Origin of the sequence: Lutibacter oricola (assembly GCF_900106565.1) — a bacterium.
GTDB lineage: Bacteria > Bacteroidota > Bacteroidia > Flavobacteriales > Flavobacteriaceae > Lutibacter > Lutibacter oricola.
Genome location: NZ_FNNJ01000006.1, coordinates 1 through 115,343 on the forward strand (window position 1 = coordinate 1; position 115,343 = coordinate 115,343).

Genomic DNA, 115,343 nt, shown 5'->3' on the forward strand with positions numbered 1-115,343 from the left:
TTAGACAATGATGGTGATATAGACAATACCGCTACAGCAGTAGCAACCTTACCAGATGGAACAACAGAGACAGACACATCAAGTGTTGCAGTACCGATCGATTACACAAACGGAGGAGAGCCTTCATACAGTGTAGAGAAGTTAGCTGATGTAAGTAGTGTATCAGCAGCAGGCGATGTAATTAGTTATACAATTACAGTAGTAAACACATCAACATTTGCGGTAAGCGATGTTGTTGTAGATGATCCATTATTAGGAGGAGCGTTATCAAACCCAGCAGGAGATGATAATAATGATGGAGTATTAGATGTAACAGAAACTTGGGTTTACAGTGGAACTTACACAGTAACACAAGAAGACATTGATACTAATGGGAATAATGATGATGGAGATATAGACAATACTGTAACGGTAACAGGAACTACACCAAATGGATCATCAACTCCAGATGTTGAAGATTCAGTAGAAGTTCCAATCGATTACACAAACGGAGGAGAACCTTCATACAGTGTAGAGAAGTTAGCTGATGTAAGTAGTGTATCAGCAGCAGGCGATGTAATTACTTATACAATTACAGTAGTAAACACATCAACATTTGCGGTAAGCGATGTTGTTGTAGATGATCCATTATTAGGAGGAGCGTTATCAAACCCAGCAGGAGATGATAATAATGATGGAGTATTAGATGTAACAGAAACTTGGGTTTACAGTGGAACTTACACAGTAACACAAGAAGACATTGATACTAATGGGAATAATGATGATGGAGATATAGACAATACTGTAACGGTAACAGGAACTACACCAAATGGATCATCAACTCCAGATGTTGAAGATTCAGTAGAAGTTCCAATCGATTACACAAACGGAGGAGAACCTTCATACAGTGTGATTAAAGTTTCTGACGTATCAGTTGTTTCTTATGAAGGTGATATTGTTACATACACTATTACAGTTGAAAATACTTCAACCTTTGGAATTAATAGCCTACAAGTTATAGATGAGTTAGTAGACTTAGTATTAACTGATGGAGATGAAAATTCAAACAATATTTTAGATGTTGATGAAATTTGGACATTTGTTGGAAGTTATGAAGTAACAGCTGAAACTTTATCAGGTTATGGAGTTAATGAATTAGGTGAAGCTGATAATGATGGTGATATTGATAACATAGTAACTGTTATGGGTAATAATCCTGCAGGTACAGCGTTAGATTCAATAAATGATACTGCAATAGTACTTGTTTATTTACCGCCAGTTGCCGTTGATGATTTAGCTGAAACAGACGCAAATACTCCAGTAGATATTGATATTTTAGATAATGATTATGATTTAGATGGAACAATTGATGTATTAAGTGTTGAAATTGTATCTGAGCCAACGAACGGAACCGTAGTTGTGAATGCAGATGGAACTGTAACCTATACTCCTGATTTTGATTTTATAGGTGAAGATCAATTTGATTATCAAGTTTGTGATAATGATGGTTTATGTGATACGGCAACAGTGTATATTGCAGTTATTGGTGTAAAAGCAGCGGAGTTAATTATACCTCAAGGTTTCTCTCCAAATGGAGATGGTAATCACGATGTATTCTTTATAGATGATTTATCAAATTTATATCCGAATTTTCAATTAGTTATTTATAATAGATGGGGTAATGTAGTTTACGATTATAAACATGATGGTAATCCATTATCAGATCCAAGATGGTGGGATGGATATTCAACAGGAAGAATGACAATTAAGGATTCAGAAAAAGCACCTGTAGGAACCTATTATTACACAATATACTTTAACAAGGATGGATTTAAGCCAAGATCAGGTTACGTATATTTAAATAGATAAATTATAAAAATTAATAAGTAACTAGAGACTTAAAAACTCTCTAGTTACTAAAATATTATATTATGAAAAGTATTAAAACCCTTATTAAAATGTTTGTTATAGTTTTTTCTGTAACAACGTTATATGGTCAGCAAGATGCTCAATACACTCAGTATGCATATAATATGCATATTTTGAATCCTGCCTATGCTGGGTCTGAAGGAACATTGAATATTGGACTTTTAGGAAGAACACAATGGGTAAATTTGGAGGGTGCCCCTCAAACATTTACAGCAACTGTAAATGCGCCAATTAGACGAAATGTTGGTATGGGATTTTCAATAATAGCTGATGAAGTTGGACCAGTAAAGGAGCAAAATATTTATGCCGATTTTTCATATAAAATACAATTAAATGAGTATGCTAATCTTGCTTTTGGTATTAAAGGAGGTTTTACCTTTATAAATGCAAATTTACCATTGCTAGATTTAGGGGATGATGTTCCAGATGATGCGTTTCAAGAAAAATTAGATAAGAAAACAGCAAATTTTGGAGCGGGTATTTATTATTATACAGATAGATTTTATGCAGGCTTGTCTTTACCTAATATGTTGAAGAATTTTCATTTTTCAACAACAGATGGAGGGTATAAGTATAGTGCTATAGAAAATTTACATTATTTTTTAACTTCAGGATATATATTTGATGTTTCACATGATTTAAAATTGAAACCATCAATAATGTTAAAAGGTGTAAAAGGAGCTCCATTGTCTGTCGATTTATCTGGTAGTGCTTTAATTAAAGATAAATTAGAGTTAGGTTTATCTTGGAGGTTAGATGATTCGGTAAGTGGAATGTTTAATATTTTAGTATCAGAAAATACAAGAATTGGATATGCATATGATTATACATTATCTAATTTAGGAGATTTTAATTCAGGAACACACGAAGTATTTTTATTATTTAATATAAGTAACTCTAGAGCTGGTTTATCACCAAGGTTCTTTTAATCTACTTATTAATAACAAAGAATTATGAAAAAAATAGTTACATTCATATTTATTGTAAGTTTTAGCATTTTAGGTTTCTCTCAAGAAACTGAAGAAAGGTATACAATTCAAAATTTATCTGTAAACAATAGGTATTCAAATTTTGGTACATCTTTATACGGTGAAAACCAGATGATTTTTGCTATGCCTGCAAAGAGGAATTATATTATTAATAATACTTGGACTACGAATAACCAACCATTTTTAGATTTATATGTGGGTGATATAAAAGAAAGTGGTCAATTAGAAAACATTAAAAAATTCTCAAGTAAATTAAATACAAGATTTCACGAAGCTGATGTAACATTTACAAAAGATAAAAAAACAGTTTATTTTACTAGAAGTAATTATTTTAAAGGAAAATATAAAAAGGATACGTTAGGTATTAATAGACTTAAAATGTTTAAGGCCACCGTTGGAGAAAATGATGAATGGTTAAATATTGAATCTATGCCTTTTAATGATGATAACTATTCATGTGGTCATCCAAGTTTAAGCGAAGATCAATCTACACTTTATTTTGTGTCTGATATGCCTGGAACTTTAGGAAAAACGGATATATTTAAAGTTGCCGTTAATGGAGATGGAACTTATGGACCTCCAGTTAATTTAGGACCAACAATTAATACAGAAGAAAGAGAAATGTTTCCTTATATAGATGGGAATGATGAATTATATTATTCAACAAATGGAAGAGATGATGGGTTAGGAATGCTAGATATTTATGTAGCGAGGTTTACTCCAGATGGAATTTTAGAGCCAGTACATTTAGGTAATAATATAAATAGTGAAAGAGATGATTTTGCTTTTATAATAAATAAAGAAAAGAGAGAAGGATATTTCTCATCGAATAGATACAGAGGAAAAGGAGATGATGATATTTATTATTTCAAAGAAGAGATTCCGCTTCCGAAACCAGTTATAGTTTGTAAACAAATTTTTAATATTATAGTTAAAAATAGAAAAACAGGAGAGTTAATTTCAAATGCAGATATTAATATATCTAAAGGAAGTGAAGCTATTATTGAAGGTGATTTTACAGATGAAAAGGGAGCTTATAAATTAGAAGATGTTGATTGTGAAACAGAATATACAATTGAGGCTGGTAAAAGATTCTTTTTATCTGATACTAAGTTGATAAAAACATCTAATAAAAACGAGTTAGAACAAACTATAGAAATGCTGATTTCTCCAGATGAGTTTATTGTAGTTAGGGAAAAAGTAATGATTGACATTAATCCAATTTACTTTGATTACGATAAATTTAATATTAGAAAAGATGCGGCTCGTGAGCTTGATAAAGTTGTAAAGGTAATGAATAAGTATCCTGATTTAATTGTGGAATCAGGTTCACATACAGATTCTAGAGGTCGAGATGCTTATAATAATTATTTATCAGATAAAAGAGCTTTATCTACAGTTGATTATATAATTTCTAAAGGTATTTCACCTGAAAGAATTACAGGAAAAGGATATGGAGAAACACAATTAACTAATAAATGTTCTAACGGTGTACGTTGTACTACAGAAGAACATCAATTAAATAGAAGAACGGAATTTGTAATTGTTAATCCAGAAGTGATTAATTAAAATATTTAAAATCTAAAACTATAAATTATGCAGTTAAAGTTATACTACAGTTGTGGGGACGACGAAAACTTTAACTATATTTGTAGACTTTAGTTTTCTGGTTAAGATATTAGAAAAGTAACATATATACTGCAGTTGTGGGGACGACAAATTTATGTGACTTTAATATAAACTAAGACTTAATAAGAAAAGAAAAGTCTCGAGAACAATGTTCTCGAGACTTTTTAATTTTTGTATATTATTTTTTATAATTTTTACATATAATCTTCAATAGGATTACAAGAACAAATTAAATTTCTATCTCCATAGGCATCATCAACTCTTCTTACAGAAGGCCAAAATTTGTTTTCTTTAATATAGTCTAAAGGAAAAGCAGCCTTACTTCTAGAATATGGTAATTCCCAGTTATCGCTTGTTAACATTTCTTGCGTATGAGGAGCATTTTTTATAACAGAATTTGTGTCTCCAGCTTCCATTTCATCAATTTCAGATTTAATACTAATTAAAGCATTACAAAACGTGTCTAATTCTTCTTTGTTTTCACTTTCTGTTGGTTCTATCATAAGAGTTCCAGCAACTGGGAATGATACTGTAGGAGCGTGAAATCCGTAATCCATTAATCGTTTTGCTATGTCTACAACTTCAACACCTTTTTGTTTAAATTCTCTAAAGTCAACAATCATTTCATGAGCAGCAAAACCGTTTTCACCAGTATATAAAATACTGTAATGTTCTTCTAAGCGACATTTTAAATAATTAGCATTTAGAATAGCATTTATTGTAGAGTTTTTAAGCCCTTCTGAACCAAGCATTTTAATATAACTATATGATATTAACAATACAAGAGCAGAACCCCAAGGAGCAGATGATATAGCTGTAATTCCAGTTTCTTTTCCTCCCGTTGGAATAATTGGGTTTGAAGGTAAAAATGGTGCTAAGTGCTCAACTACACAAATTGGCCCAACACCTGGTCCACCACCACCATGCGGAATGGCAAAAGTTTTATGTAAGTTTAAGTGGCAAACATCAGCCCCAATAGTTGCAGGATTTGTAAGTCCAACTTGAGCATTCATATTTGCACCATCCATATAAACTTGGCCTCCATTAGTGTGAATAATTTCAGTAATTTCTTTAATAGTGCTTTCAAATACTCCGTGCGTAGATGGGTAAGTAACCATTAAAGCAGCTAAGTTATCTTTATGTAACAATGCTTTTTCTCGTAAATCATCTACATCAATATTGCCATCTTCAGTAGATTTTGTTACAACAACTTTCATACCTGCCATAACAGCAGAAGCCGGATTAGTTCCGTGAGCAGAAGCTGGAATTAAGCAAATATTTCTATGACTTTCATTATTAGATTCGTGGTAAGCTTTAATAACCATTAGTCCTGCATATTCACCTTGAGCACCAGAATTTGGTTGTAATGAAGTTGCATAAAATCCAGTTATTTCATTTAAAGCAGCTTCTAATTCTTTAAAAACCATATGGTAACCACCAGCTTGTTCAACAGGTACAAATGGGTGAATATTACCCCAAATAGGCCAGCTTAAAGGAAGCATTTCAGTAGCCGCATTTAATTTCATAGTACAAGACCCAAGAGAAATCATAGAATGATTTAACGATAAATCTTTACGCTCTAATTTTTTTATATAGCGCATCATTTCAGTTTCTGAGTGGTATTTTTCAAAAACTTCATTTGTCATAAATGTTGAAGTACGTTTAATACTTTCATCTAAGCTTTTTTCTTCAATAGTGTTAAAGCTAATAACTGGTCTATTTTCAGCAGTAGCTATAACTTCTATAATATCATTAACATCGTTTAAATTTGTTGTTTCATTTAAAGAGATGTTAATTTGATTGTTTTTAGTGTAAAAGAAGTTTATTTCTTTTTCTTCAGCTAGTTCTTTAACCTTTTCCGTATTCGATACAGAAATAGATAGTGTATCAAAAAACATTTTATTGGTTTGTACAACACCTAACTTTTCAAATCCTTTGTTTAAAGTATTTGTTAAATTATGAATTTTTGAAGCAATAAAAGTCAACCCGTTAGGACCGTGATAAACACCATACATACCAGCCATTACAGCTAATAAAACTTGGGCTGTACAAATATTTGAAGTCGCTTTTTCGCGTTTAATATGTTGTTCTCTAGTTTGTAAAGCCATACGTAAGGCCCTATTTCCATCTTTATCTTGGGTTACCCCAATAATTCTTCCTGGAATATTTCTTTTGTAGCTTTCTTTAGTAGCAAAATATGCAGCGTGTGGTCCACCATATCCCATAGGAATACCAAAACGTTGAGTAGTACCAACAACAACATCAGCTCCCCATTCTCCTGGAGGAGTTAATAAGGTTAAACTTAATAAATCTGCAGCGGCAACAACTCTAGCTTCAACAGATTTTGCTTTTTCAACAAAGTTTGCATAATTGTTTACTTCACCATTTTTAGATGGATATTGTACTATTGCACCGTAAACATTTTCTGAGAATTCGAATTCCAAATGATTTCCAAAAATTAATTCAACCCCTAATGGAATTGCTCTTGTTTTTAAAATATCTATAGTTTGTGGAAGTACATCTTCAGAAACAAAAAATTGTAAAGCATTTGCCTTTTTTTGAGCTCTAGATCGTGTATTTAATAACATAATCATTGCTTCTGCAGCAGCAGTTCCTTCATCTAATAATGAAGCATTTGCCAATTCCATTCCTGTAAGTTCAGTTACCATAGTTTGGTAATTTAATAACGCCTCTAAACGGCCTTGAGCAATTTCTGCTTGGTAAGGAGTATATGCTGTATACCATCCTGGGTTTTCTAAAATGTTACGTTGAATAACACCAGGTAAAATTGTTGGGTGGTACCCTAAACCAATGTAGGTTTTAAATAATTTATTATTTGATGAAATATTTCTTATATGAAGCGTGTATTGAAATTCACTTAAAGCTTCCGGAAGGTCTAAATCATTTTTAAGTAAAATATCATTAGGAATAGTTTTTTTAATAAGGCTTTCTACAGAGTCTACCCCAATAGTTTTAACCATTTCGTTGATCTCGTTTTTACGAGGACCAATATGTCTTAAAGCAAAAGAATTTGTATTCATTAAATACTATAAATTAGTTCGTTATTTTTCAGCTCAAAATTACTTAATTAAGTAGAATTATATTAACCTAGATTTAATAATTTATAATATTTTGTTAACCATGAAATTAAGATATTAACAATTAACTACATTTGTTGAATGCATTTTTTGAAGAAAATTTTTAATTTTTACATTTTAAGTAACATTCATGTAGCCATTTCGGGTTTTTGTATGACTAAAATTTCGTTGCTTAAAATTAATAATTACGAAGATGTAACTCCTTTATTTGTAGCCTTATCAATAATAATTTCATATAATTTTATTAGATTTTATGAAGCTAAAGTTGGTAAAGTAGTGTGGTTTAAAGATTGGTTTGCAGCTTATAAGTATGCTTTTTATTTAATAAATATTTTATCTATTGTTGGTTTAATTACTTTGGTGTTTTTTACTGAATTTAATCTACAATCACTTGTTGTTTTAATTCCTTTTGGAATAATGACTTTCTTTTACGCAATACCAATTCTGAAAATTAAAAATGTTGAAGTTTCGTTTAGAAATTTTCCATTTATAAAAATATTTAGTATTGCTTTTGCTTGGGCAGGCGTTACTGTAATTTTTCCACAGACAGCGTTAGGTTTGGAATTTAAAACAACTAATTATTTAGAGTTTATACAACGTTTTTTTATTTTACTTGCAATTATTTTACCTTTTGATATTAGAGATATAAAATACGATTTAAAAAAGTTAAAAACATTACCTCAAGTGGTTGGGGTACCAAAATCTAAAGTATTAGGAATTGTTTTTATACTATTTTTTGTAGTTTTAGAATTATTAAAAACAGAAAATTATTTTTTTAGTACTTTTATAATTGGAGTAATAACAGGGATGTTTTTGCTTTTTTCAAGTGAAAAAAAATTAAACTATTATGCTAGTTTTTGGGTAGAAGCAATACCAATATATTGGCTTGTAATAATATTGCTAAATGTTTAGTATGGAAGATAATTATAATGAATATTTTGAAGTAAATAAAGAAACTTGGAATAAGAAAGTTGCTATACATTCGGAATCTGAGTTTTATAATAATAAAGAGTTTTTAAAAGGTAAATGTTCTTTAAATGATTTAGAGCTAAAAGAAGTTGGTGATGTAAAAGGAAAAAGTCTATTGCATTTGCAATGTCACTTTGGGCAAGATACATTAAGCTGGGAGAGGTTAGGAGCAAATTGTACGGGAATTGATATTTCAATAGAAGGTGTTAAAAAGGCGCGTGAGTTAAATAAGTTGTTAAATTTAAAAGCAACATTTATAGAAAGTAATTTATATGATGTACCTCAAAATGTAGAAGGACAATTCGATATTGTATTTACATCTTACGGTGTGGTTGGATGGTTGCCAGAGTTAAAAACTTGGGGCGAAATTATTGCAGCTAAATTGAAACCAGGAGGTATTTTTTATATGGCCGAATTTCATCCTATTATTTGGATGTTTGATTATTTGCAAGAACCAGCAAAAATGATATATCCTTATTTAAATGATGGTGCTGTATATGAAGAGTATGAAGGTACGTATGCAGATGATGGAAAAAAAGGTATGGTAAGTAAAGAGTATGGTTGGAACCACGGATTAGGTGAAGTAATATCTGCTTTGTCTAATGCAGGTTTAAAAATTGAATTTTTACATGAATTTAATGAGTCGCCTTACGATTGTTTACCAAATATGGAAGTAAATAAAAATGGAATGTATGAGTTTAAAAAGGATAAAGGAATGTTTCCTTTAGTATATTCTATAAAGGCAACTAAGAAATAAAAAAGGCTTCCAAATTTGGAAGCCTTTTTTTATGTTTTATTTAGATAATAACTTGTCAATTTTTTCTTTTTCTTCTTCAGCTAAAGCTCCGTCTACTAAAATTCTACCACTGTGTTCATCAGTAATAATTTTTTTACGACCAGCAATTTCAACTTGTCTTTGTGGTGGTATAGTAAAGAAAGAACCTCCAGAAGCACCTCTTTGAATAGAAACAACTGCTAAACCATTTTTAACAGAACCTCTAATTCTAGTATAAGCTTTTAATAAGTGGTCATCAATTAATTCACCGTATTCTTTAGATTTTTCAGATAAAAGCTCTTCTTCTTTTACTGTTTCACCCATAATACCTTTTAACTCATCAGATTTATGTTTTAATAAGTCTTCTTGTTTTTTAATAACATCCTTAGTTCCAGAAATAACTTCTTTCTTTTGTTCAATTTTAGCTTTGTACTCGTTAATTCTTTTCTCAGCTAATTGAATTTCTAATTCTTGATATTCAACTTCTTTAGTTAAAGAATTGAATTCTCTATTATTTCTAACGTTTTTTTGTTGCTCTGCATATTTCTTCATTAGAGCTTTAGACTCTTCAATTACCAATTTCTTAGCAGAAATATCATTGTCTAAATTAGTTACATCATCATTTAAATTAGATAGTCTTTTATTTAAACCAACTATTTCATCTTCTAAATCTTCAATTTCTAAAGGTAATTCACCTCTAACACTTTTAATCTCATCTATTCTAGAGTCAATCAATTGTAAGTCGTAAAGAGCTCTTAATTTTTCTTCTACCGTAACTTCTTTCTTTTTAGCCATATTATAAGTAATAAATTGGATTCGTGTTTTTTTGTGACAAAATGATTGCAAAATTATGAAATTTTTTCGTAAGAATGTCAACTAAAAGATTTTTTGTGAATTGTTCGCTTTCATAATGACCAATATCAGCTACAATTATCTTGTTTTCAGCCTTGTAAAACTCGTGGTATTTTATATCTGAAGTTATATAAATATCTGCTCCAGCTGCAATAGCATTATTTATGGCAAAGCTCCCTGAACCACCTAAAACAGCGACTTTTTTTATAGGCTTGCCTAAAAATTGAGAATGCCTTATTCCTTTTGCATTCATTTTAGTTTTTACTAATTTTAAAAAATCAATCTCATTCATTGAGTTATCAAGTTCAGCAATCATTCCCATACCAATTTCTTGGTTAATATTGTCTATTGGGTTAATTTCATAGGCAACTTCTTCGTAAGGGTGTGCATTAAAGAGAGATTTTAGTATTGTTTTTTCTTTATGCTTTTCAAAAATTACACTTATTAAAACTTCTTTTTCTGAATGATTTTCACCTTTAACACCAATAGTTGGGCTCGAATTTTCATTGCCTCTATAAGTTCCTATTCCTTCAGTATTAAAACTACAATTGTCATAATTTCCAATACTACCAGCACCAGCATTAAACAATGCTGTTCTTATTTTTTCTGAAGCATCAATAGGAGCGTAGGTTGTTAGTTTTTTAATGGTGTTTTTCTGCGGAATTAAAATTTGTTTGTTTTTTAAACCTAACATTTCGCAAATTTTAGCATTTACACCAGCAAAGCAATTATCTAAAGCGGTATGCATTGCATAAATTGCTATGTCATTTTTAATAGCTTTTAAAACTACACGTTCTACATAATTAGAACCATTTAATTTTTTTAATCCAGAAAAAATAATTGGATGAAAACTAACAATTAAATTACAGTTTTTCTCAATAGCTTCATCAACAATATTTTCTAAAGTATCTAAAGTAACAAGCACACCAGTTACTTCTGTAGAATAATCTCCAACAAGTAAGCCTACGTTATCAAAACCTTCAGCATAACTAAGCGGAGCAATTTCTTCAATACAATTGGTAATATCTTTAATTTTCATATAAAAAGTATTCTATAACAAATATAATTTTAATGCTAGAAAGTTAAAGTATTTATGGTTAAAAATATTGATTAGTTTCGTAATTTTGCAGTTGATGAAATTGTTACGCAAAATATTATATCCTTTTTCCTTAATTTATGGAAGCATAACAGCTATACGAAACTATTTGTATAACAATAACCATATGCAATCTACCAAGTTTAAAACACCTATTATAGTTGTAGGAAATTTAAGTGTTGGAGGAACTGGTAAAACACCTCAAATAGAATATTTAATACGATTGTTGAAAGATAATTTTAAAGTAGCCGTTTTAAGTAGAGGGTATAAACGAAAAAGTAAGGGCTTTGTGTTGGCTAATGAAACTGTAAATGCAGAAACTATAGGTGACGAACCTTTTCAGTATTATAAAAAATTTGAAACTATAAAAGTAGGAGTAGACGCTAATAGAGTTAACGGAATTAATCAGTTAAAACAATTGCAAAGTTCACCAGAAGTTATTTTGCTAGATGATGCATACCAGCATAGGAAAGTTGATGCTGGATTTAATATTTTGCTAACATCATATAATAATTTATATGTAGATGATGCAATGCTACCAACTGGTAACTTACGCGAAAATATTTCGGGTGCAGAAAGAGCAAAGGTTATTATTGTAACAAAATGTCCGCAAGATTTAGATGAAGAAACACAATTTAAAATTGCTCAAAAATTAAAGCCAACCTTATACCAAACAGTATTTTTTACAACTATAGATTATGCTCAAAGTGTAAAAGGTAATAAAGAAATAAAAATTGATGATTTAAAAAATTACGAAGTATTGTTAGTAACCGGTATTGCAAACCCGGTACCGTTAACTAATTTTTTAAACTCTAAAGGAATTATTTATTCTCATTTAGAATATCCAGATCATTACTTTTTTTCTGAAAAAGATATTGCAGATATAAAAAATAAATTCAATAAGTTAAATTCAAAAAATAAGATAATTTTAACTACAGAAAAGGATTATATGCGTACTTTTGATAAGTTTGACTATTTGCATTATTTGCCAATAAAAACAAAGTTTATTAATCATAAAACAGATTTTGATAATCTCATAAATACATATGTGGAACAAAGTTCAAGAAACAGTTAAGTTTTTACAAAATAAAGGAATAGAAGCACCTGATTATGGTATAATTTTAGGTACAGGTTTAGGTAATTTAGTTGAGAAAATTGATACTGAATTAGTATTGCCTTATGAGGAAATACCAAATTTTCCGGTTTCAACAGTGCAAGGGCATTCAGGTGAATTAATTATAGGTAAAATTGGAACAAAAAAAATAATTGCTATGCGTGGTCGTTTTCATTATTATGAAGGTTGGACTATGGAGCAAACTATTTTTCCTGTTAGAGTAATGAAATATTTAGGAGTTGAAAACTTAATAGTTTCAAATGCTTCTGGAGGTGTTAATGCAGACTTTAAAGTTGGTGATGTTATGATAATTACAGATCATATAAATATGATTCCAGAACATCCATTACGTGGAAAAAACGATGAACGTTTTGGACCTAGATTTGTTGATATGCACGAGCCATATAGCAAGGCTTTAATTTCTAAAATGGAACAAGTTGCAGAGAAATTGGATGTAAAAGTTAAAAAAGGGATTTATTTAGCATTACAAGGACCAACTTTTGAAACTCCTGCGGAATATAAAATGGTGAAACTTATGGGAGCTGATGCCGTTGGTATGTCAACAGTACCAGAAGTTATTGTAGCCAAGCATATGGGAATGACTTGCTTTGGAATATCTGTAATTACCGATTTAGGTGTTGAAGGAATTGTAGAGTCTGTTTCTCATGAAGAAGTACAAAAAGTTGCAAAAATTGCTGAAAAAGTTGTGGGTAGATTAGTAGAAGAGTTTGTGAAAAGCTAATTTGGCATTATTTTAGTATAGTATTATAAAACTTTAGAATGAAAAAAGTATTAATAGTTGGTTTGGTAGCTTTAATATCTGTCGCTTTTGTAAATGCACAGGATAGCGTAAAAAATGCTCATAAGGTAAAATGGGAAGAAAGTTTTACAAAAGCAGAGCGTTTGTCAAAATCTAAAAATAAGCCAATGCTTATTTTTTTTACAGGCTCAGATTGGTGCGGACCTTGCAAAATGTTAATAGAAGATTTTTTTAGTACTGAAAAATTCTCTTCTTATAAAGATAAGTATGTATTGTATGAAGCAGATTATCCTAGAAATAGAGACTTAGTTTCGGCTTCACAGAAGAAAGATAATAGTAAGTTACAGAAAAAATACGGAGTGTCGTCATTTCCTACTATAGTAATAGTAGATTCTAAAGGAAAAGAATTAGATAGGAGAAAAGGATACAATTTTATGAGAGATCCAAGTTATCATTTTGCACTTATTGAAAAGCATATAAAATAAAAGTAGTTAGCTTATATATTAAAAACCTGCAATTAATTGCGGGTTTTTTTATGTGTAAATTCAAACAATTTTGTAGTTGTCGTAATCTTTTCTAGTCATATTTTTTGTTCTCAATAAATCCAAGAGTGAATTCATTTATTTCATTCTCTTCAATTTTATTTAAACAGTTCGAAAGTATTGTAGCTTTTTTGTTTTGTAGTAGAATAAAAAGGTTGTGTTTGCTATATTATTAGTATAATAAAAGAATAGATGCATAAACATAGTATTATTGCTCTAAACATTAATTGAATAGAATGAGATATTTCCATTTTCTTTTATAATTAATTCTTTCAATATTAATTAATTGCTTGTGTTTCGGTAAATCATATTTTTTAAAATCGAATGAATAGATACTATATATAAAGGGTTTTAAAACTAAAAATGTAGTGTTAGAATTATAGATTTTAAGTATAGAATGTTATTAACTATAAGACACAAAAAAGCCCGCATAAAGCGGGCTTTTATATTTGAGTTTAGTAGTAATTATTGGTTAATTACTCTAAAAGTAGTTCTTCTGTTTGCTCTGTGTTCTCTTTCAGTACAAGAAACTCCATCAGAACATCTGTTAGTTAAACGGTTTTCACCATAACCATTACCAGTTAATTTACTAGAGTTGATTCCTTTAGAAATTAAGTAGTTAGTTACTGCTAATGCTCTTCTTTCAGATAAGTCTTGGTTGCTAGTTTTAGAACCTCTAGAATCTGTGTGAGACTCAATTGCTACAGCTACACCAGTTTTTAATACAGGTAATAAACGAGTATCAATAATTCTTTTAGCTTCAGGAGTTAAAGTAGCGCTTCCTAAGTTCCAGTTAATTGGTAATACACTGTTTTGTGTAATAGCACAGTCAACTTCTTTCCAAGTAGTTAAACCACCTTTTTGAACTAAAACTTCTTTAGTTACAGTTTTGTATTGAGCAGGAACTGTTACTTCTTCAGCCCAAGCATCTTTTACTAAAACAACTTTTTTAATTGTAGAGTATTGTGCAGGAATCTCAACAACTTTAGTAGTTGGAGGTGTTACCATTACAGTTTTCTTAACAACTTTAGTTACTTCAGGAATAGTAATTTGTCTTGTAGTTGGTTCTTTAGCTACAACAGTTTTCTTATAAGATTTGTCAAAACCTGGTACATTAGTTTTTACTGTGTGAGCATCAACATTTAATTTTGTTAAAGCAACAGTTACAAACTGAGCAGGAATTGGCTTATAACACCAGTATCTACAATCGTTAGGATCGTCAGACTGACAGTCAGGAGCTTTATCACTCATTTGCCATACAGCTGAAGCTGGTTTAATTTCGATAGTTTGAGAATCAGGGCTAAAAGTAGCAGGTATAGCTTTTAATGCAGATGCATCTTGCTTTGCTGTATAGCTAACAGTTTCTGATCCAAAAGATCCAGGAACAACTTCTAAAGCGTAACTAGCTTCTTTTACAACAACAACAACGTCTCTAGTTTCGTAAACTGCAGGAACAATTTTTAAAGTTTTACTAGCTTCTTGAACTAATACTCTTTCTGTTTCTGTTTTGTACTGAGCTGGACGAGTTACAATTTTTTTGTAAGCAGCTTTTGTTTCGATTGTTACGTCTTCGTTTTTCCATACATCTGGAGTTTTACAACGAACGTAGCATTTACCTGGTTCTGGGTTAGTTGGTAAGTCTTGTGCAATTGCACTAGCTCCAAACATAAGTAATGAAATTGAAAATAATAGTTTTTTCATAATGTTAATTTGATTGTTAAAAATTTATAAAAGTTAATTAAAATACTTTCTTACATACGTTATGACACCGCGTAGGGAGAAAGGTCACAATTTTATTTAAATTATTTTGTACAATACTTATGACACTAATGAGGGAGGATGGTCACAATTTTTTTTGGCAAATATAATATTATTTATGATAAATGATAATATTTGTCATAAAATATTAGATTTTATTGTTGTATAAACTTTTTACAATACCATCTGCAAGGCCTATTTTGGGAACAAAAATCTTTTTTCCGCCACTCCATTTCATTGCGTTTAAATAGATACTTGTCGCAGGTACAATTACATCGGCTCTATCAGGATTTAAACTTAATTCAGATATTCGCTCTTCATAAGTCATCTGTTTTAAAAACTGATAATGTGCTTTCATGTAGATTAAAGATAGTGGTTTTCCAATTGGTTTCCCAGAAAGTTTGTAAATTTTATTAATATTTCCACCAGAACCTATTAAAGAAAGCCTTTTTAAGTTAGCTGTGTTTTCTTTTACCCAACTTTCAATATCGTTCCAAATTACCTTTGCTTCTTTTTTATTGTAGTTTAATAAACGTACTGTTCCTAGCTTAAATGATTTTGAATTTATGATTTTACCTTCTGAAAATACAGTAAATTCAGTACTACCACCACCTACGTCTACATATAAATAAGATTTATCTTTTTCAATAATATCACTTATGTCTGTAGAAAAAATAATGGCGGCTTCTTTTTTACCGTCTATTATATTAATTTTTATTGAAGTTTTTTCTAGTATTTCTTCCGCTACTTCTTGACCGTTCGAAGCTTCTCTCATAGCAGAAGTGGCGCATGCATAATATTTTTTTACACCGTGTACTTCCATTAAAAGCTTAAAAGCTTCCATAGCTTTTAGCATTCGTTCTTTATTTTCTTCTGAAATTTTGCCTTTAATAAAAGAATCTGCACCTAATCTAATAGGAACTCTAACTAAAGCAGATTTTTTAAAGCTTGGGTTTTTTCCTTTTTTATCGGTAATAACATTACATACTAGTAAACGAATTGCATTAGATCCTATATCTATTCCAGCAAGTTTTTCAATATTCAAAATAATTCTTATTTATAATGTTTAGGAAATTCAGTTAAAAAAGTTTCACCAGATTTTATGTTTTTCCAATGATTTGTTTCAAACTTAATAGCAATAACACCACATGTTGGTACATGATTTACATGTTTGCTTCCAAATTTGTTTACGAATGAGCTAATACCGTGGTCATGACTAAAAATAATGGCGGAATCGAAACCATCATCTAGCGCTTTTACAGTTTTTATTAAATAACCATCGCTAAAGCTATATAGCGATTTGCTTATTTTTAAATTAGCAAGTGGATAATTGAACGTGTAACTAAAAATCATTCCTGTATGTAAAGCTCGGTTTGCACAGCTAGAAATAAATACATCTGGACACGATACTTTTTTTTGAAGTACACTAGAAATTAAATATGCATCAGTTATTCCTCTTTTTTTAAGAGGTCTATCTATATCTTTTACGCCTTCATATTCCCAAGATGATTTAGCGTGCCTTACTATATAAAGCGTTTTCATTTAATTCTTATAAAGTTAGTTATTTCAAATATAAAAAAATTACGGAGCTAAACGATCAATTTTCCAATCAAAATCTTCTTGAAGTGTATAAATTAATCTGTCGTGCATTCTATTTGGTCTTCCTTGCCAAAATTCTATAGATTGAGGTTTAACAATATAGCCGCCCCAATGTGGTGGTCTTGGAATTTCTTGGCCCTTATAATTTTCTTCAAAATCTTTTAATTTTTTATCTAAAAAATTTCGTGAAGGTACTATTTCGCTTTGGTCAGATGCCCAAGCTCCAAGTTTACTTCCGTCTGGTCTACTTTCAAAATACCCATCAGATAGGTTTTTAGAAATTTTTTCTGCTTTACCTTTAATAATTACTTGACGTTCTATATTATGCCAAAAAAATGAAAGGCATACATTAGGATTCTTCTCAATTGCTTTACCTTTTTCGCTATTATAATTGGTGTAAAAAATAAAACCTTCCCAAGTATATTTTTTTAGTAAAACAACTCTGTTTTTAGGAAAACCGTCTAATCCTATTGTAGATATTGTCATTGCATTAGTTTCTATATCTCCACCAAATTCTTCAACTTCATAAAACCATTTTTGAAATAATTCTAAAGGATTGTCTGAAACTTCTTTTTTTGAAAGCTCTTTTTTTTCGTAAACCTTTCTATAGTTTCCTAAGTCTTTTTCCATAATGCAAAAATAAAACCTTTATTCTTTTTTTAACTTAATTTGTTGTGATTATTTGCTTGTTTTTTTAATAAAAATAAGCCAGCGAATGTAATTAGGCCATTAACAATTAAAAGTTCGTATCCAAATACATAGCCCTCAAAAATTTCTTTAGAGTAGGCATTTAAAAAGTAAGTAACTACAACCGATATTATGGCAACGAGCCAAACAAATTGATCGTTTATTTTAATTTTTGTAAAAATACCAAAGGCAAATAAACCTAATAAAGGCCCGTATGTGTAGGATGCAACTTGTAATAAACTGCTAATAACATTGTCTTCTAAAACATATTTAAACACAATAATTACAATTACTAGTAGCGCAGATATTGCAATATGTGTTTTTTTACGAATATTTTTTTGTTCGCTTTTGTCTTTATTTTCAATATCTAAAAAATCAATACAAAATGATGTTGTTAAAGAAGTTAGTGCACTGTCTGCGCTAGAATATGCAGCAGCAATTAATCCTAAAATAAAAATAATTCCAATTGAAATTTCTAAACCACCATTTAATGCAATTTCAGGAAACAATAAATCGGTTTTTGCTTTTCCTTCAACTAAAGGTATTTGAATTCCAAATTTATCTGCATATATAAAAAGTAGTGCACCTAAAGTTAGAAATACAAAATTTACAATTATTAGCACAAAACCTAGCGAAATTACATTCCATTGCGCTTCTTTAGTGTTTTTACACGTTAAGTTTTTTTGCATCATATCTTGGTCTAGGCCGGTCATTGCAATGGCAATAAACATGCCTCCAAAAAACGATTTTAAAAAGTACTTTTTATCTAAAAAATCTTCAGAAAAAATAATTTGACTGTAATTACTAAATTCTTCTGAAGAAATTAAATCAGCAACCGACCAGTTTAGTTTATTTAATAGTATTGAAATTGTTGCAAAAACAGCTACTAGCATAAATAGAGTTTGCAAAGTATCTGTCCAAACAATAGTTTTTATTCCTCCTTTAAAAGTATAAATCCAAATAAGTAAAATGGATAGTATTACGGTTAATTCAAAAGGAACATTCCAAGCATCAAAAATAAAATATTGTAATACTGATGCGACTAAAAATAGTCTGAATGAAGCACCCAAAACTCTAGAAACAAAAAAGAAAAATGCACCAGTTTTGTGAGATGTTTCACCAAATCGATGTTTTAAAAACTCATAAATAGAGGTTACTTTTAGATTGTAATAAATAGGTAGTAAAACATAAGCAATTGCTAAGTAGCCAAATAAATAACCAATAACAATTTGCATATAGCTAAATTGCGAGCTTTGTACCCAACCAGGCACAGAAATAAATGTTACACCAGATAGTGAAGCTCCTATCATACCAAAGGCAACTACATACCAAGGAGATTTTTTATTAGCTTTAAAAAAAGACTCATTACTATCGTCTTTTCCTGTAAAATAGGCGATTAGCAACAATACACAAAAATAAATTGCAATAAGTAATAAAATGTAAATTGGTTGCATTTAAAGGTTTTTTTTGTTGAAGTAACAAAGAAACTAAAATTATTGAGAATATCGTTTGCTAATTGTACATTTGCCAAATGAATTTTTCATCCAAATTATTGGAAAATGCAGTAAATGAAGTCTCTCAATTACCTGGTATTGGTAAACGAACGGCACTTCGTTTGGTTCTACATTTATTAAAACAACCAAAATCTCAAACACATCAATTAGCATTGGCTTTGGGCGAGTTGGTTGATGAAATAAAACTTTGCAAAAACTGTCATAATATATCTGATGTTGAATTGTGTGATATTTGCGCTAATACTTCAAGAAACTCAGAAATTATTTGTGTTGTTGAAGATATTAGAGATGTAATGGCAATTGAAGGTACGGCGCAATTTAAAGGTTTATACCACGTTTTAGGTGGTAAAATTTCTCCAATTGAAGGAATTGGGCCTCAAAATTTAACAATTGAAAGCTTGGTTAATAAAGTGAAATTAGGAACTGTTAAAGAAGTAATTTTTGCTTTAAGTTCTACTATTGAGGGCGATACTACCAATTTTTATATTTTTAAACAATTAGAAGCTTATAAAATAAAAACTTCTACAATTGCTAGAGGAATTTCTGTAGGTGATGAGTTAGAATATGCCGATGAGGTTACTCTTGGAAGAAGTATTGTAAATAGAATTCCTTTCGAAAATTCTCTTTAATAAATGGATATATCAGTTGTTATTGTAAATTATAATGTAAAATACTTTTTAGAACAATGTATTTTAAGTGTAATTGCTGCATCAACAAAATTAGATGTTGAAATTATTGTTGTAGATAATACTTCGAGTGATGGTAGTTGCAAAATGTTGCAACAAAAATATCCTGCCATAAAACTTATAGCTAATACAGAGAATGTTGGTTTTTCAAAAGCAAACAATCAAGGTGTTGAAATTGCTAAAGGGAAATATGTTTTAATACTTAATCCGGATACTGTTGTTGCTGAAGATACCTTGGAACATATGTTTAAATTTGCTAAACTTAAAAGTAATTTTGGTATAATTGGAGCAAAATTAATTGATGGTTCAGGAAATTTTTTACCAGAAAGCAAGCGAGGAATACCAACTCCAAGAGTTTCTTTTAATAAATTGTTTGGAGTATCAAAAACTCAAACAGGAAAGTATTATGCTAACCATATTTCTGAAAATGAAACTGGTGTTGTAGATGTGTTAGTTGGAGCTTTTATGTTTATAAAAAAAACAGTTTATAAAGAGGTTGGAGGTTTTGATGAAGACTACTTTATGTATGGAGAAGATATAGATTTAAGTTATAAAACATTAAATAAAGGATATCAAAATTACTATTACCATAATACTCAAGTAATTCATTATAAGGGTGAAAGCACAAAAAAAGATATTAAGTATTTAAAATACTTTTTAGGAGCTATGAAGATTTTTTATCGAAAACACTTTACTTTAAATGTGTTGTATGATACTGTTATGAGTTTAGGAATACAAGTTTGGTATTTATCTAAGTTTTTTAAGTTTAGATTTAATTCGGGTCATAAAGTTTCAGATTATAGTAGATTGTTGTATTTGGGTGAAGACAAGGTTTTATTAAGTAATTTAAAGAAAAATTATAAAACTGTTTCTAATTCTAATTTTGTTGAAGTTGATGAAATTAAAGAATTAATACAGAAAAATGATGTTGAATTGGTGGTTTTTGATAATCAATCAATATCTAATAAACAACTTATTAGTGCAATTGCTAACCTAAAAAATGAGAATGTAGCCTTTAAAATTAGACCTGCTTCAACAAACTTTTTAATAGGTAGTTTTTGCTCAGTTAATAGAGGAGAAGTTGAGGTTTTTGAATAGCTTAATTTTTTTCAATTCTTATTCGAGCATCTACAGCAAATATTTCTTTCGAATTTCCAAATAAAGGATTTAAATCTAACTCAACAATTTCAGGAGCAACTTCTATTAAATTTGAAATTTTTGTAATTATTTCTGCAAATATTTCTTCATTAACTCCTTCTTGACCCCGAACTCCTTGAATAATTTTATACGATTTTAAATTCTGAATCATTTCTGATGCTTCATATTTTGAAACAGGAGCTAAACAAGCTTGGGTGTCTTTTAAAACTTCTATAAATATTCCACCTAAACCAGCTAATACTAAATGCCCAAATTTGTCTTCTTTTTTTGCTCCAATAAATAATTCAGTTCCTTTTTTCATAGGTTGAATTAAAACAGCTTCGGCATTTTCAATATTCATTAAGGTTTCAAAAGATTGTAGTAGCTTTTCTTCTGAACTTATATTTAAAGCAATACCACCAACATCACTTTTATGAACAGGTCCAACAACTTTCATAACAACAGGAAAGTTGAATTTTATTGCAGTTTGAATACATTCGTTTTTTGTTGAGCAAACATTTTCATTAACCATTGGAATTGTTGCAGCCAATAATAGGTTTTTTACTTTTTCTGGGTGTAAATAACCGTTTTCTGAAGTTTCTATAATTTTTCTAATTGAACTTTTATCAATATTGAAATTGATTTTTTCTTCAATTAAAGGCTTTGAAGTAGTGTAAATTTTAGCTAAAGCTTCTCCAAATAAAACTTCGTCTGGAAAATTGATATTTCCATATTTAATAAATTCTTCTATTTCATTTTTAGCATTTATAAATGAAGGTAAAACCGGATAAATTGGTTTTTTACATAGCTGCATTTTATTGTTCAAAACCTTGTAAACTTCGGATACGTTAAATAATCCAGGACTTCCAAAAATAACAACCATTGCATCAATTTTATCAAATTTATTTTCACAATAATCAATAATAATTCCTAGTTGTTCGGCTGTTCCAGTTGCTAAAAAATCAATTGGATTAGAAACCGATGAGCCTGGAAAAAGTTTGGTAAGTAAATCTTCACTTTGTTTGTTATTGATTTCAGGAACATTTAATCCGTTTTTTGAAAGTGCATCAGTTAACATAACAGCAGGTCCGCCAGCGTGTGTTATTATTGCAATATTTTTTCCTTTTAATTCAGGATGCATAAAAATAGATGCAACTGTAATCAATTCGTTTTTACTGTAGCAACGAACAATTCCTGCTTTTTTAAAGAGCGCATCTACGGCAACATCTGAATTTGCTAAAGCGCCAGTGTGTGAACTTGCAGCTCTACTTCCTTCATCTGAACTTCCCGCTTTTATGGCGGCAATTTTGCATCCTTTTTGAATTAGAGATTTTGCGTGTTTTAATAATTTTTGAGGATTGTTAACGCTTTCAATATAAAGTAGTTTTACTTTTGAACTTTTAGAATTAAAGGTTTTATCAAAATGTTGAAGCACTTCTTCAACGCCTATTTGTGCTGAATTTCCAACGGAATAAACACTAGAAAAAGTTAACCCAGTTGACATTGCGGCTTCCATTATAAAAACTGCTGTTGCTCCAGAACCAGAAATAAAATCAACTCCTTTTGAATCTAATTTTGGAATAGGAGTTGTAAAAACACCAGCATAGTTTTGATTGATTAAACCAATATTATTTGGACCTAAAAGTGTTCCGCCAACGTTATTTATTTCTTCAACAATTTGTTGTTCTAATTGTTTTCCTTCTTTACTAGTTTCACTAAAACCAGCAGAGAAAATTATAAACCCTTTTGTATTTTTTTGTTGAGCTAATATTTTAATAGTTTCCAACGTAAACTTTGCACTAATAGCGATAATTGCAACATCTACATTCTGAATTTCTGTAACGTGTTGGTAACATTTTATACCTTGTACTTCTGTTTCCTTTGGATTTACAGCAATTAGCTCACCTTTAAAATTATGTGATATTAAATTATTTAAAACACTACCGCCAGGAGTTTGAATATTGTTTGATGCTCCAATTACAGCAATGTTTTTTGGATTTATAAATTTTGAATGCAGCATTTATTTAAAATTTTAAGAAGCTTTTATTGACGCAATTTCTTTCCCTTTTTCAAAAGCATCTAAATTTTTGTTTACTATTTTTTCGCCTTTTCTTTCAAATAAAGTTTTAATTGCATCTTTCAAACTTTCTTCACTTAATGGAATTAAAGATGAAGCCGCACCTAATAAAACTATGTTTGTTGCTCTTGCATTTCCTAAATCTTTGGCAATTTGCTTCGCATCAATTAATATTGTTTTTGGATGCGATTTAATTTCAGCATATAAATCTTCTAATTCAGGATAATTTGTAATGTTTAAAAAAGGATTAGAATCTGTAATTAAAAAACCATCTTCTTTTAAAAAAGGGAGATAGCGTAGTAATTCCATTGGTTCTACAGAAATAATTACATCTGCTTTTCCTTGAGGAATTAAATCTGAATAAATTTCTTTATCCGAAATTCGAACGTGAGATTGAACTGCTCCACCTCGCTGACTCATTCCGTGGACTTCAGATTGTTTTATGTTTAAATCACTAGTCAATGCAGCAGTGTCAATAATAGCTGCTATGGTTAGTATTCCTTGTCCGCCAACACCTGATAATATTATATTTGATTTCATTGTTTTAGTTTATAAAGTTGAGACTTCGACTTTGTTCAGTCACCACAATAGTTTATTTTTCTTCTAACTTCTAACTTCTAACTTCTAACTTCTAACTTCTAACTTCTAACTTCTAACTTCAGACCGTTTCTTTTTTAATTTCACGAATTCTCGCTTTCATTTCTTTTGGAATTTGAATACAAGGACGTTGAGCTATAACTACTGATATTCCTTTGTAGTTTAATTCCTGTCTAATTGTGTCAATATTTTCTTCCATATTTTTATGTAACGGTGTAATAATTTTTAAATGCTCCTTTTCAACTCCAATTCCTTTACATATTGAAACCAACCTTCCGGAAGCAGATGAATCTTGTGCGCCAGTCATTGCTACTGCTGAATTGTCAGAAATTATAACAGTCATAGGTGTATTTTCAATAACGGCATCTAATAAACCTGTCATTCCAGAATGTGTGAAAGTTGAATCTCCAATAATTGCAATTGATGGGTGAATACCAGCATCTGCTGCACCTTTAGCCATTGTAATTGAAGCGCCCATATCAATTAAGGTATTTATACTTTGGAAAGGAGGAAGGACACCTAATGCGTAACAACCAATATCTCCAAAAACTTGTTGACTGCTCATTTCTTTTCCTAAAACATTAATTGCGTCGAATAAATCACGGTGCGCACATCCTATACATAGCTCAGGTGGACGACCAGTTACTATTTCTGGAATTTCTTCAAATTGTTTTGAAGGAAAACCTAAAGCTTCAGAAATATTATCTGGATTTAATTCGCCAACTCTGTTTAAATGACCCGTTAGTCTACCAATTACTTTTCGTTTTTTAGTATCCTTTAAAAAATCGGCAATAATTTCTTCAATAAAAGGATAACCATCTTCTAAAACTAGAATCTTATCACAATCATTAAACAATTTTTTTATTTTTTCTTTTGGCATTGGATATTGAGAAATTTTCAAAATAGGATATGGGCAACCATCATCTTCAAAGTTCTCCATTAAATAATTATAAGCTATTCCGGCAGCTATAACTCCAATTGTTGTATTTGGTCCGTTAATATATTTGTTAAACTTACTTTGCTCTGAGCTTTCTCTGTTTTCACTTTGAATATCTATTAAGTGCTGATAACGTTTACGTGCGTGAATTGGAATTAATTGAAACTGATGAGGGTCTGTTGGTAAACTAATTTCTTTTTGAGCTTCTCTTTCAAAAGTTGTAATTCCAGCACGAGAATGAGATAGACGAGTAACCATTCTTATCATAATTGGTAAACCCATTTTTTCTGAAAGTTCAAAAGCATATCGTGTAATATTATAAGTTTCTTGTTGCGTAGAAGGTTCCAAAATTGGAATTAATGCAAAACGACCGTAATACCTAGAATCTTGCTCGTTTTGAGAAGAATGCATTGAAGGATCATCAGCAACAACCACAACTAAACCTCCGTTGATTCCTGAAACAGACATATTCATAAATACATCGGCAGCTACATTTAAACCAACGTGTTTCATTACCGTTAAAGAACGTTTTCCTGCGTAAGACATACCAAGAGCAGCTTCCATTGCAGTTTTTTCATTAACAGACCATTTTGAATGTATGTTTAACTCTTTAGCTAATTTTGATTTTTGTATGTATTCTGTTATTTCAGTTGAAGGTGTTCCTGGGTAAGCATATACTCCAGAAATTCCTGAATCGATAGCGGCTTGTGCTAAAGCTTCGTTACCTAAAAAAAGCTGTTTCATAATTTAAGTTTATGCGGTTATTTTAACGTACTTAAAATTACGAAATCGATTTCGGATGTTGTGTGATTTTAATCAGTTTCTGTTTTAGAAACCTGGTTTTTTGTTGAGATATATTTAAGAATATGAGGTGTTTGTTGTTTTATATGTATTGAATTCTTTTAATTTAGTTTGAAAATGAAAAAGTTGAATAGCAGACTTGAAAAATGAATAAAAATAATTATTTATCCCAGCTGTTCTTTTTTCGGATGTTTTTGTACAATTTAATTCCTAACATTAATAAAATTGAAACACCAACAATTCCTACAACACCAAAAATCCAGCCTAAAGAATTTTTTAAAACAACTAAAAATACACAAGCAAAAAGTATAATTGTGGCAACTTCGTTCCATATTCTTAAAGCAAAAGAAGAGTATTTCAAAACACCTTTTTCAATTTGATTATACATTACCTGACAAGACCAATGATAAGCAAATAAAGCTACTACAAAACCAAGTTTAATTTGCATCCAGCCTGCTTGTAACCAAGCAGGGTTTAGAATAAGTAGCCAAATAGCGAAAATTGTAGCTAAAACTGCCGATGGCCAAGTTATAATATACCACAAACGCTTAATCATTAATTTGTACTGAGGTAATAAAATTTTTCTCTCAACTTCCGTTTTTTCTTCAGCTTCTTTGTAGTAAATAAATAATCGAATTATATAAAATAAACCTGCAAACCAGGTTGTTATAAATATAATATGTAATGATTTTATATATAGATATTGCATTTCTCTATTTTGACCAATTCTTAATCCAGTTTGTTAATGTATCTGCCCAATCATCGTTGTCATTTAGACAAGGGATGGTTGTGAATTTTTCACCTCCATTTTCAATAAAATCATCTTTGGCTTCCATTCCAATTTCTTCTAAAGTTTCTAAACAATCTGAAACAAAAGCAGGTGTTACTACAGCTAAGTTTTTAACTCCATCTTTAGCAAAACCTTCAATAGTTTTATCGGTGTATGGTTGTAACCAAGGATCTCTACCTAATCTAGATTGAAAAGAAGTACTATAAGTTCCTTCTTTTAAATTTAAAAATGAAGCAACTTGTTTTGTGGTTTCATAACATTGATGTCTATAGCAAAACTCGTGAGCTGGAGATGGTGTGTTACAACAGCTTCCATCTATTTTACAATGCGATTTTGTAACGTCAGACTTTTTTATGTGTCGTTCAGGAACTCCGTGATATGAAAATAATAAGTGTTCAGGTTTTTCTTTTTCGATAAATGTTTTTATTGAATTGCTTAAAACTGAAATATAATCTTCTTTATTATAAAAAGCAGGAAGATTAGTTAGTTGAACATTAGGAAAATGCTTTTTTACCAGTTTAGCAGCTAGAACTTCTATAGTTTCGGTGGTTGCCATTGCAAACTGTGGATATAGCGGAATAAGAAAAATTTCAGTTACTCCTTGATTTACTAGTTTTTCTATTCCACTTTTTATAGATGGATTTCCATAACGCATTGCTAATTCAACAGGAATATCACTTTTCTCTGCTACTTTTTTATGCAATCTTTCAGAAAGAACAATTAGAGGAGAGCCTTCTGGCCACCATATTTTTTTATATGCTTCAGCAGATTTTTTTGGTCTTGTATTTAATATAATTCCTTTTACAACAAATGCTCTAACAAGATAAGGTGTATCGATTACACGTTTATCCATTAAAAATTCATCTAAATAATTTTTTACGTCTTTTACAGAAGTGCTATTTGGTGAGCCCAAATTAACTAATAATGCTCCTTTCATTAATTTATGATTTTGAAAATTGTTTTGGAGTAATTCCAAACTTTCTCTTAAAGGCTGCAATAAAATGACTTGAACTGCTGTAGCCTAAATGTGTTGATATTTCGTTTACGTTTAATTTATTTTCTTGCAATAATTTTTTTGCAAGTTCCATTTTATAATTTAATAAAAATGTAAAAACAGGTACGCCGTAAAACTCTTTAAAATCCGATTTTAATTTTTTAATGTTCAACCCAACTATTTTAGCTAAATCAGTTAAAGATGGCGGATTGTTCATTTGTTCAATTACTATTTCTTTAGCTAGTTTAATTTTACCAACAACTTCTTCATTAGTAACATAAGGGCAATGATCGCTATTTTCCTCAGTTACATTACTAAAGTAATAGCTTAAAAGCTCATAAATTTTACCTTTAATATAAATTGGTCTTAAAGATTCTGTAATTGTTTCAGAATTTAATTGGTTTAAAATCAATTTTGTTGTGTTGTTTGTTTCTTTAGTTTCAATAATTGGTTGTCCAACTTTAAAATTGCTAAAATTAAAAAGGAAGTTTCCTTCTGAAGAAAATAAAGAATGAAAATGTTCTATTGAAATTAAAACAGCTGTTAATTCCGTTTTTGGCGAGATGTTAAATAGAATGTCCATTTTTTCATCTTTAAAATAAACCATACTAGAATTGTTTTCTAGTAATTCAATAGCGCAATGTTCAAAATTAAAAGCAACTTTACATTTATTCGATTTACAAAAGTATAATTGAATGTAATTAGATTTTAATTTGAACTTATAGTTTTCAATATCAGTTGTTAAGTTATTGAAATGAATAACCTTAAAAGTACTTTTTTCATTAAAAAGTAATTGAGAACTTTTGTCGATGTTTTTATAATTGGTAGTGTTGGATTTCATAAAGTATTTTTATGAATTTACATTTTTATTTGAAACAAAATTACAATAAATATTATTAGATAAGTTCTTTATTTTTATAAAAAAATATGATAATTATCATATTTGTAAAAGCTAGATATAGCTAGAGTTACAGCAATATAAAGGCTTGAGTTGGTTAATTTAGAATTATTCTAAATTAAAAACAATAACTTATCTCGACAGTAAAAGTACTTTTGGCGTTGTTTTTTGATAGTAATATCATGTACTTTTGTCGACACTTATAAGAATTAACTAATTTATGGGATTGGAAAGTTTACCATCTAAATTGTACAATGTAGGTTTGAGCTATAAAAAAGCTGATGTAAAAGTTAGAAGTGCATTTAGTGTATCAACAAAAAATCAAAAGCTGCTTTTAGAAGAAGCAAAAGAAAATGGAATGGATGGTGTTTTCATTCTTTCAACTTGTAATAGAACTGAAATTACAGGTTTTGCAAAACACCCTTTTGAATTAATTAGCTTACTAGTTAAATATTCAAATGGAAATGTAGAAGATTTTATTAACGTATCTAACGTTTATAAAAATAAAGATGCTGTAAGACACTTGTTTAAAATTGGAACAGGATTAGAAAGTCAAATTTTAGGAGATTACGAAATAGTTGGTCAGTTAAAAAACTCATACAAGAACGCAAAAGAATTGGGTACAACCAATGCATACTTAGAGCGTATGATGAATTTAATTCTACAAGCTAGTAAAGAGGTAAAGAATACAACAAAGTTAAGTTCAGGTACAACATCAGTAGCTTATGCTGCAGTACAGTATATTATTAAAAATGTTCCTAATTATTCTGAAAAGAAAATTTTAGTATATGGTTTAGGTGAAATTGGAAAAAACACGTGTAAAAATTTACTTGAGTATACCAATAATAGAAACAGCACTTTAATAAATAGAACTACAGCAAAATCATTAGAGTTTAGAAATGAGCACCCAGAAATGGATGTTGCTGAATTTAGTGAGCTATCTAATGAAATTAATAAGGCAGATATTTTAATAGTTTCAACAGGAGCTAATAGTTTTACAGTAACAAAAGAGCACCTAGATAAAAATAAAGAGTTATTAATTTTAGATTTATCAATGCCCGAAAATGTAGATGCTGAGGTTGGAAATTTAGAAAATGTTAATTTGATTAATGTTGATGAACTTTCTAAAATTACCGATGAAACTATTGAAACTAGAAAAAATGAAATTCCTAAAGTAAATTCAATTATAGATAAATATAAAGCCGAATTTAACGATTGGATTTCGCATAGAAAATATATTCCTGCAGTTAATGCATTAAAAGAATCATTGCAAACAATTCAGAAGGACGAAATTAATTTTCATTCAAAAAAAATTAAAGGGTTTGATGTGGAGCAGGCTGAAGTAATTACTTCGAGAATGATTCAAAAAATAACAACACAATTTGTAAAACATTTGAAAGACGAGCAAACTTCAGCCGATCAAAGTATTAGCGTGGTGAGTAAAATTTTCAATTCAGAAAAAGTCAACAATTAATAATGGATAGAGTTATAAGAATTGGTACGCGCTCTAGCGAATTAGCTATGTGGCAGGCCAATACTGTTGCTAAACAATTAGAACATTTAGAGTGTAAAACAGAAATTGTAAAAATTGATTCTATTGGAGATCAAGTTTTAGACAAGCCTTTGTACGAGTTAGGTATTACAGGTGTTTTTACTAGAAATTTAGATGTAGCATTATTAAATGGTAAAATTGATATTGCAGTGCATTCATTTAAAGATGTGCCTACGCAGTTACCTATGGGAATTGTGCAAGCAGCTGTTTTAAAACGAGGAGATTTTAGCGATTTATTAGTTATAAAAGACGATGTAAATTTCTTTGCAAATGATTTTGCAACTATTGCAACAGGAAGTTTACGTAGAAAAGCGCAATGGTTATACCGTTATCCAAACCATACAATTACTGGTTTAAGAGGTAATGTGCAAACTCGTTTGCAAAAGTTAGAAGATAACGATTGGGACGGTGCTATTTTTGCTACAGCAGGATTAAAACGATTAGGTTTGTTACCTGAAAAACAAAAAGGCTTAAAATTAGATTGGATGATTCCTGCACCAGCGCAAGGAGCCGTTATGGTTGCTGCAATGGGTGATGATACCGAAATGTTGGAATTATTGAAAGAAATAAACCACGAAGAAACAGAGATTTGTGTAGGTGTAGAAAGAGAGTTTTTAAGATTGTTAGAAGGTGGTTGTACTGCGCCAATTGGGGCAATGGCAATGATTATTAAAGAAGATTTTAAATTTAAAGGAGCTTTATTTAGTCCAGATGGTAAAGAGAAATTAGAATATTCTACAGATGTTCCTGCAGATAGAAAAGATAAAATTAAATATATAGCTGAAAAAGCAGCAACTTATATTTTGGATAAAGGAGGTAAAAAGTTAATGCGTCCTGAAATTTCAATAGAAAAAGAAGTTAAACTTTATTCAACAAAAACATTATCTCAAGATCAAGCAAAATTAATAGATGTTAATTTTCAAATTGATATGAGTGATTTTATAACAGTTCGTGACAATAGATTGAAACGAAATGTTGTTAAAAATCCAATAGAAAATGTAGTGTTTACAAGTCAAAATGCTGTAGAATCTTTGCTAAATAATTTTGATAAGTTAGAGTTAGATTTTAAAAATATTTATTGTGTTGGTCGTAGAACAAAACGATTAATAGAAAAAAGAATTGGAAAGGTAGCGCACGTTGAAACTTCAGCAGAAAAACTAGCTAATTATTTAGTAGAAAATGTAGAAGAAAAGAGTGTAACTTTTTTCTGTGGAAATTTAAGAAGAGATGATTTACCAACTATATTAGAAAAAAATAATATTGTAATTAATGAGGTTGAATGTTACAAAACGGCATTAACACCTCGTAAATTAGAAAGTAATTATAAAGGAGTTTTATTCTACAGTCCTTCAGCAATAGATAGTTATTTAAAAAGCAATACTTGTGGCGAAACTGTTGCTTTTTGTATTGGAGATACAACAGCGGCTAAAGCAAATGAATTCTTTAAAAATGTAGAAGTTGCAAAAGTAGCTACTGTAGATAGTGTATTAAAATTAGCAAACAATTATTTTCAAGAATAAAAATTGAAGTATGATTAATAGAACTAGAAGATTACGTAAAACAGAAGGTATTCGTCGTTTAGTTAGAGAAAACAAATTAACGGTAGACGATTTAATTTACCCTTTATTTATTGAAGAAGGTGAAAATATTGAAACTGAAATAGTTTCTATGCCTGGAATTAAGCGTTTTTCTTTAGATAAAATTTCAAAAGAATTAGATGAAGTAGTTGAATTAGATATTCCTGCAGTTTTATTGTTTGGAATTCCAACTTCAAAAGACGATACTGGTTCTGAAACTTGGAATGATAATGGAATTATGCAGCAAGCTGTTCGATTTATCAAAAAAAACTATCCAAGTTTATATGTAATTACAGATGTTTGTTTTTGTGAGTATACAAGTCACGGGCATTGTGGAATTATACATGATAATGATGTTGAAAACGATGCTACATTAGTTAACCTAGCTAAGCAAGTTGTTTCACATGCAAAAGCAGGTGTAGATATGGTTGCACCATCTGGAATGATGGATGGAATGATACAAACAATTAGAGAAGCGTTGGATAATACAGGTTTTCCTAATTTACCAATTATGTCATATGCTGTAAAATATTCTTCGGCATTTTACGGTCCGTTTAGAGATGCCGCAGATTCTGCACCAACATTTGGAGATAGAAGAACATATCAAATGGATCCTTCAAATAGAGATGAAGGAATGCGAGAAGCAACTTTCGATGATCAAGAAGGAGCAGATATTTTAATGGTAAAACCAGCATTATCATATTTAGATATTATTAGAGATTTAAAAAATAATTTTGACCGTCCAATTGCTTGTTATAATGTTAGTGGAGAATATGCAATGATTAAAGCTGCAGCTGAAAAAGGATGGATTGACGGAGAGCGTGTTATGATGGAAAGTTTACTATCTATGAAACGTGCGGGAGCAGATATAATTATAACTTATTTTGCTAAAGAAGTAGCTAAAGTACTGTTGAAAAAGTAGAATATTTAACGATGGTCACTGAGCGGAGTCGAAGTGATTATCCTTTTGAAATTGATTTCGACTCCGCTCAATCACCAAATACTAAAATAAAAATGAAATTAGAAAAATCATTAGAATTATACACCAAAGGAAAAAAACATTTAGTTGGGGCGGTAAATTCACCCGTAAGAGCATTTAAATCTGTTGGTGGAGTTCCAATTTTTATTGATCACGCAAAAGGAAGTAAAATTGTGGATGTAGATGGTAATGAGTATATTGATTTTGTACTTTCATATGGTCCAATGATTTTAGGACATAGAAATAGAGTTGTTGAAAAAACAATTGAAAAATATTTAAAAAAAGGATACACTTTTGGGGCTTCAACAAAAGGTGAAATTATAATGGCTGAACTTGTTTGCGATGCGTTTCCAGGAATGGACAAAGTACGTTTTGTAAATTCTGGTACCGAGGCTGTTTTAAGTGCTATTCGTTTAGCAAGAGCATATACAGGGCATAATAAAATTATTAAATTTTCAGGTTGTTATCATGGGCATTCAGATGCTTTATTGGTTGCAGCAGGTTCGGGGTTGGCAACATTAAGTTTACCTGGTAGTAAAGGTGTGCCAGATGAAGCAGTAAAAAATACTTTAATTGCTGAGTTTAATAATATTAAAAGTGTTGAAAACCATATTAGAAAAGGTGGTGTTGCAGCTGTAATTATTGAGCCTATTGCAGGTAATATGGGAGTAATTAAACCTGACGCTAAATTTATTAAACAGTTAAGAGAATTAACAAAAGATAACGATGTATTGTTAATTGCTGATGAGGTAATGACAGGTTTCCGCTCTCAATTTGGTGGGGCTCAAGAATTATTAGGTTTTGAAGCAGACATAACTTGTTTAGGTAAAGTTGTTGGTGGAGGTTTTCCAGTAGGAGCTTACGGAGCAAGAAATGAAATTATGGAAATGGTAGCGCCATTAGGAGGTATGTACCAGGCAGGAACTTTATCTGGTAATCCAATAGCAATGGCTTGTGGTATTGCAACCTTAAAAGAATTGAAAAAACAAAATCCGTATAAAGATTTTGAAAAAACTGCTGCATTTTTAGAGAGAGAAATGAAATCTGCAGCTAAAGAAAATGGAATTGATTTACAGGTAAATAGATTTGGTTCTATGATAAATCCATTTTTTACAAAAGAAAAAGTTGTAGATTTTAAATCAGCGCAAACTAGTGATACTGAAAAGTTTAAAGTATTCTTTTGGAAAATGATGGAGCATGGAGTGTTTTTACCTCCGTCTCAATTTGAATCTTGGTTTTTAGCTACAGCCATGACAAAAAGAGATATTTATAAAGTAAGATCGGCAATTAAAATAGCAATGAAAGCTGTTGCAGATAAATATAACTAAAAAACAAATGATCAAAAACGATTTATTTTTAAGAGCATTAAAGGGAGAAACCGTAGAGCGACCTCCAGTTTGGATGATGCGTCAGGCAGGAAGATATTTACCTGAATTTATAGCAATTCGTGAGAAGTACGACTTTTTTACACGTTGTAGAACTCCAGAATTAGCATCGGAAATAACAGTGCAACCAATTAGAAGATATGGAATGGATGCAGCTATTTTATTTTCTGATATTTTGGTAATTCCACAAGCAATGAATATTGAGGTTGAAATGAAGCCTGGAGTTGGTCCTTGGTTACCAAACCCAGTTCGTACTCAACAAGATGTAGATAATGTAATTGTACCTGATATTGATGAAACTTTAGGTTACGTAATGGAAGCTATTAAAGCTACCAAAGAACTATTGAATGACGAAATTCCTTTAATTGGTTTTGCAGGTTCTCCTTGGACTATTTTATGCTATTGTGTGCAAGGTCAAGGTTCTAAAAACTTCGATAAAGCAAAAGAATTTTGTTTTACACAACCAGTTGCAGCGCACACATTATTGCAAAAAATAACTGATACAACTATTGCTTATTTAAAGAAAAAAGTAAAAGCAGGTGTTAATGCTGTTCAAGTTTTTGATTCTTGGGGAGGAATGTTATCACCAACTGATTATCAAGAATTTTCTTGGCAATATATCAATCAAATTATTGAAGCGTTGAAAGATGATGCTCCAGTAATTGCTTTTGGCAAAGGTTGTTGGTTTGCATTGGATAAAATGTCAAATTCAAATGCTTCGGCTTTAGGTGTAGATTGGACAGTTTCTCCAAAGGTTGCAAGAGAATTAACAGGAAATAAAATTACGTTACAAGGTAATTTTGATCCAGTTCGTTTATTATCGCCTCCAAAAGTAATTAAGAAAATGGTGCGCCAAATGATTGATGAATTTGGAAAAGATAAATACATTGTAAATTTAGGTCACGGAATTTTACCTCATATTCCATTAGATAATGCGAAAGCATTTATTGATGCAGTTAAGGAGTATAAAAGTTAGATTTTTAGAATTGAGATGGCAGTATTGAGAAGTGTCTCACTACTCATTTCTCACTACTCACTACTAATTATGAAAAATTTAATTCAAAAATATAATATTCCAGGTCCAAGATATACCAGTTATCCAACGGTGCCATTTTGGGATAAAGAAGGAATTGCTCAGCAAGATTGGGAGCGTACAGTAAAAAAATCTTTTGACGAAAGTAATGAAGCTGAAGGTATAAGTTTATACATTCACTTACCTTTTTGTGAGAGTTTATGTACGTTTTGTGCTTGTCATAAAAAAATTACAAAGCGTCACGAAGTTGAACAGCCATATATTGAAACTTTATTAAAAGAGTGGGATTTATATTGTGATTTGTTGGTTGAACGACCAAAAATTAGAGAAATTCATTTAGGTGGTGGAACACCAACATTCTTTTCTTCTGAAAATTTAAAAAAGTTAATTAACGGAATTTTTAAAAGAGCCGATAAGTTTGAAACTTTTGATTTTAGTTACGAAGGTCATCCAAATCACACTTCAAAAGAGCAATTACAAACATTATTTGATTTAGGTTCAAGACGTAATAGTTTTGGAATTCAAGATTATGATCCAGTTGTTCAAAAAGCAATTCATAGAGTTCAAAGTTTTGAGCAAGTAAAACGTGTAAACGATTTGTCTAGAGAAATTGGTTATACATCAATTAGTCACGATTTAATTTTTGGATTACCTTTTCAAACCGAAGAAAGCATAAGAAATACTATTAAAAATACCATTGCGTTAAAACCAGATAGAATAGCGTATTACAGTTATGCACACGTGCCTTGGATTAAAGGTGTTGGACAGCGTGGTTTTGATGAAAATGATTTGCCAAAAGATAATGAAAAACGTCATTTATACGAATTAGGAAAACAATTGTTTTTTGATAATGGTTATGTAGAAGTTGGTATGGATCATTTTGCGTTACCAACCGATTCTTTACATAAAGCAATGGAATCTAAAAAGTTGCATAGAAACTTTATGGGGTATACTGCTGGTAAAACAGAACTAATGATTGGTTTAGGTATGTCTTCAATCAGTGATTCTTGGTATGCATTTGCTCAAAATGAAAAAACAGTTGAAGCATATACGGAAAAAGTGAACAATGGAATTATTCCAATATTTAGAGGTCATTTGTTAACTGATACAGATTTAATTATTAGAAAACACATTTTAAATTTAATGTGTAATCTAGAAACTGAATGGAAAATAGGTTTAGATACTAAAGTAAAAGCTGAAATTATTGAGCGATTGCAAGAAATTATTGATGATGGTTTAATTGAAGTTTCTGAAAATAAAATTACAGTTAAAGAAGAAGGAAGAATGTTTGTGAGAAACGTTTGTATGGCCTTTGATCTAAGATTAATTGATAATAAACCAGGTACTAGAGTGTTTTCTATGACAATTTAAATTTTTATAAAACTATATTATTTTAAGCCGAACTTTTGTTCGGTTTTTTTTTGAATTATTGTTTAAACAGATTTTTTAGTGATATTTAGATTTGTTGTTGATTGTGTAAAAAGAGGTTTGTTTTTGGTTTAAATTTAAATTTAATTCATAAATAAACGCAAAACAGGTAGAATAATATAAAATAATATGAAGTTTGTATTTAATTATATATAGCCTGAAATTAAAAAATGGGCTATATTTTTTGTAAGTTTGCAGCTCTAAAATAAATAACATTATGTCAAAATTTGAAGTAAAACTTCCTAAAATGGGTGAAAGTGTTGCAGAAGCAACAATAACAGCTTGGTTAAAAAATGTTGGGGATAGTGTTGAAATGGATGAAGCAGTTGTAGAAATAGCTACAGATAAAGTAGATTCTGAGGTTCCATGTGAAGTTGAAGGGAAAGTTGTTGAAATTTTATTTGAGGTAGATGACGTTGTAAAAGTTGGCGAAACTATTGCAATAATTGAAACGGATGAAGAGGTTGAAGAAGCTACTGTGGCTGCTAATATTGTTGAGGAAGTTGAAGAAGTTGAGGTTTTAGAAAAAGAGGTACAGCAATTAATTGAAGAACCTGTAATAGAGAAAATATCAAGTACCGGTAAATTTTATTCACCTTTGGTTAGAAATATAGCTAAAGAGGAAGGAATTTCAATGGATGAATTAGAAAGCATTGTTGGGACAGGTAAAGATGATAGAGTTACAAAGGATGATATATTAAATTATATTGAAAGTGGAAGAAAGCCTGTTGCTGAAGTGCAAAAGGTAGCTGAAGTTAAAACTCCAATTCAAAAAATACAAAAAGAAACTGTAAAAGTAGCTACGCCAGTCTCGGTAAACGGAGAAGATGAAATTATTGAAATGAGTAGAATGGGTAAATTGGTAGCTCATCATATGGTTCAATCAGTTCAAACATCTGCACATGTTCAATCGTTTATTGAGGTAGATGTAACTAATATTGTTAAATGGAGAAATAGAGTAAAAGATGATTTTTTTGCACGTGAAGGACAAAAAATTACTTTTACACCAATTTTTATGCAAGCTATTGCGCAAGCTATAAAACAGTATCCAATGATTAATATTTCAGTTGATGGTGATAAAATTATTAAACGAAAATCAATAAATCTTGGTATGGCTGCAGCTTTACCTGATGGGAATTTAATTGTTCCGGTAATTAAAAATGCTGATATGTTGAATTTAGTTGGAATGACAAAATCTGTCAATGATTTAGCGGTTAGAGCTAAAAACAACCAATTAAAGCCAGATGAAATTCAGGGAGGAACTTATACAGTAACTAATGTTGGTAGTTTTGGAAGTGTTTTTGGAACTCCAATAATAAATCAGCCTCAAGTTGCAATTTTAGCTTTAGGAGCTGTACGTAAAGTACCAGCAGTTATTGAAACACCAGATGGAGATTTTATAGGTATTCGTCATAAAATGTTTATTTCACATTCTTATGATCATCGTGTAGTTAATGGTGCTTTAGGTGGAATGTTTATTAAAACAGTAAAAGAAATATTAGAAAGTTGGGATGTAAAAGCTAGCCACTAATCAAAAAATAATAGTATAAAAAAAGCTTCACAATTGTGAAGCTTTTTTATTTTAAAAAATTTAGTAATTATAAGTTGTAACAAAACTATATTAAGTGTTACTTATAGTTATAATAATTAAAAATAATGTTATGAAAAGTACATGGTTAGCTACCTATGAGAATGTTGAAATTAAAGTTATGAATTCTTGGTTTCACGGAGAAAAAATGTTGGTAAACGGAGAAGTTCAAGATGAAAGATTTGGAGCTTTTTCTTCAAATTTAACAGGGCATTTAATAGATTCAAAAGGAGAACGTAAAAATATTAAAGCAAATTTAGGAGGTAGTTTTTCTATCCACTGCAATATTTTTGTAGATGATAAAAAAATGGAAGTAAATAAAATATAATAAAAAAGCCTCGAAATTGCGAGGCTTTTTTATTTCTAATGTCCATATTCTGGTTTCTCTCTATTATATTTACAGCAATGATGTAAGTTGTTGTATGCTTCATCAGTAGCTTTTACCTTTTTAGTATCATGGCCAACTGCAGCTATGTTTTTATGAATAGTTAATTCATCTAATTTTCGTTGATCATAAATAACAGAAAGTTGGTGTGTTTCAATACTCCAACTGCAAAATTTTACACCTTTAGTTTTTAGGGTAGCTTTTTCAATTCTGTCTTTACACATTTCGCAAACACCATTTACTTCAAATGAAGTACGTGCATTTTTCTTTTTTTCTTGAGCTTGTGTAGAAATACTAATAAAAAGTATTCCAATAATTAATAATATTTTTTTCATAATTTATGTTTATTCAATGTTAAATCTAATTCCTGTAAAATAATTTGCTCCTAGTATAGGCGAATATACTAAACTTGTGTCAAAATTTGTACCAAAAGGATTATCGGCTCCTAAAATTGGAATTTGTTGTTTTCTATTTGTTAAATTCTCACCACCAATATACCATTCAAATTTAGGTGAAAATACTTTGGTAATTTGAGCATTCATTATGCTGTTACTATTAGAAAACTCACCTTGTTGGTATATGGTGTTATATATACTTGTATCTGGTATTCGTTGTTTACTTTGCCAATTGTAAGTGTAATCAAACTTCCAATTTCCACCTTTTTCATTTTGATGGGTTTGAAACCCAAGATTGGTAAAGAACCTGTTTTTAGCCTGCAAAGGAGCTTGTTTAACACCAGAAATATAATTGTTTTCTATGTTTTGGTATTTGTAGGCTGTTCTAATTGTAAAGTGTGTAAATGGGCTATAATTAATTTCAGCTTGAAAACTAGTAGCATTACTATTTGTGGTGTTATTATAAAATGAAATTTGTGATGGGTTTTCCCAATCTACAACTATTTGTTGGTCAAAATCTGTTTGATAATAGTCAAAAGTAATATCACCTTTTCTATTAAATAAATTAAATTTCTGATTGAATGAAACTCCATAATTCCAAGCAATCTCAGGTTTTAAACCATAAAAATCGCCATTATTAGCTACAATATTAATAGTTCTGTTGGTGCCAAAAAGTTTCTGGTTTTCAGCAAAAATAGAAGTGCTTCGTTTTCCTCTTCCACCAGATAATCTTAGAGTTCCTGTTTCCCAAGGAGTGTATTTAATGTGTAGCCTTGGAGTTATAAAAGTTTCTAATAAATTATGATGGTCTATTCTAATTCCTGCAGATAGACTTAAGTTATCTAAATTGTCATAATTATATTCAAAAAAAACGCCAATTGATTTTTCATTTCTAACATAAGAGTTTGTTAAAACTAATTCATCAAAATCATCATAAGTTGTACTAATACCTGTGCTAATTTTATTTTTTGTGTTTGAAATAATAGAGTTGTAAATAAAGTTAGCGTATAAACTTTGGTGTTTAATATTGTAATCTTTTAATCCGAAATAAGAGTTTTGTTTATGATTGCTATATGACATTTGAAGGCCGAAAGTTTTATAAGGCATATCAGGAAATACATAGCCTATTTTTGCTGAAGTTTCAAAGCGTTCGGTGTCAATTTCGCTTCCCCAATAAGTAGTTGTTTTTTTATGAATATCTGGGTTAAATTCAACTTCACCACTTTGCTTACTATCTGTTAAATAACGAAAGTTAATAAAGCTTACCCAACCTTTTTCTGTATTGGTATATTGCCACCTGTTCATAACATTAACTTGTTTCATTAGAGGAGCATCGATAAAATTATCATTATTGTTGTCTATTTTATTGTCTCTTAAATTCCCATGAATATATAAACCAGTGTTCCATTTGTCTGATACTTTTTGATTTATATGAGTATTTAATTCTAATCTACCGTTAATGGCACCATATGCATTTACAAATAATTTACTATCTGTTAATGGTTTTACCAATTCAGCATTTATTTGTCCTGTAATACTTTCGTAGCCGTTAATTACGCTTCCTGCACCTTTAGTAATTTGAATACTTTCTACCCAAGTTCCTGGAGTAAATGTTAACCCAAAATTTTGAGCTGCTCCTCTAATATTAGGAATGTTTTCTTGTACTATTTGAATATATGGGCTTTGTAAACCTAACATTTTAATTTGTTTGGTTCCAGTTAGAGCATCTGTAAAGTTTACATCAATTGAAGGGTTTGTTTCAAAGCTTTCTGCTAGATTACAACATGCGGCTTTTAATAATTCACCTTTGTTAACATTTATTACATTTTGTAATACGTATGACGATCTATGTGAACTTTGTTTTCGGCTTTTAACAGTAACTGTGTCTAATTCGTTTTCTGCAGTTAAAACAATAGTTAAAGTATTCTGGTTTTGAATAACAGTTTCTTTTGTTTTATAACCAATGTAACTTGCTACAAGAAGATGTGTGCTTTTAATAAGGTTAATTTCAAATTTACCATTTTCATCAGTTGTAGCTCCAATAGATGTGTTTTTCCAATAAACATTTACACCAAAAATAGGCGTGTTATTACTGTCTAGTACGGTTCCTTTAATTTTAGTTTGCGAAAATACTACTAAAGGAAATAGTATTAACATAAGAATTATGTGTTTTTTCATTTTTAGATTCTAAGTAATTGATAATTAGTCAGCCTTTTAGGATGACATTATTTTTAATTAAATAGAATACTAATCAAATAAGAAATGATTGGAATAAAACTTGCCTGTTTTGTGTTATTTTGGGCAGTAATAAGTTTGCGTAAAACTTATTTGAAGTGGTTAGTTTAGTTGCTTTTTTTATAAATGTAGAATAAAATGAAGCTATAAAAATAACTTGGCTTTTTTTAATTTTAACTACTTCGTTTGAGTCAAAATGTAAAGGTTCTTTTTCTGCCGACTCATTTTTACAGCAATCTTCAGCTGAAAAATTCAAGCTATCGGTTTTGGAAGATTTTATAACCACATCACAGCAATCATCTACAGTTTCATAATTTGAAACATCAACTAAATTACCACCACAAAAATGCTTGTATACCGAAAACGACGTTGTAGATAGCATAAGAATTGCTACCATACATACGGCTAATATTTTTCGGATATAAGTGTTCATTTGTTTTGCAAAGTTACAATTTAGAATTAATATAAATAGTTAAAATTAAAATAAATTATTGCTCGTTTACTTTTAATCTTGCCGTTGCAACTACATTTTCTTCAGCAAAAATACCTTCTAAATATTTATAATAACCAACAATAGCTATCATAGCAGCATTATCTGTAGTAAATTGAAATTTAGGAATGTAAGTTGTCCAGCCTAAGGTGTTTTCAAAAGATTTTAAAGTGTTTCTAATTTGAGAATTTGCACTAACACCACCAGCAATTGCTACGTGTTTTATACCTGTTTCTAAGCTTGCTTTTTTAAGTTTGTCGAATAAAATTTCTGTAATTGTTTGTTGAATTGAAGCGCAAATATCGTTTAAGTTTTCTTCAATAAAATTTGGATTTTCTTTTACTTGTTTTTGAATAAAATATAAAATACCAGTTTTTAAACCGCTAAAACTATAGTTTAAATCTTTAACTCTTGGTTTGGTAAATTTATATGCTTTTGGATTTCCAAGTTTAGCATATTTATCAATTAATGGCCCACCAGGATAAGGAAGTCCAAGAATTTTTGCAGATTTATCAAAAGCTTCACCAACAGCATCGTCAATAGTTTCACCAATTACTTCCATAGAAAAATAATCGGTAATTTTTACAATTTGAGTATGGCCGCCACTAATAGTTAAACACATAAAAGGGAAAGGCGGTTTTTCTTGTCCTTCTTCATCAATAAAATGAGCCAAAACGTGTCCTTGCATATGATTTACATCAATTAAAGGAATGTTTAAAGCTAGCGATAAAGACTTAGCAAAAGAAGTACCAACTAATAAAGATCCCATTAAACCAGGTCCTCTAGTAAAAGCTATGGCATTTAAGTCTTTTTTATCGATATTTGCTTGTTCAATTGCTTGTTGTATTACAGGAACAATATTTTGTTGATGCGCACGTGAAGCTAATTCAGGAACAACACCACCATATTTGGCGTGTATTTCTTGATTTGCTACAACATTAGAAAGTATTTTTCCGTTGCATAAAACAGCAGCGCTGGTATCATCGCAAGACGATTCTATACCTAGAATATAAATTGATCTATTTTTAACCATATTTTAAACAAAAAAGGCACGAATATTGCCATAAAAAATGCAAATTTACAGCTTATCAAACGATTAAAAAAAATACTTGTCAGAATTTTGCTTGTTCTAGCACTATTATTAGTGTTGGTAAGTATTTTGTTGTCTATACCGGCAGTGCAAACAAGTTTGGGTAAAAAGGCTACAAATTATTTGCATAATGAGTTTGATGTTGCTATAAATGTTGAAAAAGTTGATTTGGCGTTTTTGGGTCAGGTTCAGCTAAAAAATGTTTTTATAAAAGATCATCACGGAGATTCTTTAATTTATGTAAACAATCTTTCTACGTCAATTTTGAGTTTCAAAAAAATGATGGACTCAAAACTTGAGTTTGGTTCAATTTCTTTAGATAATTTTAAGCTAAATATAAAAACTTATAAAGGTGAAGTTGATGATGGTTTAACCGTTTTTGTAGATAAGTTTGATGACGGAACAGTGTCTGACAAACCTTCTGGTTTTTTAATGACTTCTTCAAAATTAAACCTTGAAAAGGGAGAAGTTTATATAATTGATGAAAATGATGCTGAACCTTTGCCTGTGTTTTTTAAAAAAATAGAAGGTGTAGCAAAAGATTTTAGAATACAAGGCCCAAATGTTAATGTAGCGATTAAAGATATTTCGTTTGTAGAAACTCATAATGTATTTGTAAAAAGCTTAAAAAGTGATTTTACTTACACTAAAAGTTTTATGAAGTTTGAAAACACGAAACTAGAAACAGAAACCTCTAACTTAAAAGCAGATATTGAGTTTAATTATAAACGAGAAGATTTCTCAGATTTCAACAATAAAGTAAATGTTAGTGCAAATGTTACAGAAGCTCATTTATCGTTAACCGATTTGAAGAATTTTTATGATGAAATTGGAACGGAAGATGTGCTACATTTTAAAACACAAATTTCTGGAGTTCTAAACGATTTTACGGCCAAGAATATGGATTTAAAATCTGATCAGAACGCAATAATTAAAGGAGATTTAAATTTTATAAATTCATTTAATAGAGATAATGGATTTGAATTAAAAGGGAAGCTAGCCAATTTAACATCAGATTATAACCACTTAAAAAAATTACTGCCAAATGTTTTGGGTAATACCTTGCCATCATCTTTTAAAATGTTTGGAAGGTTTAATATTATTGGAGATACACATATTACCGAAGAAAAAATAAATGCACAGTTAACATTAAATACCGATTTGGGTACTTCAGTTTCAGACCTAGAATTGTCAAATATTTCTGAGATTGATAAAGCTTCATACAAAGGTCATATAAGAATTGAGGATTTTAAGTTGAATGAGATATTAAAAAATTCTAAATATGGTAATGTATCATTAGAAGCAGATGTAGACGGAAAAGGTTTTACGCTAGAAGAAATGAATACTTCAGTAATAGGAACCATTTTAAGTTATGATTATAATGGGTATACATATAATAATATAGGTGTAAACGGTGTTGTAAAAAATAAACATTTTAATGGAGAGGTTGAAGTAAATGATGACAACCTAAAACTTAATTTTGCTGGTTTGGCCGATTTATCTAACGATGTTTATACATTCGATTTTAATACAGTAGTAGATTATTGCGATTTAAAAACAATAAAAGTATTTCAGCGAGATAGTATTGCCAATGTAAAAGGTGAAATAAATATTAATGTAAAAGGAAATACTTTAGATGATTTAGTTGGTACTGTAAAGTTTAAAAACTCATTATACTCAAATCCAAAAGGAAACTACTTTTTTAAAGATTTTAATGTAACATCAAGTTTTGAGGACAGCATTAGAACAATAACCATTAATTCTTCTGAAATTATTGAAGGAATGGTTCGTGGTAAATTTAAAGTTAATGAATTAGGTAATTTAGTTCAAAACTCAATTGGTAGTATTTATACCAATTACAAACCGAATGAAGTAACAGCAGGACAAGAACTAGATTTTAGTTTTAAAATTTACAATAAAATAGTTGAGATTTTTTATCCGGATGTTAATTTAGGACCAAATACAATTATTCGTGGTAATATTAATTCAGACAATAATTTGTTTAAATTAAATATGAAATCGCCAATAATTGAAGCCTATAAGAATAGTATTGAAAAGCTTAGTTTACAAATAGATAATAAAAACCCGTTATTTAATACGCAGTTGTCTATAGATAAAATAAACTCTGATTATTATGATATTTCTAAGTTTCAGTTGGTAAATGTTACGTTAAATGACACCTTGTATTTTAGAACGGAGTTTAAAAACGGAATTGAGAAAAAAGATAAATATAACTTATCGTTTTTTCACACATTAGATAGTAATAATAAATCGGTGTTTGGATTGCAAAATTCTAATTTTACCTTTAAAGATAAGCGTTGGAGAATTAACCCTAAAAATAACAAGTTAAACAAAGTTATATTTGATAATGTAACTAATACTTATAATATTAGCCCTTTTTTAATAGCTTCAGAAAATCAAAAAATTGAGTTTTCGGGTATTGTTAACGACACAGTTTCAAAAAAACTTAATTTTAAATTTACCAATGTAAAGCTCGAAAATATTACACCAAAAATTGATAGTTTAAGTTTAAAAGGATTAATTAATGGTAAACTAAATTATAGTCAGTTACACAATAAAATTAAGCCAGAAGCAAATCTATCTTTAAATAATTTTCATATAAATAATTCTAAACAGGGAGATTTAAAAATTAATATTGAAGGTGATAATTCAGTAACAAAATATAAGTTAAGCTCTACGTTAGTAAGAGACGATTTTATAACTTTTTCTGCCAAAGGAGATTTAGATTTTACACCCAAAGAGCCTACACTCGATGTAATTGTAGATTTTGAAGAGTTTAAATTAGATGCTTTTAGTCCGTTAGGTGAAGATGTTTTTACAAACATTAGAGGTTTTGTTTATGGTAATGTTAATTTTACTGGTAAAATGAACAATCCAGATATGACAGGAGATTTATTTTTAGATAAAGTAGGTTTATCATTTCCATACATAAATGTAGATTATGCCATGGAAGGAACGAGTATTATTGCATTGGATAAACAAACTTTTACTTTTGAAGATGTAACTTTAAAAGATACAAAACACCAAACAAAGGGTAATTTAACAGGTACATTAAAACATTCGTTTTTTAAAACTTGGAATTTAAATTTAGATTTAAATACTCAAAATTTATTGGTGTTAGATACCGAAGAAGAAGAAAATTCAATTTATTTTGGAACAGGATATTTACAAGGAGCCGCAACGCTTTCTGGTCCAACAGATAAGCTAGTTATAGATGTAACAGGTAAAACCAATAAAGGAACTCATTTTGTAATTCCAATTAGTGATGTTAAAACGGTAGAAGACAATCAACTTATACGTTTTGTAAATAAAAATGCTGATAATATTGAAGAAATAAGAAAGGCTTTTATTTCAGAAAAGTTGAAAGGAATGTCGTTAAATTTTAATCTAGAAGTTACTCCAGATGCTGTTGTAGAAATGGTATTAGACAAAGCCACTGGTAGTTATTTAAAAGGTAGCGGAGACGGAAATTTACAAATAGCTTTAGACACCAAAGATAAATTCGATATGTATGGTGATTTTATTGTAGACAACGGAATATATAACTTTAAATACGGAGGTTTTATAAATAAACCATTTACGGTTAGAAAAGGAGGTAGTATTTCTTGGAGCGGCGATCCGTTTACTGCAATTTTAGACATTGAAGCCGTTTACAGAGTCTCGGCAAATCCAAGAACTTTATTAGAAAATGTAAACACAAATAGAAAAATTCCTATCGATTTAATAACTCGTTTTTCAGGAGAATTATTTAATTCTCAAAGAGCGTTTGATATTGAAATTCCTAATTCTAGTTCTACAGTAGCATCAGAGTTAGAGTTTAAATTAAATGACAATGATGGTAATAGTAAAACATTAAATTTTGTGTCGTTACTAGCTTCAGGATCTTTTTATAATGAAAATGATTTAAGCGTAAACACAAATGGATTGGTGTATGGTACGGCAACGGATATGTTATCTAATGCTTTCGATAATATATTTAATCAAGGAGATAATAAATTTAAGTTAAAGCCTGTTTATACGGTTGGTGAAAAAAATAGTATTGATAACTTAGATACGTATGATCAAATTAGTATTGATGTTGATTACCAGTTAAACGACAGAATATTAATTAACGGTAAAGTTGGAGTTCCAGTAGGTTCTAAAGAACAAACAAGTGTAATTGGAGAAGTAAATGTTGAATTTTTAATGAATGAAGAAGGAACGTTAAGGTCTTCTGTATTTAATAGACAAAATGAAATTCAATATAGTGGAGAAGAAGAAGGGTATACCCAAGGAGTTGGAATTAGTTATCAAATAGATTTTGATAATGGAGGAGAATTATTAGAAAAATTAGGCTTAAAAAAGAAAAAAGTTGTAGATTCAGCAGCAGTAAAAAAAGCAGATACAATTATTAAACAAAATACATTAATTAAATTTAAAAATTAATACATATGAGCAAACCTACATTAGTTATTTTAGCCGCAGGTGTTGGAAGTAGATATGGAGGATTAAAACAATTAGATACATTCTCAGAACAAGGAGATACAATTTTAGATTTCTCTATTTACGATGCAATTCAAGCTGGGTTTGGTAAAGTAGTTTTTATAATTAGAAAAAGTATTGAAAAAGATTTTAAAGGTTTTTTTGCACCTAAATTAGAAGGTAAAATAGACGTGGAATATGTTTTTCAAGAAGTAGATAATATTCCAGAAAAATTTAAAGGACAAGGAAGAGAAAAACCTTGGGGTACTGGTCACGCTTTATTAATGGCAAAAGATGCAGTTAATGAAAACTTTGCAGTTATCAACGCCGATGATTTTTATGGTAGAGAAGCTTTTCAAGGATTGGCAGATGAATTTAAGAAAACAGATAAAAATTCTACTAATTTTAATATGATGGGGTATGTGTTAAAAAACACAATTTCTGAACACGGATTTGTTTCTAGAGGAGAATGTTTTGTAGATGATGAAGCATTGTTAACAGGAATTACAGAACGCACACATATAGAAAAAATAGATGGAGCATTAAAATTTAAAAACGATCAAGAAGAATTAGTGCCAATTTCTGAAGAAACAATAGTTTCAATGAATTGTTTTGGGTTTACACCTAAATACTTCGATATTTCTTCATCAATGTTCGAAGCATTTTTAGAAGAAAATTATAAAGAGCCAAAAGCAGAATTTTTTATTCCTTCAGTAATAAACCACGTAATTACAAATAAAACAGCAAGCCTAAAAGTATTAAAATCTAATGCGCGTTGGTTTGGAGTAACTTATAAAGAGGATAAAGCTTATGTTCAAGCTGAAATTCAAAAATTAAAAGAAGAAGGTGTATACCCTAAGTTTTTGTGGAAGTAAACTAATTTTTTTTGAATAATTGTAAATAATTCAAAATTAGAATTTTAGGGTTGATTTAAAATTAAATTTTAACTTTGCATTTCGAAAAATGAAAAATAAAGTAAAAAAAATAGGAGTAATGACCTCAGGTGGAGATTCACCAGGTATGAATGCTGCAATACGAGCAGTAGTTCGCGCATGTCATTATTACAATGTAGAATGTGTTGGTATCTATCGAGGTTATGAAGGTTTAATAGAAGGTGATTTTATTAAATTAAATGCTCGCTCGGTAAGTAATACAATTAATAGAGGAGGTACCATTTTAAAATCGGCAAGATCTCAAGAGTTTAGAACTAAAGAAGGTAGAGCTAAAGCACATCAAAACCTATTAAATGAAGGTATTGATGCTATGGTATTAATTGGTGGAGACGGAACTTTTACTGGTGGAATGGTTTTTAATGATGAATACAGTTTTCCATGTATTGGTGTTCCAGGAACTATAGATAACGATATTTATGGAACCAACTTTACAATAGGTTATGATACAGCATTAAATACTGTGGTAGATGTAATAGATAAAATTAGAGATACAGCAAGTTCTCATAACCGTTTATTTTTTGTTGAAGTAATGGGGCGAGATGCTGGGTTTATTGCATTAAACGCAGGTGTAGGTGCTGGAGCTGAAGAAATTTTAGTGCCTGAAGAAGATTTAGGGTTAGATAGGTTATTGGAGTCTCTAAAGAGAAGTAAACGCTCCGGTAAATCTTCTAGTATTGTTGTAGTTGCAGAAGGAGATAAAATTGGTAAAAGTGTATTTGAACTTGCCAATTATGTTGAAGAAAATTTACCTGAATACGAAGTAAGAGTTTCTGTATTAGGTCATATGCAACGTGGTGGAGCTCCAAGTTGTTTTGATCGAGTACTTGCAAGCAGATTAGGAGTTAAAGCGGTAGAGTTGTTGTTAGACGGTAAAACTAACTTAATGGTTGGTTTAGTAGACGGTAAGATTGAAACAACCGATTTGGAAAAAGCTGTGAAAGGAAAACACAATATAAATAGAGAGCTATTAAGAGTAAGTGATATAATGTCCATATAATATGAATAGATTTTTTTTAGTATGTTTTCTTATTATTTTAATGGTGTCTTGTAAAACAAAAGTTGTTGAGCCAGACCCAAATGAACTAATAAAAAGAGAACTCGTTAAAAAAATTGATAACTATGTAAATGGAGTAGATAGTTTTGTTTACCATGTAAATGCTAGTTCAAAAGATTTTGATAGTATAAGTGTAGACGAATTAAAAAACTTCAAAAAGAAAAAGAGAATTACAAAAAACGTTTCTGAAAAGAATACCACCTTTTATAGACAAAAAATAGTAAAAGTTAAGCACAAAGATTATCTAGAAAATAATTTTGTGAAGCTTAAAGCCTTTTATTTTGATGAGGATGAATTGGTTTGTATTAAAATATACGAACTATTTCCTTCAGAAGAAATTAGTAGTAAAGCCAAAGTTTATAAGAGAGTTTTGTATTTTAAAAAAAACGAACTTCTTTTAGATTCTTCAAATAAAGATGAAAAGTACGAAACAAATGAATTGTTAAATTTTGGAGTTGCTCAACTCGAAGAAGAATACCAATCTAAATTAAATGATTAGAGTAGGAATTAATGGATTTGGAAGAATTGGAAGAATTGCTTTTAGATCTATAATTAATAGGAATAATGTTGAAATTGTTGCTGTTAATGATTTAATGTCTGTTGAATATATTGCCTATGCGCTTAAGTATGATTCTGTGCATGGTAAGTTTAATGGAACTGTAACAATAGAAAATAATACTTTAATTGTTAATGGTAAACGTATTAGAGTAACTTCAGAATCAAAACCAGAAAATATTGCATGGAATAAAGTTAATGTAGATTATGTTATTGAATCTACAGGATATTTTACAGATAAAAATTTAGCATCATTGCATTTAAAAGCTGGCGCTAAAAAAGTAGTAATTTCTGCACCTTCTAAAAATGCGCCAATGTTTGTAATGGGAGTTAATAACCATAAACTTACAAAAGAAGATTTGGTGTTTTCAAATGCATCTTGCACTACTAATTGTTTAGCTCCAATATTAAATACCTTACACAACAAATTTAATATTGAAGAAGCTATGGTTACAACAGTACATTGTGTTACATCTAGCCAAAATACTGTAGATGGTCCTAAAGATAGTTGGCGAAGAGGTAGAGCTGCATTAAGTAATATGATTCCAACAACATCCTCAGCATCTTTAGCATTAACTAAAATAATACCAGCTTTAAAAAATAAGGTGTTAACTATGGCTGTTAGAGTTCCTGTGCCAGATGTATCTTTGGTTGATATTACGGTGAAGTTTAATAACCCAACATCATTTTTAAACTTGAAAGAAGTTATTAAAAAAGCTTCAGAAAATGAATTAAAAGGAATTTTAGGGTATACTAATGACGAGGTTGTGTCTCAAGATTTTGTTTCTGAACCAAGAATTTCTGTTTTCGATGCTTCAGCTAGTATGGAGTTAAATAATCAGTTTTTTAAGATTATTTGTTGGTACGATAATGAGTTTGGTTATGCTACTAAACTGGTAGATTTAATTGAATATTCAAATACTATTAAATAGATTTTTAATATCTTTATTTTATGGAAATTGCAATAATAGCACACGATGGAAAAAAGACTGAGATGGTTCAGTTTTTAATGGATTTTAAAGCTATAATCTTAGCTAAAGAAATTAAATTAATATCAACAGGAACAACAGGTAAACACGCTGAAAAAGCTGGTTTAACTGTGAAAAAATACTTGTCTGGACCATACGGAGGTGATGCTCAAATAGCGAGTAGAGTTGCTGAAGGAAAAACAGATATGGTTTTCTTTTTTAGAGATCCTTTAGGTATGCATCCGCACGAACCAGATATTGCAATGTTAATGCGTTTATGCGATGTGCACGATGTTCCTTTGGCTACAAATCCTGCAAGTGCAGAGTTGTTAATAAAAGCACTTTAGTTAATTACTTAATAGCAATTACAGATATTTCTACATTTACAAACTTAGGAAGGTTTGCAACTTCTACAGTTTCTCTTGCTGGAGCTGTTTCTGCGTTAAAATAACTACCATAAACTTCATTTATTTCAGAAAAAGTATTCATATCTGAAATAAAAATTGATGATTTTATTACGTTTTCAAAAGTCATTTCAGCTTCTGCTAAAACAGCCTTTAAATTTTCCATAACTTGAGTTGTTTCTTCTTTTATAGAGTTTAAAACTAATTCTCCTGTGGCAGGATTTATTGCTATTTGACCAGAAGTGTAAAGCGTATTACCTGTTAAAATTGCTTGGTTGTAAGGCCCTATTGGAGCCGGAGCATTACTAGTGTTTATTATTTTTTTCATAATCTAGAAGTTTTAAAATAATGTTTTATCAGGAGCTTTATTTTTATCATACTTTAAATCGCTAAGCATAGAAGATTTTACACCAACAAAGAAATAGTATGTTTGTCGCGTTCCAAAAGGAACCCAGTTAAAGTTTAATTTCCAGCTATCTAAATCTCTAGAAAAACGAAGTTGAGTATAACTAAAACCTTGGTTTTTCATATCGTAACCAGATGAAAATCCAACGGCCCATTTAGGTGTTAAATCTATATCTCCAGAAAACATTAATGAATGTGATGAAATTTCGTTTTGCCTAGCACTATTTGAATAATTTAGAGCGTATGCCAATTTTAAAGTCCAAGGCATATTTGCAAGATATAATTTGGCTTCTTTTTCTTCTCCTTCTTCTTCGTTACCTCCAAGTTGATTTGAGTTTCTTAAATTTTCACCAAAAATACCATCAGAGTTATTGGCATCTCTATTTCTATCAGCAGCACTGTTTCCTTTCTTGTTATCTTTAGATGAAAGAGAATAGTTCATAGTTAAACCTGCGTTTGTAATTCTAAATAAACTACCGCCATTGTTTATATTAAAGGTGTTTATACGTTTACCTGTAACATCTATAGCATATGGGTCTAATGTTGCACGGGCGTTTAATGATAATTTATTGTCAAATAACTTTGTTCCGGCAGTCATATTAACAGGGCTCCATTTTAAAGAGTCAGCTGCCATATTGTAGCTGGTTGAAAAGTTTAAATTGTTTAGTAAAATAATTTTTTTTGCTTCAGTCTCGGTTGAATCTTTTGAACGTAATTTGGCTTCAACATTGTTATTTAAAGCAATACTTAAACTGTTTGAAAGCCCACTTCCAGGTGTTCCATAAAGTCCACCTTCAAAAGGAGAGTATGTAGCAATATCTGTTGGATCTTCACTTTGTTGAAATTCTTCATTATAATTTGAAGCAAAATCTGGGCGGTAAGAATAAGATAAACTTGGTCTAACCGTATGCCTAATAGCTTCAATTTTTCCTTTTTTAAATTTAAACATACCATATAAGGTAGTAGATAATGAAACAGAAGAGCTATACTCTCTAAAAGAATTAAAACCACTTACAGTATCTTTGACAACAGCATTTTCAACATCATCAAATTCTTTTGTAAGTCTATCAAATTGCCAAACTTCATTATATGAAACACTTGGAGATATAGTAAAATATTTAAGCGCTTTCATATTGGTGTTTAATGATGCTGTGTGTTTTACACCGGCTCTGGCTTGATCAAACATTTCTTTTTTGAAAAAAGAATCATCATCTGTAGTTATTCTATTTTCTGCTTTCATAGAATAATTTAATCCAATTTTTTGAATTGCATTCTTTTTTGTGCCTCCTTTACCTGCCAATGGATAAAGCCTATCCATATTTAATTGAAAATTAGGCAATGTCATATTAATAGTTTCTGTATTTGTGTTTTGCGAGTGTGTAACAGCCATATTTATATTAAATGGTGTACCCACAAATTTTTTGTAATAAGAAACAGAAGAACTTAAAGTATTGTTTAAAAACGAGTTTGTATTGTATTCGTTATTAGATTGTTTATAGTATTTACTACTACCCATATTCACAGAAGCAGAAAATCTAGAGTTTGGGCTTGCTTTACTATCTTGACTGTGACTCCATCTAAGGTTATAGTTTGCGGTTTTACCATAATCGTCAAGACCTTTTAAACTGCTAATTAAATTTTCGTACCTAAACGTAAAGTTACCAGAATACCTATAGCGTTTTTTATAGCTAGATTCGGCTCTTAAACCCCAGCTACCATTTGTGTATATGTCACCTAAAACGGCTAAATCTAAATTATCGTTAACAACAAAATAGTAACCTCCATTTTGTAAAAAATAACCTTGCGTATTGTTTTCACCCCAAGTAGGCATTAAAAAACCTGAAGTTCTTCCTTTTGTTAAAGGTACATATGCAAAAGGTAAAATAACAGGTGTTGGAACATCAGCTAATACCAATTGACTACTACCAGCAACTAATTTACTGTCTTTTATAAACTTTGCTTTTTTAATTTTTATATAATAATCTGGATTTTCTTTTTGAGATGAGGTTATTTTAATGTTCTCAATAAAAATAATTGAGTCGTTATATTTTTTACTGTTTTCACCTAAAATAATTAAACCTTCTTGTTCGGTTTTTAAATTCCAAATTTTAGCTTTTTCACTTTTGAAGTTAAACATTAATGAATCTTGAACAGACTCTTGTGAGCCTTGTGTAAAAACAGGGTGTTGTGCATACTCACCAATACTATCTTTTATTCCTTTGGCAAGTATAATATTAGTATTGTTATTAATTTCAATATAACCAGCCTGAAGGTTAATGTCTCCGTAATTAACCTTGGCATTTTTATACAGTATAATTTTATTGTTTTTAATGTCTTGCCTAATTAAACTATCTGCACTGTGTTCAATAATGTTTTCTAAAACTTCTTTAGGCTTTATTGTGTCAACCTTTTTAATTAGTAAAGAATCTTTATTAAAAACTAGAGAGTCTTTAAGAACAGTTGGTGTAACTGTATCTTTTACCTTTGCAGGAATTTTTTTACTGGGTATAGTTTTTAATTCTTGCGAATACAAAAATGTATTACTGATAAAAACAGCAATTAAAAATAATATTGAATATTTAGTATTCGTTTTAATAATATAGATTTTATAAAATACGTATTAAAATTGGGTTGAAAGCATAAGTTTTTTTAATTTAGCTTATAAATATTTCAACCAAAATTTACCATAACTTAATATATGGCCTAATAATTGTTTTAGCATATATTAGTTGCCAAAAATAATTAAAATAATTGATGAACTCACAACTCTTTCTAAAATTAAAATAACAACGAAATTCCTTAGTGTTTTCGTATTTTTTATTGCATTTCTTTTTGGAAATGAAGGCATTTTTGCTCAAAAAAAAGAATATGTAGTTGTTTTAGATGCAGGTCACGGAGGAAAAGACCCTGGAAAAGTTGGTTATAAAAAAATGAAAGAGAAGGATATTGCTTTAAATATTGTTCTTCAAGTTGGAAAATTATTAGAAAAAGAAAAAAATATTAAAGTTGTTTATACTAGAAAAACAGACGTTTTTATAGATTTATGGGAGCGTGGTAGAATAGCTAACAAGGCTGATGCAGATTTATTTGTATCCATACATTGTAATGCGCATACATCTAGTGCTTATGGAGCCGAAACTTGGGTTTTAGGTACACACGCAAATAAACGAAATTTTGAAGTTGCAAAAGCGGAGAACTCTGTAATTTTATTAGAAGATAATTATAAAACAAATTATAAAGGATTCGATCCAAACTCGCCAGAATCTATTATTGGTTTAACCTTAATGCAAGAAGAGTATTTAGACCAAAGTATTCAATTAGCAAGTATTATACAGGATGATTTAACCTATTCGTTAAAAAGAAAAAACAGAGGTGTAAAACAAGCAGGTTTTGTGGTTTTACATCAAACATATATGCCAAGTATATTAATTGAAACTGGTTTTATAACTAACAAAAGCGAAGCTTCTTTTTTAAATTCGGCAAGTGGAAAGCAAAAGTTTTCAGCGTCTATTTTTAAAGGGATTAAAAAATACATTAATCAGTTAAATATAAATACGGTTGCAAACTCAGAAATAAAAGAAGTAAAAACTAAAACAGTTACTTCAAGTACTTCAACAAGCGTTAAAATAGATAAATCTGTAGTTTTTAAAGTACAAATAGCCTCTGGAGGAAGAAAGTTAGCAACAAAAGCATATAATTTTAAAGGCTTAAAAAATATTGAAAGAGTTAAAGTATCTAAACTTTATAAGTATTATTTAGGTTCAACTTCAAGCTATTCAGAAATAAAAAAACTTCACCAATTGGCAAAGTCAAAAGGCTATAACTCTTCGTTTATTGTTGCTTTTAAAAATGGTAAAAAAGTGCCAGTAACAAGCGTGGTTAAAAAATCGTAGTATTAAACTTTACTACTCACAAAAATAATTAGTATTATTGCTATTCAAAAACACTTTATTTTGAAAATAACAAGAGAATTAAAAACAGGAATATTTGCTGTTGTAGTTATAGGCTTATTTATTTGGGGCTATAACTTTTTAAAAGGACTTAATATGTTTGACGGCCCTTTAAAAACCTATAAAACCGAATATGCGAATGTGCAAGGTTTAAATACTGCTAGTGTAGTAACTATTAACGGAGTAGAGGTAGGTAAAGTTGTAAATATAGAATTTGATAAAGCGCCAGAAAGAAGAGGGCATTTAATTGTTGAATTTAGTGTTGAAAATGATTTTGAATTCTCTAAAAAAAGTATTGCAAAAATTTATAGTGCTAGTTTGATGGGGGGTAAATCGCTTGCTATTGTGCCATCTTATGAAGGTGAAATGGCAGAACCAGGAGATTATTTGTCGGGAGAAATAGAATCAGATATTTTTTCTTCAGTAACCGAAAAATTAAACCCTTTACAAGCTAAAGTAGAAAATGTAATTGTTAGTGCAGATTCTTTAATGGTTGGACTGAATGATATAATTGATGCAAAAAGTAGAAAAAGTATTAAAGAAAGCATTGCTCAATTAAATTCAGTAGTTTCAAACTTTAAACAAGTTTCTCAATCTGTAAATACGTTAGTTAAAAATAATGAAGAAAAGTTAGGGAAAACTTTAAATAATGCTGAGGTAATGACTAAAAACTTAGCAAAGCTTTCAGATACATTATCTAACGCCAATATTGGTTCTATGGTTAAAAATTTAGAAACTACGGTTACAAGTATTAATGCTATTTTAACTAATGTAGAGCAAGGTAAAGGCTCTTTAGGTAAATTAATGAAAGACGACGGGATGTACACAAACTTAACAAACGCTTCTAAAGAGTTAGAAGAATTGTTAAATGAAATGAAATTGCACCCAAAACGTTTTGTACATTTTTCATTATTTGGTAAAAAGGATAAAGGTTATAAGCCTGAAGTAGAAAAAAAACAATAGTGCTATGAGTTATATTGATAATATATTATTTGCTGTTCTTTTATTTGTTGGAATCGGTTTTTTTGTAAAAAATGTTAGAAAACTAACAAGAAACATAAAACTAGGAAAAGATATTGATAGATCTGATAATCCGAGTGCTCGTTGGAAAAATATGGCTATGATTGCTTTAGGACAATCTAAAATGGTTAAACGTCCAATTGCAGGAGTGTTACATATAATTGTATACATTGGATTTATAATTATTAATATAGAAGTTATTGAAATTATAATTGATGGATTGTTTGGAACGCATAGAGTACTTTCGTTTTTAGGAGGTTTTTATAGTGTTTTAATTGGCTCATTCGAAATATTGGCATTTTTAGTTTTAGCATCAGTAATTGTATTTTGGATACGAAGAATGATTGTTAGAATTCCACGTTTTTGGAATAAAGAAATGAAAGGTTTTCCTAAAAATGATGCACTTTACATTTTATATTTTGAAATGGTTTTAATGTCGTTATTTTTAATAATGAATGCTGCAGATGTACCTTTTCAACAAGCAGATGCAGGTAATCCAATAAGTCAGTTTTTAGTACCAATTTTCGAAAATTTTAATGCTTCAACATTATTTTATATTGAAAGAAGCGCTTGGTGGATTCATATAGCAGGAATTTTAGTGTTCTTAAATTATTTATACTATTCAAAACACTTACACATATTATTAGCTTTTCCAAACACTTATTTTGCTAATTTAAACCCAAAGGGGCAATTAACAAATTTGGAATCTGTAACTAAAGAGGTTAAGTTAATGATGGACCCAACAGCAGATCCATTTGCAGCACAACCAGAAGGGGCAGAAAATGAAGTTCCAGAAAAGTTTGGAGCCAGTGATGTTGCCGATTTAAACTGGGTGCAGTTAATGAATGCTTATACTTGTACAGAGTGTGGGAGATGTACATCGGCTTGTCCAGCAAACCTTACTGGAAAAGAATTATCGCCTAGAGCTATTATGATGAAAACTCGTGATAGATTAGAAGAAGTAGGTAAAAATATAGATGCTAATAAAGGAGAGTTTAAAGACGATGGTAAGCAATTACTAAACGATTATATAACTCCAGAAGAATTATGGGCTTGTACAAGTTGTAATGCTTGTGTGGAAGAATGTCCGGTAAATATTGATCCGTTATCAATTATTGTTGATATGCGTCGTTACCTTGTAATGGAACAATCTGCAGCACCACAAGAGTTGAATAGTATGATGTCTAACATAGAAAATAACGGTGCACCTTGGCAATACAGTCAAATGGACAGGTTAAATTGGAAAGACGAAGAATAAAAGAAATCATTGAAGTTTTTAGATAAGGAAAACACGAATAAAAAATTACAATTATGAATGTACCTATTATGGCCGATTTAATGGCACAAGGCAAGCAACCAGAGATATTGTTTTGGGTTGGATCAGCGGGAAGTTTTGATGATAGAGCAAAAAAAATTACTAGAGCTTTTGTAAAAATTTTGAATCATGCAAATGTAGACTTTGCTGTTTTAGGTACAGAAGAAAGTTGTACTGGAGATGTAGCAAAGCGAGCTGGGAATGAATTCTTATTTCAAATGCAAGCTATGATGAATATAGAAGTGCTTAATGCTTACGAAGTAAAAACAATAGTTACTTGCGATCCTCATTCATTCAATACATTCAAAAATGAATACCCACAATTAGGTGGAAATTATAAGGTATTACACCATACACAATTTATAAATCAATTAATTTCTGAAGGGAAACTAGATATTACTTCAGATAAATATAAAAATGAAAATCTAACATTTCATGACCCTTGTTATTTAGGTAGAGCAAACTCTGAGTATGAATCGCCAAGAAGTATTATTAAAAGACTTGGCGTTAATTATACCGAGATGAAACGAAATAAAGCTACTGCTTTGTGTTGTGGTGCAGGTGGTGCACAAATGTTTAAAGAGCCAGAAAAAGGGGATAAAGATGTAAATGTGTTAAGAACTGAAGATGCTTTACAAACAAACCCTAAAATTATTGCTACAGCCTGCCCATATTGTAATACAATGATGACTGATGGTGTAAAAGCTAAGGAAAAAGAAAATGATATTATAGTGTTAGATATAGCAGAGTTAATTGCAAATGCTAAAAGCTTATAGAGCTATGAAAATTAAGTTACTTGTATTTATTTCGATTATTGCTTTTAGTTTTTCTGGCTGGTCGCAAAATAAAGTTTTAGACGAAGCAGCTGAGAAAACCTGTGAATATATGCAATCAGACGAAATTAAAAACCTTTCAGCAAAAGAAAAAACTCAAAAGCTAGGGATTTTTATGATTAAATTTTATTCAGAAAATGAAAAGAAATTTAAAAAATCAGGTATTGTATTAGATTTGGAAAAAGGTGAAGCAGGTGGAAGAGAATTTGGTAAAAAGTTGGGTTTAAGTATGGTTAAGTTTTGCCCAGATGTTTTAATGGCTTTAGCAGGTGATAAAAAGGAAAAAACAAAAAACGAGAAAAAAAATAATACATCTGTAGTTGAAGGGCAAATTGTTAAATTGGAAGGAAAAGAGTTTGCTACGCTAGTTATTAGAGACTTTGACGATAAAATTCAAAAATTTGTTTGGTTAAAAAACTTTAAAGGTTCAGATAAGTTAATTCAATCTGAAATTATAGAATTTATTAATGTAAGAGTAAGATACCAAAATATAGAATGTTATTCTCCTTTACTTAAAGACTACATTATTAGAAAGGAAATTGTAGAAATTGAATACATTTAAGTTTGTTTAATGATTAAACACTACATAAGCGCAGCGCGATTAAGAACCTTACCTTTATCTGTCTCAGGTATAATTGTTGGAAGTTTTATCGCTGCATCTCAAGGTTACTTTAATTGGTTAATTTGTTTATTAGCTATATTAACTACTATTGGATTTCAAATTATTTCAAATTTTGCAAACGATTATGGAGATGGTGTAAAAGGTACAGATAACGAAAATCGTATTGGTCCAGAAAGGGCAATTCAAAGTGGAGCTATTTCACCACAACAAATGTTAAATGCTATTAAAATTTCTGTAGCTATTACTTTTATTATTGCTATTGCTTTAATCTACGTGTCGTTTGGTAAAGATGACTTTTTTAACCTTTTTATTTTTTTTATTTTAGGAATAATGAGCATAGTAGCGGCTATTAAATATACAATGGGTTCTAAAGCTTACGGTTATTATGGCTTAGGAGATATTTTTGTGTTTTTATTTTTTGGCTTGTTAAGTGTTTGTGGTAGTTACTTTTTATATGCTAAAGAATTATCATTCTCAATTTTTTTACCAGCTGTTTCAGTTGGTTTATTAAGTGCAGGTGTTTTAAACTTGAATAATATGCGAGATAGAGAGTCGGATATTTTAGCAAATAAAAATACATTAGTTGTTAAAATAGGAGCTGAATTTGCAAAATACTATCATTATTATTTATTAGTAGCTTCATTTTTATTTGCATTTCTTTATACAATAATTAACTACACATCGATTTTTAATTTTTTATTTTTATTAGCTTACGTTCCAATAGCTAAACACTTTGTAGTGGTTTATTCTAACAAAAAAGCAAAACTGTTAGATCCAGAATTAAAGAAATTAGCTTTAAGTACTTTTTTATTCGCTTTACTATTTGGTTTGGGATTAATTTTATAATATTGCCAAACGTTATAAGAGATTAATGAAAAATCAATTTTTAGCAATATTTTTTTACTTTATGTATTTGTTGGCTATGGTTAAACCTATAGTGCCAATAATGGAGTATTATGCTAATTACGATTATATAGCAAGTGTTTTATGTGAGAATAGAGATAAGCCTTTTTTAGATTGTAACGGTAAATGTTATTTACAAAAGCAATTAGATAAAAATGATTTCAAAAACTCTCACGATCACAATTCTACAATACCTTCAATTAGTTTAGAGGATTACCCAGTTAGCCCTGTAGATTTCTTTAAGTATACCATATTTAATTTTGTCGAAGTTCCCACTTCAAATTATGTATATGTTAATTATGCATCGCAAAACGTTTACAACTCTTTATTAAAGCCGCCTCAGGTTATTATTTAATATACAGCACACTACATTAACTTTAAAAATTGCATACAGCTTATTACTAGCTTGTTATGCACAATAGTATATATAATAAATAATAATGAGAAAAGTATTACTAACTATTTCAGTACTATTTTTTGCTGCATTTTCTTATGCTCAAACAACTGAAATAACTGGAGAAATAATTAATAAAATTAACCAAAAACCGGTTGGTTACGCTACTATAAAAATATTAAAAAGAGGTACGTATACGGTATCGGACGACGAAGGAAAGTTTGCTATAACGGGAAAAGGTAATGTTGAAGTTGAGGTTTCGCATATAGGTTATAAAACACAACTTGTGAAACTTCAACAAAACATTATAATTAAAATGGAACCAGCTCAAATTGAGCTAAATGAAATTTTAGTGAAGTCAAACCCATTAGAAGACATTTCACAATCTGTTGTTATTACAGATGCTACCAAAAGAATAAGCCAACCGCGTAGTGTTGGACATTTATTTAAAGAAGTACAAGGTTTTGGTATAGTTAAAAGAGGAGCTTATGCATCGGAGCCTGTTTTTAGATCTTTTAAATACGAACAATTAAATGTTCAATACGATGGAGGTTTTAAAATTTTAAATGCGTGTCCTAATAGAATGGATCCAATTACAACACATGTAATTCCAGAAGAAATTGAAAAAATTGAAATTGTAAAAGGGCCTTTTACAGTTCGTTTTGGTCAAAATTTTGGAGGAATTGTTAACCTAGTGGCAAAAAATCCAGCAAAAACTAAAAAAGGTTTGCACGGAAGTGTAGAAGGAGGATACGAATCTAATGGAGGAAATTTGGTTACAGGAGCTTCTGTTCAATATGTAGAAGATAAATACGACCTTCACTTTAATGGGTCTTATAGAGAGTTTGGAGATTATGAAGATGGAGATGGAAATGAAGTGCCATCGTCATTTAGAACTACAGATTACTCTGTAAAATTAGGTTATAATCCAACAGTTAGTCAACGTTTACAATTAACTTGGAGGCAATCATTTGGTCGAGATATTGATCACGCAGGTTTACCAATGGATTCTCCGTTTGACGATAGTTATTTAGCAGGTTTGGATTATAAATGGGAAAATATTTCTGAAAAAATTGATAATTTTTCTGCAAAGGTTTTTTATTCATATGTAGATCATTTAATGACTAATGGTGGGCGTCCAAACTTTGGAATGTTAGATGCACAATCTCCAGTTGAAGTTGCTACTTATGGAGGTAAAGCCGAAATTGTTTTTACGCCTTCTAAAAATTCAAGAATTTTTGCTGGTGTAGATGCTAATGTTATTGAAAGAGATGGTAGCAGAACACGTATTGTTAAAATGATGAATGGTATGATGTTACCAATGCCAATGACTAAAGTTGATAAAATTTGGCAAGATTCAGAATTAGATGATTATGGTGTTTTTGTTGAGGGTAAGTTTAAGTTAAATAAAAAGTTAACCTTAACAAGTGGTGTAAGAGCAGATATTATTTCAGCAGTAATTAACGATCCTGAAGCTGATTTTTTAGCGTTATACGGAGGAAACATAGCAAATGCTTCAGAAGTAAATATTAGCGGAAACGTAGCTTTAAAATATCAAAAAAATGGGTTGCAAGCACAAATAGCTTTAGGTAGAGGTGTAAGAACTGCAAGTATGGCTGAGCGATTTATCAATCATTTTTCGGTTGGAGTTGATCCTTACGAGTATGTTGGAAACCCAAATTTGGATCCAGAAATTAATAACCAAATAGAACTTTCTTTTAGTAAAAGATTTAGCACTATTGAAATTGGAGCTACTGTATTTTATTCTTTGTTAGAAGATTATATTGTACCTGTTGTAAATAATTCTATACCAAGAAAATTTATGACAACAACACCTCCAACAGTTTCAAAACAATTTATAAATATCGACGAGGCTTCACAAACGGGAATTGAATTCAATTTTAATTATCAAGCTTCAGATAAATTGTTATTCACTTCTGAAGTTTCTTATACACAAGGTGAAAATACAGATTTAAATGAACCTTTAGCACAAATTCCACCTTTTATGGCTAATCTTGGCGCAAAATTCGAAAATAAGAATTATTGGTTAGCATTAAACGCTCGTTTAGTAGCTAGTCAAGGTAGAGTTTCAACATCGTTTATGGAGAGCGAAACACCAGGTTTTGGAATTGTAGATTTTAGAGCAGGATTTGAGCCTTTTAAAAATGTTTCTATAGGTGCGGCAGTATTAAATGTTTTGGATAAAACATATTACGAGCATTTAAATTATTCATTTAAAAATTCTAGTTTACTATCGGGTAAAATATATGAACCTGGTAGAAACTTTACAACATATATAAAGTATAATTTTTAATTGTTAGTTATACTTTATACGTTTGTTTGTAACCACGGAAATTAATTTTTTCGTGGTTTTTTTATGAAATAATTTCTGTAAATTGCAGTAAAGCAACTAATATTTTTTTTGACTTATGAAAATAACTTACCTAGGACACGCAACCTTAAGTATCGAAACTAAAGATAAAACCATTCTTGTAGATCCGTTTATTACAGGAAATGAATTGGCAAAAGACATTGATATTGATAAATTATACGCCGATTATATTTTAATAACACACGCGCATCAAGATCATATTTTAGATGTTGAAGCAATAGCGAAAAGAACTGGAGCTAGAATTGTTTCTAATTTTGAAATTGTAAATTATTTTGGCGAAAAAGGAATAGATGGACACCCAATGAATCACGGAGGTAAATGGAAATTTGATTTTGGAACTGTACATTATACAAACGCCATACACACAAGTTCTTTTCCTGATGGAAGTTATGGAGGACAACCAGGTGGATTTGTTATAGAAACCAGTCATCATAGAATTTATATAGCAGGAGATACAGCTTTAACTTATGATATGAAATTGATTCCAGAAATAATTGGAGAATTAGATTTAGCCGTGTTACCAATTGGAGATAATTTTACAATGGGAGTAAATGAAGCTATAAAAGCAAGTACATTTTTAAATTGTAATAAAATATTAGGGTATCATTTCGATACTTTTGGATATATAGAAATTGATAAAGCAGAAGCTATAAATAAATTCGCGAAGTCTAAAAAAGAATTGGTAATCTTACCAATTGGAAATAATTTAAAAATATAAATTAAAACTACTACTAACTAAAAACTAAATTTATGATTATTGCACTTTATGTATTATTAATTCTAGTATTATTAATAGTAATACTGGCTATTATTGCACCAAAAAGTTACGATGTTTCTCGTAGCATTTCAATAAACAAACCATTGCCAGAAGTATTTCAATATTTGAGACTAATAAAAAATCAAGATAATTGGTCTCCTTGGGCAGAGAAAGATCCAAATATGAAAAAAACATTTACTGGAACCGATGGAGAAATTGGTTTTGTGTCAGCTTGGGTTGGAAATAAAGATGTTGGAGAAGGAGAGCAAGAACTAATTGGAATAGTTGAAAATGAGGTTGTAAAATCGCAGTTAAGATTTTTTAAACCTTGGAAATCTCAGTCGGATGCGTATTTAAAAGTTGAAGAAGATGGAGACAGAACAAAAGTAATTTGGGGCTTTTCTGGAAACAATAAATTTCCAATAAGTATTATGATGCTTTTTATGAATATGGATAAAGCTGTTGGAAAAGATTTTGAGTTTGGGTTAAATAAATTAAAAACAATTCTAGAACTTTAGGTTTTAAATTTTATAACTATGAAGAGCAAAAGAGTTTATATTATGCTGTCTATAGTTATAATATTATTACTCATTCCTTTAATAGCTATGCGGTTTACAAGTGAAGTGAATTGGACATTGTCCGATTTTGTTGTAGCAGGTACTCTATTACTGGGAACAGGTTTTTTGTTTGAAGTAATAATAAGGATTGTAAAAGGTAGGCTTATTAAGATAAGTTTAATATTAACTCTTCTAATATTATTTTTTCTAATATGGATTCAACTTGCTGTGGAAATTTTTTAAAATAGATACTATAACTAACTAAAAACAAAAATATGAAAGCAAACTTAGGATGCTGGTTCGAAATTCCAGTATCAGATATGAACAGGGCGGTAAAATTTTACGAAACAGTATTTAATATAAAAATGCATATAGAGGATTTTTGTGGAACTCAAATGGGACATTTTCCTTTTGCAAAAGACAAAGAAGCTGCAGGCGCTGCAGGAGCGTTAATTTACAATCCAAAATATTATACACCAGGTACAAATGGTGTAATGTTGTATTTATCATCTCAAGTAGATGATGTAAGTGTAGAGTTAAGTAGAGTAGAAGCTGCTGGCGGAAAACCAATTGTTGAGAAAATGCAAATAACAGAAGAAATTGGCTATATGGCTGCTTTTATTGATACCGAAGGTAATAGAATTGCCTTACATTCAAAAAACTAAAATTTTTAAGTGATTGGCAGAGTAGAAATCAAATATTAAAAATGTGAAAAGCTATTAAGATAAAATTAATGGCTTTTTTAATTATTATTTTAATTAAAAATTTAATAAGTTGTACATTTCGGCTTTAAATATAAAATGAAAGCTACCTATAAAAAATACACACTCAATTTTAAACAAGCTAGTGGAACTTCGCGAGGAATTCTAAAAACCAAAGACACCTATTTTTTAATCTTAAAAAATGAGAAGAAAATAGGTTATGGAGAATGTGGCGTTTTTAAAGGTTTAAGTGTTGATGATAGACCAGATTATGAAGGAAAACTACAATGGCTTTGCAACAATATTCATTTAGATAAAGAAGAATTATTAAATACATTAATAGAGTTTCCTTCTATCCAATTTGGGTTGGAGCAAGCTTTGTTAAGTGTTAAGAGTAAAACCCCTTTTGAATTATTTCCTTCAAAGTTTACAACTTCAAAAGAAGCAATTAATATAAATGGTTTAATTTGGATGGGAACTGAAGCTTTTATGAAACAACAAATTTCAGATAAGTTAGCAGCTGGTTTTTCAACCATAAAAATGAAAATTGGAGCTATTGATTTTGATACGGAGTTAGCTTTATTACAAAGTATTCGAAAACAGTTTTCTTCAAAAGAAATAGAGTTACGTGTTGATGCAAATGGAGCATTTCAACCAAATGAAGCTTTAGAAAAATTAAAACAACTTTCAGAATTCGAAATTCATTCAATAGAACAACCTATAAAACAAGGTCAAATAGAAGAAATGGCGGAGCTTTGTTTAAAAACTCCTTTACCAATTGCGTTAGATGAGGAATTAATTGGTGTTTTTAATGTAACAAAAAAGCAAGAATTACTACAAACAATAAATCCACAATACATTATTTTAAAACCTAGTTTGGTTGGTGGTTTTAAAGGGAGTGAACAATGGATTGGTTTTGCAGATAAACTAAATATTGGTTGGTGGATAACATCTGCATTAGAAAGTAATATTGGTTTAAACGCAATTGCACAATGGACTTATATTTTAGGTAATAAAATGCCTCAAGGTTTGGGTACGGGAAGTTTATTTACAAACAATATTGAAAGTCCGTTAGAGGTTAAAAAAGGACATTTATGTTACAATACTAATTTAGATTGGAAAGTTAATTTATGAAATTTATACAGCAAGCATACAAAGGAGAAAACGAGTGGTGGACTTATATTGTAGTTTTACTACTATTTTTATTTGGTTGGCAATTTATTGGTGTAATTCCTTTAATTGTTACTGCTATTTTACATTCTAGTGATGTTGCAGAGTTTCAAAATGCAGCAGTAGATAGTTTTGCAAAAATGGGTATAAACTCTAACTTGTATTTGGTATTGGTAATATTTACCTTTTTTGGTGGTTTAGTAGCTTTATTTTTCGGGATAATTAAAATTCATAAGCGAAGTATATTAACTGTTTTAACTAGTAGAGAAAAGTTAGATTGGAATAGAATATTTTTTGCATTTTTTGTTTGGGCAAGCATAGGAATTATAGTAATTGGTGTAGATTATTATTTAGCTCCAGAAAATTTTATATGGAATTTTAAACTGGTTCCGTTTACAATTCTTTGTTTAATTTCATTTTTATTGTTACCTATTCAAACAACTATGGAAGAAGTATTGTTTAGGGGGTATTTAATGCAAGGTTTTGGAACTTGGTTTAAAAAAGGTTTTATAGCTTTAATTATTACTTCGGTTATTTTTGGTTTACTTCACGGTGCTAATCCAGAGGTTCAAAAATTAGGTTGGATATCTATGGTGTATTATATTGGCACAGGCTTGTTGCTTGGTATTTTTGCAATTATGGATGAAGGTATGGAACTTTCGTTAGGGTTTCATGCAGCAAATAATATAATAGCAGCAGTATTAGTAACAACAAATTGGACCGTTTTTCAAACAGATGCATTGTTAATTGATACTTCAGAACCATCGGCAGGAATAGAAATGTTTTTGCCTGTTTTAGTATTGTTTCCAATAGTATTGTATGTGTTTTCTAAAAAATATGGATGGAAAAATTGGGAAGACAAGATGTTTGCTACAATTAGAAAACCTATTGAATTAAACGAAGACGAATTTATAGCGTAGTTTTTTTCTGAAAGTTATTGAACGGAGTCGAAATTACAATAGGATACTGAAAATATGATAAAGAACCAATTTCATAAGAGTTTTAATCTAAATGAAAAATCATTTACAGAAGTAGAAGAGTTAATTAATTTTTCTAAAACTATTTCTGTTGAAGTGCATTCGTTTTTAATAGATTGGTTTGATACTAAGTTGTTTGTTGAAGTAAAAACTTCTGGTTCAACAGGAACTCCAAAAATTATAAAACTTCAAAAGGAATTTATGATAAATAGTGCTTTGGCAACAGGTAGCTATTTTAATTTAAATGAAAAAACAACTGCTTTACTATGTATGTCTGCAAATTATATAGCAGGGAAAATGATGTTGGTTAGAGCCTTAACTTTAGGTTGGCACCTAGATGTTGTTGAAGCAAATTCAAATCCGCTAAAAGATTTAGATAAAACGTATGATTTTTCGGCAATGGTTCCGTTGCAATTAAATAATTCTTTAAATGAAATACATAAAGTAAAAAGGCTAATTGTTGGAGGTGGAGTAGTTTCTAATGAATTACTACAGAAAATTAAAAATATTAAAACTGAAATATTTGCAACGTATGGTATGACAGAAACCATTACGCATATAGCAGTTAAAAGGTTAAATTATCATTCTGAGGGAAACGAAGAATCTCATTATACAACACTAACAAATATTTCAATTTCAAAAGATAAAAGAGGTTGCTTAATTATAAACGCTCCAAAGGTTTCTTCTGAAGAAATAATAACAAACGACCTGGTTGAATTAATTTCAGAAAAAGAATTTAAATGGTTAGGCCGTTATGATTCTGTAATTAATTCTGGTGGAATAAAATTAATTCCAGAGCAAATTGAAGAAAAATTATCTAGTATAATTAACAATCGTTTTTTTGTTGCTGGTATACAAGATGCTGTTTTAGGAGAAAAACTAGTTTTAATTGTAGAAGGCAATATAGATAACGGCACTCTGAACCAAGTAAAGAATCTCAATTCACTTTCAAAATTCGAAATTCCAAAAGAAATATTCTTTACCTCAAAGTTTGTAGAAACTCCAACAAAAAAGATAAATAGATTAAAAACTTTAAGTCTATTAAATAAAGACTAAACCAAAAATAGGTTTTACTAGCTGAAACTTACCTGTTACTCAATTTCATTATTTAAATGTTTTATAACAAGATACTTTTAAGTATTAATTATTAAAACATTCAACTATGAAAACTTATTTACCACTATTATTATCGTTATTTATTGCATTTCAAATAAATGCTCAAAAGAAAACTATAACAGGAGTTGTTACTGATGAAACTCAGCCATTACCTGGAGTATCAATTCTTATAAAAGGAACCTCTGAAGGTGTTGTAACCAATTTTGATGGGCAATACTCCATAGAAGCTTCAAAAGGTGATACACTTGTTTATTCATTTGTAGGAATGAATACTGTTGAGTTAAAAGTTGAAGATAAATTAGTTATAAATGTAAAGATGATTGCGAATGCAGCTTGTTTGGATGAAGTGGTTGTTGTTGGTTATGGAACTTCAAGAAAAAAAAGCATTACTGGGGCGGTTAGTAGTGTTGTAATTAGAGGGGCTTCTTCAATAAAAAAAGAAAGTTATAATGGTATTAAAGCAGGCACATTAACTGCAGGTGAAATAAATGATATTAATAAATGGCAAGAATGGAACTCTTTATCCAAAAGAAAATATGAGAATAAATGGGGATTTTATTTAAATAAAAAATTAACAGTTGTTTTAAAAGATGAAAATAAAAATGTACTAAACAATGTTAAGGTGTATTTGTATACAAATGAAAATGAAAAGGTGGCAGAGGTTAAAACAGATATAAATGGTGAAGCTTTATTTTTTTACGGAGTAAACTTAAAAAAGAAAGCTAAAAATTACATTGTAAAAGTGCCTTTTGATAATAAGGTTTATGGCAAAATTTTGAACAATGGTACCAAAAAAATTAATTTAAGATTACCTACAAAATCTAAAGTTAAAAACGCTGTAGATATTATGTTTACAATTGATGCTACTGGCTCAATGGGAGATGAAATTTCATATTTAAAAACTGAGCTTACAAATATTATAGATAGAGTTGGTGAAAGTGAAATGGAGAAAAGATTAGGGTTGGTTTTTTATAGAGATGAAGGTGATGATTATGTGATTAGAGATTTTGATTTTACAACTAATTTAACTGAGGTTCAAGAAAATTTAATGAAACAAAGTGCTGCTGGTGGTGGTGATTTTGAAGAGGCCGTTGAAAAAGCATTAGAGGTTTCTATTGCTAAACAATGGAGTGAAGATGCAAAATCTAGAATGTTATTTTTATTATTAGATGCTCCGCCACATTTTACGGAAAAAAATGTAGAGATAATTAAAAGTCAGATTAATAAAGCTATTAAAAAGGGAATTAAAATAATACCAATTGTGGCAAGTGATTCCGATAAAGATTTAGAGTTTTTAATGCGATTTTTTAGCATTTCAACAAATGGAACTTGTGTGTTTTTAACTGATGATAGTGGTGTTGGAAATTCACATTTAGAACCATCTACAGATTCTTACAAAGTAGAAAAGTTAAACGATTTAATTGTTAGGCTGATAAATAAATACACAAATGCTTAAAAATAAGGCAGTAATTTAATTACTGCCTTTTTTTTATCTATTAATATCTAAAAATATTTTTTCATCAAATAGCTTTAGAAACCTATCTTTTGAAATTGCATAAGGTTTTGAAGTGTAATTTTTAGCCTTATCGATTTTATAAATTTTACTTTGCCTAGAAATTTCATAATCATTTGCAATTAAAAATATAGAATCTTGGGTTATATTGGCAATTTTAACGGTAGAGTAATTGCTTTGATCTTTAAATTGAATTACATCGCCAACTTGCGGATTTTGTTTGTAATTTATAACATCTTTGTCGTGTTGTTTACCAGAGTAAACTGCAAATAAAATTAAAGCCGCAATAATAAAACCACCGCTCCAAAACCAAATCGGTGTTTTTGCGTTTCCTTTTGTGTTTTGGCAAGCAAGTTTTAATTGCTCATTCATTTGTTTAGGCTCCAATGTTGCTTTGCAATGGTTACATTCAGAAAGTACTTTTTTACCCATTGGAAAAATAGGAATCCAATAAATGTAGGCATATTTACCAAAAACAGATATAGTATGTTGTGTTTGTTGCTTACAGTGGTCGCAATTAATTCCACTGGCTTGTTCAGAGTGTAGGTGTTTACCTTTACTTCCGTAAAAAATCATAGTTGTTTATTTAAATAAACAGTGAAGATACTAAAAATATTTACTAAATATTTTAATAAGAACAAGTGATTTTATAACTATTAATCCAGTAAAAAACCAGATGGGTGTTTTTGTAGTTTCTTTTAATTCAAAATATGCCAGCTTAATATTCGCTGGCATATTTTGTAAAGTATATTGTTGTTTACATTTATTGCATTCTGAAGTTCCAGATTTTCCTCCAGATAAAAAAGGAATACTAAATAAATGCTTATAGGTTCCAATAATTGAAACTTTAGTTGCGTTTTTTTTATTGCATTTAGGGCAGGTTAAATCTTGTGAATGCTCACTTTTTAATATTGTTGATTTTTTTCCTGCTAAAAACATAATTAAACTTGCATTGAGTGGTATACGTTTTGAACATCATCATCTTCTTCTAAACGCTCTAACAATTTATCTACATCAGCTTGTTGTTCTTCACTTAAAGTATTTGTAGTTGTTGGAATACGTTCAAAACCTGAAGAAAGAATTTCTAAGCTGTTTTCTTCTAAATATTTTTGAATTGCTCCAAACTGCTCAAACGGAGCATAAATTAGAATACCATCTTCATCTTCAAAAACCTCTTCAACTTCAAAGTCAATTAATTCTAGTTCAAACTCTTCAAGATCTATTTTTAAATCTTCGGTTTTAACTCTAAAGTTACAAGTATGGTCAAACATAAAAACTACCGACCCAGACGTTCCCATATTACCATCACATTTGCTAAAAGCAGCTCTTACATTAGCAACAGTACGGTTGTTATTATCTGTAGCAGTTTCTACAACTACAGCAATACCGTGTGGTGCATAACCTTCAAACAAAACTTCTTTATAGTTAGCTGTGTCTTTATCGCTTGCTTTTTTTATGGCACGTTCAACATTATCTTTAGGCATATTTGCAGCCTTTGCATTTTGAATTACAGCCCTTAAACGTGAGTTAGTTTCCGGATTTGATCCTCCTTCTTTAACTGCCATAACAATATCTTTACCAATACGTGTAAAGGTTTTTGCCATTGCCGACCAACGTTTCATTTTTCTAGCTTTTCTAAATTCAAATGCTCTTCCCATAATTAAATTTTAATTTGTGTTGCAAATGTAAAAATTACAATGTGTTTTTACAACTTAGATTACTTATTAAATATATGAGATTGAATTGTTGTTAAAGATTTAAGTAAAAAAATAATCATTTGTACTCTATTTTTAACAATTAGTGCTTCAAAAATACTAATTGTACACTGTTATAACTTGTATATTTGATTGGTAACAAAAAACCAAAACAATGTTTAAAAAATCTTTTCTTTCAATAATAATATTTGTAATTAGTTTTTCTGAATTAATAGCTCAAGAAGCTATAGATGTACTTGTTTTTTCAAAAACATCAGGTTATAGACATAAATCTATAGAAACAGGACAAGAAGCTTTTAAAAAATGGGGAGAAAAAGAGAAATGGAATGTTTCTTTTTCTGAAGAAACTTCATATTTAAACAATTCAAATTTAAAAAATATTGAAGTTTTAGTTTTTTTAAATACAACATTAGAGGTGTTGGATACAGACTCTAGAATTGCTTTAAAAAAATACATAAACAATGGAGGTGGATTTGTGGGGGTACATTCAGCAACAGATACGGAGTATAATTGGCCTTGGTATCATCAAATGGTTGGAGCTCAATTTATCAGTCATCCAAAAACGCAAGTTGCAACAATGGATGTTAATCATACGTGTAATCATCCATCAATTAAGCATTTTGAAGAAACTTTTACAGTAAAAGATGAATGGTATAATTTTAAAGATGAGGTTCTGCCAAGAGTAAATGTGTTGTTAACACTAGACGAAAGTACTTATGAAGGTAAACGAATGCATAAAAACCATCCTATTGCTTGGTATCAATATTATGAAGGAGGTAGAATTTTTTATACAGGAATGGGACATACAAAAGAAATTTATTTTAATCCTGCATATAAAAAGCATTTGGTTGAAGGTATTAATTGGACAGCCAAACGTACCAATGTAGAGTTTGAAAAAGGTTGGAGTAATTTACTTGACCCAGAATTATCAAAGTGGAATAAATTTATGGGAGTTCCTCACGAAACTGTAGATATAAAATGGGAAGGGAAAAGTACAGATGGAAGAACAGGTAAGCCTTTAGGGCTAAATAACGATCCAAAAAATGTTTTTTCAACAATACAAGATAATGGTGAAACGTTGTTATATATTACAGGTGAAGTTTATGGAGGCTTAACAACTAAAGAAGAATACAGTAACTACCATTTTAAGGCACAATTTAAATGGGGCGAAAAAAAATGGGAGCCTCGATTAAACGCTAAAAGAGATAACGGAATATTATACCATTGTAACGGTCCACATGGTGCATTTTGGAATGTTTGGATGAGTAGTTTAGAGTGTCAAATACAAGAAGGAGATTGTGGTGATTTTATAGCTTTAAATAATGTATATGGTGATGTGCCTGTAGATAAATTAATAAATAAAAACGGAAAACCATATTTTGTGTATAATCCAAAAGGTAAATTAACACCTTTAAAATGGGGAGCTGGATTTGAAAGTGGACAAGCTTCAAAAAATAAATTGTATGAAAAACCAAATGGAGAATGGAATACCATTGAGGTGATTTGTGTTGGTAGAACAAGTTTACACGTTGTAAACGGGCATGTAGTAAATGTTATTAAAAATGCAAGGTATGATGTTGGAGGAAAAACAATTCCAATTGAAAGCGGTAAAATTCAAATTCAGTCTGAAGCAGCCGAAACATATTATAAAAATATTATGATTAAGCCGATATCAAAGTTTCCAAAAAAATATAGAAAGCAAGCTAAATTATAAGTTGTAAAAAACATAAAAAAGGGCAATTGAAGTTATTCAATTGCCCTTTTTATTTAAATATGTTTGTTTTAAACTTGTATAACACCTAAGTTAAAAGGTTTTTCAATAGGAGCGTGGTTAGCAGCTTCAATACCCATACTAATCCATTTTCTAGTGTCTAAAGGATTTATAACTCCGTCTGTCCATAACCTTGCAGCTGCATAATATGGCGAAGTTTGAGCATCATATTTTGCTTGGATAGTTGCCAAAATTTCCTGTTCTTTTTCTTTAGAAATGTTTTCACCTTGTTTTTTAAGTGAAGCTTTTTCAATTTGAAGTAAAACTTTAGCAGCTTGGGCACCTCCCATAACAGCAAGTCTAGCCGAAGGCCAAGCAACAATTAATTTAGGGTCGTAGGCTTTACCACACATTGCATAATTACCAGCACCGTAAGAATTACCAATTATTATAGTAAATTTAGGTACTACAGAATTACTTACTGCATTTACCATTTTAGCACCATCTTTAATAATGCCACCGTGTTCACTTTTACTACCAACCATAAAGCCAGTAACGTCTTGTAAAAATACTAAAGGAATTTTTTTCTGGTTGCAGTTTGCAATAAATCGGGTTGCTTTATCTGCACTATCCGAATAAATTACTCCGCCAAATTGCATTTCTTTTTTAGCGTTTTTTACAACTTTACGTTGGTTGGCAACAATTCCAACGGCCCAGCCATCAATTCTTGCGTAAGCACAAACAATAGTTTTACCATAATCTTTTTTGTATTCTTCAAATTCAGAATTATCAACAACGCGTTTAATAATATCTCTAATTTCGTACTGATCGGTTCTAGTTCTTGGTAAAATTCCAAAAATATCATCTTCATTTTCTTTCGGCTTTATTGATTCGGAACGATTGAATCCAGCTTTATCAAAATCACCAATTTTATCTACAATATTTCTAATTTTGTTTAAAGCATCTTCATCATCACTTGCTTTGTAATCTGTAACGCCACTAATTTCACAATGTGTAGTTGCTCCGCCAAGCGTTTCATTATCAATACTTTCACCAATAGCAGCTTTTACAAGATAACTACCGGCTAAAAATATACTAGAAGTTTTATCAACAATCATAGCCTCATCACTCATAATAGGTAAATAAGCTCCACCCGCAACACAACTTCCCATAACTGCAGATATTTGAGTAATTCCCATACTACTCATAATGGCATTATTTCTAAAAATTCTTCCAAAATGTTCTTTATCTGGAAAAATTTCATCTTGCATAGGTAAGTAAACTCCGGCACTATCAACTAAATAAATAATAGGAATTTTATTCTCTATAGAAATTTCTTGGGCACGTAAATTCTTTTTTCCTGTAATAGGAAACCAAGCTCCGGCTTTTACCGTGGCATCATTAGCAACAACAATACATTGCTTTTTATTAATGTAACCCATTTTTACAACAACTCCACCAGAAGGGCAGCCACCGTGCTCTTTATACATTTCTTCTCCAGCAAATGCACCAATTTCAATAGAATTACTATTTTTATCTAATAAATAATCAATTCGTTCTCGAGCGGTAAGTTTACCTTTTGCTTTATGTTTTTCAATTCTAGCTTCACCACCGCCTTTATAAACTTTTAAAAGCTTTCTTTTTAATGCTGCTAATTCTAGTTTATTATGATCTTCGTTTTTGTTGAAGTTGATATCCATTTTACCTTTTAAATTTAAAGAAGCTAAAATACAAAATGAATGTTAAACTATGTTAAAATAACTACCCTGAATAAATATACCTAGGTAAATAAAATTAATTAATATATATTTGCATCAACTAAAAACTAAAAAAGTGAAATCGTAGATTCACGAATACAAAAAATCAAATTCAAACAATTATGAGTAAAACAAACAAAATTATTTATTGGGTGGCAACAGGATTACTAAGTGCATTATTATTAATGTCTGCTGGTATGTATGTGTTTAATAATGAAATGGTACAGGGGTTGTTTACAAGTTTTGGGTATCCAACTTACATTATTTATCCCTTAGCAGCACTTAAGGCTGCAGCCGTTGTGGTTTTATTAACTCAAAAACAATCTAATATTAAAGAATGGGCATATTCAGCATTGTTTTTTGAATTTATTCTAGCAGCTTTTGCACATATTATGATTAATGATGGAGAACAAGGGGCTGCAATTATTGCAATTGTATTATTAGTTGTTTCTTATTTATTTGGAAAAAAAGTGTTTACACCAAAAAATATATAGGTATGAAAAATATTATAACATTAGGAGCTAGTACAAGTAAAAAATCTATTAATAAAGAGCTAGCAGAGTATACAGGAAGTTTATTGGGTAATGTAAACTTAATTAAAGTTGATTTAAATAATTTTGAAATGCCTATCTATTCAGTAGATATTGAAGCTGAAAATGGCATGCCAAATGGTGCAAAAAAATTAAATGAATTGGTAGAAAGTGCTGATGGTTTTATTATTTCTTTTGCCGAACATAACGGAGCTTATTCTGCCGCATTTAAAAATGCTTTTGATTGGCTGTCTAGAATAAACGGTAAGGTTTGGAGAGAAAAACCAATGTTGTTATTAGCAACTTCACCCGGAGCTAGAGGTGGGCAAACGGTTTTAGATATTGCCTTAGGAAGATTCCCTTATATGGGTGGAAATATAATAGGTAGTTTATCTGTGCCTTCATTTTTCGATAATTTTAAAGGTGGAGAACTAGTTAATAGTGAATTAAAAAATGAACTATTAAAGCTGATTGAAGATTTTAATAAATCAATATAATTATGGCTGAATTTTCCGAAGAAATAAAATCTAAATTTCCTAATGAGCGAGTAAAAGCTATGTTAAACATAAAGTTTACTGCAAATTATTTAGATAATATTGGGAGTTCGTTTTTAAAACCATTTAATATTTCCGAGCAACAGTATAATATTTTAAGAATATTAAGAGGAGCTAAAAAAGCAATTACTGTTAAAACCATAAAAGAAAGAATGGTTCAAAAATCGCCAAATTCAACGCGGTTAATGGATAAATTATGTGATAAAGGGCTAATTGATCGTATGCGTTGCGAAAATGATAGAAGAGTAGTTTATGTAGAAATTAATGATAAAGGCTTAGCATTATTGAATAAAATTAATATCGAAGAAATGGATACTGGAATTAGTACTATTTCAAATGAAGATGCTAAATTGTTGAATGATTTATTAGATAAATTTAGAGAAAATGATTTTAAAAGTTCATAAAGCAAGTGATAGAGGGAATGCCGATTTTGGATGGTTGAAAGCAAATTTTTCTTTCAGTTTTGGAAATTATTTCAATGCTGAAAGAATTAACTTTGGAGCACTTAGAGTTTTAAACGATGACTATATTAAAGGTGGTATGGGTTTTGGAACACATCCTCATAACAATATGGAAATTGTAACAATACCTCTTAAAGGTTCTTTAAAGCATAAAGATTCTATGTCTAACAAATGGATTCCTTTAGAGGTAGGTGAGGTTCAAGTTATGTCTGCAGGTAGTGGTATTCAGCATTCTGAAATGAACAATAATGCAGAAGAGGAATTGAACTTATTCCAAATATGGATTTTACCTAATCAAGAAAATTTAGAACCAAGATATGATCAAAAAGCGTTTTCGGTTTCAAATAGAGCTAACAAACTTCAAAAATTGGTTTCTTGGATAAAAGATTCTGATGATGATTCTTTAAAAATACACCAAGATGCTAGAATATCAAGAATAGATTTGTCTAAAAAAAATAACTACAATTACGTGTTAAAAAATAAAAATTACGGTGTTTATTTAATGCTTATTGAAGGTGAAATTTTAGTAAATAATGTTGTTCTAAATAAAAGAGATGCTCTTGAAATTGAACAAGCAAAACAATTTGAAATTGAAGCTATTAAACATTCAGAAATACTTTTTATAGAAGTACCAATGTAATTTTACGAATAGTCATTTTGAATTTGTTTTACCATATTCTCAATGGCTTTGTTTTCAGCTTGCTTTTCTAATTCGGTAGCCTCACAAAATCTAACTTCACAATCTTTTATTGGACAGCGCTCACAAGTAACACCAACTTCTTTAGAAATAATTGAGTTATCTGTTAAAAAATTTATTTTACTATTTAATAAAGGCGATAATAGTAAACCAATACTAATACTTCTATTGTAACCTTCTTTAAAAGGATCTTTAGTTCCGCTACTTATAACTATGTATTTTAAATGATTGTCTGGATAGTTCGAAATTTGAATATCCGTGGTTATTTTAGATTTTTCTAAAAAGTTTAATAGTGCAACAGATACCCATCTTCTGCAGTAATGCTCGTGAATTTCATTTGCTGTTGGTGGTTGTTGCTGTGTTATGTGTAATTCCTTAGAGAGTTTGTACCGATTTTCTTGATCTTTGTTTGTAAATCTTAAGAAAAATAAATTTTTAAAATGAAAAACTTTAGGTAAAATATTAGTTAGCCTGGTGTAAAATGTTTCTGGTGAATCCGTATACTTCAAAATCATATCGTTAAATTTTGAAGAACTCCATTTGGGTTCATCAAAAAATAACTTTAAATCTTCAACAATATTTTTTCTAGGAATAATTAAAGCACCGGCAAAATAAGAAGCCATAAAATTGTTTAGTACCTGATCAAACCTTTGAAATTTAATCCACGGAAAAGTATATAGTCTATCTGTTAGATTTAAATAGTTATAAGCTATCTCTTTACCATAAATAAATGTTTTTTGAGATTCTCCAATGGTTTTACTAAGTAAAAGAGTTTTAGATTTTGGAATAAATACAGATCGAATATCACTTAAATTACTATATTTATTTAATCCTTTTTTTAGAATTGTATAGCCAAATTCTTCAATTAAAATTTCTTCTAAATCATCACATTTAATTTTTTCTTGAAGATTAATTTGATATGCTTTTGCAAATTTTTCTACGCTATCTTCTATGTCTTCAAAATAATTATTGTGTGCTTCTTGATAAGATCTAAGTGCAGCTAAAAAGAAACTTTCTCTAGAAAGATTATAGTTTTGTGCAATTTCAATTAATGTACTTATAAAGGCATTTACTTTTGCTGGAGCATTAGAAATTATATCTATTAGATCAGATTCTTGGATGCCAAATAACTCTAAAGGAACTTCTTTTAAAATTTTAGATTGTAAAATTTCGCCTAATGGAGCAAGATTTTTATCTAATTTTAAAGAAACTAAATTATCATACGGTACTTCTAAAACATTTGCAAGAATAGCTATTTTATCTGTTTTTGGATATTTTTTTCCTTTTTCAATTTCATTAAGGTAAGATTTTGAAATGTTTGAAAGCTTCGAAAGCCCAAATAGAGAAAGGTTTTTCTCCATACGGATTTGCCTTAATTTTAATCCGAAAATTAATCTAATATATTCTTCTTCAATGTTCATAAAACAAAGATAATGTATTTAGCGAAATAATAAAAATAATTAAAAAATGTATATTTAGCGAACGTTCGCTTGTTTTGTAAAATATTTTTTATATGTTTGTCTTATAAAAATAATAATCATGGAAAATTTTAATGAAACAACAATTCAAAAAATTTCTTTCGCAAAAGATGTAAAGAATTATTACAATGAGATTTTAACTAATGAGGCTTTAGACTTTTTAGTGCAACTTCATGAAAAGTTTAATAGTGAAAGATTGGCATTATTAAAACAAAGAGTCATTCAGCAAGAATATTTTGATAAAGGTAATTTTCCAACATTTCCTGAAGAAACAGAAAGTGTAAGAGAAGGAGATTGGACTGCGGCTCCATTGCCAAAAGATTTATTGGATAGGCGAGTAGAAATTACTGGACCTGTTGATAGAAAAATGGTTATTAATGCACTTAATTCTGGAGCCAAAGTTTTTATGGCAGATTTAGAAGATAGTAATTCTCCAAGTTGGGATAACTGTTTAGAGGGACAGAAAAATTTAAAAGATGCTGTAAGAAAAACTATTTCTTTTACCAATGCTACTGGAAAAAAGTATATACTAAATGAAGAAATTGCAACTTTATTGGTTAGACCACGAGGCTTACATTTAGCTGAAAAAAACTTGATGGTAGATGGGCAAGAAATGTCAGCTTCTCTTGTAGATTTTGGATTGTACTTTTTTCATAATGCTAAAAAACTAGTAAAAATGAAAACTGGGCCATATTTCTATTTGCCAAAGTTAGAACATTATAAGGAGGCAAGATGGTGGAATGAGGTTTTCATTTTTGCTCAAGAGTATATGAATATAGATCAATGTACTATAAAGGCAACCGTTTTAATAGAAACAATTACCGCAAGTTTTCAAATAGATGAAATTATATACGAGTTAAGAAACCATATGGCAGGTTTAAATTGTGGTCGTTGGGATTATATTTTCTCCTATATCAAAAAATTTAGAAATCACTCTGGGTTTATGGTTCCAAATAGAGATCAGGTAACTATGGCATCTCCATTTATGGAGGCTTATTCGCTAAGAGTTATTCAACGATGTCATAAAAGAAATGTACATGCAATTGGTGGTATGGCAGCACAAATTCCTGTAAAAAATAATGAGGAATCAAATAATATTGCATTTGAAAAGGTGCGTGTAGATAAAGAACGTGAAGCTAAAAATGGACATGACGGTACTTGGGTTGCGCATCCTGGATTGGTGCCAATTGCTATGGAAATATTTGATAAGTATATGCCAAATGCAAATCAAATTGATGTAAAAAGAAACGATCTACATATAACCGAAGAGCAATTAGTAGAACAGCCTCAAGGAACTATTACTGAAAGTGGTATTCGAAAAAATATTAATGTTGGAATTTTATATATAGAATCTTGGTTATCTGGTAACGGCGCAGCCGCTTTATATAATTTAATGGAAGATGCAGCTACTGCAGAAATATCAAGAACCCAATTATGGCAATGGTTGCATAATGAAATTACATTAGAAGATGGTCGAAAATTTACTACTGAATTGTATGTTGAATTTTTAGAAAGTGAAATTCAAATAATTAGAAACTTAATTGGAAATGAAAGGTATGAAAATGGAAAATTTAAACTTACCATCCAATTGTTTGATGCCCTAGTGTTGTCAGAAAAATTTGAAGAATTTTTAACCTTAGAAGCTTATAAATACATTTAAAAAAAACCACCCTGAAACCGCAAAATTAGAGGGTGATTTATATAAATAACTATAATTAATTAAATACAAAACAAAATTATGAAAAATTTAGCACAAAGCAATTATAATTCAGCTTTACAAACAATAAGAGAGCTAAAAGCTAAGTACGGAAATGGTTGGAACACAATAAACCCTCAAGTTGCAGCGAGAATGGTAACTCAAAATCGTTTTAAAACAGGTTTGGAAATTGCTAAATATACAGCAGCTATTATGAGAAAAGATATGGCTGAATATGATGCAGACAATTCAAATTACACGCAATCATTAGGGTGTTGGCATGGTTTTGTTGCACAACAAAAAATGATCGCAGTTAAAAAGCATCATAAAACAACAAATAAAAGATATTTATATTTATCTGGCTGGATGGTAGCTGCATTACGTTCAGAATTTGGTCCATTGCCAGATCAATCAATGCACGAAAAAACAGCAGTTCCAAGTCTAATAGCAGAGATTTATGATTTTTTGCGTCAAGCAGATGCCATTGAGCTAAATGATTTATTTAGAAGACTTGAAAACGGAGAAGATGTGCAACATGAAATAGATAATTTTGAAACACACGTTGTACCTATTATTGCAGATATTGATGCTGGTTTTGGGAATGAAGAGGCTACTTATTTACTAACTAAGAAAATGATTGAAGCTGGTGCTTGTGCAATTCAAATTGAAAACCAAGTTTCTGATGCCAAGCAATGTGGTCATCAAGATGGAAAAGTTACGGTACCACATGAAGATTTTATTGCTAAACTAAACGCTATTAGATATGCATTTTTAGAATTAGGAGTAGATGATGGAATTATTGTTGCAAGAACAGATTCTGAAGGTGCTGGTTTAACTCAAAAATTACCTGTAAGTCAAGAGCCAGGCGATTTAGCATCACAATATTTAGCTTTTGTAGATGGTGAGGAAATTGATGTTAACGATGCTAAGGAAGATGATGTTTTATTAAAAAGAGATGGGAAATTGATTCGCCCTATTAGATTGCCAAATGGATTGTATAAATTTAAAGATGGCTCAAATATAGATAGAGTTGTATTAGATTGTATTACAAGTTTACAAAATGGAGCAGATTTATTATGGATAGAAACTCCAACTCCAAATGTTAAACAAATAGCCCATATGGTTAATAGAATTAAAGAAGTTGAGCCAAAAGCTAAATTGGTTTACAATAATTCTCCATCGTTTAATTGGACATTAAATTTCCGTAATCAAGTATTTGATGAAATGCTTTCAGAAGGTGAAAATATGACTGGTTATGATAGAAATAATTTAATGGATGCGCATTATGATGGTTCGGAATTATGTTATAGAGCAGATGAAAAAATTAAAACATTTCAATTAGATGGAGCAAGAGAAGCAGGTATATTTCATCACTTAATTACATTACCAACTTATCATACAACAGCACTTCATATGAATGATTTAACAGAAGGGTATTTTGGAAACGAAGGTATGTTGGCTTATGTAAAAGGTATTCAAAGGCAAGAAATTCGTAAAGGTGTTTCTTGTGTAAAACATCAAAGAATGGCAGGTTCAAATTTAGGAGATGATCATAAAACATTTTTTGCAGGAGAAAAAGCCTTAAAAGCGGAGGGAGAAAAGAATACATCTAATCAATTTAACGCTATATTTAAAAACAACAAAGTTGAAGAAAAATTAAATAAGGTTAGTTAAACAATTTTAAAACTTAAGTTGTGCAATTTTAAAAATGTTTTTTAATGTTGCTTTTGAAGTAAGCACCCTTATCTGAGGGTGCTTTTTTGTGTTGTTAACTATAATTTTACGATATTTGTGAGCTGCTATGGAAAATTTCAACCATTAGAATTTAAAAAAATAGATAAAATGAATAAAAATACAGTATTGGCTTGGGCTACAGCAATTATGATAATAGTTGGTTTGGCACTTATAGCTCTTGGAGCGTTTAGATATGATGATGTTGCTGGATGGGGATTTGCCTCTGTTGGTATAGGCTTTTTTGCCATTGCCTGGGTATTTAATGCCTTAAAAGGTAGAGTATAGTTAATGTTAGGTGTAATTTCACTTCTTTAAGTAGAAGTAATAAATTAAAAATAAAAGATGTCAGACGATAAGAAAGTAATTTTTTCAATGTCAGGGGTAAGTAAATCTTACCAAGGAGCGAATAAACAGGTTCTAAAAAATATTTATTTAAGCTTTTTTTACGGAGCTAAAATTGGAATTTTAGGTTTAAACGGATCGGGTAAATCTACATTATTAAAAATAATTGCTGGTTTAGAAAAAAACTATCAAGGAGATGTAGTGTTTGCACCAGGTTACTCAGTTGGATATTTATCGCAAGAGCCTAAGTTAGATGATGATAAAACAGTAATTGATATTGTTAAAGAAGGTGTTGCAGAAACCATGGCAATATTAGACGAGTACAACAAAATAAACGATATGTTTGGTTTGGAAGAAGTGTATTCTGATGCTGACAAAATGGATAAGTTAATGGCTCAGCAAGCAGAACTTCAAGATAAAATTGACGCTTCTAACGCTTGGGAAATTGATACAAAATTAGAAATTGCAATGGATGCTTTACGTACTCCAGAAGGCGATACGCCAATTAAAAACTTATCTGGTGGTGAACGTAGAAGAGTTGCTTTATGTAGGTTGCTATTACAAGAGCCAGATGTGTTATTGTTAGATGAGCCAACCAACCATTTAGATGCAGAATCTGTACATTGGTTAGAGCATCATTTACAACAATATAAAGGAACTGTAATTGCGGTAACGCACGATAGATATTTCTTGGATAATGTTGCAGGTTGGATTTTAGAATTAGATAGAGGTGAAGGTATTCCTTGGAAAGGAAATTATTCTACTTGGTTAGATCAAAAGTCTAAGAGATTGGCACAAGAATCTAAAACTGCATCTAAGCGTCAAAAAACGTTAGAGCGAGAGTTAGATTGGGTTCGTCAAGGAGTTAAAGGTCGTCAAACAAAACAAAAAGCTCGTTTAAAGAACTATGATAAATTAATGAGTCAAGATCAAAAACAACTAGACGAAAAATTAGAAATTTATATTCCTAATGGTCCTCGTTTAGGTACTAATGTAATTGAGGCTTCGGGTGTTTCTAAAGCTTATGGAGATAAATTATTATATGAAAACTTAGAGTTTAATTTACCTCAGGCAGGTATAGTTGGTATTATTGGGCCAAATGGTGCTGGTAAAACCACTATTTTTAGAATGATAATGGGTGAAGAAACTCCGGATAAAGGAGAGTTTAAGGTAGGTGAAACTGCAAAAATTTCATATGTAGATCAAAGTCATTCAAATATTGATCCTGAAAAAACAATTTGGCAAAACTTTTCTGATGAACAAGAATTAATTATGATGGGCGGTAAGCAAGTTAATTCGAGAGCTTATTTAAGTCGTTTTAATTTCTCAGGAAGTGAACAAAATAAAAAAGTAAACACACTTTCTGGTGGTGAGCGCAATAGGTTACATTTAGCTATGACGTTGCGTGAAGAAGGAAACGTATTGTTATTAGATGAGCCAACAAATGATTTAGATGTAAATACGCTAAGAGCACTAGAAGAAGGTTTAGAAAACTTTGCGGGTTGTGCTGTAGTAATTAGTCACGATAGATGGTTTTTAGATAGAATTTGTACTCACATATTAGCTTTTGAAGGAGATAGTCAAATTTATTTCTTTGAAGGTTCATTCTCAGATTATGAAGAAAACAAGAAAAAACGATTAGGTGGAGATTTAATGCCAAAACGAATTAAGTATAAAAAATTAATTAGATAATTAAAAAAAATCCCAACTATTGTAGTTGGGATTTTTTTTTGAACAAATATTGGTAGGAATTAATTCATAGTGAAAAGTATAAACCATTTGCCATCTACTTTTAGAAGCTTACTGGTTTCAGAGTTAGATTTGCCATTATCATATTCAATAGTGTGTTTAACAGTTGCGCTATTTCCATCTTCCGAGATTTCTTCACTATCTATAGTTATACCCTTATAACCACCTTTTTTTTCTATTTCTTTTGATGCCATACCTAACAGACCTTCAATTTTTTTTGCTTCATCTTCCGATAGTTTTTCACCATTTTTTTTAACATAAAGTTTGGCTACAGCTTCGTAATTTTTCTTTTTAATAAGTTCGTACGATTTTTTTACAACATCACTAGGTGAAGATCCAGAAGAGCAAGACATAAAACAAAAAGTAGTGAAAACTAGAACTAGCGATAAAATTTTAAAATTTTTCATAATTTAAATATTAATGTTTGAGTTTATTTTTTTGAAAGGTAATTTTGTAAATTCTGAAGGGAATATAACGGAGTGTTTTCCGAAGAGATAATTAAATTCTTTAGTTTGTACGTTTAAATTTATACCACAATTTTTATAAGCTTTTACAATAAGTTCTGTGCAATACAATTTTTTATCAGTTAATAAATTGTACTCATTATCAAACTCATATTTTTCGTTGTAAAAACGTTTTACTTCATTACAAAAATTATCTATTATTCTTTGCTGAAAAGGACTGCGGTAAATACTTATTTTCGAAGCGTTTTTTGTGGAAGAAAACTCAGAAAGTAATTCTTTTTTAATCACCTGAAGTTTATGTGGCACTGCGTGTATTACGTAGGGAATATTATTTTCAAAAATTAAAATACCAATATGGCTAAATTCAGCATTATTATCAGCTAAATGAACAGCGTAACTTTCTGTAGATTTTCCGCAGCGTAGAATTAAATCCCCATTTTTTAGCAATTTAATGTTTGTTGAGTTTTGGTTGGTTAAATGTGTAAAATAGTAACCGTATACAACAAATAAAAGTGCTAATAGAGTGCAAGCTGTTAATAAAATTCTCTTGACCATTATTTAATAATTTATGGTACTATTAAAATTAAGAATTTATTAAGTTGAAGATATTACCAAATCGTAAAAAGAATAATTAAATCGTAAATTATATCCACCGGCAGTCAATAAAGTCTGTAAGCATATGAAATAATAAACCAATTGCTATTACTCTTGTCTTTTTTGGTATTAGAAGTGCTATATAAATTATAATGGCGTAATAGGAGTGTAGAGGGTGAAATCCAATACTGCATCTATTAGGGTCAAAAAGAGGTGTAGCTAATAAATGGTCTAAATCTACCAACATGGTGGCAATAAAAATAAGCCAAACTTTTATCCAATTATTTCTAAAAAATAGATATGCAATTAAACCTGGAACCAAAAAGTGCATTCCATAATGCGTAAAAAAACGAACAAACTCCATTGTTAAAAATTTAGTTGTTGGTTTTCTAAATAGTTTAATGCGTTCGGACCTTCCATAAAAATTAAATCTAACATACTTAAGTTAGGAATAAACCCGTGATTTTGTTCAAAAACTTGAATATAACGTTTAAAGTTAAACACTTGTTTCGTTTTTGCAATTGCTAAGTTTCTGTAATCTTCTTTAGCTTCAACTTCAAAATCGATAGTTTTAGTAAACGGAATGTTCAACTGTAGAGCATCTAGAATAAAACAATGAGTTTCTATATTAAGGTCGATTAAAAAATCAATTTTTTTGGTGAATATTGGCAATAAATCATCAATATAATATTCAAAAAAAGGAGAAGAGCTATAGGCAGTTTCTAATGTTTTTAAATGTTGTTTATTCCAATCGTCTTTGTAATCAATTTTTACATCTTTGGTTTTTTGCTTAACACCTTTTGAATGTTGAATTGGTACGTTAAGTAAGTGTTTTCCATTTGCTGTGTATATGTAGCAGCGATTTCTATAAGTTTGTTTTTGAAAATTATCTTCAAATTCAAACTTAATAGTATTTGCTTTAGCAATTGCAACATATTGGCTAATTGGCGAAAAGTATGTAGGTTGAAATAACATGAATTATTTCTATTCTTCAGAATTTTTTCTTTTTCTAAAGCTGCTATATCCAAACCAAAGTGCTAAAAACCCTAAGAAATAGTATAAGTATGAAACCGGTTTACCATCTCCATGAACAGTTGTAAAAACACGATCCCAACGAATTTTATTTTGAATTCCTTCGGCATTACTATCCCAGCTCATCCAAATAAATACAGGTTTACCCACTACGTGGTCAAAAGGAACATATCCCCAATAACGAGCATCTTCAGAGTTGTGACGGTTATCTCCCATCATCCAATAATAATTTTGTTTAAAAGTGTATGTTGTAGCAAGTTTTCCGTTAACATAAATATCATTTCCATCAACAGTTAAATCGTTACTTTCATACTCTTCAATTATTCTTTTATAAAAAGGTAAAGACTCTAAGTTTAAATCAACTGTTTTTCCGGCTTCAGGAATATAAATAGGACCATAATTATCTATTGTCCAACCGTGTTTTTGATTGTTCGGAAAAATAGATGAATCAATATTTCCTTTAGGCGTTAACTGTTTAGTTACGCTTTGAACTGAAGGTAAGTTTCTTAATTTTTTAGCATTTGCATCTGTTAAATTAAGCATATAATAATCGCCTTGGTAGCTACCTTCGGTAACATTATATCTTTTAAAAGTTGCTGGGCTAAGTTGAGCACCATTTTTAATAACTACTTTATGAAAGTACTGTGGCTTAGCTCTATCTGGTAAAACAGTTTGTTTACCGTTAATAAAAATATAACCATCTCTAATTTCTAAAGAATCTCCAGGAATACCAACACAACGTTTTACGTAGTTAGATTTTTTATCGATTGGTTTATCAACGTGAACATTAGATTTGTCAAAAAAGAATCTAACCGTATCAACTGGCCAACTAAAAACAACAATTTCGTTTCTTTTAATATCTTGAATTCCAGGCAATCTAAAATAAGGTAATTGTGGTGCTTTTAAATAAGATCTTAAACCAGTTTTTGGCAACGAATCGTGTACCATTGGAGCTGCAACAGTTGTCATAGGTGTTCTTGCTCCGTAATGGAACTTACTTACAAAAAGAAAATCTCCAATTAGTAACGATTTTTCTAAAGATGAAGTTGGAATAGTGTATGGTTGCATAAAATACGTATGCACCAAAGTAGCAGCAACAATTGCAAATACAATTGAACTAACCCATTCTCCAAGTTCTGTTCTAGATTTTAAGCTTCTGTCTTTAATATATTCTACATCTTCAATATAGTTTAAATAAAAGTTATAAAAACCTAAAGATAATACAGCTAAAAATGAATGAACTGTAGAATATTTACCAAAACTTCTAACGGTTTCAACCCAAATAACAGGGAACATTAACAGGTTAATAATTGGTATAAACAATAGGATAACCCACCAAGTAGGGCGCTTAATAATTTTCATTAAAACGATTGCATTGTATATCGGTACTAATGCTTCCCAAGCTTTTCTACCAGCTTTAACGTATAATTTCCAAGTACCTAAAAAATGAATTACTTGAATAATTAAAAAGAATATTAACCAACCTGTCATTGTCATAATTAAAATATTTTATTGAAGACCTAATACGTCTTTCATCGTATAAATTCCTGTTTTGTCTACTAACCATTCTGAAGCAATTACGGCTCCTAACGCAAAACCTTGTCTGTTGTGTGCTGTATGTTTAATATCAATAGTATCAACTTCAGATGCGTATTCTACAGAATGTGTTCCAGGTACATCTGGAATTCTTTTAGCAACTATAGGTACTTCATTAGCATTATTTGTTACATCTAATGCCCAATTATTTTTTGAAGTATGTTTTATAATTCCTTCAGCCAAAGTAATTGCTGTACCACTCGGTGCATCTAATTTTTTTGTATGATGAATTTCTTCCATTGAAATGTTGTATTCGCTAAGATTTTTCATCATTTTAGCTAATTGCTCATTCAATTCAAAAAATATATTTACGCCTAAACTAAAATTTGAAGCATAAATAAAACCACCGTTGTTTTTGTTACAAATATCAACAGCTTCATCAAACTTATCTAACCAACCAGTTGTACCACAAATTACAGGCACATTATTTTTAAAACAGTTTGTTATATTGTTAAAAGCTACAGATGGAATGCTAAAATCTATAGCTACATCTGCCTTAGTAATATCATAATCTTTAGTGTTTTCATCTACCTTTAAAACAATTTGATGACCTCGCTTTATAGCAATTTTTTCAATTGTTTGCCCCATTCTTCCGTACCCTAAAAGTGCTATTTTCATTTTTTAAAATTTAAAACTTAACGAAGCTCCAACAATAGCATTATTCGAGTTAAAATCTTGAATAATTGTTGGTTCAATAGATAAGTTATTGTCTACATTATGTTGTATAAGGTGAGCGTTAGTACTAGCTTCAAGTATTTGTAATACATACAAAGCAACAGTAACTAACAGCGATAAATCTCTATCTTTTTTATATCCTTTTTGAGCAGTAACAAGCGCATCATCTGATAATAAAATATGATCACCTAAGCCATCAAATTCATCTGGTTTACCATTTAATCTAAGTTTATAAGCAGTTCTGGCTCTGTCGTAATTTTTATTATTTGCTGAATAAAAATAAATACCAGTACCTAAGGCACCATAAACAAAAGGAATTTTCCAATATTTTTTATTGTATGCTTGACCTAGACCAGGTAAAATTGCAGAGTAAAAAGCAGCTTTTGATGGCGATAGTACGTCAAAATCGTATTTTGGCACAATAGAGTCTTGAACTTTAATATTCACGTTTTTAGTTTGCGAATATGAGTTACATAAACCTATTGAAAAAAATAATAAAGAAAATATGAATATATGTTTTTTCAATCTATTCAAGTAGTTTTTTAATTCTGTTAAAATCTTCTTCAGAATGAAAAGGAATCATAATTTTTCCTTTGTCATTACCTGATAGTTTAACGTCTATTTTATGTCCAAAGTATTCGCTAAAAGTTTTTAACCCTTTATTTACAAATTTTGGAACTTCAACAGTTTTAGCAACCGTTTTAGGTTTAACTTCAACATCACCACCATCTTTAAGCGCTTTAACTAATTGCTCAGTTTGGCGTACAGATAGTTTTTGTTGAATTATTTTTTCGTAAATATCTAATTGATCATCTGTATTATCTACGTTAATTAAGGCTCTACCGTGTCCCATAGATAAAAAACCATCACGCATACCTGTTTGAATAATTGGGTCAAGTTTTAGTAAGCGTAAATAGTTTGTAATAGTAGAACGTTTTTTACCAACGCGTTGGCTCATTTGTTCTTGCGTTAAATCTATTTCATCAATTAAACGTTGGTATGATAATGCAACTTCAATTGGATCTAAATCTTTTCGCTGTATATTTTCTACCAATGCCATTTCTAGCATTTCTTGGTCGTTGGCAAGTCTAATATAAGCAGGAACTGTAGTGTTTCCAATTAATTTAGAAGCTCTAAATCTTCGTTCTCCAGAAACTAGTTGAAATTTATCACCTAGTTTTCTAACAGTAATTGGTTGAATAACACCTAGTTCTTTAATAGAAGTTGCTAATTCTCGTAAGGCTTCTTCATTAAAATAACTTCTTGGTTGAAAAGGGTTAACATCAATTTTATCAATATCAATTTCAACAATGTTTCCAACTAGTTTATCAGCGTTTTTATCTTCAACAGAGTTTATTTCTGGTGAGTTTTCTTTTAATAAGGCAGATAAACCTCTTCCTAAAGCTTGCTTTTTTGTTGCTTTTGCCATTTTTATTATTTATTCTTTTTTAGAATTTCGTTGGCTAAGTTAATATAATTTACGGCACCACGACTTGTGGCATCATAAGCTATAATACTTTCACCAAAACTTGGAGCTTCACTTAATCTAACATTTCGCTGTATTATGGTATCAAAAACCATATCTTGAAAATGTTTTTTAACTTCTTCTACAACTTGGTTAGATAAACGTAAACGAGAATCGTACATAGTTAAAAGTAGGCCTTCTATATCTAAATTTGGGTTGTGTATTTTTTGAACACTTTTAATGGTGTTCAATAATTTTCCTAGACCTTCTAATGCAAAATATTCGCATTGAATTGGTATTGCAACAGAGTCTGCCGCTACCAAAGCATTTAAAGTAATTAAACCTAATGAAGGAGCACAGTCAATTAAAATATAATCGTAATCATCTTTAATTTCTTCTAGAGCTTGCTTCAACATATACTCTCTATTGTCTTTATCTACTAATTCAATTTCGATAGCAACCAAATCTATATGAGCAGGAATTAAAGATACGTTTGGCGAGTTTGTAGCCACAACTGCATCTTTTGCAGAAATAGCATGTTCTAACAATTGATATGTACCGTATTCAACCTCTTCAACAATAACTCCTAAACCTGAAGAAGCATTTGCTTGAGGATCGGCATCAATCAATAATACTTTTTTCTCTAGTACACCTAATGCTGCTGCTAAATTAACAGTTGTAGTTGTTTTACCAACACCACCTTTTTGATTGGCTATTGCAATTATTTTGCCCATAAAAATTATAAGAATTATTTTAAGATGTAAAAATACAATTATTTATGGTTTATAAAAGAAGATATTGTTAACAAAGCCCTAAAAAATAAAAGAGGTTGAAAATCAACCTCTTTTATAGTATTTGTTATTTTTTTACTGGTATGTTTTCTAAAATTACCAACAAAAATTTCCAAAATTTTTGCGATGATTTTATATTTGCTCTTTCGTCTGGAGAGTGAGCTCCTTGTATAGTTGGTCCAAAAGAAATCATATCCATTTCTGGGTAATTTGTTCCTAAAATACCACATTCTAAGCCTGCGTGACAAGCAACTACATCTGGTTTACTGTTAAATAAATCTTCGTAAGTTTTGCTCATTACTTTTAAAATTGGAGAATCTATATTTGGTTTCCAACCAGGATAAGAACCAGATTGTTTAACGCTATATCCACCCAACTCAAAAGTAGAAGTTAACGAATTTGCTAAATCTGTTTTAGAAGTTTCAACAGATGAACGTGTTAAACAAGCAATTTCAATATTTTCGTCTTTTACAATAACTCTTGCAATGTTGTTAGATGTTTCTACTAAGTTTTCCATATCTGGGCTCATAGTATAAACTCCGTTATGTAAAGAGTAAATAATATTTAAAAGTGTAGACTGGCTAATTGTTGTCATTACTTTTAAATTTTCATCTATTTTGTTAAATGAAATATCTAAGTTAGTTTCCTTAGTTTTAAACTCGTTTTTAATATGTTTAACTACTTTGTTAAACTTTTTTTCGAATGCTTTTTTATTAGAATTGTAAACAACAATTTTTGCAAAACTTTCTCTTGGAATAGCATTTCTTAATCCACCACCTTTAATTTCTGAAATACGAATAAACTCACGAGTTTCATACATTAAACGGTTCATTATTTTGTTGGCATTTCCTAAACCTTTGTCAATGTCCATACCAGAGTGTCCACCACTTAATCCTTTTACAGAAATAGTATAAGATTCACTATTTGTTGGTGAATTTACTTCGTTATAAGTATTGTCTGCAGTAATATCAATACCACCTGCGCAACCTATATCAATTTCGTCATCTTCTTCGGTATCTAAATTTAATAAAATTTCACCATCTAAATAACCGGCTTGTAAGCCCATTGCTCCGGTCATTCCAGTTTCTTCATCTATAGTAAATAAAGCTTCAATAGCTGGGTGTTTAATTTCTTTTGAAGCTAAAACAGCCATAATTGCAGCAACTCCTAAACCATTATCGGCACCTAAAGTTGTACCATCAGCTTTTACCCATTCACCATCAATAATCATTTTAATACCTTCTGTATCAAAATCAAAAGTAGTATCGGCGTTTTTTTGATGAACCATATCTAAATGCGATTGCATTACAACGGTTTTTCTATTTTCTAAACCTTGAGTAGCAGGTTTTTTAATAATTACGTTTCCAACAGGATCTACAACAGTTTCTAGGTTTAAATTGTTTCCAAAATCAACCATAAATTGTATTACCTTTTCTTCTTTTTTTGAACCACGAGGAACCGCATTTAAGTCTGCGAAATTGTTCCAAAGTTCTTTTGGTTCAAGGTTTCTTATTTCGTTACTCATAATAATTGTATTTTTAATAATTGGTGTTTTTATGAAATTTCAATAACAGTTTCCTGCATTGGTTTTCTTACTTTTTTAAGTCCGTTCATAACATCATCTTCGGCTCTATATCCAACAGGTAACATTAAAACAGATTGTAAATTTTTATCAGCTAAGTTAAGTAATTCATCAACTTTATTAGGTACAAAACCTTCCATTGGGCAATTGTCAATTTTTTCAACAGCACAAACAGTCATTAAATTACCTAAAGCAATGTAAGTTTGGTATTTAGCAGAAAGTTGTCTGTCTTCTAAACTCATATTTTTGTACATGTCAACTAATTGATTTCTAAATGTACTTACAACTTCTTCGCTAGTTCCTCTAGTTTTAATTTCAAGATCAAAATAGTTGTTCACTTCCTTTTCTGAAGTATCTTTTTCAATACATAAAACTAATAAGTGAGAACAATCAGCTACTTGACGTTGAAAATAAGAATGCTCAACAAATTTTTCTTGAAGTTCCTTATTTTCAATAATTATTAATTTAATTGGCTGTAAACCAAATGAAGTTGCAGTTAAATTGAAAGCCTTTTTTAAAGTTTCAATTTGTTGCTTTGTAAGTTTTTTTGAAGGATCGAATTTTTTTGTCGCATACCTCCATTCTAAACTACTTATAATATCCATTTTTAAAAGTTTATTTATACAAAACTAATTTAAAAAAGTTGAAAATAGCATATGTTTAGTTTCCAATTTTTACAATTAAAAGTTAATTTTTATATTTAGAGAGAATAAAAATGCTATGAAAGAAAATTTACTACACTTTGTGTGGAAACTTAAAATGTTTACCACTAAAAAAAAAATATTGTCTACAAAAGGCGATTTAATTGAAATTATTTCGGCAGGTACAGAGAATTTAAATTCAGGGCCAGATTTTTTTAACAGTAAAATAAAAATAGCAAATCAACTTTGGGTTGGTAATGTTGAAATTCATGTAAAATCGTCTAATTGGTACGAACATAATCATCAAGAAGATGAGCGTTACAATTCAATTATTTTACATGTTGTTTGGGAACACGATGTTGAGGTTTTTAGAAATACTAATGAAAATATTGTAACATTAGAACTTAAAAACTTTATTTCTCCAGTTGTATTAGCTCAGTATAATAAGTTGTTTTTGCAACCTAAAAAATGGATTAATTGCGAAAATGAAATTGAAAATATAGATAGTTTTGTTTTAAATCATTTTTTTGAACAATTATACTTTGAGCGTTTAGAGCAAAAATCTAGTTTAATTAGCCAAAAATTAAAAAACTCAAATTATAATTGGGAAACTGTATTTTTTAGTTTTTTGTCTAAAGCTTTTGGTTTAAAAGTAAATGGAGATTCATTTTATAATTTTTCGAACTCATTCGATTTTTCACTAGTGCGCAAAACAGGATCAAATTTATTTCAGTTAGAAGCCTTATTTTTTGGACAAGCAGGTTTATTGGAGAATGAATATGAAAGTACTTATTATAATTCACTTAAAAGTGAATATAACTATTTAAAAAGCAAATTTAAAACTACTTCAATAAATAAAAATGAAATTCAATTTTTTAGGTTACGCCCCAATAACTTTCCAACAATACGATTATCTCAGTTGGCAACTTTGTATCATAAACATCAAAATTTGTTTTCTAAAATTATAGAAATAAATTCATTAGATGGTTTTTATAAGTTGTTTGAAGTTACTACAACGGAGTACTGGGAAACACATTATACGTTTGAAACTACTTCAAAAAAAAATGTAAAAAAAATAACTAAGGCATTTGTAGATTTGTTATTAATAAATGTAATAATACCTTTTAAGTTTTTGTATTTGCAACAGCAAGGTAAAACGGATTATGCAGAAATAATGAAACTTATTGAAGCTATAAAACCAGAAAAGAATAGTATTATTTCAAACTTTGACTCCTTAAAAATTAAATCGACAAACGCTTTTGAAACCCAAGCATTGTTGCAGCTTAAAAATGAATATTGTAGTAAGTTAAAATGTTTAAACTGTGCTGTTGGTAAAACTTTATTGACTAGTTAATTGTTTGGGTACCATTTTCTAATTCTAACTTCAATATTTTGGTTTTCGGTATTTACCAACTCTTTAAATTTATTAACATCGCTAAAATTACCTTTACCTCTGTAATGGTATGGGTATACAATTTTTGGTTGAAATTCTAAAACAGCCTCTGCAGCTTGATTGATATCCATTGTGTATGGTAAATTCATACAAACAAAAGCAACATCAATATCTACAAGAGTTCTCATTTCAACAATATCTTCGGTATCTCCAGAAATGTAAATTCGCTTATCATCAATATTTAAAACATAGCCATTACCTCTGCCTTTTGGATGTTTAGAAGTTGCTTCTTCAGGTAAATTATACATTGGTATAGCTTGTACAAACATATCTAAACGATGCACACCTTGTCCGTTGTTTAGAATTGTAGTTTTTGAAAGGTATTTTTCTGGAAGTTGCATTGATACTTCTAACGGTACTATAAAAATAGCGTTAGAAGTGTCAATAGCTTCTATAGTTTTTAAGTCTAAATGATCTGGGTGAATATCTGTAATTAGTATTACATCGGGTTTTGTTTCATTTTTATAGAAATCAAAGCCTCCATGTGGATCTACATAAATTGTTTTATTATTATAAGTTAACACAAAACTACTATGTGTAATAGGTTTAATCTCAATTTGCCCATTTGCAGTTTTTAAAACGTCTTTGTTTGCAGTTTGAGCAAAACTTATTTGTGTTGCAATAAATAATAATGCAAATTGTGTAAAAATATATTTCATGTTAAAATTTTCTATAGTTATTATAGTTAATAACCAATAGCGTGCCAATTTTTAGAATTTGAGTTTTAATACTAATTGTTTTCAAAATAATTTTTAACCCAAGCTACTATTTGCTTGTCCGAAATTTGACCAGAATCGTGTATTCCAACAATTTTTTGTCCAAGTAATATATTTTGATCTAGTTCTCTTTTTAATTCCGTTTTCATTTTAGAAGGGCCAAATATTACCAATGCATCACATTTATGAATATATTTAAACAAGCCTCTAATAAAATTATGAGTTTGAAGTTTGCGTCTATTTTGTCTATTTTTTTCGTAGGTTAAATATTGACTACCAAAACGTCCAAACTTTTTAGTTTCACCAGCAATTCTCATTTTTAATTGAATATGAGAATCAATTTTTTTCATTGAGTGTCCTTCTTCAGTTAGTTTTATTAAGACTGCGTGTTTTGTGTCTATCCAAATTCCTAGATTTTGTTTCATAGTAGAAGTTTTATATTGTTAAGTGTTTTGTAGTAAATTTTCTACATAAAGTTACAAAAAAAATAAATTGAATATTGCATAAAAATAAAAAATGCTATAACAATTAAGTTATAGCATTTTTGGTATTGATTGAATTATCTATTAAAAGCAATATTTGTTTTCGGCAATTAGCTTTTCGGCAATAACTTTTCTTAACGCAATAGGGTTAGGGTTGTTTACATATTTTGTAAAACGTTTTAATCCCATAAGCATCATTCGTTGCTCATCTCCTTCAGCAAAATATAAAATGGCTTCTTTACCAAAACTATTTGTTGTTTCAATAGCATTGAATAAATTTAATTTAGCCATTGCAATTTGGCATTCAGCTTCTTTTTTTGAAGTAGATTTTACTAATTTTTCAGCTTTAAGTATTGCAGATTCAGCCATGTAAATCTCAATCATAATTTCAGCAGCAGCTAAAATTAATTGTTGATGTTTATCTAGATCCATTCCAAAAGTTTGAACCGCTTTACCAGCAACCATTAAAAATGCCTTTTTTAATTTGTCTAGCATTACTTTTTCTTCTGATAGTACTTCAGAAAAATCTGGAGTGTCAAAAGATGGTATTCCCATTAAGCTACTTCCAACTTCCATTGCAGGTGTCATAACATCAATTTGGCCTTTCATTGCTTTTTTAAGCAACATTCCAACAGTTAGTAATCTATTTATTTCATTGGTTCCTTCGTAAATTCTTGTAATACGAGCATCTCTCCAAGCACTTTCCATAGGAGTGTCTTTAGAGAATCCCATTCCTCCAAAAATTTGAATTCCTTCGTCTGATACAAATTGAGATACTTCAGAAGCATATACCTTTATAATAGCACATTCAATTGCATACTCTTGAAAAGCAGCTAATTCTGCTTCTTGATGCGATTTTCCTTCAGCTAAAAGGCCATCCACCATATTTTGAATGTCTTTAGCAGCTCTATAACAAGCAGCGTCTATTGTAAAAGTTTTAGTACACATATCTGCATACTTTTTTTGAATAGCTCCAAAGTTAGAAATGGCAGTTTTAAATTGCTTACGCTCGTTACCATATTGAACTGAATTAGTAATAATACGTCTACTAGCATCTAAACAAGCAGCACCTAATTTAATACGTCCAACATTTAAAGAGTTCATGGCAATTTTAAAACCTTTAGCTCTTTCAGAAAGCATATTTTCAACAGGAATTAACGTGTTTTCAAAAAATACTTGTCGAGTAGAAGATGAGGTAATACCTAATTTATGTTCCTCTTCACCTAAAGTAACACCATTCGGATTTTCTTTGTCATAATCTAAAATAAATGCTGTAATTTTTTTATCATCTTCTATACGAGCAAAAACTATAAAAACTTCAGCAAAACCTGCGTTTGAAATCCACATTTTTTGACCGTTAATTTTATAATGTTTTCCGTCTTCTGTTAATTCAGCAGTAGTTTTTCCTGAGTTGGCATCACTACCAGCTCCAGGCTCAGTTAAACAATAAGCTCCAAATTTTTCGCCTGAAGTTAACCAAGGTAAATATTTGTTTTTTTGATCTTCAGTACCATATAAGAAAATTGGCATTGTTCCAATTCCTGTATGTGCACCAAAAGCAGTTCCAAGCGATCCGGTAGCAGATGAAATATAATCTGTTACCAACATTGTTGAAACAAACCCCATTCCAATTCCTCCATATTTTTCAGGAATTGAAACACCTAAAAATCCCATTTCTCCAGCTTTACGCATTACTTCTTCAGTTAGTGCATAATCTTTTCCTTCGAAACGTTCTTTATGAGGCCAAACTTCACGGTCTATAAATTCTACAACCGCTTCTTTCATCATATTTTGTTCTTCATTAAATTCTTCAGATATAAATATATCTTCAGCTTTAATTTCTTTTATTAGGAATTCTCCTCCTTTAATATTTGCCATTTTTATTTTTTAGATTTGAGAAAATAGATTAAAGAATAAAGACAAAGTTTTAGTTTGTTTTTAAAACATTTTGAAAACCCATAGTCATTTTTTGAAATTCTTCAATTTTACTTTCTAATGTTGTTAATATTGGTTTAGTTATATACTTTCTGTGGTGAGCCACTAGTAATTGTGTTCCTAGTTCAAATGAAGAACCAAGAGAGATATCTAAGAAATGAGAAAAAGATTTATTTGTTCTTGCAGAACCTTCAGCAATATTGCTTGGTATTGAAATAGAACATCTACTTAATTGAGAACTTAAATCGTACATTTCGTGTTTAGGAAAGTCAAGTAAAACATCAGAGATGTCATTTGAAATTTCTAATCCTAATTGCCAAATTTTTAGGTTCTTATAATTATGTCTAGTTCTATTATTCATTAATCTCTGAAAATCTCTTTTCTCTTTTCTTTTTTCTGAATTCTATTTTAATAATTCATAAACACCTGCTGCACCTTGTCCTGCACCAACACACATAGTAACAATACCATATTTGTTTTTTCTTCGGCGCATTTCATTTAATAATTGTACAGTTAGTTTTGCTCCTGTACATCCAAGAGGATGACCTAATGCAATAGCTCCACCATTTACATTTACAATGTCTGGGTTTAGATCTAACTCTCTCATTACGGCTAATGATTGCGATGCAAAAGCTTCATTTAATTCAAATAAATCAATGTCGCTTAATTTCATATTAGCTTGTTGTAATACTTTTGGAACAGCTTTTACAGGACCAATTCCCATAATTCTAGGTTCAACACCTACTGCAGCAAATGAAACCATACGAGCAATTGGTTCAAGGTTTAATTCTTTAACCATTTCTTCGCTCATAACTAATAAAAAGGCTGCTCCATCACTCATTTGAGATGAGTTACCAGCAGTAACACTTCCTCCTTGAGCAAATACAGGTCTTAGCTTAGCTAGCGCTTCTAATGAAGTTCCTTTTCTAGGACCTTCATCTGAAGTTACCGTATAATTTTTAGTTTGTTTTTTACTGTTTTCATCTAAAAAGATGCTTTCCACAGTAATAGGAGCTATATCTTCGTCGAATTTGTTTTCTGCTTGAGCTTTTAAAGCTTTCATATGCGAATTAAATGCAAAAGCATCTTGGTCTTCACGAGAAACTTTAAATTGTTCAGCAACGGCTTCAGCAGTTAAACCCATTCCCCAATAATAATCTTCATTACCTTCTTTGGCCGATTTATAATTTGGAACTGGACGATAACCTCCCATTGGAATATAACTCATACTTTCTACACCACCGGCAATAATACAATCTGCCATTCCAGATTGAATTTTAGCAACTGCTATACTTACGGTTTCTAATCCCGATGCACAATATCTGTTTACAGTCATACCTGGAACGTCTTCAATTTTTAATCCCATTAATGAAATTAAACGACCTACATTTAAACCTTGTTCCGCTTCAGGCATTGCGTTTCCTACAATTACATCGTCAATACGTTTTTTATCTAATTGTGGTATATCTTTTAATAAATGTTCAATAGTTTCTGCAGCAAGTTCGTCAGGTCTTTTAAACCTAAATACTCCTTTTGGAGCCTTTCCAACTGCTGTTCTATATCCTTGTACTATATATGCTGTTTTCATTTTATTTAGCTATTAGATTTGAGTATTGAGATTTGAGATATTATTAAGTCTCTTTTGAAATGAATAATTCATTTTTTGAACTTCAATAATTAAAGATAAAACAGGTTGAATTTTTTCCTTTTGAATTAAATTTAATTCTACTGTTAAAGTTAATTGGGTATGAAGTTCATAAGATGAACCATTTGCTATACTCAAAAAATGTTTAAATTCTTTATTTGAATTTCTTCCAGCACCTTCTGCAATATTTGAAGGTATTGAGATAGAACTTCGTTTAATTTGAGAAATTAAACCGTATTTTTCATCAGAAGGAAGATCAGATACAACTTTGTAAACTAATTTTGTTAGTTGCATTGATTTTTGCCAAATTTTTAAGTCTTCAACTTTATGCATAACTTCTAATTACTCAATACTGAATTCTCAATTCTCATTACTAATTACGTAACGGTTTACCAGTTTTTAACATATGCTCAATACGTTCTAATGTTTTACGCTCTGCACATAAACTCATAAAAGCTTCACGCTCTAGATCTAATAAATATTGCTCTGAAACAAAAGTAGGTTCAGACAAATCTCCACCTGCCATTACATAACCTAATTTATTAGCTATTTTTTGATCGTGTTCTGAAGCATATTTTCCATTCACCAAACTATCAGTTCCAACTAAGAACATACCTAAAGCTTGTTGGCCATAAACTTGAACTTTTTTATTTGCAGGTTGTGTATAACCATCTTCTAATAGTTGAATTGCATGGCGTTTTGCCGTAGCAATTTGACGATCTTTATTAACTACAACTAAATCTTTATGTTTTTTGAAAAAACCTAAATCATAAGCTTCGTGAGCAGATGTGGCAACTTTAGCCATTGCAACATTTATAAAGTAATCACGAAGTTTATTTAATTTTACATCATCTTTTAAAACTCCTTCAGAAGCTCTAATAGCCATTTCTTTTGAACCAGCTCCACCAGGAATTATTCCAACTCCAAATTCAACCAATCCAATATAAGTTTCTGCAGCAGCAATTACTTTATCGGCGTGTAAACTTAATTCACAACCACCACCAAAAGTGTAACCGTGTGGCGCAACAATTGTTGGGCAAGAAGAATAGCGTAATCGCATTACGGTATCTTGGAAATATTTTACAGAGAAATTTAACTCGTCATATTCTTGTTCAACAGCCATCATAAATACCATTGCTAAATTGGCACCAACAGTAAAATGCTCTGCTTGGTTTCCTAAAATTACAGCTTCGTATTCAGTTTCGGCTAAATCAATACCTTTATTTATTGCTTGTAAAACTTCGCCTCCGAGTGTATTCATTTTAGATTGGAATTCTACATTTAAAACTCCGTCTCCTAAATGTTGAATAGATGCTCCTGAATTAGACCAAATAGTTTTTGCTTCTCTAATATTATCTAGAATTATAAAGCTATCTTGGCCTGGTATTTTAACTTGTTCTTTTGAAGGAACATCATAAAAATACTTAGCGCCATCGCAAACAGTGTAGAATTTTTTATTTCCAGCAGCCACCATTTCAGTAACCCAAGAAGCAACAGGAATGTTTTCAGCTTGCATTAATTCAATACCTTTTTCAACTCCAATAGCATCCCAAATTTCAAAAGGTCCGTGTTGCCATCCAAAACCAGCTTTCATAGCATCATCTAAACGGTACAATTCATCAGAAATTTCTGGGATTCTATTTTGAACATAGCCAAACATTGCGGCAAAATTCTTTCTGTAGAACTCTCCAGCTTTATCTTTACCTTTTACAAGTATTTTAAAACGGTCAATAACTTTATCAACAGATTTAGTTAATTCTAAGGTTGCGAATTTTGCTTTTTTACTAGGGCTATATTCTAGCGTGTCTAGATTTAATGAGTGAATTGATTTTTTACCACCTTCAACAACTTTTTTGTAAAAACCTTGTTTGGTTTTACTTCCAAGCCATTTGTTTTCCATCATTGTATCAATAAAATCAGGCAGTTTAAATAGCTCGTGGGCTTCGTCTTCAGGGCAGTTTTTATATATTCCGTTTGCTACGTGTACTAATGTGTCTAAACCAACAACATCTACTGTTCTAAATGTTGCAGATTTTGGGCGTCCAATAACCGGACCAGTTAATTTATCTACTTCTTCAACAGTTAAACCTAATTCTTTAACTTGGTGAAAAAGACTCATAATTCCAAAAATTCCTATTCTGTTACCAATAAAAGCAGGGGTGTCTTTTGCTAGTACCGAAGTTTTTCCTAAGAATTTTTCACCATAATTCATTAAAAAGTCTGTGACTTCTTGTTTACAATTTGGTCCTGGAACTACTTCAAATAATTTTAAATAACGAGGAGGATTAAAGAAATGTGTAACAGCAAAATGTTGTTGAAAATCTTCGCTTCTTCCTTCATTCATAAATTGAATAGGAATACCAGAAGTGTTTGAAGTAATTAAAGTACCCGGTTTACGGTGTTTTTCAATTTTTTCAAAAACCTGTTGTTTAATGTCTAGACGTTCAACAACAACTTCCATAATCCAATCCACATCTTTTATTTTGTGAATGTCGTCTTCTAGATTTCCTGTTGAAATTCTTTTAGCAAACTTTTGGTTGTAAATAGGTGATGGCTTTGATTTTAACGATTTTGTTAGACTATCGTTAACCATTCTATTTCTAACCACTTTATCCTTAAGTGTTAGTCCTTTTGCTTTCTCTTTATCGTTCAGTTCAAACGGAACAATATCGAGTAACAAAACTTCTACACCTATGTTTGCAAAATGACACGCAATACCTGATCCCATAATACCGGAACCAATTACTGCAACTTTTTTAATTGGTCGTTTCATTGTGTAATTTTTAGTTAGATGTTTATTTGTTAAATATTTTTTTATTGTTAATTAAGGTGTTTATGGTTTGTGTTACTTCAAAAAAATGTTTAATTTTTTCTTCTGAAATATGTTTACGAACAGTTTGGTTAAATTGTATAACGTGTTCTTTAGAAATTTTACGTTTCTCTAATCCGTAAGGAGTTAATTTTATTAAAACGCCTCTTCCATCTTCTGGGTTTCGCTCTCTGTAAATAGCACCTTTTTCTTCCATACTTTTTAAAATTCTAGAAAGACTTGTAGGTTCCATTCCCATCTGTGGACCTAATGAAGTAGAAGGAGTTCCATTTTCTTTGTCTATATTTAACAACACAAATGCCATGGCCATTGTACTTTCGTATTTGCCGGCTTGTTCATTGTACATTTTAGCAACTGTTTGCCAAGTTGCTCTAAGTGTGTGATCTATAGTTAATTCTTTTTGCATTTTCCAAATATATAAAAAAATGTTATGCACGCATAATAAAATTAAAAAAAATCAAAATATGAATCCCTTATGTTTGGAAAACTTAAAAAAAATAGATAAGTTTAAGAAACTAATTATAAAGCAAAAACATTATGACAAAAAGGGAGTTGATAGGAAAAATTATTATTCAGGAAAATATTGATACAGTTGATGCTAACAAAATTGATAAGACTTTTGTAATTAATGTGCCTGATCCTTACAAGTCTTATTATACTAGATTTACAGATGTTGAAAAACCAACATCAATAATATTTGTAACTAAGCAACCAAACTCCTTTGAAAAAATTCTTCGTGTAACTCAAAAAATTAATAAAGAACATAATTTAGATATTACAGGAGCTAAATGCGAAGTTAAAATAGGATCTAGAAAACTTTCGGGTGTACGTGTAAAAGGTATTAATAGGTATACCGAAATTATAGCAATTCAAGAACATTATAAAAATGAAGGTTTTGAATTTGCAAAAAGTGAAAAGTTTAAAGACACAGATTCTATAATTAGAATTAATCGTTTTTTTAATATTGAAGAATTAGATGAAGGTATTTATAAATCTCATCTAGAAGATAATACTTATTATGTACAAGTGCCAAAGTTTATGAATTGGGACGATTTTAGAAAATATACGTTTGATATTAAAAATAATATAACAGATAGAAATTACGATATTGCCAAAGGTATTTTGTACGATAAAGGTGGTATTATTGAAATGCTACGTATTGTAAAACCTAAAGCTACTGTCGAGTTTTTGAAAACAATTCAACAGAAATACATAGATAAACTTCAATAAAATTTAGAATAGATTAACAAATTTTTAATAAAATAAGGCTACTTTCGTTTGTTGATAAAAAAAGGCCACATGGAAAATGTATTAAAAGTTGAAAATGTAAGTAAAACCTATGGGAAATTTACAGCATTAAACAACGTTTCTATTTCTGTTCCAAAAGGAAGTGTATTTGGGCTACTAGGTCCAAATGGAGCAGGAAAAACTTCATTAATTAGAATTATAAATCAGATTACTTTACCCGATTCTGGTAAAATTTATTTAGACAAGGAAGAGTTAAAGCCAGAACACGTGCATCAAATAGGTTATTTGCCAGAAGAGCGTGGTTTATATAAAAGTATGAAGGTTGGTGAGCAAGCTTTGTATCTAGCTCAGTTAAAGGGAATGTCTAAAAGCGATGCTAAGAAAAAATTAGATTATTGGTTTGAGAAATTTAATATTTCTAGTTGGTGGGATAAAAAAATTCAAGAACTTTCTAAAGGTATGGCGCAAAAAGTGCAATTTATTGTTACTGTTATGCATCAACCAAAATTATTAATTTTTGATGAACCGTTTAGTGGTTTCGATCCAATTAATGCCAATTTAATTAAAGATGAAATTCTAAAATTAAGAGATGAAGGTGCAAGTATTATTTTTTCTACACATAGAATGGAATCTGTTGAAGAAATGTGCGAACATATTGCTTTAATTAATAAATCTAATAAAATATTAGATGGAAAATTAAGTGATATTAAATCTCAGTTTAAAGAAAATAAATTTGAGGTAGGACTTCAATGCGAAAATAAAATTGAACTTTTTAATGAAATTAAAGAAAAATTTGAGGTTGAAAAAACTGATGCAGAAAGCGATATAGACTTAAGAATGTTAGTAACATTGAGCGCAAATGACACTTCAACAAATTTGATTAAATTTTTAAACAGTAAAGCCCAAATAAATCATTTTACTGAAATAATTCCGAATGCTAACGATATATTTTTAAAAGCTGTTGCCAATAATGAATAAATTAAAATTAATTATAAAACGAGAGTTTTTAGCAAAAGTTAAAAATAAGTCATTTATTATAATGACAATTTTAAGCCCTTTATTAATGGTTGGTTTAATCATGCTAATTGTATTTTTAAATCAAAAAAATAGCGAAGAAATTAGAACAGTTGCTTATGTAGACGAAAGTGGAATGTTGGCTTCTGTTTTTGAAAATTCAGAGCATACTAAATATTTAAATATTACTGAACTTGGTTTGGAAGAAGCCAAAAATAAAACAAACGAGTTTTATTATGGTTTAATTTATATTCCCAAAGCTGAAAATTTAAACAACCTTTCAGAAGGAATTTCTTTTTATTCAGCCGATTCTCCAAGTTTAGGGTTGTTAAGTAGTATTGAAGGTAGACTAGAAAAGAAAATTCAAAATTTAAAGTTAGAAGAATTAAATTTCGATTTAGAAAAGTTGAAAACTACAGAAACTAGAGTAGATTTTAATACAGAAAATTTTACAGGAGAAAAATCTTCTAAAATTGGGAGCGTTTTAAAAATGGCTGCAGGTGGTGGTTTTGGTTATCTAATTTTTATGTTTATAATTATTTATGGTACATCAGTAATGCGAAGTGTTATTGAAGAAAAAACAAGTAGAATAATAGAGGTTATAATTTCTTCGGTTAAACCATTTCAATTAATGTTAGGTAAAATATTTGGTAACGCTTTAGCTGGTGTTTTACAGTTTATTATCTGGATGATTTCGGCAGGAGCATTATTAACTGTAGTTACTTTAATTTTTGGCCCAGAAGCTACAGATATGTCGGGAGCACAAGGAGTTGGAATGACTTCTGAAATGGTTGGGCAAGTGCAGCAAACAGCAAGTAATGATTTACAATTAGTGTTACTTGAAATGAAAAATTTACCAATTATGACTATGTTTTTTTCATTTATAATTTACTTTATTGGTGGTTACTTAATATATAGCTCAATATATGCAGCAATTGGTGCAGCTGTAGATAGCGAAACAGACACGCAACAATTTATGATGCCTGTGCTAATGCCTTTAATGATTGCTATTTATGTTGGTTTTTCAGTAATAGAAAATCCTCACGGGCCAATTGCAGTTGGTTTTTCAATATTTCCATTAACATCTCCAATAGTTATGTTAATGCGTATTCCGTTTGGTGTACCTTGGTGGCAATTATTAATTTCAATAGTATTATTAGTTGTAACTTTTATTGGAATTGTATGGTTTGCAGCAAAAATTTATAGAGTTGGTATTTTAATGTATGGTAAAAAACCTACTTATAAAGAATTGTATAAATGGTTAAAATATTAGCAGTTGGAAACAATTAAAAGCATATTAAATTTCTCTTTTAGCTTTAGTGATAAGGTTCATATTTCGGTAAAAACAATACTTGTTTTAATAGTTACTATTATAATAACCAATATTATTTTGAAATTAATTAGGCGTTTAGTAAATAAACGTTTAGCCGAAGAAGATAAAGGTAAATTTAGTAGTGTTTTTTCTTTTTTAAAGTATTTTGTTTATATTTTAGTTTTTATAATTACTCTTCAATCGTCTGGTATTGAGGTAAGTGTATTGCTTGCTGGTTCAGCTGCTTTGTTAGTTGGTCTTGGTTTAGGGCTTCAAACATTATTTCAAGATATAATTTCAGGAATTTTTATTTTTATAGATAAAGCACTTCGTGTAAATGATATAATTGAAATTGATGGTAAAGTTGGCAGAGTTTTTGAAATAAAACTGAGAACAACAAGAGCGGTAACTGTTGATGATAGAGTATTAGTAATTCCAAATCATAAGTTTTTAACGCATAGTTTATATAATTGGACTCAAAATGGAAAAAAAACAACTGAGTCTATAGATATTGGGGTAGCTTATGGCTCTGATGTTGAAAAAGTAAAAGAAATATTGATTGAAGTAGCAAAAAATCATCCGCAGGTTTTAAAATTTAAAAAACCAGATGTATTGTTTATGGATTTTGGTGATAGTGCACTAATATTTAGATTACTTTTTACAGTAAATAATAGCTTTTTACAATTAAAAATAAAAAGTGATTTGCGTTTCGAAATAGACAAAAAATTTAGAGAAAACAATATTACAATACCATTTCCGCAGAGAGATGTACATATGTATAAAAAAATAGAGTAAAGGTTTATTAGTAAATGAAGAATGTTTTTGAAAACTAATAACCAACAACTAAAAATTAACAACTAGCAATGAGTAAAATATTAATTATTGAAGATGAGGCTGCAATTCGCAGAGTATTAAAAAAAATAATTTCAGAAGAAAATGATGCATACCAAGTAGAAGAAGCTGAAGATGGTTTGGTGGGTATTGAAATGATTTCTAAAACAGATTTTGATTTGGTTTTATGCGATATTAAAATGCCAAAAATGGATGGTGTTGAGGTGTTAGAAAAAGTTAAAAAAATAAAGCCTGAAATTCCAATGGTAATGATTTCTGGCCATGGAGATTTAGATACGGCTGTAAACACAATGCGTTTGGGTGCTTTTGACTATATTTCTAAACCTCCAGATTTAAATAGGCTTTTAAATACCGTTAGAATTGCTTTGGATAGAACCGCTTTAGTTGTAGAAAACAAAGCCTTAAAGAAAAAAGTAAGTAAGAAATACGAAATGATTGGTGATAGTGAAGGCATTTCTCATATTAAAAATATGATTGAGAAAGTTGCGCCAACAGATGCTCGTGTTTTAATTACAGGGCCAAATGGTACTGGTAAAGAGTTAGTTGCACACTGGTTACACGAAAAAAGCGAAAGAGTAAAAGCACCAATGGTTGAGGTTAATTGCGCTGCTATTCCTTCGGAATTAATTGAAAGTGAGTTGTTTGGGCACGTAAAAGGTTCTTTTACTGGAGCAAATAAAGACAGGGCAGGTAAATTTGAAGCAGCTAATAAGGGAACTATTTTTTTAGATGAAATAGGAGATATGAGTCTTTCTGCTCAAGCAAAAGTTTTAAGGGCATTACAAGAAAATAGAATTTCTAGAGTTGGAAGCGATAAGGATATTAAGGTAGATGTAAGAGTAGTAGCGGCAACAAATAAAGATTTAAAAAAAGGAAATTGCCGAAGGAAGATTTAGAGAGGATTTATACCATAGGTTAGCCGTTATTTTAATTAAAGTTCCGGCATTAAATGAAAGAAGAGATGATATTCCGTTATTAATTAACTTTTTTGCAAGTCAAATAGCTAAAGAGCAAGGTACAGCTGAAAAAACATTTTCAGAAAAGGCTATTAAATTGTTGCAAGAATACGATTGGACAGGTAATATACGTGAATTAAGAAATGTTGTAGAGCGTTTAATTATCTTAGGAGAGCAAGAAGTATCGGAAAACGATATAAAACTATTTGCAAGTAAATAATATTGAATAATATTAAAAAAGACCTCTCATTCGAGGGGCTTTTTTGTTTAAATAAAAAAAGAAATGAAAAATTATAAAGTAACATCACAAATAAAGTTGAGCGATATAAGTACAAAAGAGGTTTTTGATGATGCAGAAAAAAAGCTTAAAAAAGTAAGAAAAAAATTAGCTAAAATTCAAGATACCATGTATGCCGAAGGTAAATACGCAGCATTAATTTGTTTGCAAGGAATGGATACTGCAGGTAAGGATAGTTTAATTCGTGAGGTTTTTAAAGAAGTAAATGCGCGTGGTGTTGTTGTACATAGTTTTAAAGTGCCAACAGAATTAGAAAAAAGTCATAATTATTTATGGAGGCATTATATTGCGTTACCTGCAAAAGGAAAGTTGGGTGTTTTTAATAGAACTCATTATGAAAACGTATTGGTAACACGCGTACATCCTGAATATGTTTTTGGAGAGAATATTCCTTCAGTAAAAAGTTTAGACGATTTAAATGATGATTTTTACCATAAGAGAATGGAAGAAATTAATGCTTTTGAAAAACAAATTGAAGCCAACGGAACTATAATTTTAAAATTCTTTTTAAACCTTTCTAAAGAAGAACAAAAAAATAGGTTATTGAGAAGATTGCGTTTAAAAGAAAAGAATTGGAAATTTTCACCAGGAGATTTAAAAGAGCGCAAACTATGGGATAAGTATCAGTTTTGTTATGAAGATCTACTAAATAAAACATCTACAGATTATGCACCTTGGTATATTATACCTGCAGATGATAAACCTACAGCTCGTTTAATTGTAGCTAAAACTATTTTAAAAACTTTAGAGCAGTTTAATTTTGAAGAACCAGAGTTGCCAAAAAAATATCAGGTAGAAATAGAAAACTATAAATCTCAGCTTGAAAACGAGGCTTAAAACACATATTTCAAGTAATAAACTATTGTTAAAAAGTTTTAAAAAAGCTATGGTTTATTGCTAAAATGGTAAATTACAAATTGTATATTTACCTTATAATAAATACATAAATTCGATGGAATTAAAATTAGAAAAACCAATTATATTTTTTGATCTAGAAACAACAGGAATCAATATTGCGAAAGATCGAATTGTAGAAATTTCAATATTAAAAGTTTCACCAGATGGAACAGAAGAAACTAAAACCTGGTTGGTAAATCCAGAAATGGAAATACCAAAAGAAGCATCAGATATACACGGTATAACAAATGAAAAAGTTGTAACCGAAAAAACATTTAATGAGTTAGCTCCAGAAGTTAGTAAAATAATTGAAGGATGTGATTTAGCTGGTTTTAACTCAAATAGATTTGATATTCCTTTACTTGCTGAAGAAATGTTAAGAGCAGAAGTAGAGTTTAATATGATTGATAGAGTAGCGGTAGATGTTCAAGTAATTTTTCATAAAAAAGAAGAACGTACTTTAAGTGCTGGTTATAAGTTTTATTGCGATAAAAATTTAGACAATGCGCACTCTGCCGAGGCTGATACTAAAGCAACTTACGAGATTTTAAAAGCTCAATTAGATAAATACGAAGATTTAGAAAATAACATTGAGTTTTTAAACAAATTTTCTACGCATAATAGAAGAGCAGATTTTGCTGGTTTTATTCAGTATGATGAAGATGATAACGAAATTTTCACCTTCGGAAAATATAAAGGACAACAAGTAAAAGAAATTTTAAAGAAAGATAAAGGTTATTTTTCTTGGATACAAAACGCAGATTTTCCATTGTACACAAAACAAGTTTTAAAAGAAATTAGAGAAAAAGTATTTCCTCCAAAAACTGAAAGTACATTGGCAGATTTACAAAGTAAATTCAACCAAAAACTTTAAATATGTTAGTTAATTTTGATAGCCTAGACGATACTTCTAGAGTTTGGATATACCAATCTTCTAAAAGTTTTTCAAATGAAGAGATTGAGATAATTAATTCGAAAACAGAAGATTTTATAGAAAATTGGACACGACACGGAGATGACTTAAAAGCATCTTATAGAGTTGTTTACAATCAATTTATAGTTTTAGCTGTAGACGAAAAATTTAATGATGTTTCTGGCTGTTCAATAGATGCTTCAGTAAATTTAATTAAACAATTAGAAAAAGAATTTAATACCAATTTAACTGATAAACTAAACATTTCATTTAAAGTAGGAGAAGCTATTAATATTGTTAAACTTGCTGATTTTCAGAAATATGCAAAAGATGGTAAAATAACTTCAAACACAATTGTATTTAATAATTTGGTGAACACCAAAGCCGATTTTGATAAAAATTGGGAGGTAACAGCTGATAAAAGTTGGCATAAGAGATTTTTGGTACAATAATTTCATTACAAAGTTAAGCACACTTAATTAAATGATAAAAAAAATACTATTCATAGTTATACTAATAAACTGTGCATTATCTAATGCGCAAAGTGTTAATCCATTACAAACTAAAGATTCTTTAGCACAAGTAAAATGGGTTGATACCTTGATGAAACATATGACCGTTGAAGAAAAAATTGGTCAATTATTTATGGTTGCTGCTTATTCTAATAAAGATGCTGCACATAAACAGTTTATAACAAACTTGGTAGAAAAATATCATATTGGTGCACTTATCTTTTTTCAAGACAATCCAGTAAAACAAGCTGAATTAACTAATTATTATCAATCAATTTCTAAAGTTCCAATGTTAATTGGTATTGATGGCGAATGGGGTTTAAATATGCGTTTGAAAAACACATATCGTTATCCTTGGAATATGACACTAGGAGCAATTAGAGACGATAAATTAATTGAACAATTTGGAAAAAGTGTAGGAGAGCATTGTAACCGTTTAGGTATTCATATGAATTTTGCACCGGTTGTAGATGTAAATACAAACCCAGATAATCCAATAATTGGTAACCGTTCTTTTGGTGAAAACCATATAAATGTGGCAGATAAATCGGTTGCATTTACAAAAGGTTTACAAAGTACAAATGTGTTGGCAAGTGCAAAGCATTTTCCAGGTCACGGAGATACTGCAACGGACTCGCACCATACATTGCCAGTAGTAGATTTTACTGAAAAACGAATAGATTCTATTGAATTATATCCATATAAAAAGAATTTTGAAGCAGGTTTGGCAGGTGTTATGGTTGCGCATTTAAGCGTGCCTAGTTTAGAACCTTCAGCTGATTTGCCTTCATCTTTATCAAAAAAAATAGTAACCGGTTTACTAAAAGAAAAATTAGGTTTTAAAGGCTTAATAATAACAGATGCTATGAATATGAAAGCATCTGCTAATTTTGCTTCTTCACAAGAAATTAATTTAGCGGCTATTTTAGCAGGTAATGATTTGTTAGACGTACCTTTAAATATACCTGAAACTGTTACTAGGTTTAAAGAAGCTATAGAAATTGGAGAGTTAACGGAAGAACGTTTGGATGAATCTGTTAGAAAAATATTGCAAACAAAATATTGGGCTGGTTTAAATAACTATAAACCAATTGAATTAGCAAATTTAAAAAGCGATTTAAACAAAGTAGAAAACGAATTATTGCATAGAAAATTGGTTGAAAACTCTATAACATTAGTTAAAAATGATGAGTTAGTATTTCCGATTCAAAATTTAGATAAAAAGAAAATTGCGTATGTAAAATTAGGTGATGATTCTGGTTCTCATTTTGTTAAAATGTTGAAAAACTATACTAGAGTTGATGTTGTTTCAGATAAAAATTTAGATAAGCTTGTTGAAAAACTAAAGAAATATAATTTAGTAATTGTTGGTTATCATAAATCTAATGTAAATCCTTGGAAAAGCTATAAGTTTAAAAACGAAGAGTTAGTTTGGTTGCAAGAAATTGCTAGAACAAACACCGTAATTTTAGATGCATTTGCTAGCCCGTATAGTTTATTGCAGTTAAAAACATTTCAAAATATAGAAGGTTTACTAATGTCTTACCAGAACAGTAAATTATCTCAAGAAATTTCTGCTCAAATGATTTTTGGAGCACTAGAAACAAAAGGCAAATTACCCGTAGCAATTAAAAATGTATTTTCTGAAGGACACGGTTTAATGTCAACTTCATTAAAAAGATTAGGGTATGCTATTCCTGAAGAAGTTGGTTTAAGTAGCGAAAAATTGAAGCGAGTAGATAGCTTGGCAAAGGTTGTAGTAAAAAAGAAAATGGCTCCTGGTTTACAAGTGCTAATCGCAAGAAAAGGAAAGGTAGTTTACAATAAAAGTTTTGGATATTTTACTGATGAAAAAAAGCAAAAAGTAGACAACTCAAAACTGTATGATGTAGCTTCTATGACAAAAATTTTAGCTTCGTTACCATTAATTATGGAGCTCGAAGAACAAAAAGAGCTAACGTTAGAAACTACTTTAGGAGAATTAATGCCAAAAGTAAAGAATTCAAATAAAGATACATTAACTGTAAAAGAGGTTTTATCGCATTATGGCCGTTTAAAAGCTTGGATTCCTTTTTATTTTAAAACCTTAGATAGTGTTACTAAAAAACCTTCTGATAAATATTATAGAGAAAAATGGTCTAAAGATTTCAGCTTAAAAGTTGCTAATAAATTATATTTAAGAACTGATTATAAAGACTCTATTATAGATAGAATTATAACTGCAGATCAACGTTCTAAAGTAGGTTATAAGTATAGCGATTTATCGTATTATTTATTTAAAGATTATATAGAAAATCACTATAAGAAAGATATGAATGTGCTAACTCAAGAGCATTTCTATAAATCTTTAGGTGCAGATAGAACAAGTTATTTGCCTTTAAAAAAGTATTATAAAAGTAGTATTGTACCTACAGAAAAAGATGATTATTACCGTAATCAATTAGTGCAAGGTTATGTGCACGATATGGGTGCAGGTATGCAAGGCGGAATAGGTGGTCACGCTGGTTTATTTACCAATGCTAATGATGTGGCTAAAATAATGCAAATGTACTTGCAAAAAGGCTATTATGGTGGTAAAAACTACTTTAAATCAAGTACAATAGATAAGTTTAACCATAGATATTATGCTTTTGATAAAGTACGAAAAGGTGTTGGGTTTGATAAACCTCAATTAAAAGAGAAAGAAAAGGCTACTTGCGGTTGCGTGTCTGATAAAAGTTTTGGGCATAGTGGTTTTACAGGTACTTATACTTGGGCAGATCCAGAATCGGAAATTGTGTATGTGTTTTTATCTAATCGGGTTTTTCCAACTATGGATAATACAGGATTGGTAAAATATAATGTTCGTACAGATATTCAACAGTTTATTCAAGATGCTCTAATCGAGTAGGCTTCATTGTTTTTGCTGAAATAAACCCTAACAAAATTGTAATTGCTAAATAAATTAAGGCAATTTTACCATTAAAAAAATAGCCGATAATTCCTGTTTGAATTAAATAAAAGATAGGAAATAATGTTGCTATTAAAGCAAATCTAAATGTATTGGTAAAAATAACTTCTTTAATTCCACCTTTTAATTTTTTCCATATTAATAACGGAATAATACTATTCAATTTTGCTAACCAATGAAAAGGTGCAAACCAATTGATTTCAGTTATTTTCTTTTTTGGTTTAAGCTTCTTTTTTTTAAGCTTTTTAAGTAACTTATTTGCTTTTTTAGGCTCTAAATAATTTACACCAACATTTTCTAATTGTAGTATTGTTTCTTTGTAATTATCTTCGCATTCAATGTGAAGTGTTAATTCTTTCATTGAATTTGAAACCACTTTTAAAATTTCAGAAAAAGACATGTCTGGATTTTCAGTATCAAAGTATTTATTGGTTTCAATTGGTTTTCCGTAGTGTAAATGACAACTGGCAGGGTAACCCAATCTAGTATCGTAATTTAGGCCAACAGGTATAATTTGTATGTTTAATTCAGGTTGTTCTTTAAGTGTAGCTAATAATATTCTAGCAAACCCTTTTTTTAATGGAATTATTCTTCTTTCTAAGTGGTGTTCTCCTTCAGCAAAAATTTCAACAGCTCCATTGTTTTTTAGAATAGTTACACATTTTTTAAAAACATCAAAGTTTTTGGTCATATTACGCAATCCATCACGTAATCTATATGCAGGTAACATGTTTAAAGAGCTTAATATTTTAGCAACTGTTTTGTTTCTGAATGCACCAGCACGAGATAAAAAATGAGTTTTTCTATTGTTATAAGCAGGAATTAGAAGTGCGTCGATTAAAGCATTTTGATGATTGCCAATAAATAATACTGCACCTTTTTTGGGAATGTTTTCTTTGCCAAAAACTTTCACTTTTTTCATTGTAAAAAACAACGCTGTTTTTACATAATACTTCATAAAGTAATACCAAATATGTCTAATCATATCTTAACTTTTTTTTGCCCAGAAACTTGCTAAAGCTAGTCCTGAAAATATATCCCAAATAGCCCAAAAGGCAACTAATAAAGCCATTCCACCCAATCCATCAAAAAAACTAAACACCAATAAAAGTCCTAACCCAGCATTTTGAATTCCTGTTTCTATGGCTAATGTTTTTTGTTCTCGATAACCTAGTTTTACAATTTTAGCTGAAAAATAACCAGTTAAAATAGCGAGAACATTATGTGCTATAACTAAAATTAACACGTAATGTATATAGTTTATAAAAATTGTAAGATTGTTGTAAAAAGCAACAATTATAAAAATTATAAATATTCCTAGAGAAAAAGGTTTTAGAACTTTAGCAGTTTTTTGTGCTAAAGCAGGCCTCTTTTGTCTAAGCCACATTCCTAAAATTAAAGGAACTCCTAAAATAAGTGTTACTAGTTTTACTAATTTATAAGGGTCTAATTCAACTCTATTTAAAATTTCTGCAGTTGGCTCATATAAATTTCCATAAAATTGAAGGTTAAAAGGTGTCATAACCAAACATACAATAGTTGCAAAAGCTGTTAAGCTAACGGATAAGGCCGCATTACCTTTAGCCATTTGCGTCATAAAGTTAGAAATGTTACCTCCTGGACAAGCAGCAACCAACATCATACCTAAAGCAATACTAGGCATTGGGTTTATTATTTTAATAAATATAAAGGTTACAAACGGTAAAAGAATAAATTGTGCAGTAATACCAGTAATTAATATTTTCGGATTTTTAAACAGGCGTTTAAAATCATCTATGGTAATTCCTAAGGCAACTCCAAACATTATTATTGCAAGAATTACATTAACAATCCAAAGGCCATCTTCACCAAAATTTATTTTTAGGTTATCTAAGTTTTCTGTCATACTAGTTTTTAAAAGCGTATTCAATAATGTTACTACCCATTTTTAATGCTTTTTCTCTAGTTTCATAGCTGTTATTATGTACTTCTTCATCTTCCCAACCATCGCTTAAATCACTTTCATAATCGTAATAACAAACTAAGCGACCTTTATAGAATAAACCAAAACCTTGCGCAGGTTTTTTATCGTGTTCGTGAATTTTTGGTAGGCCATTGTTAAATTTAAAATGTTGATTGTATATAGGGTGATTTATTGGTATTTCTTGAAAGTTTTCATTGGGAAAAACACGTTTCATTTCTCGTCTAATAAATTTATCTAAACCATAATTGTCTGAAATATGTAAAAAACCACCAGCAGTTAAATAGTTTTTAAGGTTTTCAATATCATCTTCAGAAAAAAGAATATTTCCGTGCCCAGTTAAAAACACAATAGGGTAATTAAATAAATCTAAGCTTCCAACTTCAACCGTTTCTGGATTTTTTTTAATTGAAGTATGTATAGTTTCATTACAAAATTCAATAAGATTAGGAACTGCAGTTGGGTTTGCATACCAATCTCCACCGCCATTATATTTTAATATACCTACTTGTTGAGCTTGTATAACAACCACATTTGTAACTATAAAAAATAGGGTAATAACTATATTTTTAATTGCTTGGAGTTTTATCATTTAATTTTATTGGTTTACAAAAGAAACACTGTGTGTAGCTACAATTCCTGCTGTTTCTGTTCGCAATCGGCTTTCTCCCAAAGATACAGGAATAAATTTATGTTCCAAACTTTGCTTAATTTCTTTGGT

At 30.0% G+C, this 115,343-nt stretch carries 105 protein-coding genes and 1 pseudogene (1 of these 106 running past the window's edge); 58 read left to right on the forward strand and 48 right to left on the reverse strand.

The window, feature by feature from the left end; genetic code table 11:
* The 3 genes from BLU40_RS11285 to BLU40_RS11295 form a co-directional block, all read left to right on the forward strand.
* Positions 1 to 1,848: DUF7507 domain-containing protein (locus BLU40_RS11285; protein ID WP_139170950.1), on the forward strand; the 1,848-nt coding region annotated here is incomplete at its 5' end.
* Between the two features lie 62 nt (positions 1,849 to 1,910).
* On the forward strand, positions 1,911 to 2,837 hold the full coding sequence (locus tag BLU40_RS11290) for a PorP/SprF family type IX secretion system membrane protein (RefSeq protein WP_245729935.1): 927 nt from the start codon (positions 1,911 to 1,913) through the stop codon (positions 2,835 to 2,837).
* A 24-nt stretch (positions 2,838 to 2,861) separates the two neighbouring features.
* Positions 2,862 to 4,466, forward strand: a complete 1,605-nt coding sequence (locus BLU40_RS11295; RefSeq protein WP_090123497.1) for an OmpA family protein — start codon at positions 2,862 to 2,864, stop codon at positions 4,464 to 4,466.
* 254 nt (positions 4,467 to 4,720) lie between these two features.
* On the opposite strand, the gene gcvP is transcribed toward BLU40_RS11295, so the two are convergent.
* Positions 4,721 to 7,567 (reverse strand): aminomethyl-transferring glycine dehydrogenase, encoded by a 2,847-nt coding sequence (gcvP, locus tag BLU40_RS11300; RefSeq protein WP_090123500.1) that lies wholly within the window; start codon positions 7,565 to 7,567, stop codon positions 4,721 to 4,723.
* Between the two features lie 210 nt (positions 7,568 to 7,777).
* Between gcvP and BLU40_RS11305 the strand changes: the two genes are divergently transcribed.
* Together BLU40_RS11305 and BLU40_RS11310 are read left to right on the forward strand one after the other, a co-directional pair.
* Positions 7,778 to 8,536: a UbiA prenyltransferase family protein gene (locus tag BLU40_RS11305; protein WP_175454782.1), complete on the forward strand. Its 759-nt coding sequence runs from the start codon at positions 7,778 to 7,780 to the stop codon at positions 8,534 to 8,536.
* 1 nt (position 8,537) lies between these two features.
* Positions 8,538 to 9,350 carry a class I SAM-dependent methyltransferase gene (locus BLU40_RS11310; protein ID WP_090123505.1) on the forward strand — a complete coding sequence of 271 codons (813 nt, stop codon included), beginning with the start codon at positions 8,538 to 8,540 and terminating at the stop codon, positions 9,348 to 9,350.
* A gap of 36 nt (positions 9,351 to 9,386) precedes the next feature.
* On the opposite strand, the gene BLU40_RS11315 is transcribed toward BLU40_RS11310, so the two are convergent.
* Together BLU40_RS11315 and BLU40_RS11320 are read right to left on the reverse strand one after the other, a co-directional pair.
* Complete coding sequence (locus BLU40_RS11315; protein ID WP_090123507.1) at positions 9,387 to 10,163, reverse strand: zinc ribbon domain-containing protein; 777 nt, start codon at positions 10,161 to 10,163, stop codon at positions 9,387 to 9,389.
* 1 nt (position 10,164) lies between these two features.
* Positions 10,165 to 11,259, reverse strand: coding sequence for a Nif3-like dinuclear metal center hexameric protein (locus tag BLU40_RS11320; protein ID WP_090123509.1), 1,095 nt, complete (start codon positions 11,257 to 11,259; stop codon positions 10,165 to 10,167).
* A 94-nt stretch (positions 11,260 to 11,353) separates the two neighbouring features.
* On the opposite strand from BLU40_RS11320, the gene lpxK reads away from it, so the two are divergent.
* From lpxK to BLU40_RS11335, 3 genes are read left to right on the forward strand one after another with little or no spacing between them, the layout of a single operon-like run.
* Positions 11,354 to 12,391: a tetraacyldisaccharide 4'-kinase gene (lpxK, locus tag BLU40_RS11325; protein WP_090123511.1), complete on the forward strand. Its 1,038-nt coding sequence runs from the start codon at positions 11,354 to 11,356 to the stop codon at positions 12,389 to 12,391.
* A complete protein-coding gene (locus BLU40_RS11330; protein WP_090123513.1) occupies positions 12,363 to 13,172 on the forward strand; it encodes a purine-nucleoside phosphorylase in 810 nt (269 codons plus the stop codon). The genes lpxK and BLU40_RS11330 overlap by 29 nt, the downstream gene beginning before the upstream one ends.
* A 38-nt stretch (positions 13,173 to 13,210) precedes the next feature.
* The gene (locus tag BLU40_RS11335; protein WP_090123515.1) at positions 13,211 to 13,675 is read left to right on the forward strand and encodes a thioredoxin family protein; all 465 of its coding nucleotides are present in this window, start codon (positions 13,211 to 13,213) and stop codon (positions 13,673 to 13,675) included.
* 522 nt (positions 13,676 to 14,197) lie between these two features.
* On the opposite strand, the gene BLU40_RS11340 is transcribed toward BLU40_RS11335, so the two are convergent.
* The 5 genes from BLU40_RS11340 to BLU40_RS11360 form a co-directional block, all read right to left on the reverse strand.
* A complete protein-coding gene (locus BLU40_RS11340) occupies positions 14,198 to 15,433 on the reverse strand; it encodes an OmpA family protein (RefSeq protein WP_090123517.1) in 1,236 nt (411 codons plus the stop codon).
* 205 nt (positions 15,434 to 15,638) lie between these two features.
* On the reverse strand, positions 15,639 to 16,538 hold the full coding sequence (locus BLU40_RS11345; protein ID WP_090123519.1) for a Ppx/GppA phosphatase family protein: 900 nt from the start codon (positions 16,536 to 16,538) through the stop codon (positions 15,639 to 15,641).
* A gap of 5 nt (positions 16,539 to 16,543) precedes the next feature.
* Positions 16,544 to 17,032 carry a SixA phosphatase family protein gene (locus tag BLU40_RS11350; protein ID WP_090123521.1) on the reverse strand — a complete coding sequence of 163 codons (489 nt, stop codon included), beginning with the start codon at positions 17,030 to 17,032 and terminating at the stop codon, positions 16,544 to 16,546.
* Between the two features lie 39 nt (positions 17,033 to 17,071).
* On the reverse strand, positions 17,072 to 17,719 hold the full coding sequence (pdxH, locus tag BLU40_RS11355; RefSeq protein WP_090123523.1) for a pyridoxamine 5'-phosphate oxidase: 648 nt from the start codon (positions 17,717 to 17,719) through the stop codon (positions 17,072 to 17,074).
* Positions 17,720 to 17,748: 29 nt separating this feature from the next.
* Positions 17,749 to 19,230: a sodium:solute symporter gene (locus tag BLU40_RS11360; RefSeq protein ID WP_090123525.1), complete on the reverse strand. Its 1,482-nt coding sequence runs from the start codon at positions 19,228 to 19,230 to the stop codon at positions 17,749 to 17,751.
* Between the two features lie 77 nt (positions 19,231 to 19,307).
* Between BLU40_RS11360 and recR the strand changes: the two genes are divergently transcribed.
* Positions 19,308 to 19,919, forward strand: a complete 612-nt coding sequence (gene recR / locus BLU40_RS11365; RefSeq protein WP_090123527.1) for a recombination mediator RecR — start codon at positions 19,308 to 19,310, stop codon at positions 19,917 to 19,919.
* Positions 19,920 to 19,922: 3 nt separating this feature from the next.
* Positions 19,923 to 21,074: a glycosyltransferase family 2 protein gene (locus BLU40_RS11370; protein ID WP_090123529.1), complete on the forward strand. Its 1,152-nt coding sequence runs from the start codon at positions 19,923 to 19,925 to the stop codon at positions 21,072 to 21,074.
* Position 21,075: 1 nt separating this feature from the next.
* Here BLU40_RS11370 and BLU40_RS11375 read toward each other — a convergent pair whose 3' ends face one another.
* The 6 genes from BLU40_RS11375 to BLU40_RS11400 form a co-directional block, all read right to left on the reverse strand.
* Positions 21,076 to 23,133 carry an acetate--CoA ligase family protein gene (locus tag BLU40_RS11375; protein WP_090123531.1) on the reverse strand — a complete coding sequence of 686 codons (2,058 nt, stop codon included), beginning with the start codon at positions 23,131 to 23,133 and terminating at the stop codon, positions 21,076 to 21,078.
* Positions 23,134 to 23,145: 12 nt separating this feature from the next.
* Positions 23,146 to 23,730: an indolepyruvate oxidoreductase subunit beta gene (locus BLU40_RS11380; RefSeq protein ID WP_090123532.1), complete on the reverse strand. Its 585-nt coding sequence runs from the start codon at positions 23,728 to 23,730 to the stop codon at positions 23,146 to 23,148.
* 118 nt (positions 23,731 to 23,848) lie between these two features.
* Positions 23,849 to 25,468, reverse strand: coding sequence for a thiamine pyrophosphate-dependent enzyme (locus BLU40_RS11385; RefSeq protein ID WP_217633396.1), 1,620 nt, complete (start codon positions 25,466 to 25,468; stop codon positions 23,849 to 23,851).
* A 217-nt stretch (positions 25,469 to 25,685) separates the two neighbouring features.
* Positions 25,686 to 26,234, reverse strand: coding sequence for a CopD family protein (locus BLU40_RS11390; protein WP_090123535.1), 549 nt, complete (start codon positions 26,232 to 26,234; stop codon positions 25,686 to 25,688).
* 4 nt (positions 26,235 to 26,238) lie between these two features.
* A complete protein-coding gene (hemH, locus tag BLU40_RS11395; RefSeq protein WP_090123536.1) occupies positions 26,239 to 27,252 on the reverse strand; it encodes a ferrochelatase in 1,014 nt (337 codons plus the stop codon).
* A 4-nt stretch (positions 27,253 to 27,256) separates the two neighbouring features.
* Complete coding sequence (locus tag BLU40_RS11400; RefSeq protein WP_090123538.1) at positions 27,257 to 28,150, reverse strand: AraC family transcriptional regulator; 894 nt, start codon at positions 28,148 to 28,150, stop codon at positions 27,257 to 27,259.
* A gap of 277 nt (positions 28,151 to 28,427) precedes the next feature.
* Between BLU40_RS11400 and hemA the strand changes: the two genes are divergently transcribed.
* From hemA to BLU40_RS11440, 8 genes are all read left to right on the forward strand, one after another.
* A complete protein-coding gene (gene hemA, locus BLU40_RS11405; protein ID WP_090123540.1) occupies positions 28,428 to 29,681 on the forward strand; it encodes a glutamyl-tRNA reductase in 1,254 nt (417 codons plus the stop codon).
* Between the two features lie 2 nt (positions 29,682 to 29,683).
* Positions 29,684 to 31,279 carry a hydroxymethylbilane synthase gene (hemC, locus tag BLU40_RS11410; protein ID WP_090123541.1) on the forward strand — a complete coding sequence of 532 codons (1,596 nt, stop codon included), beginning with the start codon at positions 29,684 to 29,686 and terminating at the stop codon, positions 31,277 to 31,279.
* A 13-nt stretch (positions 31,280 to 31,292) separates the two neighbouring features.
* Positions 31,293 to 32,258: a porphobilinogen synthase gene (hemB, locus tag BLU40_RS11415; protein ID WP_090123941.1), complete on the forward strand. Its 966-nt coding sequence runs from the start codon at positions 31,293 to 31,295 to the stop codon at positions 32,256 to 32,258.
* 92 nt (positions 32,259 to 32,350) lie between these two features.
* Positions 32,351 to 33,643: a glutamate-1-semialdehyde 2,1-aminomutase gene (gene hemL / locus BLU40_RS11420; RefSeq protein WP_090123943.1), complete on the forward strand. Its 1,293-nt coding sequence runs from the start codon at positions 32,351 to 32,353 to the stop codon at positions 33,641 to 33,643.
* Between the two features lie 7 nt (positions 33,644 to 33,650).
* Positions 33,651 to 34,676, forward strand: coding sequence for a uroporphyrinogen decarboxylase (hemE, locus tag BLU40_RS11425; protein WP_090123543.1), 1,026 nt, complete (start codon positions 33,651 to 33,653; stop codon positions 34,674 to 34,676).
* 69 nt (positions 34,677 to 34,745) lie between these two features.
* A complete protein-coding gene (gene hemN / locus BLU40_RS11430) occupies positions 34,746 to 36,104 on the forward strand; it encodes an oxygen-independent coproporphyrinogen III oxidase (RefSeq protein WP_090123545.1) in 1,359 nt (452 codons plus the stop codon).
* A 274-nt stretch (positions 36,105 to 36,378) separates the two neighbouring features.
* Positions 36,379 to 37,692: a dihydrolipoamide acetyltransferase family protein gene (locus BLU40_RS11435; RefSeq protein ID WP_090123548.1), complete on the forward strand. Its 1,314-nt coding sequence runs from the start codon at positions 36,379 to 36,381 to the stop codon at positions 37,690 to 37,692.
* A 130-nt stretch (positions 37,693 to 37,822) separates the two neighbouring features.
* Positions 37,823 to 38,077 carry a hypothetical protein gene (locus BLU40_RS11440; RefSeq protein ID WP_090123946.1) on the forward strand — a complete coding sequence of 85 codons (255 nt, stop codon included), beginning with the start codon at positions 37,823 to 37,825 and terminating at the stop codon, positions 38,075 to 38,077.
* A gap of 35 nt (positions 38,078 to 38,112) precedes the next feature.
* On the opposite strand, the gene BLU40_RS11445 is transcribed toward BLU40_RS11440, so the two are convergent.
* From BLU40_RS11445 to tsaD, 4 genes are all read right to left on the reverse strand, one after another.
* Complete coding sequence (locus BLU40_RS11445; protein ID WP_090123550.1) at positions 38,113 to 38,469, reverse strand: heavy-metal-associated domain-containing protein; 357 nt, start codon at positions 38,467 to 38,469, stop codon at positions 38,113 to 38,115.
* A gap of 9 nt (positions 38,470 to 38,478) precedes the next feature.
* Entirely contained in the window at positions 38,479 to 40,707 is a 2,229-nt protein-coding gene (locus BLU40_RS11450; RefSeq protein ID WP_090123553.1) for a TonB-dependent receptor, read from the reverse strand.
* A 73-nt stretch (positions 40,708 to 40,780) separates the two neighbouring features.
* Entirely contained in the window at positions 40,781 to 41,197 is a 417-nt protein-coding gene (locus tag BLU40_RS11455; protein ID WP_139170952.1) for an HYC_CC_PP family protein, read from the reverse strand.
* A gap of 55 nt (positions 41,198 to 41,252) precedes the next feature.
* Positions 41,253 to 42,287, reverse strand: a complete 1,035-nt coding sequence (gene tsaD / locus BLU40_RS11460) for a tRNA (adenosine(37)-N6)-threonylcarbamoyltransferase complex transferase subunit TsaD (RefSeq protein WP_090123558.1) — start codon at positions 42,285 to 42,287, stop codon at positions 41,253 to 41,255.
* A gap of 87 nt (positions 42,288 to 42,374) precedes the next feature.
* Here tsaD and BLU40_RS11465 point away from each other — a divergent pair, with 87 nt between their 5' ends.
* The 6 genes from BLU40_RS11465 (at position 42,375) to BLU40_RS11490 (ending at position 50,703) form a co-directional block, all read left to right on the forward strand.
* Complete coding sequence (locus BLU40_RS11465) at positions 42,375 to 46,790, forward strand: translocation/assembly module TamB domain-containing protein (protein ID WP_139170953.1); 4,416 nt, start codon at positions 42,375 to 42,377, stop codon at positions 46,788 to 46,790.
* A 5-nt stretch (positions 46,791 to 46,795) separates the two neighbouring features.
* Positions 46,796 to 47,701 carry a nucleotidyltransferase family protein gene (locus BLU40_RS11470; RefSeq protein WP_090123565.1) on the forward strand — a complete coding sequence of 302 codons (906 nt, stop codon included), beginning with the start codon at positions 46,796 to 46,798 and terminating at the stop codon, positions 47,699 to 47,701.
* 88 nt (positions 47,702 to 47,789) lie between these two features.
* A complete protein-coding gene (gene pfkA, locus BLU40_RS11475) occupies positions 47,790 to 48,776 on the forward strand; it encodes a 6-phosphofructokinase (RefSeq protein ID WP_090123567.1) in 987 nt (328 codons plus the stop codon).
* Between the two features lies 1 nt (position 48,777).
* On the forward strand, positions 48,778 to 49,332 hold the full coding sequence (locus tag BLU40_RS11480) for a hypothetical protein (RefSeq protein ID WP_139170954.1): 555 nt from the start codon (positions 48,778 to 48,780) through the stop codon (positions 49,330 to 49,332).
* Positions 49,325 to 50,320 (forward strand): type I glyceraldehyde-3-phosphate dehydrogenase, encoded by a 996-nt coding sequence (gap, locus tag BLU40_RS11485; protein WP_090123572.1) that lies wholly within the window; start codon positions 49,325 to 49,327, stop codon positions 50,318 to 50,320. Before BLU40_RS11480 ends, gap begins: the two co-directional genes overlap by 8 nt.
* Positions 50,321 to 50,340: 20 nt before the next feature.
* A complete protein-coding gene (locus BLU40_RS11490) occupies positions 50,341 to 50,703 on the forward strand; it encodes a methylglyoxal synthase (RefSeq protein WP_090123574.1) in 363 nt (120 codons plus the stop codon).
* 4 nt (positions 50,704 to 50,707) lie between these two features.
* Here BLU40_RS11490 and BLU40_RS11495 read toward each other — a convergent pair whose 3' ends face one another.
* Both BLU40_RS11495 and BLU40_RS11500 read right to left on the reverse strand, forming a co-directional pair.
* Complete coding sequence (locus BLU40_RS11495) at positions 50,708 to 51,088, reverse strand: RidA family protein (protein ID WP_090123576.1); 381 nt, start codon at positions 51,086 to 51,088, stop codon at positions 50,708 to 50,710.
* 12 nt (positions 51,089 to 51,100) lie between these two features.
* Positions 51,101 to 53,698 carry a putative LPS assembly protein LptD gene (locus BLU40_RS11500; RefSeq protein ID WP_245729936.1) on the reverse strand — a complete coding sequence of 866 codons (2,598 nt, stop codon included), beginning with the start codon at positions 53,696 to 53,698 and terminating at the stop codon, positions 51,101 to 51,103.
* 196 nt (positions 53,699 to 53,894) lie between these two features.
* Between BLU40_RS11500 and BLU40_RS11505 the strand changes: the two genes are divergently transcribed.
* The 15 genes from BLU40_RS11505 (at position 53,895) to BLU40_RS11580 (ending at position 69,328) form a co-directional block, all read left to right on the forward strand.
* Positions 53,895 to 55,058, forward strand: coding sequence for an N-acetylmuramoyl-L-alanine amidase family protein (locus tag BLU40_RS11505; RefSeq protein ID WP_245729937.1), 1,164 nt, complete (start codon positions 53,895 to 53,897; stop codon positions 55,056 to 55,058).
* 60 nt (positions 55,059 to 55,118) lie between these two features.
* Positions 55,119 to 56,078 carry an MlaD family protein gene (locus BLU40_RS11510; protein WP_245729938.1) on the forward strand — a complete coding sequence of 320 codons (960 nt, stop codon included), beginning with the start codon at positions 55,119 to 55,121 and terminating at the stop codon, positions 56,076 to 56,078.
* A gap of 4 nt (positions 56,079 to 56,082) precedes the next feature.
* Positions 56,083 to 57,393, forward strand: a complete 1,311-nt coding sequence (locus BLU40_RS11515) for a 4Fe-4S dicluster domain-containing protein (RefSeq protein ID WP_090123581.1) — start codon at positions 56,083 to 56,085, stop codon at positions 57,391 to 57,393.
* Positions 57,394 to 57,446: 53 nt separating this feature from the next.
* On the forward strand, positions 57,447 to 58,226 hold the full coding sequence (locus tag BLU40_RS11520; RefSeq protein WP_090123584.1) for a (Fe-S)-binding protein: 780 nt from the start codon (positions 57,447 to 57,449) through the stop codon (positions 58,224 to 58,226).
* 4 nt (positions 58,227 to 58,230) lie between these two features.
* Positions 58,231 to 58,845 carry a hypothetical protein gene (locus BLU40_RS11525; protein ID WP_139170955.1) on the forward strand — a complete coding sequence of 205 codons (615 nt, stop codon included), beginning with the start codon at positions 58,231 to 58,233 and terminating at the stop codon, positions 58,843 to 58,845.
* 9 nt (positions 58,846 to 58,854) lie between these two features.
* Positions 58,855 to 59,751, forward strand: coding sequence for a 1,4-dihydroxy-2-naphthoate polyprenyltransferase (locus BLU40_RS11530; protein ID WP_175454784.1), 897 nt, complete (start codon positions 58,855 to 58,857; stop codon positions 59,749 to 59,751).
* Between the two features lie 25 nt (positions 59,752 to 59,776).
* Positions 59,777 to 60,163 (forward strand): hypothetical protein, encoded by a 387-nt coding sequence (locus BLU40_RS11535; RefSeq protein ID WP_090123588.1) that lies wholly within the window; start codon positions 59,777 to 59,779, stop codon positions 60,161 to 60,163.
* An 85-nt stretch (positions 60,164 to 60,248) separates the two neighbouring features.
* On the forward strand, positions 60,249 to 62,516 hold the full coding sequence (locus BLU40_RS11540; RefSeq protein ID WP_090123591.1) for a TonB-dependent receptor: 2,268 nt from the start codon (positions 60,249 to 60,251) through the stop codon (positions 62,514 to 62,516).
* 115 nt (positions 62,517 to 62,631) lie between these two features.
* On the forward strand, positions 62,632 to 63,312 hold the full coding sequence (locus BLU40_RS11545) for a metal-dependent hydrolase (RefSeq protein ID WP_090123593.1): 681 nt from the start codon (positions 62,632 to 62,634) through the stop codon (positions 63,310 to 63,312).
* A gap of 32 nt (positions 63,313 to 63,344) precedes the next feature.
* Positions 63,345 to 63,869, forward strand: coding sequence for an SRPBCC family protein (locus BLU40_RS11550; RefSeq protein WP_090123595.1), 525 nt, complete (start codon positions 63,345 to 63,347; stop codon positions 63,867 to 63,869).
* 314 nt (positions 63,870 to 64,183) lie between these two features.
* Positions 64,184 to 64,573 carry a VOC family protein gene (locus BLU40_RS11560; RefSeq protein WP_090123599.1) on the forward strand — a complete coding sequence of 130 codons (390 nt, stop codon included), beginning with the start codon at positions 64,184 to 64,186 and terminating at the stop codon, positions 64,571 to 64,573.
* A gap of 135 nt (positions 64,574 to 64,708) precedes the next feature.
* Positions 64,709 to 65,743, forward strand: coding sequence for an o-succinylbenzoate synthase (locus tag BLU40_RS11565; RefSeq protein WP_090123601.1), 1,035 nt, complete (start codon positions 64,709 to 64,711; stop codon positions 65,741 to 65,743).
* Positions 65,740 to 66,699 carry a CPBP family intramembrane glutamic endopeptidase gene (locus BLU40_RS11570; protein ID WP_090123604.1) on the forward strand — a complete coding sequence of 320 codons (960 nt, stop codon included), beginning with the start codon at positions 65,740 to 65,742 and terminating at the stop codon, positions 66,697 to 66,699. Before BLU40_RS11565 ends, BLU40_RS11570 begins: the two co-directional genes overlap by 4 nt.
* A gap of 54 nt (positions 66,700 to 66,753) precedes the next feature.
* Positions 66,754 to 67,812 (forward strand): AMP-binding protein, encoded by a 1,059-nt coding sequence (locus BLU40_RS11575; protein WP_090123607.1) that lies wholly within the window; start codon positions 66,754 to 66,756, stop codon positions 67,810 to 67,812.
* 106 nt (positions 67,813 to 67,918) lie between these two features.
* Positions 67,919 to 69,328, forward strand: coding sequence for a carboxypeptidase-like regulatory domain-containing protein (locus tag BLU40_RS11580; RefSeq protein WP_090123610.1), 1,410 nt, complete (start codon positions 67,919 to 67,921; stop codon positions 69,326 to 69,328).
* A gap of 33 nt (positions 69,329 to 69,361) precedes the next feature.
* Here the strand turns inward: BLU40_RS11580 and BLU40_RS11585 are convergent, their stop codons facing one another.
* From BLU40_RS11585 to BLU40_RS11595, 3 genes are read right to left on the reverse strand one after another with little or no spacing between them, the layout of a single operon-like run.
* Positions 69,362 to 69,961, reverse strand: coding sequence for a hypothetical protein (locus BLU40_RS11585; RefSeq protein ID WP_090123612.1), 600 nt, complete (start codon positions 69,959 to 69,961; stop codon positions 69,362 to 69,364).
* 30 nt (positions 69,962 to 69,991) lie between these two features.
* On the reverse strand, positions 69,992 to 70,324 hold the full coding sequence (locus BLU40_RS11590; protein WP_090123615.1) for a hypothetical protein: 333 nt from the start codon (positions 70,322 to 70,324) through the stop codon (positions 69,992 to 69,994).
* 2 nt (positions 70,325 to 70,326) lie between these two features.
* A complete protein-coding gene (locus BLU40_RS11595; protein ID WP_090123618.1) occupies positions 70,327 to 71,043 on the reverse strand; it encodes a YebC/PmpR family DNA-binding transcriptional regulator in 717 nt (238 codons plus the stop codon).
* A gap of 211 nt (positions 71,044 to 71,254) precedes the next feature.
* Here BLU40_RS11595 and BLU40_RS17775 point away from each other — a divergent pair, with 211 nt between their 5' ends.
* Entirely contained in the window at positions 71,255 to 72,814 is a 1,560-nt protein-coding gene (locus BLU40_RS17775; RefSeq protein ID WP_245729939.1) for a ThuA domain-containing protein, read from the forward strand.
* 68 nt (positions 72,815 to 72,882) lie between these two features.
* Here BLU40_RS17775 and BLU40_RS11605 read toward each other — a convergent pair whose 3' ends face one another.
* Entirely contained in the window at positions 72,883 to 74,511 is a 1,629-nt protein-coding gene (locus BLU40_RS11605) for an acyl-CoA carboxylase subunit beta (protein WP_090123620.1), read from the reverse strand.
* 179 nt (positions 74,512 to 74,690) lie between these two features.
* On the opposite strand from BLU40_RS11605, the gene BLU40_RS11610 reads away from it, so the two are divergent.
* The 4 genes from BLU40_RS11610 to BLU40_RS11625 are packed head-to-tail and all read left to right on the forward strand — an operon-like array spanning position 74,691 to position 76,753.
* Positions 74,691 to 75,062 carry a DoxX family protein gene (locus tag BLU40_RS11610; RefSeq protein WP_090123622.1) on the forward strand — a complete coding sequence of 124 codons (372 nt, stop codon included), beginning with the start codon at positions 74,691 to 74,693 and terminating at the stop codon, positions 75,060 to 75,062.
* 2 nt (positions 75,063 to 75,064) lie between these two features.
* Positions 75,065 to 75,595, forward strand: a complete 531-nt coding sequence (locus tag BLU40_RS11615) for an NADPH-dependent FMN reductase (RefSeq protein WP_090123624.1) — start codon at positions 75,065 to 75,067, stop codon at positions 75,593 to 75,595.
* 2 nt (positions 75,596 to 75,597) lie between these two features.
* On the forward strand, positions 75,598 to 76,056 hold the full coding sequence (locus BLU40_RS11620) for a MarR family winged helix-turn-helix transcriptional regulator (RefSeq protein ID WP_090123626.1): 459 nt from the start codon (positions 75,598 to 75,600) through the stop codon (positions 76,054 to 76,056).
* Entirely contained in the window at positions 76,037 to 76,753 is a 717-nt protein-coding gene (locus BLU40_RS11625; protein WP_090123628.1) for a pirin family protein, read from the forward strand. The genes BLU40_RS11620 and BLU40_RS11625 overlap by 20 nt, the downstream gene beginning before the upstream one ends.
* Before the next feature lie 2 nt (positions 76,754 to 76,755).
* Here BLU40_RS11625 and BLU40_RS11630 read toward each other — a convergent pair whose 3' ends face one another.
* Positions 76,756 to 78,231: a helix-turn-helix domain-containing protein gene (locus BLU40_RS11630; protein ID WP_090123630.1), complete on the reverse strand. Its 1,476-nt coding sequence runs from the start codon at positions 78,229 to 78,231 to the stop codon at positions 76,756 to 76,758.
* A 118-nt stretch (positions 78,232 to 78,349) separates the two neighbouring features.
* Here BLU40_RS11630 and aceB point away from each other — a divergent pair, with 118 nt between their 5' ends.
* The 4 genes from aceB to ettA all read left to right on the forward strand — a co-directional run bounded on the left by aceB (position 78,350) and on the right by ettA (position 83,752).
* The gene (gene aceB / locus BLU40_RS11635) at positions 78,350 to 79,948 is read left to right on the forward strand and encodes a malate synthase A (protein ID WP_090123632.1); all 1,599 of its coding nucleotides are present in this window, start codon (positions 78,350 to 78,352) and stop codon (positions 79,946 to 79,948) included.
* A 78-nt stretch (positions 79,949 to 80,026) separates the two neighbouring features.
* On the forward strand, positions 80,027 to 81,658 hold the full coding sequence (locus BLU40_RS11640; protein WP_090123634.1) for an isocitrate lyase: 1,632 nt from the start codon (positions 80,027 to 80,029) through the stop codon (positions 81,656 to 81,658).
* 168 nt (positions 81,659 to 81,826) lie between these two features.
* The gene (locus BLU40_RS17590; RefSeq protein WP_090123957.1) at positions 81,827 to 82,003 is read left to right on the forward strand and encodes a CAL67264 family membrane protein; all 177 of its coding nucleotides are present in this window, start codon (positions 81,827 to 81,829) and stop codon (positions 82,001 to 82,003) included.
* A gap of 57 nt (positions 82,004 to 82,060) precedes the next feature.
* The gene (gene ettA / locus BLU40_RS11650) at positions 82,061 to 83,752 is read left to right on the forward strand and encodes an energy-dependent translational throttle protein EttA (RefSeq protein ID WP_090123635.1); all 1,692 of its coding nucleotides are present in this window, start codon (positions 82,061 to 82,063) and stop codon (positions 83,750 to 83,752) included.
* Between the two features lie 59 nt (positions 83,753 to 83,811).
* Here ettA and BLU40_RS11655 read toward each other — a convergent pair whose 3' ends face one another.
* From BLU40_RS11655 to BLU40_RS11705, 11 genes are all read right to left on the reverse strand, one after another.
* Positions 83,812 to 84,216, reverse strand: a complete 405-nt coding sequence (locus tag BLU40_RS11655) for a DUF4878 domain-containing protein (protein ID WP_090123637.1) — start codon at positions 84,214 to 84,216, stop codon at positions 83,812 to 83,814.
* 3 nt (positions 84,217 to 84,219) lie between these two features.
* Positions 84,220 to 84,828 (reverse strand): YiiX/YebB-like N1pC/P60 family cysteine hydrolase, encoded by a 609-nt coding sequence (locus tag BLU40_RS11660; protein ID WP_090123639.1) that lies wholly within the window; start codon positions 84,826 to 84,828, stop codon positions 84,220 to 84,222.
* 88 nt (positions 84,829 to 84,916) lie between these two features.
* Entirely contained in the window at positions 84,917 to 85,231 is a 315-nt protein-coding gene (locus BLU40_RS11665) for a DUF6122 family protein (protein WP_090123641.1), read from the reverse strand.
* Positions 85,232 to 85,233: 2 nt separating this feature from the next.
* Complete coding sequence (locus tag BLU40_RS11670) at positions 85,234 to 85,842, reverse strand: WbqC family protein (protein WP_090123643.1); 609 nt, start codon at positions 85,840 to 85,842, stop codon at positions 85,234 to 85,236.
* Between the two features lie 9 nt (positions 85,843 to 85,851).
* Entirely contained in the window at positions 85,852 to 87,396 is a 1,545-nt protein-coding gene (lepB, locus tag BLU40_RS11675; protein WP_090123644.1) for a signal peptidase I, read from the reverse strand.
* Between the two features lie 12 nt (positions 87,397 to 87,408).
* Positions 87,409 to 88,113 (reverse strand): 4-hydroxy-tetrahydrodipicolinate reductase, encoded by a 705-nt coding sequence (dapB, locus tag BLU40_RS11680; protein WP_090123646.1) that lies wholly within the window; start codon positions 88,111 to 88,113, stop codon positions 87,409 to 87,411.
* A 3-nt stretch (positions 88,114 to 88,116) separates the two neighbouring features.
* Positions 88,117 to 88,617, reverse strand: a complete 501-nt coding sequence (locus BLU40_RS11685) for a DUF5683 domain-containing protein (RefSeq protein ID WP_245729940.1) — start codon at positions 88,615 to 88,617, stop codon at positions 88,117 to 88,119.
* Between the two features lie 79 nt (positions 88,618 to 88,696).
* Complete coding sequence (locus BLU40_RS11690; RefSeq protein ID WP_090123651.1) at positions 88,697 to 89,599, reverse strand: ParB/RepB/Spo0J family partition protein; 903 nt, start codon at positions 89,597 to 89,599, stop codon at positions 88,697 to 88,699.
* A gap of 5 nt (positions 89,600 to 89,604) precedes the next feature.
* Positions 89,605 to 90,369, reverse strand: a complete 765-nt coding sequence (locus tag BLU40_RS11695; protein WP_090123654.1) for a ParA family protein — start codon at positions 90,367 to 90,369, stop codon at positions 89,605 to 89,607.
* A 124-nt stretch (positions 90,370 to 90,493) separates the two neighbouring features.
* Positions 90,494 to 91,951: an aminoacyl-histidine dipeptidase gene (locus tag BLU40_RS11700; protein ID WP_090123657.1), complete on the reverse strand. Its 1,458-nt coding sequence runs from the start codon at positions 91,949 to 91,951 to the stop codon at positions 90,494 to 90,496.
* 29 nt (positions 91,952 to 91,980) lie between these two features.
* Positions 91,981 to 92,613 carry an NAD(P)H-dependent oxidoreductase gene (locus BLU40_RS11705; protein ID WP_090123660.1) on the reverse strand — a complete coding sequence of 211 codons (633 nt, stop codon included), beginning with the start codon at positions 92,611 to 92,613 and terminating at the stop codon, positions 91,981 to 91,983.
* Positions 92,614 to 92,728: 115 nt separating this feature from the next.
* On the opposite strand from BLU40_RS11705, the gene BLU40_RS11710 reads away from it, so the two are divergent.
* The gene (locus BLU40_RS11710) at positions 92,729 to 94,003 is read left to right on the forward strand and encodes a DUF2851 family protein (protein WP_090123662.1); all 1,275 of its coding nucleotides are present in this window, start codon (positions 92,729 to 92,731) and stop codon (positions 94,001 to 94,003) included.
* On the opposite strand, the gene BLU40_RS11715 is transcribed toward BLU40_RS11710, so the two are convergent.
* From BLU40_RS11715 to BLU40_RS11750, 8 genes are all read right to left on the reverse strand, one after another.
* Positions 94,000 to 94,761, reverse strand: a complete 762-nt coding sequence (locus tag BLU40_RS11715; protein ID WP_090123960.1) for an MBL fold metallo-hydrolase — start codon at positions 94,759 to 94,761, stop codon at positions 94,000 to 94,002. The genes BLU40_RS11710 and BLU40_RS11715 overlap by 4 nt on opposite strands.
* 71 nt (positions 94,762 to 94,832) lie before the next feature.
* On the reverse strand, positions 94,833 to 95,243 hold the full coding sequence (locus BLU40_RS11720; RefSeq protein ID WP_090123666.1) for a hypothetical protein: 411 nt from the start codon (positions 95,241 to 95,243) through the stop codon (positions 94,833 to 94,835).
* Positions 95,244 to 95,384: 141 nt separating this feature from the next.
* Positions 95,385 to 97,178, reverse strand: a complete 1,794-nt coding sequence (locus BLU40_RS11725) for an acyl-CoA dehydrogenase family protein (RefSeq protein WP_090123668.1) — start codon at positions 97,176 to 97,178, stop codon at positions 95,385 to 95,387.
* A 49-nt stretch (positions 97,179 to 97,227) separates the two neighbouring features.
* Positions 97,228 to 97,596 carry a four helix bundle protein gene (locus tag BLU40_RS11730; RefSeq protein WP_090123670.1) on the reverse strand — a complete coding sequence of 123 codons (369 nt, stop codon included), beginning with the start codon at positions 97,594 to 97,596 and terminating at the stop codon, positions 97,228 to 97,230.
* A gap of 42 nt (positions 97,597 to 97,638) precedes the next feature.
* On the reverse strand, positions 97,639 to 98,823 hold the full coding sequence (locus tag BLU40_RS11735; RefSeq protein WP_090123672.1) for a thiolase family protein: 1,185 nt from the start codon (positions 98,821 to 98,823) through the stop codon (positions 97,639 to 97,641).
* Between the two features lie 12 nt (positions 98,824 to 98,835).
* Entirely contained in the window at positions 98,836 to 99,213 is a 378-nt protein-coding gene (locus BLU40_RS11740) for a four helix bundle protein (RefSeq protein WP_090123675.1), read from the reverse strand.
* Between the two features lie 40 nt (positions 99,214 to 99,253).
* Positions 99,254 to 101,653 (reverse strand): 3-hydroxyacyl-CoA dehydrogenase/enoyl-CoA hydratase family protein, encoded by a 2,400-nt coding sequence (locus BLU40_RS11745; protein ID WP_090123679.1) that lies wholly within the window; start codon positions 101,651 to 101,653, stop codon positions 99,254 to 99,256.
* Between the two features lie 22 nt (positions 101,654 to 101,675).
* Positions 101,676 to 102,116, reverse strand: a complete 441-nt coding sequence (locus tag BLU40_RS11750) for a MarR family winged helix-turn-helix transcriptional regulator (protein WP_090123683.1) — start codon at positions 102,114 to 102,116, stop codon at positions 101,676 to 101,678.
* Positions 102,117 to 102,247: 131 nt separating this feature from the next.
* On the opposite strand from BLU40_RS11750, the gene BLU40_RS11755 reads away from it, so the two are divergent.
* The 9 genes and pseudogenes from BLU40_RS11755 (at position 102,248) to BLU40_RS11795 (ending at position 112,602) form a co-directional block, all read left to right on the forward strand.
* Positions 102,248 to 102,940, forward strand: coding sequence for an SdiA-regulated/phytase-like domain-containing protein (locus tag BLU40_RS11755; RefSeq protein ID WP_139170956.1), 693 nt, complete (start codon positions 102,248 to 102,250; stop codon positions 102,938 to 102,940).
* Between the two features lie 69 nt (positions 102,941 to 103,009).
* Positions 103,010 to 103,936 (forward strand): ABC transporter ATP-binding protein, encoded by a 927-nt coding sequence (locus BLU40_RS11760; RefSeq protein ID WP_090123689.1) that lies wholly within the window; start codon positions 103,010 to 103,012, stop codon positions 103,934 to 103,936.
* Entirely contained in the window at positions 103,929 to 105,245 is a 1,317-nt protein-coding gene (locus BLU40_RS11765) for an ABC transporter permease (RefSeq protein ID WP_090123692.1), read from the forward strand. The genes BLU40_RS11760 and BLU40_RS11765 overlap by 8 nt, the downstream gene beginning before the upstream one ends.
* 3 nt (positions 105,246 to 105,248) lie before the next feature.
* Entirely contained in the window at positions 105,249 to 106,079 is an 831-nt protein-coding gene (locus tag BLU40_RS11770) for a mechanosensitive ion channel family protein (RefSeq protein WP_090123695.1), read from the forward strand.
* Positions 106,080 to 106,147: 68 nt separating this feature from the next.
* Positions 106,148 to 107,312, forward strand: a pseudogene (locus tag BLU40_RS11775) (sigma-54-dependent transcriptional regulator).
* Positions 107,313 to 107,375: 63 nt separating this feature from the next.
* Entirely contained in the window at positions 107,376 to 108,227 is an 852-nt protein-coding gene (locus BLU40_RS11780) for a PPK2 family polyphosphate kinase (RefSeq protein WP_090123697.1), read from the forward strand.
* 115 nt (positions 108,228 to 108,342) lie between these two features.
* Entirely contained in the window at positions 108,343 to 109,161 is an 819-nt protein-coding gene (locus tag BLU40_RS11785; protein WP_090123700.1) for a 3'-5' exonuclease, read from the forward strand.
* A 2-nt stretch (positions 109,162 to 109,163) separates the two neighbouring features.
* Entirely contained in the window at positions 109,164 to 109,652 is a 489-nt protein-coding gene (locus BLU40_RS11790; protein WP_090123703.1) for an ABC transporter ATPase, read from the forward strand.
* A 31-nt stretch (positions 109,653 to 109,683) separates the two neighbouring features.
* The gene (locus BLU40_RS11795; RefSeq protein ID WP_090123706.1) at positions 109,684 to 112,602 is read left to right on the forward strand and encodes a serine hydrolase domain-containing protein; all 2,919 of its coding nucleotides are present in this window, start codon (positions 109,684 to 109,686) and stop codon (positions 112,600 to 112,602) included.
* Here BLU40_RS11795 and BLU40_RS11800 read toward each other — a convergent pair.
* The 4 genes in view from BLU40_RS11800 to BLU40_RS11815 are tightly spaced (at most 6 nt apart) and all read right to left on the reverse strand, a layout consistent with a single transcriptional unit that may run on beyond the window.
* A complete protein-coding gene (locus BLU40_RS11800; RefSeq protein WP_090123709.1) occupies positions 112,577 to 113,647 on the reverse strand; it encodes a 1-acyl-sn-glycerol-3-phosphate acyltransferase in 1,071 nt (356 codons plus the stop codon). The two genes, BLU40_RS11795 and BLU40_RS11800, sit on opposite strands and share 26 nt — an antisense overlap.
* Before the next feature lie 3 nt (positions 113,648 to 113,650).
* Positions 113,651 to 114,547 carry a bile acid:sodium symporter family protein gene (locus BLU40_RS11805; RefSeq protein WP_090123711.1) on the reverse strand — a complete coding sequence of 299 codons (897 nt, stop codon included), beginning with the start codon at positions 114,545 to 114,547 and terminating at the stop codon, positions 113,651 to 113,653.
* A 1-nt stretch (position 114,548) separates the two neighbouring features.
* Positions 114,549 to 115,214: a DUF4159 domain-containing protein gene (locus BLU40_RS11810; RefSeq protein WP_090123713.1), complete on the reverse strand. Its 666-nt coding sequence runs from the start codon at positions 115,212 to 115,214 to the stop codon at positions 114,549 to 114,551.
* A 6-nt stretch (positions 115,215 to 115,220) separates the two neighbouring features.
* Positions 115,221 to 115,343, reverse strand: partial view of a 16S rRNA (uracil(1498)-N(3))-methyltransferase gene (locus BLU40_RS11815; protein ID WP_090123715.1) — the 3' portion only. It continues 585 nt past the right edge of the window; 123 of the gene's 708 nt are visible here — the last part of the coding sequence; its start codon lies beyond the right edge, outside the window; it ends in the stop codon at positions 115,221 to 115,223.

Excerpts from the sequence above, each read along its gene's own strand:
- BLU40_RS11745 (WP_090123679.1), bottom strand. The coding sequence starts at position 101,653 with ATGAAACGACCAATTAAAAAAGTTGCAGTAATTGGTTCCGGTATTATG.
- BLU40_RS11760 (WP_090123689.1), top strand. The coding sequence starts at position 103,010 with ATGGAAAATGTATTAAAAGTTGAAAATGTAAGTAAAACCTATGGGAAA.
- BLU40_RS11315 (WP_090123507.1), bottom strand. The coding sequence starts at position 10,163 with ATGGCTAAAAAGAAAGAAGTTACGGTAGAAGAAAAATTAAGAGCTCTT.
- BLU40_RS11435 (WP_090123548.1), top strand. The coding sequence starts at position 36,379 with ATGTCAAAATTTGAAGTAAAACTTCCTAAAATGGGTGAAAGTGTTGCA.
- lepB (WP_090123644.1), bottom strand. The coding sequence starts at position 87,396 with ATGACAATGACAGGTTGGTTAATATTCTTTTTAATTATTCAAGTAATT.
- BLU40_RS11605 (WP_090123620.1), bottom strand. The coding sequence starts at position 74,511 with ATGGATATCAACTTCAACAAAAACGAAGATCATAATAAACTAGAATTA.
- BLU40_RS11540 (WP_090123591.1), top strand. The coding sequence starts at position 60,249 with ATGAGAAAAGTATTACTAACTATTTCAGTACTATTTTTTGCTGCATTT.
- BLU40_RS11670 (WP_090123643.1), bottom strand. The coding sequence starts at position 85,842 with ATGTTATTTCAACCTACATACTTTTCGCCAATTAGCCAATATGTTGCA.
- BLU40_RS11695 (WP_090123654.1), bottom strand. The coding sequence starts at position 90,369 with ATGGGCAAAATAATTGCAATAGCCAATCAAAAAGGTGGTGTTGGTAAA.
- BLU40_RS11710 (WP_090123662.1), top strand. The coding sequence starts at position 92,729 with ATGAAAGAAAATTTACTACACTTTGTGTGGAAACTTAAAATGTTTACC.
- BLU40_RS11795 (WP_090123706.1), top strand. The coding sequence starts at position 109,684 with ATGATAAAAAAAATACTATTCATAGTTATACTAATAAACTGTGCATTA.
- BLU40_RS11565 (WP_090123601.1), top strand. The coding sequence starts at position 64,709 with ATGAAAGCTACCTATAAAAAATACACACTCAATTTTAAACAAGCTAGT.
- BLU40_RS11800 (WP_090123709.1), bottom strand. The coding sequence starts at position 113,647 with ATGATTAGACATATTTGGTATTACTTTATGAAGTATTATGTAAAAACA.
- BLU40_RS11525 (WP_139170955.1), top strand. The coding sequence starts at position 58,231 with ATGAAAATTAAGTTACTTGTATTTATTTCGATTATTGCTTTTAGTTTT.
- BLU40_RS11570 (WP_090123604.1), top strand. The coding sequence starts at position 65,740 with ATGAAATTTATACAGCAAGCATACAAAGGAGAAAACGAGTGGTGGACT.
- gap (WP_090123572.1), top strand. The coding sequence starts at position 49,325 with ATGATTAGAGTAGGAATTAATGGATTTGGAAGAATTGGAAGAATTGCT.
- BLU40_RS11580 (WP_090123610.1), top strand. The coding sequence starts at position 67,919 with ATGAAAACTTATTTACCACTATTATTATCGTTATTTATTGCATTTCAA.
- ettA (WP_090123635.1), top strand. The coding sequence starts at position 82,061 with ATGTCAGACGATAAGAAAGTAATTTTTTCAATGTCAGGGGTAAGTAAA.
- BLU40_RS11595 (WP_090123618.1), bottom strand. The coding sequence starts at position 71,043 with ATGGGAAGAGCATTTGAATTTAGAAAAGCTAGAAAAATGAAACGTTGG.
- BLU40_RS11630 (WP_090123630.1), bottom strand. The coding sequence starts at position 78,231 with ATGAACATTGAAGAAGAATATATTAGATTAATTTTCGGATTAAAATTA.
- BLU40_RS11805 (WP_090123711.1), bottom strand. The coding sequence starts at position 114,547 with ATGACAGAAAACTTAGATAACCTAAAAATAAATTTTGGTGAAGATGGC.
- BLU40_RS11320 (WP_090123509.1), bottom strand. The coding sequence starts at position 11,259 with ATGAAAATTAAAGATATTACCAATTGTATTGAAGAAATTGCTCCGCTT.
- pdxH (WP_090123523.1), bottom strand. The coding sequence starts at position 17,719 with ATGGAAAAAGACTTAGGAAACTATAGAAAGGTTTACGAAAAAAAAGAG.
- BLU40_RS11350 (WP_090123521.1), bottom strand. The coding sequence starts at position 17,032 with ATGAAAACGCTTTATATAGTAAGGCACGCTAAATCATCTTGGGAATAT.
- BLU40_RS11640 (WP_090123634.1), top strand. The coding sequence starts at position 80,027 with ATGAAAAATTTAGCACAAAGCAATTATAATTCAGCTTTACAAACAATA.
- BLU40_RS17590 (WP_090123957.1), top strand. The coding sequence starts at position 81,827 with ATGAATAAAAATACAGTATTGGCTTGGGCTACAGCAATTATGATAATA.
- BLU40_RS11740 (WP_090123675.1), bottom strand. The coding sequence starts at position 99,213 with ATGCATAAAGTTGAAGACTTAAAAATTTGGCAAAAATCAATGCAACTA.
- BLU40_RS17775 (WP_245729939.1), top strand. The coding sequence starts at position 71,255 with ATGTTTAAAAAATCTTTTCTTTCAATAATAATATTTGTAATTAGTTTT.
- BLU40_RS11495 (WP_090123576.1), bottom strand. The coding sequence starts at position 51,088 with ATGAAAAAAATAATAAACACTAGTAATGCTCCGGCTCCAATAGGGCCT.
- BLU40_RS11470 (WP_090123565.1), top strand. The coding sequence starts at position 46,796 with ATGAGCAAACCTACATTAGTTATTTTAGCCGCAGGTGTTGGAAGTAGA.
- BLU40_RS11725 (WP_090123668.1), bottom strand. The coding sequence starts at position 97,178 with ATGGCAAATATTAAAGGAGGAGAATTCCTAATAAAAGAAATTAAAGCT.
- BLU40_RS11705 (WP_090123660.1), bottom strand. The coding sequence starts at position 92,613 with ATGGATATTATAAGTAGTTTAGAATGGAGGTATGCGACAAAAAAATTC.
- BLU40_RS11550 (WP_090123595.1), top strand. The coding sequence starts at position 63,345 with ATGATTATTGCACTTTATGTATTATTAATTCTAGTATTATTAATAGTA.
- BLU40_RS11480 (WP_139170954.1), top strand. The coding sequence starts at position 48,778 with ATGAATAGATTTTTTTTAGTATGTTTTCTTATTATTTTAATGGTGTCT.
- BLU40_RS11750 (WP_090123683.1), bottom strand. The coding sequence starts at position 102,116 with ATGCAAAAAGAATTAACTATAGATCACACACTTAGAGCAACTTGGCAA.
- BLU40_RS11305 (WP_175454782.1), top strand. The coding sequence starts at position 7,778 with ATGACTAAAATTTCGTTGCTTAAAATTAATAATTACGAAGATGTAACT.
- BLU40_RS11340 (WP_090123517.1), bottom strand. The coding sequence starts at position 15,433 with ATGAAAAAACTATTATTTTCAATTTCATTACTTATGTTTGGAGCTAGT.
- BLU40_RS11790 (WP_090123703.1), top strand. The coding sequence starts at position 109,164 with ATGTTAGTTAATTTTGATAGCCTAGACGATACTTCTAGAGTTTGGATA.
- BLU40_RS11715 (WP_090123960.1), bottom strand. The coding sequence starts at position 94,761 with ATGAAATATATTTTTACACAATTTGCATTATTATTTATTGCAACACAA.
- BLU40_RS11655 (WP_090123637.1), bottom strand. The coding sequence starts at position 84,216 with ATGAAAAATTTTAAAATTTTATCGCTAGTTCTAGTTTTCACTACTTTT.
- hemH (WP_090123536.1), bottom strand. The coding sequence starts at position 27,252 with ATGAAAGGAGCATTATTAGTTAATTTGGGCTCACCAAATAGCACTTCT.
- BLU40_RS11765 (WP_090123692.1), top strand. The coding sequence starts at position 103,929 with ATGAATAAATTAAAATTAATTATAAAACGAGAGTTTTTAGCAAAAGTT.
- BLU40_RS11575 (WP_090123607.1), top strand. The coding sequence starts at position 66,754 with ATGATAAAGAACCAATTTCATAAGAGTTTTAATCTAAATGAAAAATCA.
- BLU40_RS11560 (WP_090123599.1), top strand. The coding sequence starts at position 64,184 with ATGAAAGCAAACTTAGGATGCTGGTTCGAAATTCCAGTATCAGATATG.
- BLU40_RS11290 (WP_245729935.1), top strand. The coding sequence starts at position 1,911 with ATGAAAAGTATTAAAACCCTTATTAAAATGTTTGTTATAGTTTTTTCT.
- BLU40_RS11330 (WP_090123513.1), top strand. The coding sequence starts at position 12,363 with ATGTGGAACAAAGTTCAAGAAACAGTTAAGTTTTTACAAAATAAAGGA.
- BLU40_RS11445 (WP_090123550.1), bottom strand. The coding sequence starts at position 38,469 with ATGAAAAAAATATTATTAATTATTGGAATACTTTTTATTAGTATTTCT.
- BLU40_RS11370 (WP_090123529.1), top strand. The coding sequence starts at position 19,923 with ATGGATATATCAGTTGTTATTGTAAATTATAATGTAAAATACTTTTTA.
- BLU40_RS11720 (WP_090123666.1), bottom strand. The coding sequence starts at position 95,243 with ATGAAACAAAATCTAGGAATTTGGATAGACACAAAACACGCAGTCTTA.
- dapB (WP_090123646.1), bottom strand. The coding sequence starts at position 88,113 with ATGAAAATAGCACTTTTAGGGTACGGAAGAATGGGGCAAACAATTGAA.
- BLU40_RS11755 (WP_139170956.1), top strand. The coding sequence starts at position 102,248 with ATGACAAAAAGGGAGTTGATAGGAAAAATTATTATTCAGGAAAATATT.
- BLU40_RS11335 (WP_090123515.1), top strand. The coding sequence starts at position 13,211 with ATGAAAAAAGTATTAATAGTTGGTTTGGTAGCTTTAATATCTGTCGCT.
- BLU40_RS11735 (WP_090123672.1), bottom strand. The coding sequence starts at position 98,823 with ATGAAAACAGCATATATAGTACAAGGATATAGAACAGCAGTTGGAAAG.
- BLU40_RS11610 (WP_090123622.1), top strand. The coding sequence starts at position 74,691 with ATGAGTAAAACAAACAAAATTATTTATTGGGTGGCAACAGGATTACTA.
- recR (WP_090123527.1), top strand. The coding sequence starts at position 19,308 with ATGAATTTTTCATCCAAATTATTGGAAAATGCAGTAAATGAAGTCTCT.
- hemA (WP_090123540.1), top strand. The coding sequence starts at position 28,428 with ATGGGATTGGAAAGTTTACCATCTAAATTGTACAATGTAGGTTTGAGC.
- BLU40_RS11590 (WP_090123615.1), bottom strand. The coding sequence starts at position 70,324 with ATGTTTTTAGCAGGAAAAAAATCAACAATATTAAAAAGTGAGCATTCA.
- BLU40_RS11440 (WP_090123946.1), top strand. The coding sequence starts at position 37,823 with ATGAAAAGTACATGGTTAGCTACCTATGAGAATGTTGAAATTAAAGTT.
- BLU40_RS11615 (WP_090123624.1), top strand. The coding sequence starts at position 75,065 with ATGAAAAATATTATAACATTAGGAGCTAGTACAAGTAAAAAATCTATT.
- BLU40_RS11520 (WP_090123584.1), top strand. The coding sequence starts at position 57,447 with ATGAATGTACCTATTATGGCCGATTTAATGGCACAAGGCAAGCAACCA.
- BLU40_RS11295 (WP_090123497.1), top strand. The coding sequence starts at position 2,862 with ATGAAAAAAATAGTTACATTCATATTTATTGTAAGTTTTAGCATTTTA.
- BLU40_RS11455 (WP_139170952.1), bottom strand. The coding sequence starts at position 41,197 with ATGAACACTTATATCCGAAAAATATTAGCCGTATGTATGGTAGCAATT.
- BLU40_RS11785 (WP_090123700.1), top strand. The coding sequence starts at position 108,343 with ATGGAATTAAAATTAGAAAAACCAATTATATTTTTTGATCTAGAAACA.
- BLU40_RS11360 (WP_090123525.1), bottom strand. The coding sequence starts at position 19,230 with ATGCAACCAATTTACATTTTATTACTTATTGCAATTTATTTTTGTGTA.
- BLU40_RS11535 (WP_090123588.1), top strand. The coding sequence starts at position 59,777 with ATGAAAAATCAATTTTTAGCAATATTTTTTTACTTTATGTATTTGTTG.
- BLU40_RS11660 (WP_090123639.1), bottom strand. The coding sequence starts at position 84,828 with ATGGTCAAGAGAATTTTATTAACAGCTTGCACTCTATTAGCACTTTTA.
- lpxK (WP_090123511.1), top strand. The coding sequence starts at position 11,354 with ATGAAATTGTTACGCAAAATATTATATCCTTTTTCCTTAATTTATGGA.
- gcvP (WP_090123500.1), bottom strand. The coding sequence starts at position 7,567 with ATGAATACAAATTCTTTTGCTTTAAGACATATTGGTCCTCGTAAAAAC.
- BLU40_RS11375 (WP_090123531.1), bottom strand. The coding sequence starts at position 23,133 with ATGCTGCATTCAAAATTTATAAATCCAAAAAACATTGCTGTAATTGGA.
- BLU40_RS11515 (WP_090123581.1), top strand. The coding sequence starts at position 56,083 with ATGAGTTATATTGATAATATATTATTTGCTGTTCTTTTATTTGTTGGA.
- BLU40_RS11450 (WP_090123553.1), bottom strand. The coding sequence starts at position 40,707 with ATGAAAAAACACATAATTCTTATGTTAATACTATTTCCTTTAGTAGTA.
- BLU40_RS11530 (WP_175454784.1), top strand. The coding sequence starts at position 58,855 with ATGATTAAACACTACATAAGCGCAGCGCGATTAAGAACCTTACCTTTA.
- BLU40_RS11780 (WP_090123697.1), top strand. The coding sequence starts at position 107,376 with ATGAAAAATTATAAAGTAACATCACAAATAAAGTTGAGCGATATAAGT.
- BLU40_RS11810 (WP_090123713.1), bottom strand. The coding sequence starts at position 115,214 with ATGATAAAACTCCAAGCAATTAAAAATATAGTTATTACCCTATTTTTT.
- pfkA (WP_090123567.1), top strand. The coding sequence starts at position 47,790 with ATGAAAAATAAAGTAAAAAAAATAGGAGTAATGACCTCAGGTGGAGAT.
- BLU40_RS11390 (WP_090123535.1), bottom strand. The coding sequence starts at position 26,234 with ATGCAATATCTATATATAAAATCATTACATATTATATTTATAACAACC.
- BLU40_RS11620 (WP_090123626.1), top strand. The coding sequence starts at position 75,598 with ATGGCTGAATTTTCCGAAGAAATAAAATCTAAATTTCCTAATGAGCGA.
- BLU40_RS11545 (WP_090123593.1), top strand. The coding sequence starts at position 62,632 with ATGAAAATAACTTACCTAGGACACGCAACCTTAAGTATCGAAACTAAA.
- BLU40_RS11385 (WP_217633396.1), bottom strand. The coding sequence starts at position 25,468 with ATGAAACAGCTTTTTTTAGGTAACGAAGCTTTAGCACAAGCCGCTATC.
- BLU40_RS11730 (WP_090123670.1), bottom strand. The coding sequence starts at position 97,596 with ATGAATAATAGAACTAGACATAATTATAAGAACCTAAAAATTTGGCAA.
- BLU40_RS11490 (WP_090123574.1), top strand. The coding sequence starts at position 50,341 with ATGGAAATTGCAATAATAGCACACGATGGAAAAAAGACTGAGATGGTT.
- BLU40_RS11690 (WP_090123651.1), bottom strand. The coding sequence starts at position 89,599 with ATGGCAAAAGCAACAAAAAAGCAAGCTTTAGGAAGAGGTTTATCTGCC.
- hemE (WP_090123543.1), top strand. The coding sequence starts at position 33,651 with ATGATCAAAAACGATTTATTTTTAAGAGCATTAAAGGGAGAAACCGTA.
- hemN (WP_090123545.1), top strand. The coding sequence starts at position 34,746 with ATGAAAAATTTAATTCAAAAATATAATATTCCAGGTCCAAGATATACC.
- tsaD (WP_090123558.1), bottom strand. The coding sequence starts at position 42,287 with ATGGTTAAAAATAGATCAATTTATATTCTAGGTATAGAATCGTCTTGC.
- BLU40_RS11380 (WP_090123532.1), bottom strand. The coding sequence starts at position 23,730 with ATGAAATCAAATATAATATTATCAGGTGTTGGCGGACAAGGAATACTA.
- aceB (WP_090123632.1), top strand. The coding sequence starts at position 78,350 with ATGGAAAATTTTAATGAAACAACAATTCAAAAAATTTCTTTCGCAAAA.
- BLU40_RS11665 (WP_090123641.1), bottom strand. The coding sequence starts at position 85,231 with ATGGAGTTTGTTCGTTTTTTTACGCATTATGGAATGCACTTTTTGGTT.
- BLU40_RS11625 (WP_090123628.1), top strand. The coding sequence starts at position 76,037 with ATGATTTTAAAAGTTCATAAAGCAAGTGATAGAGGGAATGCCGATTTT.
- BLU40_RS11700 (WP_090123657.1), bottom strand. The coding sequence starts at position 91,951 with ATGAGTAACGAAATAAGAAACCTTGAACCAAAAGAACTTTGGAACAAT.
- BLU40_RS11400 (WP_090123538.1), bottom strand. The coding sequence starts at position 28,150 with ATGAAATCCAACACTACCAATTATAAAAACATCGACAAAAGTTCTCAA.
- BLU40_RS11585 (WP_090123612.1), bottom strand. The coding sequence starts at position 69,961 with ATGATTTTTTACGGAAGTAAAGGTAAACACCTACACTCTGAACAAGCC.
- hemC (WP_090123541.1), top strand. The coding sequence starts at position 29,684 with ATGGATAGAGTTATAAGAATTGGTACGCGCTCTAGCGAATTAGCTATG.
- BLU40_RS11310 (WP_090123505.1), top strand. The coding sequence starts at position 8,538 with ATGGAAGATAATTATAATGAATATTTTGAAGTAAATAAAGAAACTTGG.
- hemL (WP_090123943.1), top strand. The coding sequence starts at position 32,351 with ATGAAATTAGAAAAATCATTAGAATTATACACCAAAGGAAAAAAACAT.